This window comes from Sediminispirochaeta bajacaliforniensis DSM 16054, from assembly GCF_000378205.1.
In the GTDB taxonomy this organism is placed as follows: Bacteria; Spirochaetota; Spirochaetia; order DSM-16054; family Sediminispirochaetaceae; genus Sediminispirochaeta; species Sediminispirochaeta bajacaliforniensis.
In genome coordinates this window covers 1-115,343 of the sequence record NZ_KB899422.1, presented here as the reverse complement: position 1 = coordinate 115,343, position 115,343 = coordinate 1, and the positions used below count along the sequence as shown (strand labels likewise).

At 47.4% G+C, this 115,343-nt stretch carries 113 protein-coding genes and 1 pseudogene (1 of these 114 running past the window's edge); 63 read left to right on the top strand and 51 right to left on the bottom strand.

Annotated elements, in window-relative coordinates:
- The 5 genes in view from F459_RS0116265 to F459_RS0116245 are tightly spaced (at most 49 nt apart) and all read right to left on the bottom strand, a layout consistent with a single transcriptional unit that may run on beyond the window.
- Positions 1–661, bottom strand: the 5' portion of a protein-coding gene (locus F459_RS0116265) for a caspase family protein (RefSeq protein WP_154651716.1). It extends 176 nt beyond the left edge of the window; the window shows 661 of its 837 coding nt (coding positions 1–661); the start codon lies at positions 659–661; its stop codon lies off the left edge, out of view.
- A 31-nt stretch (positions 662–692) separates the two neighbouring features.
- Positions 693–2,399: an ABC transporter substrate-binding protein gene (locus F459_RS0116260; protein ID WP_020613775.1), complete on the bottom strand. Its 1,707-nt coding sequence runs from the start codon at positions 2,397–2,399 to the stop codon at positions 693–695.
- A gap of 7 nt (positions 2,400–2,406) precedes the next feature.
- On the bottom strand, positions 2,407–3,213 hold the full coding sequence (locus tag F459_RS22475; protein WP_020613774.1) for a TrkA C-terminal domain-containing protein: 807 nt from the start codon (positions 3,211–3,213) through the stop codon (positions 2,407–2,409).
- On the bottom strand, positions 3,210–3,401 hold the full coding sequence (locus F459_RS0116250) for a hypothetical protein (protein ID WP_020613773.1): 192 nt from the start codon (positions 3,399–3,401) through the stop codon (positions 3,210–3,212). The genes F459_RS22475 and F459_RS0116250 overlap by 4 nt, the downstream gene beginning before the upstream one ends.
- 49 nt (positions 3,402–3,450) lie before the next feature.
- Positions 3,451–4,020: a hypothetical protein gene (locus F459_RS0116245; RefSeq protein ID WP_020613772.1), complete on the bottom strand. Its 570-nt coding sequence runs from the start codon at positions 4,018–4,020 to the stop codon at positions 3,451–3,453.
- Positions 4,021–4,056: 36 nt separating this feature from the next.
- On the opposite strand from F459_RS0116245, the gene F459_RS0116240 reads away from it, so the two are divergent.
- Together F459_RS0116240 and F459_RS0116235 are read left to right on the top strand one after the other, a co-directional pair.
- Entirely contained in the window at positions 4,057–4,452 is a 396-nt protein-coding gene (locus tag F459_RS0116240; RefSeq protein WP_154651715.1) for an SH3 domain-containing protein, read from the top strand.
- Positions 4,453–5,799 carry a DUF445 family protein gene (locus F459_RS0116235; RefSeq protein ID WP_020613770.1) on the top strand — a complete coding sequence of 449 codons (1,347 nt, stop codon included), beginning with the start codon at positions 4,453–4,455 and terminating at the stop codon, positions 5,797–5,799.
- 19 nt (positions 5,800–5,818) lie between these two features.
- On the opposite strand, the gene F459_RS0116230 is transcribed toward F459_RS0116235, so the two are convergent.
- Positions 5,819–6,352: a hypothetical protein gene (locus F459_RS0116230; protein ID WP_154651714.1), complete on the bottom strand. Its 534-nt coding sequence runs from the start codon at positions 6,350–6,352 to the stop codon at positions 5,819–5,821.
- 96 nt (positions 6,353–6,448) lie between these two features.
- On the opposite strand from F459_RS0116230, the gene F459_RS0116225 reads away from it, so the two are divergent.
- On the top strand, positions 6,449–8,176 hold the full coding sequence (locus F459_RS0116225) for an adenylate/guanylate cyclase domain-containing protein (protein WP_020613768.1): 1,728 nt from the start codon (positions 6,449–6,451) through the stop codon (positions 8,174–8,176).
- Positions 8,177–8,193: 17 nt separating this feature from the next.
- On the opposite strand, the gene F459_RS0116220 is transcribed toward F459_RS0116225, so the two are convergent.
- On the bottom strand, positions 8,194–8,901 hold the full coding sequence (locus F459_RS0116220) for an RNA methyltransferase (RefSeq protein ID WP_020613767.1): 708 nt from the start codon (positions 8,899–8,901) through the stop codon (positions 8,194–8,196).
- Between the two features lie 195 nt (positions 8,902–9,096).
- On the opposite strand from F459_RS0116220, the gene F459_RS0116215 reads away from it, so the two are divergent.
- Positions 9,097–9,672 carry a helix-turn-helix domain-containing protein gene (locus F459_RS0116215; RefSeq protein WP_020613766.1) on the top strand — a complete coding sequence of 192 codons (576 nt, stop codon included), beginning with the start codon at positions 9,097–9,099 and terminating at the stop codon, positions 9,670–9,672.
- 23 nt (positions 9,673–9,695) lie between these two features.
- On the opposite strand, the gene fabV is transcribed toward F459_RS0116215, so the two are convergent.
- Genes fabV through F459_RS0116185 form a run of 6 tightly spaced genes read right to left on the bottom strand, consistent with a single transcriptional unit; the run spans position 9,696 to position 15,299 of the window.
- Positions 9,696–10,877, bottom strand: a complete 1,182-nt coding sequence (gene fabV, locus F459_RS0116210; RefSeq protein ID WP_020613765.1) for an enoyl-ACP reductase FabV — start codon at positions 10,875–10,877, stop codon at positions 9,696–9,698.
- A 3-nt stretch (positions 10,878–10,880) separates the two neighbouring features.
- A complete protein-coding gene (gene fabZ / locus F459_RS0116205; protein WP_020613764.1) occupies positions 10,881–11,342 on the bottom strand; it encodes a 3-hydroxyacyl-ACP dehydratase FabZ in 462 nt (153 codons plus the stop codon).
- A complete protein-coding gene (gene fabF, locus F459_RS0116200; RefSeq protein ID WP_020613763.1) occupies positions 11,339–12,592 on the bottom strand; it encodes a beta-ketoacyl-ACP synthase II in 1,254 nt (417 codons plus the stop codon). Before fabF ends, fabZ begins: the two co-directional genes overlap by 4 nt.
- Before the next feature lie 22 nt (positions 12,593–12,614).
- A complete protein-coding gene (gene fabG / locus F459_RS0116195) occupies positions 12,615–13,340 on the bottom strand; it encodes a 3-oxoacyl-[acyl-carrier-protein] reductase (protein WP_020613762.1) in 726 nt (241 codons plus the stop codon).
- Positions 13,341–13,352: 12 nt separating this feature from the next.
- The gene (locus F459_RS0116190) at positions 13,353–14,303 is read right to left on the bottom strand and encodes an ACP S-malonyltransferase (protein WP_020613761.1); all 951 of its coding nucleotides are present in this window, start codon (positions 14,301–14,303) and stop codon (positions 13,353–13,355) included.
- 6 nt (positions 14,304–14,309) lie between these two features.
- On the bottom strand, positions 14,310–15,299 hold the full coding sequence (locus F459_RS0116185) for a beta-ketoacyl-ACP synthase III (RefSeq protein ID WP_020613760.1): 990 nt from the start codon (positions 15,297–15,299) through the stop codon (positions 14,310–14,312).
- Positions 15,300–15,482: 183 nt separating this feature from the next.
- Here F459_RS0116185 and accB point away from each other — a divergent pair, with 183 nt between their 5' ends.
- From accB to F459_RS0116150, 7 genes are all read left to right on the top strand, one after another.
- Entirely contained in the window at positions 15,483–15,920 is a 438-nt protein-coding gene (gene accB / locus F459_RS0116180) for an acetyl-CoA carboxylase biotin carboxyl carrier protein (protein WP_020613759.1), read from the top strand.
- Between the two features lie 17 nt (positions 15,921–15,937).
- Positions 15,938–17,257 (top strand): acetyl-CoA carboxylase biotin carboxylase subunit, encoded by a 1,320-nt coding sequence (locus F459_RS0116175; protein WP_020613758.1) that lies wholly within the window; start codon positions 15,938–15,940, stop codon positions 17,255–17,257.
- Positions 17,257–18,180: an acetyl-CoA carboxylase, carboxyltransferase subunit beta gene (gene accD, locus F459_RS0116170; protein ID WP_020613757.1), complete on the top strand. Its 924-nt coding sequence runs from the start codon at positions 17,257–17,259 to the stop codon at positions 18,178–18,180. Before F459_RS0116175 ends, accD begins: the two co-directional genes overlap by 1 nt.
- Positions 18,181–18,188: 8 nt before the next feature.
- Positions 18,189–19,184 carry an acetyl-CoA carboxylase carboxyltransferase subunit alpha gene (locus F459_RS0116165; protein ID WP_020613756.1) on the top strand — a complete coding sequence of 332 codons (996 nt, stop codon included), beginning with the start codon at positions 18,189–18,191 and terminating at the stop codon, positions 19,182–19,184.
- Positions 19,185–19,271: 87 nt separating this feature from the next.
- Positions 19,272–19,793, top strand: a complete 522-nt coding sequence (locus tag F459_RS0116160) for a chemotaxis protein CheW (RefSeq protein ID WP_020613755.1) — start codon at positions 19,272–19,274, stop codon at positions 19,791–19,793.
- A gap of 35 nt (positions 19,794–19,828) precedes the next feature.
- Positions 19,829–20,920, top strand: coding sequence for an AI-2E family transporter (locus F459_RS0116155; RefSeq protein ID WP_020613754.1), 1,092 nt, complete (start codon positions 19,829–19,831; stop codon positions 20,918–20,920).
- 53 nt (positions 20,921–20,973) lie between these two features.
- Positions 20,974–21,780 (top strand): HhH-GPD family protein, encoded by an 807-nt coding sequence (locus F459_RS0116150; RefSeq protein ID WP_033301922.1) that lies wholly within the window; start codon positions 20,974–20,976, stop codon positions 21,778–21,780.
- On the opposite strand, the gene F459_RS0116145 is transcribed toward F459_RS0116150, so the two are convergent.
- Positions 21,762–23,609 (bottom strand): hypothetical protein, encoded by a 1,848-nt coding sequence (locus F459_RS0116145; protein ID WP_020613752.1) that lies wholly within the window; start codon positions 23,607–23,609, stop codon positions 21,762–21,764. The two genes, F459_RS0116150 and F459_RS0116145, sit on opposite strands and share 19 nt — an antisense overlap.
- Before the next feature lie 106 nt (positions 23,610–23,715).
- On the opposite strand from F459_RS0116145, the gene F459_RS0116140 reads away from it, so the two are divergent.
- From F459_RS0116140 to F459_RS0116125, 4 genes are read left to right on the top strand one after another with little or no spacing between them, the layout of a single operon-like run.
- The gene (locus tag F459_RS0116140; RefSeq protein WP_020613751.1) at positions 23,716–24,591 is read left to right on the top strand and encodes a pyridoxamine kinase; all 876 of its coding nucleotides are present in this window, start codon (positions 23,716–23,718) and stop codon (positions 24,589–24,591) included.
- Positions 24,575–25,420 carry an HAD family hydrolase gene (locus F459_RS0116135; protein ID WP_020613750.1) on the top strand — a complete coding sequence of 282 codons (846 nt, stop codon included), beginning with the start codon at positions 24,575–24,577 and terminating at the stop codon, positions 25,418–25,420. The genes F459_RS0116140 and F459_RS0116135 overlap by 17 nt, the downstream gene beginning before the upstream one ends.
- Positions 25,417–26,133: a 5'-methylthioadenosine/S-adenosylhomocysteine nucleosidase family protein gene (locus tag F459_RS0116130; protein ID WP_020613749.1), complete on the top strand. Its 717-nt coding sequence runs from the start codon at positions 25,417–25,419 to the stop codon at positions 26,131–26,133. Before F459_RS0116135 ends, F459_RS0116130 begins: the two co-directional genes overlap by 4 nt.
- Before the next feature lie 33 nt (positions 26,134–26,166).
- Positions 26,167–26,352 carry a hypothetical protein gene (locus F459_RS0116125; protein WP_020613748.1) on the top strand — a complete coding sequence of 62 codons (186 nt, stop codon included), beginning with the start codon at positions 26,167–26,169 and terminating at the stop codon, positions 26,350–26,352.
- A 106-nt stretch (positions 26,353–26,458) separates the two neighbouring features.
- Here the strand turns inward: F459_RS0116125 and F459_RS0116120 are convergent, their stop codons facing one another.
- Together F459_RS0116120 and F459_RS0116115 are read right to left on the bottom strand one after the other, a co-directional pair.
- Positions 26,459–27,988: a CapA family protein gene (locus F459_RS0116120; protein ID WP_020613747.1), complete on the bottom strand. Its 1,530-nt coding sequence runs from the start codon at positions 27,986–27,988 to the stop codon at positions 26,459–26,461.
- Positions 27,985–29,211 carry a YihY/virulence factor BrkB family protein gene (locus tag F459_RS0116115; protein ID WP_020613746.1) on the bottom strand — a complete coding sequence of 409 codons (1,227 nt, stop codon included), beginning with the start codon at positions 29,209–29,211 and terminating at the stop codon, positions 27,985–27,987. Before F459_RS0116115 ends, F459_RS0116120 begins: the two co-directional genes overlap by 4 nt.
- 252 nt (positions 29,212–29,463) lie before the next feature.
- Between F459_RS0116115 and murC the strand changes: the two genes are divergently transcribed.
- The 6 genes from murC to F459_RS0116085 are packed head-to-tail and all read left to right on the top strand — an operon-like array spanning position 29,464 to position 34,483.
- Positions 29,464–30,909 carry a UDP-N-acetylmuramate--L-alanine ligase gene (gene murC / locus F459_RS0116110; protein WP_020613745.1) on the top strand — a complete coding sequence of 482 codons (1,446 nt, stop codon included), beginning with the start codon at positions 29,464–29,466 and terminating at the stop codon, positions 30,907–30,909.
- Positions 30,906–31,772 carry a YicC/YloC family endoribonuclease gene (locus F459_RS0116105; protein ID WP_020613744.1) on the top strand — a complete coding sequence of 289 codons (867 nt, stop codon included), beginning with the start codon at positions 30,906–30,908 and terminating at the stop codon, positions 31,770–31,772. Before murC ends, F459_RS0116105 begins: the two co-directional genes overlap by 4 nt.
- Positions 31,762–32,322, top strand: a complete 561-nt coding sequence (gene cmk / locus F459_RS0116100; protein WP_020613743.1) for a (d)CMP kinase — start codon at positions 31,762–31,764, stop codon at positions 32,320–32,322. Before F459_RS0116105 ends, cmk begins: the two co-directional genes overlap by 11 nt.
- Before the next feature lie 51 nt (positions 32,323–32,373).
- Entirely contained in the window at positions 32,374–32,565 is a 192-nt protein-coding gene (locus F459_RS0116095; RefSeq protein ID WP_013254857.1) for a DNA-directed RNA polymerase subunit omega, read from the top strand.
- Positions 32,547–33,491 (top strand): tRNA (adenosine(37)-N6)-dimethylallyltransferase MiaA, encoded by a 945-nt coding sequence (miaA, locus tag F459_RS0116090; RefSeq protein WP_322786013.1) that lies wholly within the window; start codon positions 32,547–32,549, stop codon positions 33,489–33,491. Before F459_RS0116095 ends, miaA begins: the two co-directional genes overlap by 19 nt.
- A gap of 5 nt (positions 33,492–33,496) precedes the next feature.
- Entirely contained in the window at positions 33,497–34,483 is a 987-nt protein-coding gene (locus F459_RS0116085; RefSeq protein WP_020613741.1) for a FecR family protein, read from the top strand.
- Here F459_RS0116085 and F459_RS0116080 read toward each other — a convergent pair.
- Genes F459_RS0116080 through hisD form a run of 7 tightly spaced genes read right to left on the bottom strand, consistent with a single transcriptional unit; the run spans position 34,452 to position 42,197 of the window.
- Entirely contained in the window at positions 34,452–35,921 is a 1,470-nt protein-coding gene (locus tag F459_RS0116080; protein ID WP_020613740.1) for a hypothetical protein, read from the bottom strand. The genes F459_RS0116085 and F459_RS0116080 overlap by 32 nt on opposite strands.
- Positions 35,922–35,934: 13 nt before the next feature.
- Positions 35,935–36,471 (bottom strand): AmmeMemoRadiSam system protein A, encoded by a 537-nt coding sequence (amrA, locus tag F459_RS0116075; protein WP_020613739.1) that lies wholly within the window; start codon positions 36,469–36,471, stop codon positions 35,935–35,937.
- Positions 36,468–37,919 carry an NFACT RNA binding domain-containing protein gene (locus F459_RS0116070; protein ID WP_020613738.1) on the bottom strand — a complete coding sequence of 484 codons (1,452 nt, stop codon included), beginning with the start codon at positions 37,917–37,919 and terminating at the stop codon, positions 36,468–36,470. The genes amrA and F459_RS0116070 overlap by 4 nt, the downstream gene beginning before the upstream one ends.
- Complete coding sequence (locus F459_RS0116065) at positions 37,920–38,465, bottom strand: O-acetyl-ADP-ribose deacetylase (RefSeq protein WP_020613737.1); 546 nt, start codon at positions 38,463–38,465, stop codon at positions 37,920–37,922.
- Positions 38,462–39,556 carry a histidinol-phosphate transaminase gene (gene hisC / locus F459_RS0116060; RefSeq protein WP_013254850.1) on the bottom strand — a complete coding sequence of 365 codons (1,095 nt, stop codon included), beginning with the start codon at positions 39,554–39,556 and terminating at the stop codon, positions 38,462–38,464. Before hisC ends, F459_RS0116065 begins: the two co-directional genes overlap by 4 nt.
- 4 nt (positions 39,557–39,560) lie before the next feature.
- Positions 39,561–40,895 (bottom strand): bifunctional folylpolyglutamate synthase/dihydrofolate synthase, encoded by a 1,335-nt coding sequence (locus F459_RS0116055; RefSeq protein ID WP_020613736.1) that lies wholly within the window; start codon positions 40,893–40,895, stop codon positions 39,561–39,563.
- Between the two features lie 3 nt (positions 40,896–40,898).
- Complete coding sequence (hisD, locus tag F459_RS0116050) at positions 40,899–42,197, bottom strand: histidinol dehydrogenase (RefSeq protein ID WP_020613735.1); 1,299 nt, start codon at positions 42,195–42,197, stop codon at positions 40,899–40,901.
- Between the two features lie 99 nt (positions 42,198–42,296).
- Between hisD and F459_RS0116045 the strand changes: the two genes are divergently transcribed.
- Positions 42,297–43,091 (top strand): GNAT family N-acetyltransferase, encoded by a 795-nt coding sequence (locus F459_RS0116045; protein ID WP_245540201.1) that lies wholly within the window; start codon positions 42,297–42,299, stop codon positions 43,089–43,091.
- Here the strand turns inward: F459_RS0116045 and ftsH are convergent.
- Positions 43,051–44,991, bottom strand: coding sequence for an ATP-dependent zinc metalloprotease FtsH (gene ftsH, locus F459_RS0116040; RefSeq protein WP_020613733.1), 1,941 nt, complete (start codon positions 44,989–44,991; stop codon positions 43,051–43,053). The two genes, F459_RS0116045 and ftsH, sit on opposite strands and share 41 nt — an antisense overlap.
- 97 nt (positions 44,992–45,088) lie before the next feature.
- Here ftsH and F459_RS0116035 point away from each other — a divergent pair, with 97 nt between their 5' ends.
- The 4 genes from F459_RS0116035 to F459_RS0116020 are packed head-to-tail and all read left to right on the top strand — an operon-like array spanning position 45,089 to position 49,578.
- Entirely contained in the window at positions 45,089–46,822 is a 1,734-nt protein-coding gene (locus F459_RS0116035; RefSeq protein ID WP_020613732.1) for an AMP-dependent synthetase/ligase, read from the top strand.
- Complete coding sequence (locus F459_RS0116030; RefSeq protein WP_020613731.1) at positions 46,823–47,998, top strand: hypothetical protein; 1,176 nt, start codon at positions 46,823–46,825, stop codon at positions 47,996–47,998.
- Between the two features lie 9 nt (positions 47,999–48,007).
- Positions 48,008–48,316: a ribosome assembly RNA-binding protein YhbY gene (gene yhbY, locus F459_RS0116025; protein WP_020613730.1), complete on the top strand. Its 309-nt coding sequence runs from the start codon at positions 48,008–48,010 to the stop codon at positions 48,314–48,316.
- 2 nt (positions 48,317–48,318) lie between these two features.
- Entirely contained in the window at positions 48,319–49,578 is a 1,260-nt protein-coding gene (locus F459_RS0116020; protein WP_020613729.1) for an iron-containing alcohol dehydrogenase, read from the top strand.
- 31 nt (positions 49,579–49,609) lie between these two features.
- On the opposite strand, the gene F459_RS0116015 is transcribed toward F459_RS0116020, so the two are convergent.
- Complete coding sequence (locus F459_RS0116015; RefSeq protein ID WP_020613728.1) at positions 49,610–51,691, bottom strand: methyl-accepting chemotaxis protein; 2,082 nt, start codon at positions 51,689–51,691, stop codon at positions 49,610–49,612.
- 269 nt (positions 51,692–51,960) lie between these two features.
- Between F459_RS0116015 and F459_RS0116010 the strand changes: the two genes are divergently transcribed.
- From F459_RS0116010 to F459_RS0115985, 6 genes are read left to right on the top strand one after another with little or no spacing between them, the layout of a single operon-like run.
- The gene (locus F459_RS0116010; protein ID WP_033301919.1) at positions 51,961–53,229 is read left to right on the top strand and encodes an ABC transporter substrate-binding protein; all 1,269 of its coding nucleotides are present in this window, start codon (positions 51,961–51,963) and stop codon (positions 53,227–53,229) included.
- Complete coding sequence (locus F459_RS0116005; RefSeq protein ID WP_020613726.1) at positions 53,230–54,108, top strand: carbohydrate ABC transporter permease; 879 nt, start codon at positions 53,230–53,232, stop codon at positions 54,106–54,108.
- Positions 54,109–54,117: 9 nt separating this feature from the next.
- Positions 54,118–54,963, top strand: a complete 846-nt coding sequence (locus tag F459_RS0116000) for a carbohydrate ABC transporter permease (protein WP_020613725.1) — start codon at positions 54,118–54,120, stop codon at positions 54,961–54,963.
- A 2-nt stretch (positions 54,964–54,965) separates the two neighbouring features.
- On the top strand, positions 54,966–55,853 hold the full coding sequence (locus tag F459_RS0115995; protein WP_020613724.1) for an ROK family protein: 888 nt from the start codon (positions 54,966–54,968) through the stop codon (positions 55,851–55,853).
- A gap of 6 nt (positions 55,854–55,859) precedes the next feature.
- A complete protein-coding gene (locus F459_RS0115990) occupies positions 55,860–56,906 on the top strand; it encodes an SIS domain-containing protein (protein ID WP_020613723.1) in 1,047 nt (348 codons plus the stop codon).
- A 23-nt stretch (positions 56,907–56,929) separates the two neighbouring features.
- Positions 56,930–57,745, top strand: a complete 816-nt coding sequence (locus F459_RS0115985; protein WP_245540199.1) for a MurR/RpiR family transcriptional regulator — start codon at positions 56,930–56,932, stop codon at positions 57,743–57,745.
- Between the two features lie 15 nt (positions 57,746–57,760).
- On the opposite strand, the gene F459_RS0115980 is transcribed toward F459_RS0115985, so the two are convergent.
- The 3 genes from F459_RS0115980 to F459_RS0115970 all read right to left on the bottom strand — a co-directional run bounded on the left by F459_RS0115980 (position 57,761) and on the right by F459_RS0115970 (position 63,272).
- Positions 57,761–60,289, bottom strand: a complete 2,529-nt coding sequence (locus F459_RS0115980) for a hypothetical protein (RefSeq protein WP_245540198.1) — start codon at positions 60,287–60,289, stop codon at positions 57,761–57,763.
- A 66-nt stretch (positions 60,290–60,355) separates the two neighbouring features.
- Positions 60,356–62,023 (bottom strand): diphosphate--fructose-6-phosphate 1-phosphotransferase, encoded by a 1,668-nt coding sequence (locus tag F459_RS0115975; RefSeq protein WP_020613720.1) that lies wholly within the window; start codon positions 62,021–62,023, stop codon positions 60,356–60,358.
- 43 nt (positions 62,024–62,066) lie between these two features.
- Positions 62,067–63,272, bottom strand: a complete 1,206-nt coding sequence (locus F459_RS0115970) for a galactokinase (protein WP_020613719.1) — start codon at positions 63,270–63,272, stop codon at positions 62,067–62,069.
- A gap of 115 nt (positions 63,273–63,387) precedes the next feature.
- On the opposite strand from F459_RS0115970, the gene manA reads away from it, so the two are divergent.
- Genes manA through F459_RS0115945 form a run of 5 tightly spaced genes read left to right on the top strand, consistent with a single transcriptional unit; the run spans position 63,388 to position 68,929 of the window.
- A complete protein-coding gene (gene manA / locus F459_RS0115965) occupies positions 63,388–64,614 on the top strand; it encodes a mannose-6-phosphate isomerase, class I (protein ID WP_020613718.1) in 1,227 nt (408 codons plus the stop codon).
- Entirely contained in the window at positions 64,598–65,047 is a 450-nt protein-coding gene (locus F459_RS0115960) for a YaiI/YqxD family protein (RefSeq protein WP_020613717.1), read from the top strand. Before manA ends, F459_RS0115960 begins: the two co-directional genes overlap by 17 nt.
- A 3-nt stretch (positions 65,048–65,050) precedes the next feature.
- Entirely contained in the window at positions 65,051–66,079 is a 1,029-nt protein-coding gene (locus F459_RS0115955) for a TRAP transporter TatT component family protein (protein ID WP_020613716.1), read from the top strand.
- Position 66,080: 1 nt separating this feature from the next.
- On the top strand, positions 66,081–67,076 hold the full coding sequence (locus F459_RS0115950) for a TRAP transporter substrate-binding protein (RefSeq protein WP_020613715.1): 996 nt from the start codon (positions 66,081–66,083) through the stop codon (positions 67,074–67,076).
- Positions 67,073–68,929 (top strand): TRAP transporter large permease, encoded by a 1,857-nt coding sequence (locus F459_RS0115945; RefSeq protein WP_020613714.1) that lies wholly within the window; start codon positions 67,073–67,075, stop codon positions 68,927–68,929. The genes F459_RS0115950 and F459_RS0115945 overlap by 4 nt, the downstream gene beginning before the upstream one ends.
- On the opposite strand, the gene asnS is transcribed toward F459_RS0115945, so the two are convergent.
- Positions 68,926–70,314 carry an asparagine--tRNA ligase gene (gene asnS, locus F459_RS0115940; protein ID WP_026295068.1) on the bottom strand — a complete coding sequence of 463 codons (1,389 nt, stop codon included), beginning with the start codon at positions 70,312–70,314 and terminating at the stop codon, positions 68,926–68,928. The two genes, F459_RS0115945 and asnS, sit on opposite strands and share 4 nt — an antisense overlap.
- Positions 70,315–70,420: 106 nt before the next feature.
- Between asnS and F459_RS0115935 the strand changes: the two genes are divergently transcribed.
- Genes F459_RS0115935 through F459_RS0115915 form a run of 5 tightly spaced genes read left to right on the top strand, consistent with a single transcriptional unit; the run spans position 70,421 to position 74,868 of the window.
- Positions 70,421–70,765, top strand: a complete 345-nt coding sequence (locus tag F459_RS0115935) for an arsenate reductase family protein (protein ID WP_020613712.1) — start codon at positions 70,421–70,423, stop codon at positions 70,763–70,765.
- Between the two features lie 2 nt (positions 70,766–70,767).
- Complete coding sequence (locus tag F459_RS0115930; RefSeq protein ID WP_020613711.1) at positions 70,768–71,553, top strand: MBL fold metallo-hydrolase; 786 nt, start codon at positions 70,768–70,770, stop codon at positions 71,551–71,553.
- Complete coding sequence (locus F459_RS0115925; protein WP_020613710.1) at positions 71,550–73,256, top strand: AMP-binding protein; 1,707 nt, start codon at positions 71,550–71,552, stop codon at positions 73,254–73,256. Before F459_RS0115930 ends, F459_RS0115925 begins: the two co-directional genes overlap by 4 nt.
- Complete coding sequence (locus F459_RS0115920; RefSeq protein WP_020613709.1) at positions 73,253–74,317, top strand: 3-deoxy-7-phosphoheptulonate synthase; 1,065 nt, start codon at positions 73,253–73,255, stop codon at positions 74,315–74,317. Before F459_RS0115925 ends, F459_RS0115920 begins: the two co-directional genes overlap by 4 nt.
- Positions 74,317–74,868, top strand: a complete 552-nt coding sequence (locus tag F459_RS0115915) for a DJ-1 family glyoxalase III (RefSeq protein ID WP_020613708.1) — start codon at positions 74,317–74,319, stop codon at positions 74,866–74,868. Before F459_RS0115920 ends, F459_RS0115915 begins: the two co-directional genes overlap by 1 nt.
- A 33-nt stretch (positions 74,869–74,901) precedes the next feature.
- Here the strand turns inward: F459_RS0115915 and F459_RS0115910 are convergent, their stop codons facing one another.
- Positions 74,902–75,618, bottom strand: a complete 717-nt coding sequence (locus tag F459_RS0115910; RefSeq protein WP_020613707.1) for a zinc ribbon domain-containing protein — start codon at positions 75,616–75,618, stop codon at positions 74,902–74,904.
- A complete protein-coding gene (locus F459_RS0115905) occupies positions 75,590–76,927 on the bottom strand; it encodes a hypothetical protein (protein ID WP_020613706.1) in 1,338 nt (445 codons plus the stop codon). Before F459_RS0115905 ends, F459_RS0115910 begins: the two co-directional genes overlap by 29 nt.
- Before the next feature lie 113 nt (positions 76,928–77,040).
- On the opposite strand from F459_RS0115905, the gene F459_RS0115900 reads away from it, so the two are divergent.
- The 3 genes from F459_RS0115900 to F459_RS0115890 are packed head-to-tail and all read left to right on the top strand — an operon-like array spanning position 77,041 to position 79,024.
- Entirely contained in the window at positions 77,041–77,868 is an 828-nt protein-coding gene (locus F459_RS0115900; RefSeq protein ID WP_020613705.1) for a M23 family metallopeptidase, read from the top strand.
- Positions 77,869–77,897: 29 nt separating this feature from the next.
- A complete protein-coding gene (gene udk / locus F459_RS0115895) occupies positions 77,898–78,527 on the top strand; it encodes a uridine kinase (RefSeq protein WP_020613704.1) in 630 nt (209 codons plus the stop codon).
- On the top strand, positions 78,524–79,024 hold the full coding sequence (locus F459_RS0115890) for a hypothetical protein (protein WP_020613703.1): 501 nt from the start codon (positions 78,524–78,526) through the stop codon (positions 79,022–79,024). The genes udk and F459_RS0115890 overlap by 4 nt, the downstream gene beginning before the upstream one ends.
- Before the next feature lie 14 nt (positions 79,025–79,038).
- Here the strand turns inward: F459_RS0115890 and yidD are convergent, their stop codons facing one another.
- On the bottom strand, positions 79,039–79,332 hold the full coding sequence (yidD, locus tag F459_RS23675; RefSeq protein ID WP_081623750.1) for a membrane protein insertion efficiency factor YidD: 294 nt from the start codon (positions 79,330–79,332) through the stop codon (positions 79,039–79,041).
- A 140-nt stretch (positions 79,333–79,472) separates the two neighbouring features.
- Here yidD and F459_RS24175 point away from each other — a divergent pair, with 140 nt between their 5' ends.
- A complete protein-coding gene (locus F459_RS24175; protein ID WP_013254815.1) occupies positions 79,473–79,643 on the top strand; it encodes a hypothetical protein in 171 nt (56 codons plus the stop codon).
- 84 nt (positions 79,644–79,727) lie between these two features.
- Here the strand turns inward: F459_RS24175 and F459_RS0115875 are convergent, their stop codons facing one another.
- Genes F459_RS0115875 through argC form a run of 4 tightly spaced genes read right to left on the bottom strand, consistent with a single transcriptional unit; the run spans position 79,728 to position 84,064 of the window.
- On the bottom strand, positions 79,728–80,909 hold the full coding sequence (locus tag F459_RS0115875; protein WP_020613701.1) for an aspartate aminotransferase family protein: 1,182 nt from the start codon (positions 80,907–80,909) through the stop codon (positions 79,728–79,730).
- The gene (gene argB, locus F459_RS0115870) at positions 80,903–81,760 is read right to left on the bottom strand and encodes an acetylglutamate kinase (RefSeq protein WP_020613700.1); all 858 of its coding nucleotides are present in this window, start codon (positions 81,758–81,760) and stop codon (positions 80,903–80,905) included. The genes F459_RS0115875 and argB overlap by 7 nt, the downstream gene beginning before the upstream one ends.
- The gene (argJ, locus tag F459_RS0115865) at positions 81,760–83,004 is read right to left on the bottom strand and encodes a bifunctional glutamate N-acetyltransferase/amino-acid acetyltransferase ArgJ (protein WP_020613699.1); all 1,245 of its coding nucleotides are present in this window, start codon (positions 83,002–83,004) and stop codon (positions 81,760–81,762) included. The genes argB and argJ overlap by 1 nt, the downstream gene beginning before the upstream one ends.
- 13 nt (positions 83,005–83,017) lie before the next feature.
- Positions 83,018–84,064 carry an N-acetyl-gamma-glutamyl-phosphate reductase gene (gene argC, locus F459_RS0115860; protein ID WP_020613698.1) on the bottom strand — a complete coding sequence of 349 codons (1,047 nt, stop codon included), beginning with the start codon at positions 84,062–84,064 and terminating at the stop codon, positions 83,018–83,020.
- 147 nt (positions 84,065–84,211) lie between these two features.
- Between argC and F459_RS0115855 the strand changes: the two genes are divergently transcribed.
- Complete coding sequence (locus F459_RS0115855) at positions 84,212–85,201, top strand: LacI family DNA-binding transcriptional regulator (protein ID WP_020613697.1); 990 nt, start codon at positions 84,212–84,214, stop codon at positions 85,199–85,201.
- Here the strand turns inward: F459_RS0115855 and F459_RS0115850 are convergent.
- Genes F459_RS0115850 through F459_RS0115825 form a run of 6 tightly spaced genes read right to left on the bottom strand, consistent with a single transcriptional unit; the run spans position 85,198 to position 92,514 of the window.
- Positions 85,198–87,288: a PAS domain-containing sensor histidine kinase gene (locus tag F459_RS0115850; RefSeq protein ID WP_020613696.1), complete on the bottom strand. Its 2,091-nt coding sequence runs from the start codon at positions 87,286–87,288 to the stop codon at positions 85,198–85,200. The two genes, F459_RS0115855 and F459_RS0115850, sit on opposite strands and share 4 nt — an antisense overlap.
- Position 87,289: 1 nt before the next feature.
- Entirely contained in the window at positions 87,290–88,339 is a 1,050-nt protein-coding gene (locus F459_RS0115845; protein ID WP_020613695.1) for an aldo/keto reductase, read from the bottom strand.
- Entirely contained in the window at positions 88,332–88,682 is a 351-nt protein-coding gene (locus F459_RS0115840) for a TIGR04076 family protein (RefSeq protein ID WP_026295067.1), read from the bottom strand. The genes F459_RS0115845 and F459_RS0115840 overlap by 8 nt, the downstream gene beginning before the upstream one ends.
- A gap of 53 nt (positions 88,683–88,735) precedes the next feature.
- Complete coding sequence (locus F459_RS0115835; RefSeq protein WP_020613693.1) at positions 88,736–89,104, bottom strand: response regulator; 369 nt, start codon at positions 89,102–89,104, stop codon at positions 88,736–88,738.
- Between the two features lie 9 nt (positions 89,105–89,113).
- Positions 89,114–90,994 (bottom strand): ATP-binding response regulator, encoded by a 1,881-nt coding sequence (locus F459_RS0115830; RefSeq protein WP_020613692.1) that lies wholly within the window; start codon positions 90,992–90,994, stop codon positions 89,114–89,116.
- Positions 90,991–92,514, bottom strand: a complete 1,524-nt coding sequence (locus tag F459_RS0115825; RefSeq protein ID WP_020613691.1) for a sensor histidine kinase — start codon at positions 92,512–92,514, stop codon at positions 90,991–90,993. Before F459_RS0115825 ends, F459_RS0115830 begins: the two co-directional genes overlap by 4 nt.
- Before the next feature lie 172 nt (positions 92,515–92,686).
- On the opposite strand from F459_RS0115825, the gene F459_RS0115820 reads away from it, so the two are divergent.
- On the top strand, positions 92,687–93,997 hold the full coding sequence (locus F459_RS0115820; protein ID WP_033301908.1) for a helix-turn-helix transcriptional regulator: 1,311 nt from the start codon (positions 92,687–92,689) through the stop codon (positions 93,995–93,997).
- A 54-nt stretch (positions 93,998–94,051) separates the two neighbouring features.
- Here F459_RS0115820 and F459_RS0115815 read toward each other — a convergent pair whose 3' ends face one another.
- The 3 genes from F459_RS0115815 to F459_RS0115805 form a co-directional block, all read right to left on the bottom strand.
- The gene (locus tag F459_RS0115815) at positions 94,052–94,813 is read right to left on the bottom strand and encodes an SIR2 family NAD-dependent protein deacylase (protein ID WP_020613689.1); all 762 of its coding nucleotides are present in this window, start codon (positions 94,811–94,813) and stop codon (positions 94,052–94,054) included.
- A 151-nt stretch (positions 94,814–94,964) separates the two neighbouring features.
- Positions 94,965–95,972 carry a LacI family DNA-binding transcriptional regulator gene (locus F459_RS0115810; RefSeq protein WP_070415631.1) on the bottom strand — a complete coding sequence of 336 codons (1,008 nt, stop codon included), beginning with the start codon at positions 95,970–95,972 and terminating at the stop codon, positions 94,965–94,967.
- Between the two features lie 47 nt (positions 95,973–96,019).
- Positions 96,020–96,817, bottom strand: coding sequence for an alpha/beta hydrolase (locus F459_RS0115805; protein ID WP_020613687.1), 798 nt, complete (start codon positions 96,815–96,817; stop codon positions 96,020–96,022).
- 475 nt (positions 96,818–97,292) lie between these two features.
- On the opposite strand from F459_RS0115805, the gene F459_RS0115800 reads away from it, so the two are divergent.
- The 15 genes from F459_RS0115800 (at position 97,293) to F459_RS0115725 (ending at position 112,611) form a co-directional block, all read left to right on the top strand.
- Positions 97,293–98,888, top strand: a complete 1,596-nt coding sequence (locus tag F459_RS0115800; protein ID WP_020613686.1) for an ABC transporter substrate-binding protein — start codon at positions 97,293–97,295, stop codon at positions 98,886–98,888.
- 105 nt (positions 98,889–98,993) lie between these two features.
- Positions 98,994–99,926 (top strand): ABC transporter permease, encoded by a 933-nt coding sequence (locus F459_RS0115795; RefSeq protein WP_020613685.1) that lies wholly within the window; start codon positions 98,994–98,996, stop codon positions 99,924–99,926.
- Between the two features lie 17 nt (positions 99,927–99,943).
- Positions 99,944–100,765, top strand: coding sequence for an ABC transporter permease (locus F459_RS0115790; protein WP_020613684.1), 822 nt, complete (start codon positions 99,944–99,946; stop codon positions 100,763–100,765).
- 10 nt (positions 100,766–100,775) lie between these two features.
- Entirely contained in the window at positions 100,776–101,741 is a 966-nt protein-coding gene (locus tag F459_RS0115785) for an ABC transporter ATP-binding protein (protein ID WP_020613683.1), read from the top strand.
- The gene (locus tag F459_RS0115780; RefSeq protein ID WP_020613682.1) at positions 101,734–102,699 is read left to right on the top strand and encodes an ABC transporter ATP-binding protein; all 966 of its coding nucleotides are present in this window, start codon (positions 101,734–101,736) and stop codon (positions 102,697–102,699) included. The genes F459_RS0115785 and F459_RS0115780 overlap by 8 nt, the downstream gene beginning before the upstream one ends.
- A gap of 11 nt (positions 102,700–102,710) precedes the next feature.
- Positions 102,711–104,549: a CocE/NonD family hydrolase gene (locus F459_RS0115775; protein ID WP_020613681.1), complete on the top strand. Its 1,839-nt coding sequence runs from the start codon at positions 102,711–102,713 to the stop codon at positions 104,547–104,549.
- Positions 104,550–104,576: 27 nt separating this feature from the next.
- Positions 104,577–105,608 carry a LacI family DNA-binding transcriptional regulator gene (locus F459_RS0115770; protein ID WP_020613680.1) on the top strand — a complete coding sequence of 344 codons (1,032 nt, stop codon included), beginning with the start codon at positions 104,577–104,579 and terminating at the stop codon, positions 105,606–105,608.
- A 155-nt stretch (positions 105,609–105,763) separates the two neighbouring features.
- Positions 105,764–106,570 (top strand): alpha/beta hydrolase, encoded by an 807-nt coding sequence (locus F459_RS0115765; RefSeq protein ID WP_020613679.1) that lies wholly within the window; start codon positions 105,764–105,766, stop codon positions 106,568–106,570.
- Positions 106,571–106,579: 9 nt separating this feature from the next.
- Entirely contained in the window at positions 106,580–106,870 is a 291-nt protein-coding gene (citD, locus tag F459_RS0115760; protein ID WP_020613678.1) for a citrate lyase acyl carrier protein, read from the top strand.
- Positions 106,871–106,872: 2 nt separating this feature from the next.
- Positions 106,873–107,751, top strand: a complete 879-nt coding sequence (gene citE, locus F459_RS0115755; protein ID WP_026295066.1) for a citrate (pro-3S)-lyase subunit beta — start codon at positions 106,873–106,875, stop codon at positions 107,749–107,751.
- Positions 107,752–107,761: 10 nt separating this feature from the next.
- Positions 107,762–109,318 (top strand): citrate lyase subunit alpha, encoded by a 1,557-nt coding sequence (gene citF, locus F459_RS0115750; RefSeq protein ID WP_020613676.1) that lies wholly within the window; start codon positions 107,762–107,764, stop codon positions 109,316–109,318.
- Entirely contained in the window at positions 109,308–109,904 is a 597-nt protein-coding gene (gene citX / locus F459_RS0115745) for a citrate lyase holo-[acyl-carrier protein] synthase (protein WP_020613675.1), read from the top strand. The genes citF and citX overlap by 11 nt, the downstream gene beginning before the upstream one ends.
- Entirely contained in the window at positions 109,867–110,763 is an 897-nt protein-coding gene (gene citG, locus F459_RS0115740) for a triphosphoribosyl-dephospho-CoA synthase CitG (RefSeq protein ID WP_026295065.1), read from the top strand. The genes citX and citG overlap by 38 nt, the downstream gene beginning before the upstream one ends.
- Before the next feature lie 10 nt (positions 110,764–110,773).
- Positions 110,774–111,832, top strand: coding sequence for a [citrate (pro-3S)-lyase] ligase (gene citC, locus F459_RS0115735; protein ID WP_020613673.1), 1,059 nt, complete (start codon positions 110,774–110,776; stop codon positions 111,830–111,832).
- Between the two features lie 431 nt (positions 111,833–112,263).
- On the top strand, positions 112,264–112,611 hold the full coding sequence (locus tag F459_RS0115725; RefSeq protein WP_020613671.1) for a TIGR04076 family protein: 348 nt from the start codon (positions 112,264–112,266) through the stop codon (positions 112,609–112,611).
- A 126-nt stretch (positions 112,612–112,737) separates the two neighbouring features.
- Here the strand turns inward: F459_RS0115725 and F459_RS0115720 are convergent, their stop codons facing one another.
- The 6 genes and pseudogenes from F459_RS0115720 to F459_RS24285 all read right to left on the bottom strand — a co-directional run.
- Complete coding sequence (locus tag F459_RS0115720) at positions 112,738–113,523, bottom strand: N-formylglutamate amidohydrolase (RefSeq protein WP_020613670.1); 786 nt, start codon at positions 113,521–113,523, stop codon at positions 112,738–112,740.
- Between the two features lie 71 nt (positions 113,524–113,594).
- The gene (locus F459_RS0115715) at positions 113,595–114,029 is read right to left on the bottom strand and encodes a GNAT family N-acetyltransferase (RefSeq protein ID WP_020613669.1); all 435 of its coding nucleotides are present in this window, start codon (positions 114,027–114,029) and stop codon (positions 113,595–113,597) included.
- 60 nt (positions 114,030–114,089) lie between these two features.
- Complete coding sequence (locus F459_RS0115710; protein WP_020613668.1) at positions 114,090–114,344, bottom strand: Txe/YoeB family addiction module toxin; 255 nt, start codon at positions 114,342–114,344, stop codon at positions 114,090–114,092.
- A complete protein-coding gene (locus F459_RS0115705; RefSeq protein WP_026295064.1) occupies positions 114,341–114,595 on the bottom strand; it encodes a type II toxin-antitoxin system Phd/YefM family antitoxin in 255 nt (84 codons plus the stop codon). The genes F459_RS0115710 and F459_RS0115705 overlap by 4 nt, the downstream gene beginning before the upstream one ends.
- Positions 114,596–114,856: 261 nt before the next feature.
- Positions 114,857–115,039 (bottom strand): integrase core domain-containing protein, encoded by a 183-nt coding sequence (locus tag F459_RS24700; RefSeq protein WP_081623748.1) that lies wholly within the window; start codon positions 115,037–115,039, stop codon positions 114,857–114,859.
- A gap of 46 nt (positions 115,040–115,085) precedes the next feature.
- Positions 115,086–115,343 (bottom strand): annotated as a pseudogene (locus F459_RS24285) (hypothetical protein); the annotation flags it as partial.

Here is a 115,343-nt window from a genome sequence, read left to right as displayed (position 1 = left end):
AACCGTGTCCAATGCCCCCTCCTTCAAAGCTTTCTTCATCACTTCCCGCAGCGGCAAGTACGATGGCCTCGTCATAGGAGATTCCGTTCGCCGAGGGAGAGGAGAAGTAGTTTGCTATGGTTTCGCTGAGCGAGAAGGCAAAGCTGCTGCCTCCGTCCCAGTCGTCGGGATACCCGTCTACCGAATAGCCTTCTCCAATGAGGCCCGCCGCATGGCAGGAATCGAGAATCACAACCTTCTTATTGCAGGGAACCTCGGCGAGCCAGGAGCCAAGGGTGGTACCGCTGATAAAAGCTACATCCGATCCTGTATCATCGTAACAGACGATATAGGATTCATCATCATCGGAGGTACCGTGCCCGGAAAAGTAGAAAAGTAAAAGAGCGTTTTTCGGCACATCAAGGCCCTCGATATCCTCCTGAATGGCGGATGCGGTAACTTCACTGTTGGTTTTGCTAATAACGGTGTAGCCCTTCTCTTCAAGCAAATCCCACATACTCTCTGCATCATCGTCGGTATAATTGAGATCTTTATAGCCATCGGGGTAGTCGGCCACTCCGTAGACCAGGGCGTAGCGCTCGGGAAAGTCGATATCCACGCTACAAGAGACGAGGGCGAAACCTACGGAAAGACAAAGAATGCTTATTCGACGCTGATTCATCTCTGCAATGTGCTCCCTTAGCATCGTTGTTTCAAGAACGGATACCGATTGTCTTTTCCTTCTGCTTTCTTAGGGGAAATCGGAGAGTGATCGATGTACCGTTACGGCTGGAAACTTCAAGGCTGCCGCCTATCTGTTTGGTCAATAATTGGATAAGTGGCAGGCCAGTTGTTTTTGTCCGCTTATGATGAAAAAGCTTTTCATCCACACCTGGCCCACTGTCTCCGACCGAAAGCGTGCAAATTTCTTTTTCTTCCTGTTTTAACGTGATCCTGATTTTCCCTTCTTTGGCAGAGGTGTGTTTCAGGGCGTTTGTATGGAGTTCGACGGTAATGAGTCCTATGGGGACAGCCAGTTCGATGGGCACGATAACCGGAAAACGGGGAATGTCAACTATTGTTCTGCTTTCCTCTGCATTGAAATTCCTGTCGGTCAGGCTGACAAGATCATGCAGATAGGAACAGAGATCTATGAGTTCTATATTTTTACGATTTTCATGCCGACTGTTTTTGTGTGTGACTGATTCTGCAGCTGGAATGATATGATCGATAATCTGAAGATTATCGATAACCCGGCGGTGTACTGTCTGCGGCAGTTCTATACTGGTGAGAAAGCCGAACTTGATGAACGTATCAAGTTCGTATTGCCTTCCGACCTTATGTTCCATCTTGCGCCAAAGTGTGCCGGTAAAAAACTTGGACGATACGAAAAACAGGAAAAGAGCAAGAAATGCCGTTAAGAGCAGGAATATTGACGTTCCTTGCTTATGTGAAAGTTTCGGACTTCGTTGAAAAACCATTTCCTTGATATCCACCGCTCGACTAAGCATGTCAAGAGAGTCATAGGTATCGATGATGTGTTGCCATCGTGATGGACTGGAGTGCCCTGGTCGGACAATCCCCTCACCCATGAGGGTGGAAATCATATCCGATTCGTATCTGAGGCGTTCCAGACTATCATGGTAGCCGTATTTTTCAATAATAAGATCCATCATGGCTTCCTTGTTCTTGAGCGCATAATGCCATCCATCCAAGGTTGCAGTGAGAAATCGATTGACGAGGTCGGCATCCTCGGTTGCTAGGGCTTCACTGGTGAAAAGGACATCACCGTAGAAATCTATCCCGTAGTTTTCCGGGCGAAGAATGCGGAAGGGTAGTTTTAACCGGCGAAGGGTGTACACTTCCCCTGTGAGGTATACACTCATTGCATCGACCTTTCCGTTTACCAGGTCCATGATATCCCAGCTGTGAGGTATGATACTGATATCTGTGATTCCTTGAGACCTAAACATCGCCAGGATTGATGCTTCACCGTCTCCCGAAAGCATCAGGCTTTTCCCTTCAAGATCACAGGGGGCATAGATGTCCGATTTTCCGCTGACCGCTACCACCTGCGAACTATGTTGGAATATTGGTGCAAGAATAACGATTGGCTTGCCAAGGGATCTATGGACAATAAGGTCGGTCGTATTGATACCGAAATCTGCTCTCCGGGAGACTACCTCATCGGTTGGACTTATCGCCGGGTTTCCCTCCCTCAGTTCTACTTCCAAACCTCTCTTTGCATAATAGCATTGATCTATTGCCGCATAGAAACCGGCAAACTGAAACTGGTGTGTCCATTTAAGTTGGACCCGCACCTTTCGAAGCTCATCGCCCGAAGCCGTTATTACAAGAAGGAGCAGGCAGCAAAGGAGCAGGAGCTTATTTCTCTTTATGTGTATATTAAGCAGTATCATTATATCACTACTCTCGTTTCCTGAAAAAACCTCGGAACCCCTTTCTCGAGGAGTTAGGAAGGGGCGCCGGTCGCTTCCCTTCAATCCTATTTTGGTCATCTACGGCTTCACGATGTTCCGTATCGCCTTTTTCTCCCGCTTTCCTGTCTGTAAGAGCACGAATCCGTTCGTCTCGACCGTAGAGAATCAATTCGTCTCCATCGTAGATAAAGGTCGAGCCCTTTGGCGAGCCTATGAAATAACCGTCCTGCCGGTATATTCCAAGTACCAGGACCCCTTCATCGCTCAACTGAAGTTCTGCAAGACTTCTTTCCGTACACCAGCTGTTAGGGCCTATAAGAGATTTTATCACCTCATAATCGCCGGAAAGGTTCAACAAACCATCATAATCCGTCGTATGAAGTTTTGTCCAACGCCTGAGTAATCGAGTGATTATCTTACTCAAAAGCGAATCAAGAATTTTGCTTTTGCTTACGAAAAAGAGAAGCAGGAGCCCTCCTATGAGTATAGCCCCTGTGCTTGCCATTTCAAGGGCGGATCGAGCCCTTAAAAAAGTAAAAACAAGAGACGAAATAAAGGTCACAAGTCCGAGATTACCAATGAGCATGAGTCCCATGATGATCCTTCGCCTTACAGGATGGCCAATGATCATTTCCGATTCGCGTGTGGTGAATCCTGTACCGGTAAAGGCGGAACGGGCCTGAAATCGTGCCGCATCTGCAGAAAGACCTGTAAGCTGAAGCATGATTGCTGCAATCCGCACGATCGAAAGCGATAATAAGAGAATAACGAAGAAAGAAAGTAGCGCAATCATGAGCCATCCTTTTCTGCACAATAGCGCTTGTAGGATTTTATATCTTCCTCTCCGATGAAACCGAGTTCGACGGCTATTTCGCCGAAACGTCGATTGGGTTGCTCTTGCTGCACGGCCAGGACTTGCTCCGCCTGCTCGAAAGACAGTAACTCAAGGCGAACAAAGTAATCTCCTATTCGTTCAGTCATCGCTCCTCCGAAGATCTGTTTTTATCTTCCTAACAATAGCCGAAAAAGCTCAAAACAGAAAGAGATTGAGACGAAAAGCAATGCCGGCCGAGAGGTCTACATCCATATCATTGCGTAGGGAAAGCCGAATGGGAAGCCCGATATCCCAAGTGCTTTTCTTCCGGGAAAGAGCGTTGATTTCCCGGAAAAACATGCACTGCAGATCAGGAAAAAAGAAGTAATTTGCCGTGTCTGTGTACTTTGCAATGTTTGTGCCGACGGCGATGTTCATCATAATGGGGATGGGGGGAATGGAAAAATCCAATCCCAACGCAAGGCGCAAGGCGTAAAAGCCCCGGTAGATAACAATATTATCGGTAACGGTCGAACGGCTTGATCCAAAATAGGATAGGGTGAAAGTAGGAGAAAGAGAAAATTCCTCTTTCTTTTCCCGGAAACCGTAGCATGATCCAACAACCCCTCCCAGACGGCCCGCACAAGCCGAACCGAATCTATCGGTATCAAGAAAAGCGACGGAGCCATCTCCACCTGTGGAGAGGATGATTTCTCTGGCTCCAACCGGTAGTGAAACGACTATGACAAAAAGAAAAAAACATGCTATAGTCCCTCTATATTTCATTCCCCAATCGTGCAATGATTTGAGAGTATGATCAATATGCGTAGATATTTTTTGACGCTTTTGTATATATCTGTTTTTGTGTTCGGAATTTTTCTTGGTTCCTGTAGCCGCAGCGAAGAGCCTATGCCGAATCTGAAATTACCGCCGACTCCCATTCTGGAAAGTCGGGCTCGTTATGCGGTAATCATCTCCAGTCATCTTAGACTCCGAAGTGGACCAAGTATCGAAAGCAAGGTAAAAGAGACATTATGGAAGGGCTCTGTGATGGAGGTTGTGGGAAAGGCCTCTTCCCGGGTCGTTGTGGACAATCAGGAAGGGTATTGGTATCAGGTTGCCTACGACGGGCTCCAGGGCTACGTTTTTGGCGGCTATCTTCGTTTTTTCAGTAGCAAGGAAGCTGCCGAGGAAGCTGTCAGAAGTCCGGAGTTTTAAATGGAACGATTCATCCCCTTGCTACTGCCTCCCCTGATCGGTGCTCTTATCGGATATATTACCAATCGTATTGCCATTGGCATGCTTTTTCGCCCCTATCGTGAAAAGCGTCTTTTGGGTTTGCGTATCCCTTTTACACCGGGAATCATTCCAAGGCAGCGTTATAGACTTTCCGGAAGCATCGGGAGAATGGTAAGTACCCACCTTTTTACCGAGGAGGCGGTCCGCAAACAGCTTTCCTCCCTCGATTTTGGAGATCGTTTTGAGAAAAGCGTGAGGGAGGGGATCAATCATTTTCTTGATCATCCCTTTGAACCTTCGCTTCGTGACTCTGCAATGTGGGCTGCGGTTTCCCCTCTTTTGGGAAAAGGAGTGGGCGAGGCTGTACTTGAGTTGTGTTGGGACAAGCCCTTGGATGAGCTTTTGCCGCTTGATTTCGGCAAAGATGATCTCCTTTCCTCCCTCGCGGAAAAGGCTGATCAGAGGCTCTCCTCTGAAAGAGGAACGCTTGGAAGCTTTCTTTCCTACCGATCGATGATCCTTATAAGTGAGCTTTTTGATTCACGCTACGCTGATTTGGTCGGAGCTTTGGATATGTTTCTCCATCGCCCAACGATCCGGCGGCAATTGGAACAGCATGGCCGTGCTTTTCTTGCCGATGTCATCGGCCGGTTAAGCAGCGTTCAGCGACTGATGTTGATGGCAGGACAGTACGACCGGACACTCCATGAGCGTATGCCGGAAATTATTCAGGACGGACTGAAACAGTTGCATCAGGGACTTGAGAGTTCCGATGTCAAAAAGAAAATAGTCCAATGGCTTAGGGTGTCGCTTCTGCGGGCCCGGCAGATTCCGGTATTCCGGCTCTATACTTCGCTGCATGGCACTGGTTCCGCATCGGACGGCTCGCTCGTTATAGTTTTGAACGAGCTTTTTTCCTCGCTGAGAAAACAGTCTCTTGCAGCACTTGCAACATGGATTGGCCTTGACTCTCCCAAAGCCGTGGTGGAATTATTTAGTCGGGGTACTGATAAAGATGAAAGGGGAGTCCTTTCCCGCCTTCTTTCCGAGAATCCCCCGGCCCGTTTTATATCCCTCGACAGTAGCGGTCGGGATAACCTTGCACGGCTCATTACCGGTGAGATTGTTTCGTTCCTCCAAAAGCATGCTGCCGTGTTGCTTGAGCATATAGATGTCAATGCACTGGTGGTGCAGCGTATCGATGAACTTGAGATAGAACAGGTGGAAGACCTGTTGCTGGTGGTGATTGCAACTCACCTTAAGTATATCAATCTATTCGGGGCGCTTTTGGGCGGGATAATCGGCGCACTACAGTTGCTGATGTAGTGCACACCGTAAAGGCTGATCAAGCGAGCTTCTTGATGATCCCGTAGCTTCCGCATGTTATAACCGCTTTTTCGCCTTCCAGAACCATTGTTTCGTTTTCTGAACGTATGCGCCCCTCTACCCAGGCCTCTAATTCCAGATCGATTCCGCTGCAAGTCCATCTACTGCCCCATACTCTGAAATTATGCCCTCCGTAAACGGATTCGACAGGAAGCACGTGCTGCGAGGCATGAAAAAGCATAAAGGCTTCGCGTATATCGCCCCGATCGGAACTGAGCAAGCCGCTTATCACCCGGCCGCCGTTTGAGCTGTGAATTCGAAGATCCTCTTGTGGAACTCGAATGCAGCAGCTTTCGGGATAGCGATCGGCCATGAAGGCTTCTCCATTTGCACTGTTTACATACACGGTAACGGGCTGGTCCGTGGTACTTTGAATCACGATAAAGGTGTCAAGAGTTCCGTGGCTGTGGCTGTGTATTCTACACCATTCATATTTCCCCGGAATATGAGCAAAAGGGGAGTAAAATTCAGTTTGATTTTTTTGTCTATCCATAGAAAGAATGTACCAGCAAGAATCTTTTTTCGGCAAGAGGGGAACAGGAAGATCAGATGCTTTCCAATAGAGGAGGCTTGTGTTACTATTAAGCACATGGAAGGGAATGTCATCGAACAGAGCGGTACCACCTTTTTCGATCTTGACGACTTGCTTGCCCATGCCAGGGATGTTGCAGGCAGACATCAAGCGGCTCCTTCCTATGTGATTTTCTATCTTCGTGAACTATTGAAAAACAACGGGCTTACGGATGCCGACGACCATCGGGTGGAAGAGATACGGCTGCTTATTGCCGAACTGGAGAAGAGTGAACCCTCCCTGGATCGGCAGCTTGAGGCTATTAACAATCTGGTTGCTGCAAGAGATTCCGCTTTTGCTCTGGAAAAAGCAAGTCGGGAAATCAGTTTCCGAAAGGAGATCGAGGAGTTTTATCTCCCCAAACAGCTGATCTCTGCAATAATCGAGAATGGAGAAATCCCCAGTTCAAGTCAGGAACAGGTGATCGGTATTGGTTTTATTGATATTGCCGACTATACCTATCTCAGCAAATTCTTGAGTCCGAAGGAAAATCAGATTGTTCTTAACGGCCTTTATGCGGCGTTCAACTCCGTCTTGAAACGCCACGGAGGTTTTCTCAATAAGATCGAAGGAGATTCGATCATGTTCCATTTCGGCGGCCTGATCGACCCTTCGGTGCGGGAGCTGGATCATGAGCAGACGGAACGTTACATTGCAAAGGAACTTTTTTATACCTGTGTGGAGATGCAACGGGTGGCCTTTCTCTTCAACCAGGCAAACGATCGCTTTCTCTTCGATGCCGACGACGAAACCAGAGAGTCTGTCAAACGGGCTTTTGATATTATTGGTGCCTTGAGGACCAGCCATGATTTGGGGCAGGCCATCAATGCTTTCTTCCAGATTCGAATTCGTATCGGAGCCAATATAGGAGAGGTTACCATTGGCAATTTCGGACCGGATGGGGCGAGACAATGGGATGTCATCGGTGAGCCGGTAATCAAGGCAAAACGAATGGAATCTACGGCACCGATCGGTGGATTCCGGATCAGTGACGACCTCTTTTCTATTCTGGAAAAGACTGGCACCGCCGATGAATATTACCGACGTTTCAAGCGGGAGGCCGAGGCTCTTTTTGGTGCCTTCAGGGATATCACTAAAGAGGAGTTGTTCCAAAAAAGCCTGGTTCGACTTAAGGATAAACGGAATGCCGAATTCAAGACCTATAGTGTCCAGGTAAACCCCGGACTTCCCGAGGCTCTGAAGAACCAGGCAAATCTGCTTTTGGAGAAGGGTGAGGAAGGGGCGGATCGTATCGTGTCGATGCTCCAGTACTACCGTGGTAATCGTTTCGTCATCAACGGCCTCGGCCTCCTCTTTAAAGATAAGGGAATTGATCTGAAAATTGGTGAGATGGTGAGCTATATGCTGCCTCGGCGTTGGGAAGCCCTTCTGGGTAAGTTCGACGGAGACAAGAAGGCTGCAGAACGGGCCATGGGAGACGGCTATTCGCTTTTTTCCATGTTCGAGCTTTTCGGAACGCTTCAGGACCTTATCAAAGAAGATGATTTGCCTACCAAGCCGAAAATCGATTTTGAAAACTATGATTCCTACATGAAAAAGATGCAGGAGTGGATGACGATGGAGAACTCATATCGAGAAAAGAGGACCTATCAAAGAAGCCACTTTTTCAATTACATTTATCCCATGGTTTTTATCAGCATCCGGACAAGTGTTCTTGAATACCAGCATAGAGCTACGATAGAAGATGAGATGACGGAAAACCTTGAGGAGTTGGAAGAGGTCTGACGCTTTGCTCCTTCTTTTTAGCCTTTGTGAAGCTTGATCCCCGCCATTTTTCGAAACATTTTCTCGATTCGCTTTGCTTCCTTTGCACTTAGGGCAGCGCGTGTAAGAATATCATGAAAGAAGATACGGACCTCGTCTTTCTCGTCCTGTTTAAAAAAACCGATAGCATCGAAATTGTCAACGATTGTGGCGGCAACCTTATCGACATCCTTTCGCTTGATTGGCTGAAAGGTAACCGATGACGGAGTCCTGCAGCGAAAGAGCTCGTAGCAGATAATTTGCACGGCGTGGGAAAGATTCAGACTCGGAAAATCCGGACTTGAAGGGATGTGGACCGCCACGGAACAGCGTGCAAGTTCATCGTCCCTAAGTCCATCTGCCTCTCTTCCGAAAACAGCAGCCACCGTTCCGTTTTCTATCGCAGAGACCCGTTTTGCGAGCTCTTCGGGAAGCAAAGAAAAGTATTTACGAAATTTTCCTCTCCGTCGTGTTATTCCTGCGGAAAAAACACAATCCTCGAGGGCCGCGTCGATATCCGGAAACCGTAAGGCATTGTGCCATATATCCCTCGCATGAAGCGCAAGTGTCAGAATCCTGTTTTCATCGTAATTCCGGGCCCCGACAATCGCCAAATCATGGATTCCCATGTTTTTCATTGCACGACAGACCGAACCGATATTCCCCGCGGTCTGGGGTTCGACCAGTACGATTCGCAGATTTCCCAATGCTTCCTCCGTCCGAGTATGATGAAGAGCTTATACTGTAAGCACTTTACATGGCTTGGTAAAGCCTTATTTGATTGACAAGTATGTGCTTTAAGAGTAAGTTAAATTTAATTCATTATAACGAAAAAAAATCAATATATCAATTAGAAATTTGCTATATTGAACTATTCGTCTTGCAATAAGAGGACACAGAGCATGGATCCTGAACAACGACCTCCTCAGGTAGGGAAGAATATACAAAAGGTTAGAAAAGAAAAACGATTAACCTTGGGCCACCTTTCGCAGGTCAGCGGAGTGTCGAAGGCAATGTTGAGTCAGATCGAAACGGAAAAGGTAAACCCCACAATCGCTACGATATGGAAGATAGCGCAGGGTTTGCAGATATCACTAAACACCTTGCTAAAAAGTAACAACGATGAAGGACGACGTTTCCATGTGTCCCGAAGTGAACACATCACTTCATTGGATGCCGAGGAAGAAGGGGTCCATATTAAGGTTCTTTCTCCGTTTTCCATGGTTGAGGATCTTGAAATCTATCTGGTGAGCCTCACCGCAGGGGGAGTCTTGCACTCACAAGCCCATATTCCGAAGACCGAAGAGTTCGTAACAGTTATTTCGGGGTCGGTACGGGTAAACGCTGGAACAAATATGGGAGAACTCCATAAGGGAGACTTTGTCAGCTATCATAGTGATGTGAAGCATAGTATAGAAAATATCGGTTCAGGTGAGGCGGTAGTACACATGGTGGTACGCTTCCATCACCCACGCTGAACCTGTTTAAGAAGGAATTTCCCTTATATGTCCAGAAAATCTACTTCAGCATCATAATCGATGCCCGGTACTGAGAATCCGTGTATCTTCAGAAAATTCTCACGATAGCCAGCGAGATCGGCCAACTCTTCAATATTTTCGTCGTCGACCCTTTCCCAAAGGGAAGAAACCTCTTCCTGAATATCCTCCCGCATCTCCCAGTCATCGATCCGTATGCGGCCCTCTGCATCGACGGAAACGGCCTTGTCGCTATAAAGGCGCTGTGAAAAAAGTCTGACCATCTGTTCTATGCAACCTTCATGTAGCCCCTTCTGCTTCATTACCTTAAAGAGAAGGCTGATATAGAGGGATACCACGGGAATGACGGCACTTGCACGTGTCACCACTGCCTTGTTAACCGACACATAGGCCCCACCGCCTGATGCGGAAAGTTCCTTGTCGAGCCTTTTTGCGGTTTCTTCCAAATCCTTTTTTGCCGATCCGATGGTTCCTTCACGATAGACAGCATGGGTTACCTCGGGCCCGATATATGAGTAGGCTAGGGTTTTTACATCGGGGGCCAAGAGTCCCTGTGCCCCAAGATAATCGATCCACAGCCGCCAGTCTTCGCCGCCCATAACCTTGACCGTGGCACGTCTTTCTTCTTCGGTGGCGGGGGCAATTTCCACTTCGCCGAGGCGACCGTTGATGAAATCCACCGATTTGGCTTTGTACACCTCTCCGAGGGGTTTAAGGACCGATCGATAGAGGGTACCGTCGGCAGGGTCGGTTCTGACTCCCGAGGCAAGGCTGTAGATAACAAGGTCGGCAGGGCCGCCCAGACTTTTGAGGGCGTCCCCGACCTTTGCCCGCATTTCGTTCGAAAAGGCGTCGCCGTTGAAACTTACGGCCGGGATTCCTGCCTTTTTCGCTTCTTCGTCAAAGGCCTTGGTATTATACCACCCCGGGGTAGCTGGCCGTTTCTCGCTTGGTTCTTTTTCAAACGAAACGCCGATGGTCGCGGCGCCATAGCCGAAGGCTGCGGCTATTCTGCTGGCAAGCCCGTATCCCGTTGACGCACCTATGACAAGGACCCTTTTCAGTTTCTTTGATGCCTTATGATGCGAAAAATAGTCTTGTGTCCAGTGTATCTGCCTGCGGGTTTCCTCGGCACACCCTTTTGGGTGTGCATTCATGCAGATTGCTCCTCTGATTTTGGGTTCCATTGTCTATTCTCCTTCGCTCTTCATGATACAGAACCACTCTGCTTCCGCAGCAATCTCGTTGCCGACCAGGGCCTTGCCCTTCTGGCGAATCATCAACTTGCTGATCCGTTTGTTTTCGATCTCGAAACGGACCTTGTCCCCTGGTACCACCTGTCGCCGAAATTTTGCCTTTTCCACGCCGGCAAGGAGGAAGATGGTATTACGAATAAAACCGGCAGCGGCTACACCGGCACCTCCGCACTGGGCCATCGACTCTACGAGTAGGACCCCGGGAACAACAGGGTAGGTGGGAAAGTGGCCGCGAAAAAAGAATTCATCGTCGCCAAAAAGCTTTTCTCCGACTATTGTCTCCTCATTGAAGGCGAGGAGGCTATCGACAAAGAGAAAGGGATCACGATGGGGAAGGAGGGTTTTTACTCCTTCCAGATCGACCGGGGCCGTCATTGGTTCAAAGTTCGGGTTCATTCTTTCCACTCCTTAACAGCTACTACCGCATTGTGGCCGCCGAAACCAAGGCTATTGGAAAGGGTTGCCCTCACTTTCATCTCTTTTCCCTTACCGGGAAGATAATTGAGATCGCATTCCGGGTCCGCCTCCTCAAGGTTGATGGTGCCGGGAACAAAGCCGTCTCGAATGGTAAGGACGGATATAATGGTTTCAAGGCCGCCGGCTGCACCGACGAGGTGTCCTGTCATCGATTTTGTGCTTGTTACCGGTATCTCTCTGGCTCTTTCTCCCAGGGCCTTTTTGATGGCCCTGGTTTCAATTGGGTCGTTTGTCGGCGTACTGGTACCGTGGGCATTCACGTAATCAATATCTTCCGGTCGAAGCTCTCCGTCTTCCATGGCAAGCCTCATGGCCTTTGCCGCGCCCTCTCCGTCCGGCTCGGGCGAAGTTAGATGATAGGCATCACAACTTGCACCATAACCGGCTAACTCGGCAAGAATTTTTGCACCCCGCGCCTTGGCATGTTCGAGTTCTTCAAGCACTATAACACCGGCACCTTCGGCTATGACAAAGCCGTCTCGATCCTTATCGAAGGGACGGCTGGCCCTTGTCGGATCATCGTTATATTTCGTAGAGAGGGTTTGAAGTATGCAAAATCCGCCAATGCCGAGTTCCGTGATACACCCTTCGGTTCCTCCCGTGACTGCAATATCGCTTCTTCCGCTGCGGATGGATGCTACAGCAGCACCTATGGCGTCGCTTCCGCTGGCGCAAGCGGTGGTAATGGTTTGGCAGGGGCCTTTGAGCCCGAAAACCATGGCGACATTAGCAGGCCCTTCGTTACTGATCAACTTGGGGATCGTTAGGGGAGGAATTCTGCTTGGTCCCTTGGAAAAAAGGATACGATAGGCGCCTTCGATGATTTCGAAGCCCCCAATTCCATTTCCTAGGAACACCGATGCGCGATCTGGATCGAAATTTCCACTGCTAAGCGCTGCCTGGTCAAGTGCCTGTCTGGCTGCGGCTACACCGTACTGTGCAAACAGGGCCATCTTCCGTGCATCCTTTTTTTCCATATAGTTGTTTGGCTCAAAATCTCTTACAAGCCCTGCAATCTTCGAGGGAAATTCGGAAATGTCAAAGCGATCATTTCTTACAATACCGCTTTTCCCCGTTTTCAAGGCCTGCCAAGTAGACTCGACATCATTGCCGAGCGGAGTAATCGCCCCCATACCGGTTACGACGACTCGACGTTTCTGGTTCTCCATATTTTTGCTCCCTTTTCTATGTTTACATGGTCATTCCGCCGTCGACGGCAAGAACCTGACCCGTGATATATGAGGAGTGATCCGAGGCAAGGAAGAGTACTGCTTCTGCAACTTCCTCCGGTTTGGCGGTTCGCCCAAGGGGTATTTTACCCGCCAACTCCTCTTTGACCGTATCGGTTAAGGACTCGGTCATAGATGTATCGACAAAGCCCGGGGCAACTACATTCACCCGTACCCCTCGGGAAGCCAATTCTCGTGCAAGGCTTTTGGAAAAACCGATCAGGCCAGCCTTGCTTGCCGCGTAGTTTGTCTGGCCACCGTTGCCGGTAATACCGACCACACTTGATATATTAACTATTGCCCCGGAACGGGCCTTGGCCATGCGCAGGGCGACTCCCTTGGAAATCCTAAAAGCACTGGTAAGGTTGATCCTCAGTACATCTTCCCAATCGCTATCTTTCATCCGGAAAACAAGTCCGTCCCTGGTTATTCCAGCATTGTTGACGAGAAGGTCTGGTGTGCCGACGGCTTCAAAGACCTTCTCCAAACCCTGTTCAATGCTTTCCGCATCCCCTACATCAACTTTGATCCAGTGAAAGTCTCCCTGAAACTCCGCCTTACTGCGACTAAAACCGTAGACAACGGCACCTTCGGCGAGAAAGCGTTCGACGATTGCCGCACCGATTCCCCGACTGGCACCTGTTACAATGGCTGTTTTTCCCTTCAGGATTCCCTGATTCTCGTTCATGCGTTTTTCTCCTTAGCTATTCTCAATAAACGTTCGGGCGGCAAGAGCAGCTTCTCTGTTGTCAACGGAGAGACAAGGCACTGAAGCAGGGCTGCTCTTCCAGAGTCCGGAAAGAACCTTCCCGGGGCCGGATTCAATCGCCAAAGTCGGTTTCATTTCACAAATAGAAGATTCAACAGTCGTCCACCGTACCGGCGAAATGATCTGTCTTGCGCAGAGTGCGCGTATTTTTTCTGAAGAAACCACTACCGTCCCCGTCACGTTGGAGAACAGAGGCTTTACCGGGGAAGAAAATTGATAGTGACCGATAACCTCTGCAAAGCGGGCGCTTGCCCGTTCAAGAAGTGGGGTGTGAAAAGGCCCTGCTACCTTGAGCTGGACAACCCTCCGTGCACCGGCCGCTTTTAGGCGTGTAGCTGCGCTCTCAAGCCCCTTATGGGTGCCGCTTATGACGGTCTGAAGGGGGGCGTTGTAGTTTGCAGGGTAAACGCCCTCTATCCCCTCGATTATTTTGTCAACTGTTTGTGCATCGATACCGATCACTGCGGCCATGGCTCCTTCGGCGCCCTCTTCGATTGCTTCGGCCATGAGACGCCCCCGTTCGACCACAAGCCTGAAAACGGCTTCTTCGGTCAGAACCCCTGCATCGGCAAGGGCAGCATATTCGCCAAGGCTGAAGCCGGCAACGGCAGAAGATTCGATTCCCGATTCGGAGAGAAATTTTCGAACGGCGATATTCGCAAGGGTTATCGCAGCCTGAGTATGTTCCGTCTTCTTTAGCTCCGTCTCATCTGCTTCGAAGAGAAGGGCCTTCATATCGATACCGGTACAATCCGATGCCAGGGTGAAAAGCTCTTTGACACCGCTGCTTGCTTCGAAGATATCCCGTACCATACCGGGGTACTGAGCCCCCTGGCCAGGGTAGAGAAAGATGAGCGTGCCTGTTGTTGTACGCTGTGCCATACTATTTTACCAGCGAAGCAGGTTCGCGCCGTAGGTTAGTCCGGCCCCAAAGCCGACAAAGAGCAGGAGGTCTCCCCGTTTCAGTTTCCCACTTCCGGCAAGCTGATTGAGGGCTATCGGTATGGATGCTGCCGATGTATTTGCATACTCTTCAATATTGATGAAAAACTTCTCCAAACCGATTCCAAGACGACCTGCTGCAGCCTGAATAATCCTGATGTTTGCCTGATGAGGTATCACCCAGTCGACATTTTCAAAGCTAAACTTATTTCGCTCGAGAATCGAAGTTATCAGCTCGGTGTTGACCCTCACCGCAAAATTATAGACTTTTCTGCCATCCATAGCGATGCACAGATCCTTTTTCTCCACCGTTTTAGCGTCGTCGATGGGGTAGCGCGATCCTCCCGCTTTTCTCATCAAATATTCGGCCCCCGACCCGTCGCTTCCGAGAATCGAATCGATGATACCGCTTTTTTCCCCATCGCTTGCCGGCATCAATATGGCAGCACCTGCTCCATCGCCGAAAAGCACGCAGGTATTTCGGTCTTCCCAATTTGTTATCTTGGATAAGGTATCGGCACCGATAACAAGAATAGTTGATGAGCTGCCGGATGCAACCATCGATTTGCCAATTTCAAGGGCATAGACGAAGCCTGTACAGCCCGCAGCAACGTCGAAGGCCCCGCAGGAAGTGATACCAAGTCTTTCCTGAACGATGCAGCTGGTGGAGGGGAAGCCTACAAAATCACCGCTTGCAGATGCAACAATGATGGTCTCTATCTCTTGTTTGTCTATACCGGCAGAGGCGATGGCTTGTTCTGCGGCCTTAACAGCTAGATCTGAGGTCGCCTCATCCTGTGCACAGATGTGCCTGCTCCCTATCCCTGTGTGGGAGCGAATCCATTCATCGGACGTCTCGACGCTTTTCGCAAGTTCTTCGTTGCTTATTCTTTTTTCCGGTACATACGCACCTACCGAAGCTATTTTTACTCGCATGAATCCTCCTTCGAGTAATACTGGATGAAGATTCGAATCTTTATCCCTTTTGTCAATATACAACATCTGAATAAAATCTTATAGTTATACACATCTGGTCAAAAAAGTAAATAGTTGGTAATATCGGTTGACGGCCGAAACAATCTGTGGTAGCGTCCGATCGATTTACGGAGGTAAAGCAAAATGGATATTAAAGAGATTACCATGTTAATAGATCACCTTGAAAAAACCTCACTTGTTGAGTTGGAATTTAAAACAGGCGATACGCAACTGTCGCTTCGTAAAAAAGAGGCTTTTGCCCGACCCATAGATGGGGCTCCTGTTCCTTCCGGTCAGTCGCAGCAAAATTTGGCGGAAGAAAATGAGACTGAAATTCAGGAGGGTGAATATATAGCCTCTCCAATTGTCGGCACTTTTTACCGTTCCCCCAGCCCCGATTCTCCGGCCTACATCGAAGAGGGGAGTACGGTAAGGTCCGGACAAACCATCTGCATCATAGAGGCTATGAAAGCCATGAACGAGCTGGAGGCTGAATACGACTGCAAGATCCTTTCTATTCTTGTGGAAAACGGGCAGATGGTGGAATATGGAACGCCGCTTTTTTCCGTCGAACGAGTCTAAAGGGACGGAGGAAGCCGATGATACATCGTTTACTCGTTGCAAACCGGGGCGAAATAGCCGTTCGGGTTATTCGAAGTTGCAGAGAGCTCGATATTGAGGCCGTTGCCGTCTATTCTGAGGCCGATAAAGATTCTCTTCATGTACGAATGGCGGACAGGGCTGTTTGCATAGGAAAAGCCGATTCTAAGAGTAGTTATCTCAACAAAAGGAACCTGATAGCCGCAGCAGTGGCCAGTGGTTGTGATGCCGTGCATCCCGGTGTCGGATTCCTCAGTGAAAATGCGGATTTTGCGGCCGACGTAGAGAAGGCGGGGCTCATATTTATCGGTCCGCGGCCCGAAACGATTGCCTTTCTCGGTGATAAGGTAGCTGCTAAGCGTACCGCTCAGGAAGCAGGCCTTCCCGTAATTCCCGGCAGCGAAGGTGCCGTTGAGGATGAAGAGGCAGCTCTTTCCTTTGCACGAAAGGTGGGCTTTCCGGTTATCGTGAAGGCTGCCAGCGGAGGGGGCGGAAAGGGAATGCGCATTGTTCGTGATGAATCGCAGCTTGCTTCCGCCATGAAGATTGCCGGACATGAAGCGGAAACAGCCTTTTCCGACGGTACCCTCTATCTTGAGAAATATCTGGAAAATCCTCGTCATGTCGAGGTTCAGCTTCTCGGCGACGGAAAAGGGAACGTCGTTCATCTCGGTGAGCGAGATTGTTCGATGCAGCTCAGGCATCAAAAACTGGTTGAGGAGAGCCCTTCTCCCGGCATATCGCCCGCAATACGAGAAGATATGTGTAGCAACTCGGTTCGTCTCTTTGAAAAGCTCTCCTATAGGGGAGCCGGTACCATTGAATTCCTTTTCGATGGTGAAAACTATTACTTCATGGAGGTAAACGCCAGGGTACAGGTGGAACATCCCGTTAGTGAAATGGTGAGCGGTGTGGATGTCATAAAGGCACAGATCCGTGGTGCTGTGGGGGAAGAGTTGGGTTTCAGCCAAAAGGATATCAATATCAAAGGCTCTTCGATCGAATGCCGAATCAATGCACTGGCTCCGGGAACCGTTTCATATTATCTTCCTCCCGGTGGTGTTTCCGTTCGGGTCGACAGCTTTCTTTATCCCGGCTACAAGGTTCCTCCCTATTATGATGCAATGGTTGCTAAGCTGATTGTCCACGGCTCCACTCGCCGAGAGGCGATCAATCGCATGCTTCGGGCTTTAGACGAGTTTGAAATCGATGGTCTTTCCGTGAACCTTGCAACCCAGAAGCAAATCATATCCAGTCCGATCTTCCAAAGTGGTCGTTTCGGGACTTCTGCCCTTGAGACCATTCTTAAGGAGGTGTGATGAAATTCCTTGACGCATTTAAGGGGCTGTTTTCGCCCGGAGAAGGAAGCGATAAGCGCAAAAACAGGGTCGAGCTAAAGCCCGGCGGAGGCGAAAAAAGCGGTGCCGTTCGAGATGAACGCAGCTTTGTAGAGAATCAACACTCCTGTCCCAGCTGCCATCTGCACATCGAATTAGCGGATTTGAAGAAGAATCTCTTTGTCTGTCCCGGCTGCGGCCACCATTTTGCCGTTACTGCATGGGAGCGAATCGAAATGCTTGCCGATCCCGATTCCTTTACAGAGGCCGATGGTGCTCTCGAAACAGCCGATCCTATTGCCTTTCCGGGATATGCGGAAAAACTAACGGCATCGAGGCAAAAAGCAAAGATGAACGAGGCCATTGTCACCGGTGTTTGTTCCGTCAACTCCAGGGAGCTTGCCCTTGGCGTTATGAGCTTTTCCTTTATGGGGGGAAGTATGGGCGCTGTTGTCGGAGAAAAGATAGTGCGGTTATGTTCTGTTGCGGTTCAGCGGCATATTCCTCTTTTACTTTTTACCGCTTCCGGGGGAGCACGAATGCAAGAGGGAATCATCTCTCTGATGCAAATGGCAAGAACCAGTCACGCTGTTGCCCTTCTTGAAGAAAAGGGGCTTCCTTTCTTCATTGTCTTTACCCATCCGACCACTGGAGGAGTCACGGCCAGCTTTGCAATGTTGGGTAATATCATCCTTGCCGAACCTGGTGCCTTGATCGGCTTTGCGGGGCCGCGGGTGATAGAATCGACTATACGTCAGAAACTTCCGGAGGGGTTTCAGCGTGCTGAATTCCAGGAGCAGAAAGGATTTGTCGATCGAGTTTGTCCCCGTTCAGAGCTACGGAAGACCATAACTCTGTTGATCGATGCTCACCGTCCCTATGATCTTTCCCGTCAGAGCGGATGAGAGGATTCATGAAAAACAAAGCCTTTGAAAAGAAACTAAAGGAACTCAAACGCCTTGCTGCGGAAGAGCATATGGGCGTGTTTGAAGAACTTTCCCGAATCGAAACCAAGTATCTTGGAAACGGCAGGCAGGGAAACGCCTGGGAACGGGTGGAGCTTGCACGAAACTCCTCCCGTCCGACCAGCCTCGACTACATAGAGATGCTCTTCGACGATTTTCTTGAATTAAAGGGAGATCGTTCGTTTGGAGACGATCCGGCTATGATCGGTGGAATTGGCTTTTTCAGCGGGAGGGCCGTTACCGTTGTCGGACACCAGAAAGGGAGAAATCTTAAGGAGAATCTTTACCGTAATTACGGTATGGCTAACCCTGAAGGCTATCGAAAGGCACTTCGTTTGATCAAGGAGGCTGAAAAATTCGGCAGGCCCGTCATCACCTTTATTGATACGCCGGGAGCCTATCCCGGGCTTTCTTCCGAGGAGCGGGGAATAGGGGAGGCCATAGCCCGCAATCTGAAAGAGCTTAGTCGTGTCAGCGTTCCGATCATCTGTATCATCATAGGGGAAGGAGGCAGCGGCGGTGCATTGGGAATCGGAGTAGGAGATGAGGTCTACATGCTGGAAAATGCGGTCTATTCCGTCATTACTCCAGAGGGATGCGCTTCTATTCTTCTTCGGGACGCTTCAAAAGCAAAGCTGGCTGCGGAACTGATGAAAATGACTGCTTCCGATCTTTTGGATCTTGGTGTGATCTCCGGCATTATTTCGGAAGGACCGGGAGGCGCCCACGAAAGCCCCGAGGCAACTGCCGCAAACATTCGTATTGTGCTGGAACGACGAATTGATTACCTAACCCGGCGAAACAGTTCCCGGCTGGTTGCCGATCGTTCGGCCCGGCTCCTTTCCATGGGAAGTATCGCCGAACGGAGTGGCGAGGCTTTTTCGATTCTTCAGAAAGAGAAGGGTGGGATATTGAGCAGATTTTTCGGTCGAAAGAAGCGGTAATTTCCATGGAATATTTTGGAGGCTCTTGCATCTGCGGGGGAATTTACACGATAGTATAAGGTACAGAAAGGAAACGGGGGAACTTATATGCAATTTCTTACCTTTATGCTATCCGAAGAAGTATACGGTGTTGAGGTTTCCAAAGTACGGGAAGTTTTGGAAGTTATCGATATCACCAAGGTTCCCCGAATGCCACCCTTCATGCGGGGGGTTATCAATCTTCGCGGGGGGGTGGTGCCCGTTGTCGATCTCGCCATGAAATTTGGGATGGATGCCATCGTCAATACCGTTAATACCTGTATTATTGTTCTCGAGGTTGAGGTGAACGGTGATCTTGTGGTTGTCGGGGCTCTTGCAGATTCCGTCAGGGAGGTGATTGAGCTCGATCTTTCCCAGATTGAACCGGCTCCCCGTATCGGGACAACCCTCAACACAGAATTTATCGAGGGGATCGGAAAGCGCGACGATGAGTTTATTATCATCCTGACTATAGATCGGATCTTTTCCGTCTCCGAGATTACGGCGGTAAAAACCGGGGTACAGGAAGAAGAGGAAGAAGAAGTTTCAGAGGAAGATGAGAAAATTTCTCAGACCGAGGAAGACGGGTAGGACAAAGTTGGTCTCGGTGCTATAGTTCCTATAGCATGAAAACACAAAATGCTATTGTCGGACTCCTTTTTATCATTGTCGTTGTCATGGTTGGAGCCTTGTTCAAGGCTGCCGGAAATGTTCTCTTGCCCTTGATCATCTCCGTTTTTTTATCGTTTATCATTGCTCCCTTCATCAATTTCCTCAACAGGATACATGTCCCAAGGTTTATTGCAATTTCGATTGTTGTTCTTTTCCTATTCGGGGTGATGTTTCTCATCTTTCTTTTTATTCAGACAAGTGTGAACAGCTTTATTGCTGAATTCCCCAAGTATGCCGAACGTTTTCGTCTCATCACTCGTGAACTGTTCCGTAATGTCGAGAACCGATTCGGCCTTTCCTATGAGGAGCTATTGGGGCAGATCAACTGGAACAGTGCCTTGCGGGGATCTCTGGTAAAGGTTTCTGGCAATTTGATGAATTTCATTAGTACTTTCCTGATCGTCATGATCTTTCTAATTTTTCTTCTTCTCGAGAAGCCCTATTTCAAGAAAAAGTTGAAGATGGCTTTTGAAGAGAAGACAGGAAAAAAGGTAGGAGACATGATTGAGCATATTAATCATCAGGTGGCCCGTTATCTGTCTTTGAAATTCTTTCTTTCTCTGGCAACAGGCATAGCGGTCTGGTTTGCCTTAAAAATTATCGGCCTCGACTTTGCTGTTGTATGGGGAACCTTGGCATTCTTGCTGAACTTTATTCCTTCCATCGGAAGTTCCTTTCATATGATCGTTACGATCCTCATGGGAATCATTCAGTTTTACCCTTCACCCGGTAAGATTTTTGCCGTCGCCCTCTCTATGATTGGTATACAGGCGGTCATCGGCCAGTTTCTGGATCCACGGCTCCAGGGGCATCGACTGAATCTGAGCCCCTTCATTATTCTTGTCAGTTTAGTGCTATGGGGATGGATCTGGGGAATCGTCGGTATGTTTCTTGCGGTTCCCATTACCGTAATCATACAGATCATCTGTCAGAATGTCCCAGGCTTGCGCTTTATTGCTGTTTTCATTAGCAGCGGAAAGGGAGATCCCGAAATTTCCGAAGATCAGCTTTTTGCGCTCTATGACGGCGAGGATATGGGCGAATAGGGGAAATGTCTGTCGGCTTTGCCGAGGCAGCTTTGTTTTGCTATACTTCAGCCATGAAAAAGGATGATTTTCGCCATCTCATCTACGAGTTCTACAAAAAAAACCGGCGCAGCTTTCCCTGGAGGGAAACAAACGATCCCTGGCTGATCCTGCTTTCCGAGATGATGCTTCAGCAGACCCAAACAAGCAGAGTCGCTACAAAATGGGAGAGCCTTGCCGGGCGTTTCCCCAATCCCCGGACCATGGCAGATGTTGAGCTTACAGAGCTTCTTAGCCTTTGGAGCGGGCTTGGTTATAATAGACGTGCCCTCGCTCTCAAAAAGATTGCCGAACGTGCGGTTTCGGCCGGTGGTTCTTTGCCGGATACCTACGACGGGCTCGTTGCACTTCCGATGGTAGGTCCTTACACGGCAAAGGCGGTGCTTGCCTTTGCCTACAACAGGCCGGTAGTTTTTATCGAAACAAATATCCGTAGAATCTTTATTCACCACTTTTTTCCTGACCAGGAGAGGGTAACGGACCGCCAGATTCTTCCCCTTGTAGAGGAAACCCTTGATCGAAAAGATCCTCGTAACTGGTATTATGCCTTAATGGATTATGGTTCGGCCCTCCGTGGCGTTGAGAATCCAAACCGAAGAAGCGCACATTACAGCAGGCAATCGACCTTTGAAGGCTCCGACAGGCAGAAAAGAGGCGCTCTGCTCCGCTTGCTGACGGCCTCTCAAGGCAGAGCCAAGAGCTGCAAAGAACTTTCTACCGATATCGATACCGATCAGGAGAAGACAATGCAACTTCTTTCCGCCCTTGTCAGGGAGGGGTTCGTAGCGGAAAGTGCCGAGGGTTATCGAATACCTTCGTAGGCACGAAGGATCATTGAACGCTGCCACGTTAAAAGATACTCCTCACGCTCCTTATCGTCGCCCTTGCAGTCTGCAAGGATACGAAAAAGTGGCTCAGTCCCCGAACCGCGCATCCAAATGTAGTCACTCACCAATCCGTCCGCCCCGAAAAACACAACCTTCAGGCCACCTGTCATCTTACCGCTTCGGCCCGCTTCACCCCGCGTTTTCCGTTCGCACGTGGCTTCATATTGGCGTTCCTCCCATGCCACGATACCAAAGCGTTCGGCAAGTTCTTGTTTCCTGGTCTCCCATTGGGATACAAACTCTTTTTCCCATGCCTTTTTTAACGCTCCGTGGTCGAAGTTTCCGAGGCGAAGAATGGCCCGTTTTTCATAGGCGCTGGTGGTTGTATAGGTTGGAAGGCTTGCGATGATATCTGAAAGTGTGAAATCTTCTCTATACAGCTCTTGCCTGCCGGAGGCACGGAGCCAGCGTCGAAAAAGTCCGGGTTTCTCATCCATATCACGTATGAGCAAGAGTTTAAGAACCGCGAAAACGGTACAAAGGGGGTCTCTCACCGCCGATGGATGGGTTATATTTCCACCGTTGCTTCCCTCACCGAGGATGGGAATCGTATACCCCTCTTTGCGTTTTTCCCTGGCAAGGTTTACGGCATTGGCCTCCCCAACCTCGGCGCGGAAGGTTTCAGCCCCGAAGGCATCGGCAATAGAATCAATGCGCATGGAGGTTGGGCCGTTTACGACAACGGCAAGCTTTGTTGAAGGCGGCCCGTCCGATGCCTTGGCCTCCAGCCACCTTGTATAGGCCAGCTCCGAGAGAACGGCAAGTGCAAACACCTCCTGTGCCTCGAGGGCCCTGCATTTTCCATCATTTTCAGCAAAAACAAGGTTCCCTCTGTCACCATCGTTGTCCGGAACATAAGCAATCGCAAACTCGGCCCGTTGTGCGTGTAATTTCTGAAGAAGTTTCCGCGCGGGGTCAAGGCTTTCGCCTTCCGGTACGATCCTATGCTCGATGACCCCCACCTTATCCCCGGCAAAAAAGAGAGAAGCACCTGCCTCGGATAGAATTTTTTTGTCGATCGAAAGGGCTCTGGCACTTCCGTTCAGCTCTCCCAGAACGCCGACCGGATAGATGTCGGCCTGGGAAGCGAACAGATTGAATATCTTGTTGGCTTCCTGATCGCCGGAGCTTCCGGTGACAGTTCTGCGTAGAAAACGATGGTAGCAATCAAGGGCTTGTTTCTTAAAAAAGGAGGCCGTGGCAAGTAGCGAGCGCACCCTTTCCTCGTCGCGGCTTTCGCTTCGGACGATTGCCGACAAGGTTTGTTCCCTATCGTCAAGCAGTTGTTTAAAAAAGAGAATGAGCCTTGAGGCCTGTTCTCCGTCGAGGACACCTCCGGTAGCCAGGCCAAATTTTATGCCGTTGTGTCCGATGGGGTTGTGGCTGGCAGAAATATAGACAAAGGCATCTACCTGGGAATCCTCCTTGGCCCAGGCCATCACTTCGGGAGCGGCGGAGATGCCGACGACTGCAACGCTATAGCCTGTGGTGTCGAGGCAGGCAACAACCTGCTCCATGATTGCAGGGCCGGTTGGCCTCGAATCTGAGGCGACCGCTATGGTAGTAGCCGTGGGAGAGAAGCCTTCATCTGCAAGAAATCGGCAGAAAGCAGCGATCATGACGGCAACAAGCGCCTTGTCTTCCGGCAAAAGCCGGGGGGATGAATCCTCTTCCTCGCCTGTTGCAGCGAAAATCTTTCTCCATCCGCTTGCGGAAAGAATAAGAGGCTGTGCCGATATAAGCAGTTGTTCGTAATCAATCATGAAAAAGTTCTACCACGCGAGGCCAATTAGGACAAGAAGTAGGGGATCTGCCCTTTTGCAAAAGAGGTATGGAACATGATACTCTTTCCGAATAGGGAGGCAATACATGAAGAATCCTGTACCGCGGGTGGCTGCCATCCACGATCTCTCGGGTTTCGGACGGTCGAGTCTTACCATCGTCAGCCCAATTCTATCTACCATGGGAGTGCAGGTCTGTCCCCTGCCTACGGCCCTGCTTTCGACCCAGACGGGCGGCTTTGAAAATTACGCGTTCTTTGATTTGACCCATCAGATGGGAGAGATTATTAAGCATTGGAAAAGCCTCGACATCGATTTTCAGGCCATATACTCGGGATTTCTCGGAAGTGAAAAGCAGGTGGAGATTGTGTCGGATTTTATTGTCTCGTTCCGTGGTGAAGATACGATTGTCCTTGTGGATCCGGTCATGGGGGACGACGGTGCAACCTATGCTCCGATAGGCCCCTTCTTGGTGTCTCAAATGAGGCAACTGGTTGGAAAAGCGGATATCATCACCCCAAATTTTACCGAGGCCATGCTTCTTCTGGATGAAACCTACCATGAGAAAACCGACCTGAAAGCGGTCAAGGGCTATCTTCGGCGTCTCTCGGAGATGGGCCCCCGGCAGGTAATCATTACCAGCGTTCGGACCGACGATACCCCGCATATCTCCACCGTCGTTGCCTACGATAGGGATGACGGTCGGTTCTGGAAGGTCGATTGCAGCTATATCCCGGCCTTCTATCCGGGAACCGGGGATATTTTTGCAAGCGTGGTGGTTGGAAGCATCCTGCAGGGAGACAGTCTGCCAATAGCCCTGGATAGGGCCGTGCAGTTTATCTCTGTTGCCATTCGTGCGACCTTTGGATACAAGATTCCGAACAGGGAGGGGGTTTTGCTGGAACGGGTCCTCGGCAACCTTAACATTCCCATAGTGGCGGGCAGCTATGAGCTTATCGAATAGATCGCTTATCGCCCTGGACTTCGATGGGACCATGGCGGTCGGCGGCCATCCCGTTCCCTCGGTGCTCGAAGTTCTCGAACACACATTGCCTCGTAATGTGGTTCGGGTGGTGGCAACGGGGCGAAGTCTTGCAAGCATCCGGGAAAGCTGGCCGGAGCCCTGGCCCCTGGATTATCTCATCTTCTCTTCCGGAGCGGGCCTCTACGATTGTTCAAGCCGAAGGCTTTGCTGGAAGCGCCATCTGAAAAAAAGTGAGACCGAATGGGGCTTACGGCTTCTCGAGACCGAGGCAATCGACTACATGGTCCATTTTCCGATTCCCGACAACCATCGCTTCTTTTACCGGCGTTTTGCAGGTCATCCCGACTTCGAACGAAGGATAGAGCGCTATCGTACCTATGCCGTGGCAGGAGTGGTCCCTATCGAGCTTCCCGGAGAGCTTACCCAGATCATCGCCATAGGTGATGAGGAGCAGATTTCCGACAAACTCCTTCTGTCCCTTTCTTCGCACTATTCGGTCATTCGTTCTACAAGCCCCCTGGATGGAAAATCATTCTGGCTTGAGCTCTTTTCCAAGGGGGTCGACAAGGGGAGCGGTCTGGCCTTGCTCTGTGATCGGCTGAAGATTGATCGGAAAGAGGTCCTCGCGGTGGGGAATGATTTCAACGACTTGCATATGCTGCGCTGGGCCGGAAGCGCTGCGGTGGTCGAAGGTTTTCCCCTATCACACGCATACCAGTTTCACACCTTTCCTCCCGCTTCCGAGGGGGGAGCCGCATCGGCTGTCATGGAATGGCTGAGCTCGAGTAAGAGGCGGAGAGAGCGATGATACTCTTGTTATCGCCCTTGCCGATGGAACTTCATCCTCTGCTACAGCTCTTTCCCTTTCAGGAAACCGGAAATATCCTTTTTGGAAAGGGCTACAGGACGATCAGCAGCGACAATGAAAATCTTGTTATTGAAGCCTGTACCACCGGGATGGGGAAGGTTCACTCGGCCGCCACAACGGTTGCTGTTCTCGAACGGTCGGTCGCCGCGAAGCGAAAAATCGACTGCGCCGTTCTTTTGGGTATCGGTGGTGCAGCTTCCAAGGAGTCGATAGGGGACCTTCTCATTGCCTCCGAGACGATTCAGTGGGATCTGGAACTTCAGCCTGGACGGGGAAGAATTGGTATCTATCCCGACGGGGGAGGCATTGAGTACACCGACGAGAGGCTGAGCGGAGTGATTCATGCGGCTATGGCTCGGGCCGACCTTGCTGCGTTTTCGGGTACCTCATTTACGGGTGACCGTTTTCTGTACAGCGAAAGGCGGGACAGCATAACCTCTCCTGGTGTGGTCGATATGGAGAGTGCCGCTGTCCTTACGGTACTTAATCGCTATGCTGTTCCTTCTGCCGTCCTGAGACTTGTGAGTGATACGCTAGCCCAGGGAAGGCCGAAAAATCTTCGCAATTTTATTGACGATAGGCTTCCCAATATCTGGAGAGCCGTTGTCACCGGTGCCTTGACTTTTTCACAAGGTGACGATATAGTCCCTTAAACCAGGTATATTCAGCCTTCAAGGAGAAACAATATGTCGAAAGCACATCGTGGCAGTGGAATTCGGGAATTGACCAAAAGTGGTCGCGGTACATGTCCTCTCTGCAATCGAACCGGCATCAAACTGCTGTATGAAGTGGAGAAAGAGGGAAAGAAGATCAAGATCTGTAAGGAATGCAACAAGGCTGTTGCTCACGGAAAGGTTTCTCTTTCGGCATAACCTTTTCAATCTTCACAAAATCAAGATACAAGATATGAGTTTCAAACCACCGATTAGCTATTCGGTGGTTTTTTTATCGCTTGATTGCTTTCCAGGCTGGTTTCGCTTACTCGTCCACTCGCAGTTCCAGGAAACGCTGTAAGGCCTTTGCCTCATTCGGATCTTTTTTGACCCCTTTTCCCGATAGAACCGCTGGTATCGGCTCCACGTAGCAGATATTCCCTTCCCGTATACCTACTCGAAGAATCATGGAATCGGTGGCCCACTTCATCTCTTCCATCCCCGGAAAAATAAAATTACCCAGGCTGTAGGCAATGAGAGATCCGTGATAGGCCTCCATCCCCTGAAGCACGTGAGGATGGCTTCCAACAACAAGGTCGGCCCCCAGGTCTACAAAAGAACGATAGAGTTCCCGATAATATGCGTCCGGTTTGCGGTGCCACTCCCACCCCCCGTGCACATAGAGCACATGAAATGCATCATCGTCAAAGGCCTCTTTGATAGCCTCCCTTGCCCCTCTGTCGACAAAAAGGATTCCCGGCTTATCATCCCCTGCAAAGGCAATAGTTTTTCCGTTGAAACCGTTGCGCTCCTGAGGATAGGCGCCGACGGACAGAATGGAAATTTCCTGATGTTCTATCTCTGTTCTCCACGGGACGGCAGCAGCCTTAAAATTGCGTCCTGCACCGCTTGTGGCAAGATGAGAAGATTCGATGGCATTCAGGGTATCCAGAAAGCCTTCCTTACCGAAATCCCAGATATGATTGTTGGTGATGGAAAGATAATCGAAGCCTGCCTTTTCCAGATTTGGAAGAACCTTTGGTGAAAAACGGAAGTTATAGCTTTTGGGTTCAGCTTTTCTATTTGTAGAAGCAAGGGTCCCCTCGAAATTTCCGGCGGTAAGGTGCGCGGATTGAAGGATGGACAGGGTTGCATCAAAAACCTTATGTAGGCCCCCGTTTTGGCTGAGAAGTTGCTCCACACCTCTGCTGAAAATCATATCACCTACAGAATCTATCCAGATCGTTTTTTCCGCAGCAGCGGGTTGGGATGCTGCTATCTTTCCTACCCAAGATTCCACAGCCTTGCGATGAGTGTGTAAGCGCTCATCTCTTTTCCCCTTGGTGATGAAAAATGAAACCTTTTGAAAGAAGCTCTCCGGTTTCGTTTCGGAAAGAGGTTGGACCAAAAGCACTAGATAACGAATAAGGGGATAGTCGGGGTCTCCCAGATAGGTCCCGTCGATGCTGAGGGCCCGACGCGGAAGACGGAGGTTTGACGATTGGATCAGATCATCCGATTTCGATGCCGTTGCCTCTTTTGCCTCCTTTCTGGTAAGAGAAAAGCGGGAATCATGCAGCTCTGCTGTAAAAGCAAGCTCCTCTCTTCGAATAATCAAGGAGTTTTGGGGGAGATCCTCAAAGGGCTCCACATATCGAAAAGAGAGTTTTGTCAGGGGCACATTCTCCGAATCTGAGGCCTTCTTTATGGCAAAGGGGGCGGAAGAGAGGAGCTCGTCAATCCTCTCATCGGTCAAACAAGGCCCTTCCACAACGATCGAAGAAGGGGGAAGAGTACAGGAACTCAGGAATGAAACAAGGATCATGAGGGGGAAAATTCTGTGTTTGTTTTTCACCTGCCAGATTCCCCGTCTCTATGCATATTGAGATAATCGAGAACCGATGTTTCATTGAAGCTGGAACTTCCCGATTGTATGAACTGAGCTACGAGAGGATGTACCTCTCCATCAATCGGCCCCTCTTCGTCGTAGGAAAATAGGGTCGCAATAAGTGACGCCAACGTTACTCCGGAAAGATCTTTTCCCGGAAGGATGAGATGCTGCGACTGTATTTCATAGATGAGGGAGGAACGCGTGAGAGGTTCTATGGCGCGATAGAACGTACTCTGGTCCAAAGAGAATCGAAGAACCAGTTCATCGGTATCTATCGGGCTTTTTCCTTTAAGAAAGGCCTCTGCACAGATAAAATAGATGCGAAGCGAAAGAGATACGGAAATGGCTGGATTATCCATTTTCCCGCCGAGAAAGGAGACCTCGGCGCTGTAGTGCTGATGAACGTAGGAAGCCTCAAGAGAGAAAAAAATAATCATCCATATGAGATAGAGCCAGAATAGAAAGATGGGAATCGTTGCAATGGAACCGTAGATGATTGAGGCCCTGAGTATATAATTGGTACCCCTCACAAATCCGTATTTTGCCACTTCCCAGAGGATCGAACCGATAAAAGCACCAATGAGAGCGCTTTTTTTTCGCACGACGCCGGTGGGAATAACATAGATCATGATAAGAAACAGAAGAAAGGTAAAAAGAGACGGTGCAAAACGAAGGCCGATTTTTAGAAGCCAAAACAGCTCGGGGACTCCCTTCAGAATCTGGGTGGCCGTGGTCGTTAGGGTAAAACTTGCCCCAAGAAAAATAGTTCCGAATACGATGATGGATGTGTAATTGGTAAAAAAAAGAAGAAAACCCCTCTTGATTGGGCTTCCCCAGACCGCATTGAAGTTTACATTAATGCCGTTTAACAGGGAAACCGATGTGACGGCAAAGACCATGAAGCCTACAATGCCGAGGGTATTCGCATTTTCCACGAAAACCTCGATGGCGCTGAGAATTTCCTGTTGGCGTGTTGGAAGTAACTGGTTTATAAGAAAATTCTTAATCTGAGCTTCAGTGGAGGAAAATGCCCCGAAGGCAGTGGAGATGCCGAAGACGGTGGCACTCAGGGGAACAAGGGCCAAAAGGGTGGAAAAGGCGAGTCCCGATGCCCTCAGCGTACAGGAATCTTTCAGAAACTCGCGTATAACCGTACGAATAGTGCGGTAGATTGATTTCCAATTCATGAAAAAACTGTATCAGAAAAAAGCGGCTCCGACCAGAGAAATGGTCGGAGCCAGAAGAGAGGAGGAGTGAAAGAAGCATGCGATCCTGGCCAACGGCCACGGTGCCTGTCGTTGTCGGTTTATCACCGTCATAAGGCGGTTCGTCCTGATAATTCCGACGCCCTTTCTGAAAATAGAAACAACACAGGGGGAGAATAGTTACACGTTTAATAGACGGTTGCACATCTTTTTTTCAAAATGTATGATCCTATCATGCAACGAATATCACTGTGCGGGGATATCTCCGGTCTCAGATTTCATTTGGTCGGCATAAAAGGTACCGGAATGGCCGCTCTCGCCGAATTACTGCTAAGACGGGGCGCCGTTGTTTCCGGTAGCGATAAGGCCGAACACTTTTACACCGATGATGTTCTAAAACGACTTGGAATTCCTTTTTTCGAGGAGTTTCGAAAAGAAAATCTACCCAAAGATGCGGCTGGGCTCATCTACTCCGCGGCCTACGATCCGAAGGAACATCCTGAAATCCTTGCGGCCTGTGAACAAGGCATTCCTGTGCTTTCGTATACTCAAGCGCTCGGCTCAATCAGTGAGACCATACCCTTTGCCGGTATTGCCGGTTCTCACGGAAAAACCACCACATCTGCCCTTGCCGGGGTGATGGCCAGAGCTGCCGCGCTTCCTGCCTTTGTCCTCGCCGGTTCCGCTGTCCCGGCTTTCGGCGGCGGCTCAATTTTTTTTGGTGGTGATTCGTTTTTTATCGCCGAAACCTGTGAATATAGACGTCATTTCCTCAGCTTTTATCCTCAATGGATCGTCCTGACCAGCGTCGAGGCCGATCATCTCGACTATTTCAGGGATATCGATGATATCATGAGCGCTTTTGTTGAATACGCTCTTCGTTTATCGAAGGGTGGCGTACTTATTTATTGTCATGATGACGAAGGGGCCAGTGAGGTTGCCCGAAGGACCGCTGCAATACGGGAGGATGTGCGGTTGGTTCCCTACGGCATATCGGCTCCCGGAGATTACAGGATGACCGGCAGGTCGGTGCGGGGAGAACGAAATCGATTTACCGTCGCCTGTGTCGACGGGGAATTTGCCCTGCGCATTCCCGGAGAACATATAGCCAAAGATGCGCTTGCTGCCTTTGCCTTGATTCGGGAAATGGGTGACAGGGAGGCATTCGATACCTATGGAATGGAATCTGTTCGTCGGGAGCTGGAGGGGTTTTCAGGAAGCAAACGACGCTCGGAAATCCTGGGAGAGGCCGATGGTGTGTTGTTCCTCGATGATTACGGACATCACCCTACGGAGATCAGACGAACACTTGCCGGGTTTCGTGAATTTTATCCGGAGCGGCGTATTGTGATCGATTTTATGAGCCATACCTATTCACGGACCGAGGCCTTACTCGGTCAGTTTGCCGAAGCGTTTACGGATGCCGATGAGGTCATACTTCATGAAATCTACGCATCCGCCCGTGAGGAGAAGGGAAATGTCGACGGAAGGAGCCTCTTCGAACGGGTGAGACAACACTCCTCAGCGGTACGCTACTACGATCATCCTCTCGATGCCCTTGAACCTTTGTCTCAAAGCTTGCGGCCGGGGGATTTATTTGTAACGATGGGAGCCGGAAACAATTGGGAGCTGGGAAAGGCCCTGTATAACCATTTTCTTCAAAGGAGTAATCAGCGATGAAAAGCATGACCGGCTATGGTTTTTCCGAGTTCAGCGACGATGCCTTGCAGCTTAGCGTTGAACTTAAATCCTGGAACAACAGATATCTTGATATTTCCGTCAACCTTCCTCCTTTCCTTTCTCCCCTTGAAAGCGACTTTCGCGATAGGATCAAGGCAAGGGCCGAACGGGGAAAGATTGAATTCTCTGTCCGTCTCAAAGAACTTCAAGAAGAAATCGAGGTCATTCCCGATCTCAAGGTTGCCGAGAGTTACATGGGAGCCTTGCGAACCCTTGCCGATACGCTTGGGGAGTCTTCGTCTTCTTTGTTTCCTCTTTTGCTCAATATGGATGGTGTCCTGAAGTCGGTGAAGAATCGGGATATTGAGCGCTACCGTCGTGTTATTATTCCCCTATTAGATGAGATCCTCGAATCTTTCGAACATTCCAGAGCGAGTGAGGGAACGGCGACAAAGGCCCATATCCTTTCCAATCTTGAGCGGGTGAAAGACGGACTGGCCGTAGTCAGATCCGGTGCAGCGGCGCTTGAAAAAAAGCTCTACGCTGCACTCCTTGAGCGATTCAAACAGCTTACCGACGGTACCTTTGATGAAAACAGAATATTGTCGGAGGTTGCTGTTCTTTTGATGAAATATGGTGTGGCCGAAGAGATCAATAGGCTCGATACGCACATTGCCCATTTTGAAGCCATTGCAGAGCAAGAGAACGCGGTGGGAAAAAAACTCGATTTTCTCTGTCAGGAGATGAACAGAGAGGTGAATACCATCGGCTCAAAGAATACAATAGCGGAAATTGGTCATGCCGTAGTAGAGATGAAAGAGGCTATTGAAAATATCAGGGAGCAGTTACGAAATGTTGAATAGCAGTGATTCCCATCTTTCTTTTCCAAGAGGATCAGGTATTGCCGTCTCGGGAAAAAGTGGATGCGGTAACAGTACCGTCAGTGCCCTTTGTGCGGAGAAATTGGGTCTCCGGTTGGTGAATTTTACCTTTCGGCAGCTTGCCGAGGAGCGGGGCGTGGCCTTTGCCGAGCTTTGCAGACTGGCGGAGACGGATTTTGATATTGATCGGGAACTTGACAGACGTCAGGTTGAGATGGCGAAAGAGAGCCCTTCGGTATTAGGGTCAAGACTTGCCATCTGGATGTTTGATTCCGCGCATTTGAAGGTTTACCTTTATGCTTCCTTGCCGGTTCGGGCCGAAAGAATTCTGCGTCGTGAGGGCGGAAGTCTGGACGAAAAGATGGAAGAGACCTATCAGCGCGATCAACGGGATCATGATCGCTACCTGAAAATTTACGGTATCGACAACGACGATTATACTTTTGCCGATATGGTGATCAATGTTGAAGAACTTCTGCCTGAAGATATAGCCGAGATGATTGTCGGGCGTGCTTTACAGACTCTTGCATGATCGCTATAATAATAAAGCTTACGATAAACGCATTATACTCAGGAGATCTATATGCCATTTCCCCTTGATAAACTTATTAGCCATCAAGGCAATGTATATGAGCTTACGTCCGCAGCTATTAAAAGGGCGCGACAGATTACCATGACCGGTGATGAAAATCTCGAGAGGGAACACGAGAAGGTTGTTACCTACGCCATGGGGCAGATTCTTGAAGAAAAGGTGAAATATCGCCTGGAGGAGTAGTTTCTATCTCGACCGATGCCATTCCTCTGGTTTTCCTTTTCGGGCCTACAGGGGTAGGAAAGACGGATTTGCTTGCCTCTGCCTTTTCCCGCGGTTTTGAAGTAATCAGTGCAGATTCAATGCAGGTGTATCGTCGTTTTTCAATCGGGACGGCGAAACCTGATACGGATCTGCTTGCCAGACTTCCCCATCACTTAATCGATATCATTGATCCCAATCTTCCCTTTAGCGCCGGTGATTTTGTCCGTCTCGCCGATGAGGCCGCTTTAAAGATCCTGAAAAATGGACATATCCCCCTTATGAGCGGGGGAACGGCCTTCTATTTCCGAAGTTTCATGTTCGGTTTGCCCCAGTTACCGCCTGCAGATCCTAAGATTCGCGATGAGCTGGATCAAGAGTGTGCGGAAAAGGGGCATGAGGTGCTCTATTGTGAGCTGAAGCGTGTCGACCCTGAGCGGGCATCTCAGCTTCATCCCCATGATGTTGTCCGTATCCAACGTTCTTTGGAAGTCTTTCGCATTACGGGTAGGCCCCACTCTTCTTTTGCCCCCTCTATGGATCCCAGGAAGGAATATCGCTTCCTTTGCCTCGGATTACGGCGTGATCGGCAGGAACTTTATGCAAGAATCAATCAGCGTGTCGATCTCATGTTTGATGATGGTCTTGAAAACGAGGTTGCACAGCTTATCGCCGCCGGCTTCAATGCCGAGACCCCGGCAATGAAAGGGATCGGATATCGAGAGTTTTTTACCGATCCGGGAAATGAACGGGAGAGTATCAAACGAAACAGCCGAAGATATGCGAAACGGCAGATCACATTTTTCGCTTCCCTTCCTGATGTCCGGTGGTTTCATCCCGATGAACGATCAAGAATTGAAGAGTGTGTAAGAAATTTTCTCTTTGCCGAAAAATTGCCGATAGTATAACTGTTATGAGAAAAGAAGAGCAAAAAAGAAACATCCTGATTCTTGTAATCTGTCTGGCATGGATGATGCCGTGGACGGCATGGGGACAAGAAACGACTGCTGGAAATTCAACAGGAATTTCGGCAAGAGCCGGCTACATCGTTTTCTCCGACGGCGGAGGATTTGAGATCGTTCGAGATGGACAAAAGCGCTATTATGACCCGTTGGTTGATTATGTCGAAGGGACCGAATTGCATTTTGGTGATTATATCAATACCTATGAGCATGCCTTTCTTGAGATTTTACTTGAACCGGGGGATCGTATCATAAAGGTTTCCGAACAGACCAGCTTTTCCATCCCGGAAGGAAGTAGTGCAGAGGATGTCGGTTCTCTTCGGCTTACCTACGGCAGGGTTCGTGCCAGGGTAACCAAGCTTGCGGGGGGGCGAACTTTTGAGGTTCAGGGGCCATCGGCAACGGCTGGAGTCCGCGGAACAGACTTCGGTTTCGATGTCATAGCGGAGAAAACAGGTGATTCGCTCGAAGCGACAGCAAGGGGAGCGGTCTACTGTTTCGAGGGGGCCGTCGATGTTGTCTCGACCGAAAGTCGCGAAGAGCTTGTTCTCGATGCCGGTAGCATGGTACTCCTCAACGAGACAACGGCCGAAAAGGCTTCTCCCGGAGGGGGAACATTTTCTTCCGTACTTCCAATCGATTCATCGAGAATTGATTATTGGCAGAAATATGAGTTTGTAACCGCCCTTGAAACCGAGGATAGGGATGAAACCGATGATTTTCTTGCCCTCAATAAAGGAAAAGCACGGAAGCTTTCCGCCTTCAGCGGAATTACAGGAACACTTTTACTCAGCTCGGCGCTTTTCATTGCTCAGGAAGACAATCTCTTTTCTGGTATGGACGACAGAGAAAAGATTGCAACGGGGCTTGCAGTTACCGGCGGATGGCTTGTCTCTACGGCGATTATCAGTGCTCTCCTTGGCTTTGGTGGCGACTAAGATAGTCGAGGGCTTCCTGCCGTGATATCGGGGAGCTCTCGATAGGAGTTATCTTGTTGATTTCCCATCTGCGGCTTTTCTTTTCGAGAGAGAGTTCTTCGGTTATTTTGCTTATCTCATAGGGTTCAGGAACCACGCCTTGTTCTTCTCCCGAGCTCGGTACCACTTGCAGATAGGAACTTTGAAACTGTGATGTCTCCTCATCACGTGAAATCAGGGTGATAGCTACGGCTGCAACACCGTAGATTATTGCCCCTTCCTTGGGCTCTTTCGCTCCGGTGGAGAGCCACCTTTCAGCAGGTATGAGTACATCGCTGCCTTCATATCCGAGGCGAACCCTTGTAATGACAAACAGCGTCGTTACCTCATCGACAAGATAGGAGCCGGTGGACCCTTCCAGACAGGCATCGAGGGTCTCATGATCAAGGTTGTTCCTTGCCTGATAAAAATATTCTACCACCTGCTCAGGAGGCAATCCGTCGGTAGGTCGGGCGCGAAAAAGAAGATTCCCAATAAACGAAGCAAGGAAAAGAAAAACGACAAGCGCCGATCCGATAATGATTAATTTCTTTTTGTGCCTTCGTAGGTATATCCTTCGCCGCAGAGGGGCGGATCTCTTTTCTTCAATAGCATGGGCTTCCAGCATATTTTCGTTTTTGCGTGCAGCCTCTACCTCTGGGGTCCCGAAATTTGTATCAGCATTCTCAGTGTTCTCAATCGTTGCAAGTCTTGCGGGATATTCCTTGAGGGTCCGGCGAACCTCTTCGAGCTCATAGGACCCGCGTTTCTTCAATGCAGCAGGAAGCGAAAGAGAGACATCCAGCAGACGAGATACTTCCTTTGAGAGTTCGGGCCGAATTGAACCGGGAAAGAGAGGGCCGGAGAGTTCGGCGCGCTCATAGGATGAAGAGAATTCCGTCGACGGAAAGGGATTGACCCCAAGAAGAAAGCGATAAAGGAAACAGGCTGACAAAAAGGCTGCATATTCGTTTTTCCATTCCGTCCGGGAAAGCCGGGAAGGGGGAATCTGGATTACCGGATATAAGGCACCATCCTCGTCGCTGTTTGCCTCGGCCATCTCCCGTAAAAGCTGGGGAAGGACAAGAATCCCGGTAAGTCTGGAAGCTTCATCACGGGTATAAAAAAAACCGTGGCTTGTTTCACTCGAGGCATAGAGAAAGGCATGATACAGAAGGGCTGCCTTCGCATAGACCTCATCCGTATCCAATGCCGTTACGGCCTCGATATCCACCGGATCGCCTTTTATACAGAGCATCCCATCAATTTCGATAAACCCATACCAGTTCCATTGATGTTTTTTCCCGTCCAGGGCGATGATTGTTCCGGAAGATCGTTCTTTTTGTACAATTTGATGGGCAGAAAGTGCTCCCCGTTTTGCAATGGGGATGAGAAGATGCTCAGCCGAGTGGGTGATCATAGATGCTCCTTTTTTAAGAAAACACTTGAGCCTGGAAGGTGAAGAAACGCATTCCTGATTCGGTCCATGCCATGGGCCGTAGTCCTGCTTTCAGGCAAAGGTGCGAAAGGGTTTTGTTGCGGTCCCATCCCTGTTCTTCTGCGACCTGAGGAAGGAACACGGCTGAGGCTTGACCATTATCGATAAGAATCCCGTCGTGCCCCGGATGAAAATCTTCAGGCCCCGCCACTTCCTTTAACGTGGTGAGTACAGATATTTCTATTTCAAGATCTCCGAGTTCGGCAAGAGTAAGGGCCGGAAATCGAGGATCCTCAAAAGCACTGGAACATGCGAGTTCTCTGATCGTTTCTCTCAAGGGAGCGATGGCCCTGATGTGCCCGATGCAGCCACGTAAGGCTCCGTTCCTGCGAAGAGTGACAAAGGCACCCCTCCTTTGGGATAGTTGGGGAGAGTCGACAGGAAGAAACTGCGGTGCCCGATGTTCAAGGACGGCGGAGATCTGTTCTCTGACATCCTTCAGTAAAATATCCTGTTCCTTTTTTTCTATCATGGTTCCTTCTCCTTTCCGAGAAGTCTGTCAAGCCGACCTTGATCAAGTACTACCGAGAGATTTTTCTCTCTGGTAGGAATAACCAGCCCTGTTTTTCCGTGTTTGGCCCTCCGCAGATATTTGACCTGCGTGTAATAAAGCTCTCCCTTTCCCCCGTTTTTTCCCTGAGAGAAGAAAAGTGCGAGATTTCCCGCATCAAGGAGGACATCCAGCGGAATGCTTTTACCAGGCATATTCTTGATGAAAACGTATGCTCCAGGGAAATCCCGTGTATGAAGCCAGTAATCGTTACCCCGAACCGATGTTCGCAGTAATTGATCATTTTCCTTTGCACTTCGTCCGACAAGCAAGGTGAAAATTCCGCTAAAGAACCGAAGCCCCGAACCAGGGGCCTCACGTTCTGCCTCTTTGCCGTTTCTGCTTTTTTCACCCCGAAGAAAGTCGTTCAGAAACTCAATTACCTCTTCATCGGGGAGCTGTAAGGAAAGCTTGCGAGAAAACTCTTCGTAACGAGTCAGTTCTCTGCGGGCCGATGCAAGATCTTGTTCAAGAAAACCTCGTTTCGTTTTTTCCTTCTTATAGCGCTGGTAATAACGTGTTCCGTTTTCCGATGGAGAGCATGTCGGATCAAGGGGAATTTCGATGGTGATGTCAGGATCGGCAAAAGAGGAGCAGACAAATTTCTCCGCACCCTCCTCAATAAGGTGGATATTGGACATGAGCAGGTCACCATACTCCCTGAGTCTCTCACTGGATGCGGATTCCGTCATTTGTTTCTCAAGGCTTCGGACTGCATTGCCGTAATGAATGATTCGTTTATCAAGGATTGCTTTTGCCTTTTTCTGCAGGCGAAGTCTTTGTTCACTAATCTCCTGCTCATGGTAAACGGCTTCAATATAGCGATTGAACGGATAGGGCCCCTCGGTGGCTGGGTAGCTTCGTACCTCAAAACTACGCTCCGATTTTTGGGTACCGGAACGTGCGATGAGATCCTCTGGCCGATAACGTTCTCCCGACATCTCTTTTTTCGCAGGCCGTCGATAAAAGGCGTCAAGAATCACCCCATCTTCGTCGCATGCAATGATGTTACCTGCTCCACCCCATAAACGGACAAAAAGCCGGGTAGTCTCCCCACCTCGAAGAATAGTTATTTCGACAATACGCTCACGACCTATTTGCTTTGCCTCTACGATTTTTCCTCCGTTGATTCGAGAACGAAGGAACTGGGCGAAACGCTGAAGCCCAACCTCTTGCTTCCGCTTTTCGGTAAGAAGATGAAGCCGAGTTCTTCCCTGGGAAAGCGCCACCAAAAGAGCAAATCTATTTCCCGGTGCATAGCACCTAAGAATAAGAGAAGAAAAGTCGGGCTGCTCAATCTTCTGGACATGGCTTCCTGCGAGGGGAAGTTCGCTAAGGATACACGCTATCTCTTTCCAATTGAGCGACATTTAGATCTCCCGCAGAAAGAGCTCTGCATCCTCCCGTCCGAAAAAGAGAAGAAAAACGGTGTGGGGAAGCTGTTCATGGCGAAGAAAGTCCGTTACCGTATCATAGACGATGGAAGCGGCAAGTTTTTTTGGGAAACCATATACTCCAGTGGAAATCGCGGGAAAGGCAACACGTTCCACACCGCTATCGGCGGCAAGGCGAAGAGCGTTGCGATAGGCGTTCGAAAGCGTTTCTTTCTCCCCCTGCTTTCCACCGTGCCAGATTGGCCCGACGGTATGAATAATCTTTTGGGTCGGCAGTTTTCCAGCACCGGTGAGAACGGCCTCACCCGGGGGAAGCCCTCCGGGCAGTCTCTCGGATCTGATTCGTTTACATTCGGCAAGAATTTCAGGCCCACCCGCTCGGTGGATTGCTCCATCAACGCCCCCGCCTCCGAGAAGCGTCGAGTTTGCGGCGTTTACAATTGCATCGCCTTTGAAGGTGGTGATATCCCCGTGGCAGACGATAATCCGACCTTCTGCAAGGCTTTTGATCTCTTCGATCACCTTTTGCTTACTCCTGCGGTACAGGTAAGGTCTTTCATTAAAAGAAGAAGCCGTTCCATTTCACGATCCGTCCCTATGGTGATTCTAAGAAAATCCTCAATCCCCGGATGCCCGAAATGACGGACCAAGACACCCTTGCTTTTTAATTCGTGGTAGACAGCATCCCCGGATGCCCCGGGATATCGTGCAAAGATAAAATTTGCCTGACTGGGAAGCACTTCCCATCCCTCTTTGCGTATGGCCTCGGCAAACCACCTTCGAGTTGCCATAATCATATCACGAATCTTGTCGTAATAGACATCATCTTGGATGGCAATATCCGCTATTTTCTGGCTAAGACGATCCAGAGGGTAGCTGTTGAAGGAATCCTTTACCGCGGTAATTGTTTGTATGACCTCTTTACTTCCTATTGCGTATCCGACCCGGAGGCCTGCGAGGCAACGGCTTTTCGAACAGGTATGAACGACCAGCAGGTTGGGGAAGCGCTCAATCAGCCCGACGCTGGTTTCTGTTCCGAAATCGACATAGGCCTCATCAATGATGACAAGACGTTTACCTTCGGTGGCCTGAAGGAGGGTTTCGATCTCCTGCAGAGAAATAGCGATTCCCGTCGGAGCATTGGGATTGGGGATAACAATTCCGGCATACTCTTCCTTCATGCGCTCCAGGTAAAGCGAGATATCAACCGAAAAATCGGATGCCAGGGGTATTCGTTCATAGGGTTGGCCATAATAATCGCAATAAACGGGATAGAAGCTGTAGGTATGCTCGGGGAAAAGTACCGGACCATTTTCGGGGTCGAAAAAGCCGTACCAGGCAAAGCTCAATACCTCGTCTGAACCGTTGCCGACGAAGATCTGTTCGACCGGAAGTTCAAAACGAGCGGCGATGGTTGTCCGAAGGGCGAGCGAGCAGGGATCAGGATAGAGCCTAAGATCCTCCCATCTGTAGCGGCGAAGGGCATCCTCCACCGCCGGGGATGGAGGATAGGGATTTTCGTTGGTGTTCAGTTTCACATAGAGGCCCTGCTGTCCCGGCTGCTCTCCTGGAACATATGGGGTCAACTCTCGTGCTTTTCGGGATATTATCATGAAACTATCTTAACACGTTTACCTTTTCCTGGGTACTCTTGTGCACCACTCGAGAGCGTATTTCTCCTGCCATATAAAAGGAGCCAAGTACAAGAATCGGCCGTTTGCCGTCGGCAAGCTTTTTTGCCGTCTCCAAGGCCTGTGTGGGATCTTCTTGTAAAATAACATCTTTATTGAAACGCCTAAAAATTTCTAAAAGTGCCTTGGGATCGCTTTTCTTGAAGGTTCCCGGGCGCGAAATGATAATATCATGGAAATTGGGGGCTATAAGAGCGGCCATGGCATCACTGCGTTTTCCACTGATCGATCCAAAGATAATGACCCCGTCATCAAACATATTTCTGAAATTGGCTATGACTCTTCTCACCGAACTTTCCGTATGGGCGGCATCGACAATAATCAGGGGATCGGAGGAGATCGTTTCGATTCGCCCCGGCAGGGTCGCGGAGGCGAATCCGGAGAAGAGCGCCTCGCTGTCTGTTTCTACGGTACGCAAAACCAAATAGGCAAGGGCGGCGTTTTCGGCCTGGAAATCGCCTGTCATGGCTATCGAAAAATGCTTCTTCTCTTCTGCCCCTTCTATTTCCACTTCTGAACCATAGAGGCTGCAGCGGGAGCGAACTACAGGATATATTTCCGGAAGATAGTAAAACCGACTTCCCAGCTCTTTCGCCCGTTTTCGGAGAACTTCCAAAGCGGCATTCTCTTGCCTGCTTGAGAAAACAGGCACACCCGGTTTGATGATCCCTGCCTTTTCGCCGGCGATTTTCTCTATGGTATCACCCAAAACATCGGCGTGTTCCATTTCTATCGGTGTAATGACAGATGCAATCGGGGTAACTACGTTGGTCGCGTCCAGTCGTCCTCCGAGGCCGGTTTCGAGAACGAAACGGTCACAACCTTCTTGCCGAAAAACGAGCAGGGCAAGAAGGGTAAGTAGTTCAAAGGCGGTGGGGCCGAAGGGGGCCTGAAACTCTGGGTCGTCGATTGAATCCAATAGATCCGTGATGGTTTTCCCTGCCCGAAGGTAGCTCTCTTCGGGGAAAAAATTGCCATTGCAGGTTATACGCTCGCGATAGTTGCTGATATGAGGGGAGAGGTAATTCCCCGTTTTATAGCCGAGCGCCGAAAGCCCGGAACCGATAAAGGCCGCCGTCGAGCCCTTTCCCTTGGAGCCTGCAATATGTATGATCTTTTTCCCTTCGTGAGGCATTCCTGCATGGGCGAGCAGCAACCTCATACGATCGAGCCGTTCGTGCCGCAATGCCGAGATCCGATCCTTTTCAAAATTGGTAAAGGTTTCAAGGTACGAGAAAAGTTGATCTACCGTTTGGAACATCTTTTAGCTCCAGCGCCGGTCTACGGCTGCCGCATGGGTGATAAAACCCTCGTAGAGGGCAAGATTACGGGTATCGTCGGCAATGCAATCGTAGCCCTCTCTCGTGGCCCACACCACCGAAGAGTATTTCATAAAATCACGTACCGAGACGGCGGAATATGTTTTGGCCTTACCGCCGGTGGGCAATACGGCGTTTGCTCCCGCCATATAATTTGCGCAGCTGAAGGGGATGTTTCTGCCAAGAAGGATTTCTCCTGCGTTGCGAATTTTGCCCACAAGAGAAAAGGGGTCCGATACCATCAACTCCAGGTGTTCGGGAGCAAATTGATTGGTGATCGAGACTGCCTCATCCATTGTTTCCGTAACGATGATTCCGCCGTAGCCCCCGTCAAGTACGTCGCTGACAAACCCTTTCCTCGGCTCCGGCAGGTCGGCAATACGCTCTTGTATGATTTCTGCAGCCCTTTCGGCAAGCTTGCTGTCCGGGGTAATGAGCAGGGCCGAGGAGTCTGAGCCGTGTTCGGCTTCCACAAGGATATCTTTTGCAGCCAGCTCCGGATCGGCTGTTTCATCCGCTATCAGAATGGATTCCGAGGGACCGGCGGGAAGGCCGACATCTACCGTTCCGTAGAGAAGCCGTTTTGCTGCGGTCACATACATGCTGCCTGGGCCTACGATCTTCTCCACCGGCCGTATAGTTTCCGTTCCGAAGGTGAGGGCGGCTATGGCCTGGGCCCCTCCGACTCGATAGATTTCATCGATGCCAAGAAGCTCGGCGGCGTAGAGGCAGGCAGGATCAACGCTTCCATCTTTTCCCGGTGGAGTGGTGATGACGATTCTCGGTACCTCGGCAATGGCCGCCGGAACGGCAAGCATGTACAGCATGGAGGGAAAGCTCCCGCGTCCGCGGGGAACATAAAGGGCGGCACTCTCTATGGCTGTGGCCCGTTCTCCGACAAACAGCCCCGGTTCGACTTCCACTACCTTCATGGTCTCCGGTTTCTGGGCTTCGTGGAATCTCTTCACATTACGGATTGCATGTTCTATGGCGCCTCTCACCGGCGGCTTGAGCAGCTGCTTTGCTTCCGCTATCTCTTGTTTCGAAACGCGAAGATGCCCGGCAGAGAGTTCCACCTTATCAAACTCTTTGGTCAGGGATAAAACAGCTTCGTCTCCTTCGGCTTTTACACGTTCTATGATTGCGTGTACCGAATTACTTACCGCTTCAATATCGATTTCCGAGCGGCGAAACAGCTTTGCCTGCTCGGCACTATTCAACTCTTTCCAGTAACGAATCATCATGCGCATACTCCTTCAGACCCACAATGTAGCCAACCATAGGCGTTCAGTCAACGACGACACCCCTCGTCGAAAGGCTTTGAAAGCAGTATGATAGCTCTCGTGAATGTTACGCTTATTCCTCTTCCCGAGGTTCAAACCCCTTGCCCCTATCTCCCCGGCATCAGTGCGCAGACAGAGCGGGCTATTGCAGTTGAATTCTCCGAATCGGGAATTAACTATCTTTTAAAGCAGGGCTTTCGCCATTTCGGCCGCTTTCTCTTTAGGCCGCGTTGCCTCTGGTGCGGGAAATGTGTTCCCGTTCGTATCGATGCATCGGCATACTGTTTTTCCCGCTCCGACAGACGGGTTTTGAGAAAAACCGAACGAGCTGGTTTTGAGGTTTCTCTTGAGAGCCACCCACTGCCGGACCCGGCCCTTTTCGAGCTCTACTTGCGGCACAAAAAACGTTTTCCTTTTCCCGCTGAAGACGAGCAGGAGAGTTATGACTCGTTTGTCGACTCCTTTTTCGCTGCGACTCCCGGAGCTGCGCTACTCCGTATTCGCGATAAGGAACGGACCGTTGCCGTGAGTCATATCGATCTTGTCGGAGATACCTGCTCGGCCGTCTACTGTTACTGGGATGAGGATTACGCGGTTTACAGCCCGGGACGCGTAGCAATACTTCACGAAGTACTTCTTGCAAAAAGCAGGGGTATGCGTTACCTCTGCCTTGGCTACCTGATCGAAGAAAATCGATCAATGATCTATAAAAAAGGGTACTCGCCGCTCCAGGTCTCGACAAGACCCGGAGTATGGTTCAACTGGCTCGATACGGAAGGGCATCGTATTGCGGGTGCTCCTGAGCACCCGCTCTTCATTGTTGAAGATTCTTTACGGGAAAGCCTTCTTCTTTAAGTAAGTCGATGAAGATATCCGATTCCATCACCTCGCGTTCCAAGAGTTGGGCGGCACACTTTTCAAGTACGGGCCGCTGCTCTTTAAGAAGTTTGAGAACGGCCTCGTAGCGCTCATCTATGATTCGTGCAATCTCCTCATCCACATACTGCTGGGTCGATTCGGAATACTCCCTGCTCTGATTCGTCTCACCGCCCAGGTAGCTGTGTGCCCGCTTAGTAAGGGCGACATTTTTAAAACGCTCACTCATCCCGTACTCGGTGATCATGTTGCGGGCAAGATCCGTCGCCTTCACCAAATCATTTGATGCGCCGGTTGATATTTCATTAAAGATGATCTGTTCGGCGGCGCGTCCCCCAAGAAGAACATCGATTTTACCGATGAGTTCTCCTTGACTCATGAGATAACGATCTTCGATTGGCATTTGAAGGGTATAGCCTAAGGCCCCAAGGCCCCGGGGTACGATCGATATCTTTTGTACAGGATCGGAGCCCGGGGTTGCGGCGGCAACAAGGGCATGACCCGTTTCATGGTAGGCAACGATCCGACGTTCTTTTGGATTGATCAGACGATTCTTCTTTTGTAACCCCGCCACCGCTTTTTCGATTGCCTCATGAAGATCGGCCATGGTAACAAGATCACGTCCTCCCCGTACCGCAAGTAGGGCCGCCTCGTTGATAACATTTGCAAGATCGGAACCTACAAACCCGGGGGTGGATGCGGCAATCTCCTTCAAATCAACAGATTTGTCGAGTTTAACATCCTTTGCATGGATGTTAAGAATAGCCGCCCGCCCCTCGAGGTCGGGACGGTCAACAAGGACCTGACGATCAAATCGGCCGGGCCTCAGAAGTGCAGGGTCCAAAAGCTCGGGCCTGTTTGTGGCGGCCAAAAGGATGACACCGCTTGTCGCATCAAAGCCGTCCATCTCGACCAATAGCTGATTGAGGGTCTGCTCCCGTTCGTCGTTGCCCCCGATGTTGTTCGCTCTGCTTTTCCCTATGGCATCAAGTTCGTCGACAAAGATGATGCAGGGGGCCTTCTCCCGCGCCTGGCGAAAGAGATCGCGAACCCTTGCAGCACCAACACCTACGAACATCTCGACGAAGTCGGCTCCGCTCATACGAAAGAAGACGACGCCTGCTTCACCGGCCACGGCCCTTGCAAGAAGAGTTTTTCCTGTCCCGGGAGGACCGATCAGAAGAATACCCTTGGGAATCTTGCCACCTATTGCCGTGTATTTTGTGGGATTCTTGAGAAAATCGACGACCTCCACCAACTCATCTTTCGCTTCTTCGACACCGGCGACATCGTTGAAGGTGGTTTTTGTCTCGCTTTCGGCAACAATGCGCGCACGATTTTGGCCGAAGCTCATTACATTGCCACCTACATTCCCCATTTTTTTGAGGACGTAACGCCACAGGACGAAGAGCAGGGCAATGGGGATAATCCAGTTTAAGAGAACCATGATACTTTGACTTCCGCTGTTATCGACAGCAGCGTAGCTCACCCCTTTCTCGTCCATCAGCTTGATGAAGCTGGGATCGTTCACCGGTACCGTTTTATAGGTCTGTCCGCCAGGTTGTCCGACACCTGGGCCATTGGTTCCGCGTGTCTCGGGAAAGCCGAGGTACTCATGCTCACTCATCTGTACCCTGTCGATAGTTCCGTCCTCAATGAGGTTTTTAAATTGACTAAAGGGTACCTGGGTAGCCGGGGTTTTTGCCAGCATCGTATTTATCATTGATAATGCTATGAAAACAATGAGGAAATACCATATGGAAAAGTGAAATTGCCCCTTGGGGAATCGGCCGAAGAGTTTATCATCATCCTTGCAGCTTCCCTGGGGGGTATCTTTATTCCAGCAATTGTTATCTTTCTTTTTTCCTGCCATGATCATAAAATAGCTATGAACGGGATAAATGTAAAGAATGGTTGTTTCAACCGCACAGATAAGCTATAGTTTTCCCTACGGCCGTGGGGCCAAAGGAGTTTTCATGAAGAAGCGAAACAAAGAACCGTGGAAATTTCTCGATACATACAGGGGCACTGTTTTTATGGGCGAATGGCCAACCTTGGTCGAAATGTTCCGTATAACTGCAAGTAGGTACCCTGAACATCGCTGTTTTTCCATTTACGAACCTGATAATATTTTTCTCAATTACAGTGAGGCCCTGGATTTGGTCGAGAGGGTTGGAAACTATCTTGTCAAACTGGGGATAGGTAAGGGCGATAAGGTGGCCGTAACCGGGAAAAATAGTCCGGAGTGGGCCGTCGCCTACCTTGCCGTGCTTTTTGCCGGCGGGATTGTTGTTCCCCTTGATTATCAGTTGCATGTGCCTGAACTTAATGCACTGATGAAATTTGCCGATGTAAAGCTTCTTTTTTCGGATGAAGAAAAATTTGATCAGCTTGACGGGAACGGGATCCTTTCGAAAGAAGATAAGATCAGCCTTTCCCCACGGAAACCGGGGTATGTTTTCGAATGTGTGGAGTCGGAATCTCTTCCGAGAGAGTATCCCGAAGAGGACGATCTCGCCGCCATTCTCTTCACCAGCGGAACAATGGGGGATCCCAAGGGGGTTATGCTGACACATAAAAACCTTGTTTCCGACTGTTACCTGGCCCAGGGCAATATGAATATTTTCGACACCGACGTTTTCTATGCCCTTCTTCCTCTGCACCACAGCTACACCATGCTTGCGGTCTTTATAGAGTCGCTGTCGGTGGGAGCCGAGATTATTTTTGCGAAAAAACTTGCTATCAAACAGATCCTCCATGATTTGAAAGAGGGGAAGGTAACCATGTTTCTTGCCATTCCCATGCTCTTTAACAAGATGCTTAAAGGACTTTTACGGGGAATTCGGGAGAAGGGGGTTCTTGTATACGGAATTATCCGGGGCCTTATGTATCTCAGTGGGCTTATCAAAAAGATTTTTAAGGTAAATCCGGGAAAGGCGATGTTTAAGGGGCTGCTCGCCAAGCTTTCTTTGGATACCAACCGCATCTGTATCTGCGGCGGCGGACCGCTTCCCTCTTCGACTTTTAGCCTTTTCAACCAGCTTGGGATCGATTTCGTCCAGGGCTATGGATTAACCGAGACATCGCCGATCATCAATCTCAACCCTAAAGAGGCCTATAAAGAGAACTCCGTCGGGCAGATCATTCCCCATGTCGAAATGAAAATCCTTAATCCAGACGAAAGCGGCATTGGTGAGATCGTCGTTAAGGGATCGGTAGTCATGCAGGGCTATTACAACAACGAGGCCGCCACCCGTGAGGTTTTTACCGATGACGGATGGTTCTGCACCGGCGATGTCGGCTACCTCGACGATGATAACTACCTTTATCTTACCGGCCGAAAGAAGAATCTCATCGTTACCGAAGGTGGGAAAAATGTCTTTCCCGAAGAGATTGAGGACCGATTCCAGCTTTTCGACGAGATCGAACAGATTCTTGTACGCGGTTTCGTTATCGACAAGAAGATGAAAAGCGAGGGAATCGAGGCTCTTATTTATCCGAGCCCGGATGCCTTCGAAGCTTTGGGCAAAAAACGGGGAAGCGCATATACGCCCGAGGAAATTAAGGCAAGGATCCAAGAGATCGTTGATGAAGTCAACCGCGACCTCCTCTCATATAAAAAGATCGCAAGGGTTATAATAACCGGCGAAGCAATGGAAATGACCACTACCAAAAAGATAAAACGATTTGCGGTGGAAGGAGAAGCGTAGATGAAATCGGGCCGGAGCTTCCTTTTATGGCTTCTGCTCGCTTTTTTCTTTCTTCCTGTGCTCCCCTCCGTTGGCGCAGGGCCGATACATTTGGGAAACAACCTCGGCCTTGATCCTCCGACGGGCTGGGAGTATGTGGGAGGAGACGACCAAAACGTGACCTTTGCACCTTCAGGAGAGGGCGGTTATCTTCGTCTGAAGATCTACGAGGGTGATACCTGGGATGATGCCGATACCATGGTCAAAGATCTGATCGAACTCTTGGCCGCGGATGAGCAACAAACCGACGCCTTCTCCTATCGGGGAAGAAATGCGCGTTTTTCCGATATTCTCATTTTCCCCGGGGATGGTATTGCTTTTCACGGCTACCTGATTGCCATTGAGGGGGCCCACCTCGATATTGTTTTGATGGCCTTAACCGATCCCGATCGTTTTTCGGCGATGTCGACGGTACTTTTATCAGGACTTGATTCTTTTAGTATGAGTGATGATGACAGGCTTCGCCCTGGGCCTGTGACAAGCTATCTTTTCGGCGAAAATGGAGGAGAAAAACGACTAAGTCCTTTTACGTTTGAGGATTCCAACGAGAGCCTTGTCTATGACAGTGTGGATATTGAGGCGGCTGCATGGGTTATTGAGAGGGAGGCGAACCTCCTTGTTACCTATGCCGGTACCCCCCTGGCGGCAGAGGCTTGGCAGCGTTACTATCGGATTATCTACCGGGATTCATATCACAGGCTCGATTCCCTTTATCGGCTTCTCGATAGAGTGATTTCCCGTTCTGATAATGAGGATGGGCTTACCCAAAGGGAAATTGCCGCACGCCTGCTTGGCTGGGTCCAGGGTTTTTCCTATCGCAGAAGCGGGGGGGTGAGTGATCTCGACGGCCCTCTTGCCGTGGCTGTATCAGGAGAAGGGGACTGTGACAGCAGGGGGCTTTTGCTTGCCGCCGTACTCAACCATTTCGGGATCGATTCCGTTCTGATGGTATCTGATGTCTATGGCCATAGCCTTGTCGGTACCGATGTCACAGGAAATGGTGCACGCTTTTCCTTCGACGGGAAGAACTACCTTGTGGCGGAAACAACGGCAAAGGTTGCTATCGGTATGATCGATGCATCGATGGCCGATCCTGCAAAGTGGATAGGGATCGACTTTTTCCGCTATTCGCGCTAATCTTCGAAAATGGAACTTAGTAGTAAACAACGGGCTTATCTGCGCAAGCTGGCCCACGACCTTGATCCCGTAGTGATGGTGGGAAAAGAGGGAATGAATAATAATATTGTTCGTGCGACCGAGCGTGCCCTCGATGAACACGAGCTGCTGAAGCTTCGCTTCGTAGATCACAAGCAGGAAAAGCGGGAGATGAGCCGATATCTTGCCGGTGAATGTTCCGCCGAACTTATCTCCGTCATTGGAAATGTTGCAATATTCTTCAGACAGGCCCGTGATCCTGATCGTCGCCGGATCGAACTTCCTCTTTCTCGGAGCTAATCATGCATGAAGAAGGTGCTGCGCTGGAAGCTGTTCCCCGAACCCTCATGGGTGCCGGTAGTGTGCTCCGACTTGGGAAAGTGATTCGAGAAGGGTGGGGGGATTCTATTTCAACCGTTGCGCTCATAAGCGGCGGTTCCTCTTTCGATCGTAACCCCCTTTCTTCCCGTATCATTGCAGGGCTATACGAAGAACATTTTGGACTTTTACGCTTTCATGTTTCCGGCGAGCCTTCGCCTGCGCTGGTAGATCGGTGTGTCGCCGATATAAAGAAAAAGCGGCAAGAGCGGGGAGCCGAACTTATGGTCGTCGGCATCGGAGGGGGAAGTGTTATCGATACGGCTAAGGCTGCGGCCGCCTGTGCAACGATGGAGGAGCCATCCCTGCGTTATCTTGAAGGGGTCGGGGACCTGCTTCCGGCCGGAACACGCCTTCCTTTGATTGCCATTCCCACCACCAGCGGTACCGGTAGCGAGGCCACGAAAAATAGCGTCCTTTCCTCCGTCGGAACAGCGGGCTTTAAAAAGTCGATGCGCCATCCGGCCCTTATTCCCGATGTGGTAATTTTTGACCCCATGCTCCTTGATGCCGCCCCCTACGGCGTGAGTGCGCCTGCCGGTTGGGATGCAGTTACGCAATTGCTGGAGGCCGCGGTCTCTACAAAAGCCACCATACTCACCGATTTATATAGCTTTACCGGCCTTTCTCTTTCTGCCGAGGCCTTTCCTTCGGTCTGTGAATTCTCAAAAGCGAATGGGGACGGCAGTTCCGAAGCGGAGCGACAGACGCGCTACCGGGTACGTTCTGATATGGCCCTTGCCGCTTTTTACAGCGGTATAGCCCTTGCAAGTGCCGGATTAGGCCTTGTTCATGGTGCTGCCGGAGTGTTGGGGGGAATTCATGCTATTCCGCACGGGGTTGTCTGCGGCCTGTTACTTCCGCCCGTTACCGAGGCTTTAACGATGCATATACTTTCAAATGATGGAAAGATTCGCTATGCTGCCTGCGGTTATTTGCTTTCGGGGCGTATAAAAGGACGGGAAGCGGCGTTCTCTGCGGCACGGGAAGCCGCCGACAGCGGGATTGTACTTCTCAACGAAACGCTTGCTTCGTGGCAACATAGCTACCCTCTGCCCGGATTTTCCGAATACGGTTTCACCGAGGAAGAGCTTACGGCTTTGGCCGCCAAAGCTTCCATGAAAAACAGCCCGGCAAAAATCCCTGTTGAGGAAGTTGCAAAAATCCTTACCGGGCTGTTGTAACTTTTACGCAGCAGCATTCTGTCAGATCCTGTCAGCAGGTCTTAAAGAGCGATACCTTTTCTTCCATTGAGGCGATACCGGTATTACTGGAATGCAACAGGTCGACGGCTTGATGAACAATGATATCCACCTGTTTCGATTTTTCCGCTACGGCCAGAACCGATTCCTTGACGTCGGCGGAAATCTCCACCAGTTTGCTTATTTCCTGAAGAATGGATCTGCTGCCTGTAAGCATCTCGTTTGAACCGGCATGAACCTCTTCCGTAATTTGGCTGATATCCGATAAAGCTTCCAATACCTGAGAACTTCCCCCCGCTTGTTCGTCAAGGGAAGCCTGTATTTCCTTTTCAATCTGTGTCACCTTTCCCACGGACTCGACAATGGCCTCAAAAGAGCTTTGTGCCTCCGTCGATACGGAAACAGAAGAGACAATTGCATTGCGGAAGAGCGTCAGCCCCTCTGATATGACATGGGATTGCTGGTTGGAAACTTCCGCAAGCTTTCTTATTTCATCCGAGACCACTGCAAACCCCTTTCCCGCTTCACCGGCGTGAGCGGCCTCAATGGCTGCATTCATGGCAAGAAGATTTGTCTGTGATGCAATATTGGTGATCGTATCGTTTGCCTCAACAATGCTTTCCGATTGGCTTGAAAGGTTGGTGATAATCTCTTTAAGTGCGTGTACATTGCTTCTCCCCGATGAGACAACCTCGTTCAGCCTCTCAAACTCTTTCGAGGTGGCCGCCAGGCCCTCTGCAATGGTTTGGATATTGACGATCATCTGTTTGATGGCAGCAGAGCTTTCCGTTACATTGGCCGCCTGCGAATTGATCTTTATATCTTGTGCCTCTATGGTCTGGCTGATCTCTTCGATGGTGGATGAAACCTCCTGAACCACCGTTGATTGCTTCATGGTTGCTTGTTTTACCTTCTCGGCAAGAGAAGCAATATCGTCGGAAGAAATTTTGGCCTTATCCATTGCTGAAAGCAGTTCCTGAATCGACCCCTGCGTTTCTTCCACGCTGCCTCGAATGGTAGAGACAATTTCGCTAAGATTATCGATGGTGCTGTTCAAATTGCTGCTCATAAGGCCGATTTCATCCCCGGTGTTTACGGAAACTTTTTGCGTTAGATCGCCTTCGGCTACCGTTTTTAAGGTACGCATCACCTTCTGTATGGGCCTGCTGATTCCCCTTGCAAAGAAGAGAGCCGCCGTTATCCCGACAAGGAGAAAAACGAGAAAGAGAACGATCATTCTCTTGGCCATCACTATTGTCCCCCTCATAACCTCTTTACGTGACGCAACAATGGCTATGGACCAACCGTTTTTACCGATGGGTGCAAAACCGAAGAAACGAACGGCCCCCATAAAGGGATATTCATCAAAGCCCGTTTCTCCTGAAACCATGCGCTCCATCGTTTCAGATAGGCGTTTAAATTCGGGATTGTTCTTTCCCTCTTTCAAAAAGTTCCGTTCCTGAATGACCCAGTCACTATTGGGATGGGCAATAAGTATACCTTGATTATTTATAATGTATGCATATCCATCTTCACCATAACAGACTTTTTCTGCAATGTCGGAAAGAATGGTACCGCTGAGTCTGGCGATCAAAAGCGAAGAGATCGTTCCTTTTACATCTTTGATTGGCGTTGCCAACATGATAACCGGTTGCTTCGTGACTCGGCTGATAATCACATCGGAGATTACGCTTGTTCCGGTAAAGGCCTTCTTGATATATTCACGGTCGCTGAGATCTGCGTTACTGCCGTCGGGGTAGTGTGCTGTGCCATCCGGCCCGACAATTCCCATCCCCAAATACCCGAGTTGAGTTGCTTTGTCCTTAAGAATAGATTTTTGCTCTGTCCAGTTGTTGCTGCGTAGTGCCTCCTGACTTGCGAGAAGTTCGATTTCGAGCAGCTTATTGTCGATTACCGTACGAATGTACCTGGCGGAATCCGTTGCAATCTCCTCAAGAGATTCCGAGACACTTGATTTTATCTCTTTTGCGGCACTGAGATAGGCTACACAGCCCATGCCTCCACAGATTACCAGCAGCAATAATGTAATGACCAGAATGAGCTTGTTTCCAATTGTCGCATGCTTTGAGTACATATCCACACTCCATGAAGTAACTATCCGTAGATCGGCCATCCATATGTTGGAGTGAGACCTTTGCGGAAGTAAAAATAAGTATACAAAAGTATAAGACGTACATGATTGTTTCCGCAAGTTTTTTGGAGATGGTATCGAAAAACCACCATAAAAAATTAATGGATATATTATCCTTTACAATACAATATTGTGGATATAAAATACACTTCGATAAAAGTGTGTTTTTACTTCTTTTGATTGGTGCATCAAAATCCAAAGGAGGAAATTCCATGAAAAAGGGTGGTTTATTTCTGGTCTGCTTGCTTTGCTCGCTTGCTCTCTCTCCTGTTTTCGCGACTGGCTCCAAAGAGTCTCAGGGGCCTGAGCAGATTGAGCTGAGGTTCCTGGGGATGGCCCAGGCCGCCTATTCGGAACAAAACGTAAATGATATGACAGCCGATTTTATGAAGGAACATCCGAATATCAAGGTGTATACAGAGTTTGTGCCGTACGAGGAATTGAGAAATAAAACCCTCCTTGCATATGGGTCGAACAGACCCTACGATGCGGTACTCGTAGATGATATATGGTTCGCCGAATACGTTTCCAAGGGGATGTTACGCGATATAACCGATCAAATACCTACTTCTTATAAAAAGGGGGGTCTGGCTGGCGGCTGGAACTTTACGACAAAGCAAGGAAAAGTGTATGGGGTCCCCTGGTTTCTCGATACCATGTACCTCTACTACAATACGACAATGCTGAAAGCTGCGGGATTTCAGCAAGCGCCTACCAGTATCGAGGACATGGTAGCCATGGGCAAGGCTTTGAAGGAAAAATGGATTGTAGAATACCCCTTCGTTTTTAGTCTTGCCCAGGCAGAGGCCCTCATGTGTGTCTATTCCAATTTTCTGGAAGCCTATGGCGCTTCCTTTCAAGATAAAAACGGGAAATACACTTTAGATACTACAGGAGTCCAAGCCCTGGAATTTCTTCTGCAATTGAAGGAGAACGGATTATTAAATCCTAACTCGCTTGAGTATCTGGAAGAAGATGTACGTCGCGTTTTTTCCAGCGGAGACGCGGCATTTACATTGAACTGGGCGTATATGTTTGCTTTGGCGACCGACCCAAAGGAGAGTAGCCTGAAAAAAGAAGATGTGGGAGTCATGGTTTTACCGGGGGCCTCCGGTATCAAAGAATCTGCTGCGATGAGCGGTTCGATGGGCTTGAGCGTTTTAGCTAAATCGCCTCATCTCGAGGAAGCCTTAGCGTACATTTTGTATCTGTCGAGTAAGGATGTGCAGGATACCTATTCCAATCTTCAGCTCCCCGTCTGGACGGCCTCGTATGATGATCCTAAGCTTCGTGAAGGGAGGGAACTGTTGGTCGAGGCCTCAAAAAAGGCTTTCTCGATTATGAATGTTCGTCCCAGTGAGCCCAATTATCAGGAAGCAAGTGCTATTCTGCAGCAGTATATCCAGTCTGCACTTTATGGTGACATTCCCCCACAAAAGGCCCTGCAGGAGGCAGTGCAGAAAATCTCGGAAATTAAATAAATGAGTATCGCAGAAGCTCGCAAGTGCAATGTACTTATTGTCCCCATGGTTGTAATCATGGGGACAATGATAGGATGGCCTTTGCTGCAAACATTTTTTCTCAGCTTTACGGATACGACGCTCATGGGGCTTGAACCTGCCGGTTTCGTTGGATGGCAAAACTTTGTAGATGCCTTTCACGATGATGGTTTCCTGAGCTCCTTAAAAGTTTCTTTGTTGTTTGCCTTAGTTGTTGTCACATCCGAAATGGTTCTGGGAACATCTGTCGGGTTGTTGGTTCACCAACCGTTTATAGGAAGAAGCCTTGTACGGGCCCTACTCATTTTACCATGGGCCGTTCCTACTGTCGTAAATGCCATCATGTGGAGATTGATCTATAATCCAGAATATGGAGCACTGAATTCCCTACTATTTCAACTTGGCATTATGAAAGAGTACACCAGCTGGCTGAGCAATGCCGATAGGGCTTTACCGTCGATTATGTTTGCCGATGTCTGGAAGAATTTTTCTTTGGTGGCTTTGATCACGCTTTCCGCCTTACAAACATTACCCTTGTCACAAATCGAAGCTGCAAAGATCGACGGGGCAGGGGCCGGCCAGCGTTTCTTTTATATAACACTGCCTCATATCATACCTTCTCTTCAGGTTGCCCTTGTTTTACGCATCATAGAAACCGTCAAGGTATTCGACATCATCTACATTATGACAAAGGGAGGGCCTGCAAATAAGACAAGGTCGGGAAGTATTTTCGTTTATCAGGAGGCTTTCACCAATTCGCGAATGGGATCTGGTTCTGCCTTTGCAATTATTATGGTCGCTCTGATCATGATATTGATATGTATGTACCTTCGTGTACTCACGACAAAACGATCATCATAGGATAGTACCATGCGGACCAATAAACTTTTCATCGTTTTGAAGTATGCTGCCATCATCCTTTTAGTGATGTATATTCTTTTACCTTTTCTCTGGTTGATCATCATGTCGCTGAGTTCATCTGCAGATCTCACCACAAAACCCCTCCACTGGATTCCCGGGAAAATTGATATCACATCATATAAAAGACTATTGCTAGTCGGGCTAAACAGTAGAGGCTCGCTTTTTCTCTACGGCCTTCGAAATAGTCTCAAAACTGCATTAGCGGCGGTCATTATTTCCATATTTGTTACCATTCCCGCTTCCTGGGTATTTTCACGCTATCCGGGAAAGAAAAATATCATTCTCAAGATTGCAATCTTTACCTTTATGTTGCCGCCTATTGCATATGCGCTGCCCTTATACCGCATCCTTTCAAGAATAGGATTGTTGGATAATTCTCTTTCACTTGCTCTTGTGTATTGCACAATCATCCTTCCTTTCTGCGTTTGGCTTATCAAAGAAAATATCGATACCATTCCCTATGACTTAGAGGAGGCCGCCATCATTGACGGGGCAGGTTTTACCAAGCGAATTTCACTTATTGTCTTGCCTCTTTTACTTCCGGCACTCGGTACCGTTGCACTTCTTTCGCTTCTCATGGCATGGGATGAATATTTTTATGCAATGCTTTATACCAACAGTCAAAATGCGATTACCCTACCGGTTGTAATTTCCAATCTTGCTTCTGGTCGACAATCAAATTACAACCTTATCGCCGCAGGGGGCGTTTTGGCGTCGCTTCCTCCGGTCTGCATAGGGTTGCTTCTTCAGCGTTCTCTTGTGAGAGGTTTGATGATGGGAGGCGTAAAGGATTGAACGTGTATGCCGGTTTGGATATAGGCGGAACATCAATGAAATGCATGTTGCTTGATGCCGAAAAACAGCCTGTTGATACTACAAGCTTTCCAACCTGTTCGATAGACGGAATGGAGAGAGCCGTTGATACCATTTCTGAAGAGATAGGTACGATGCTCAAGAACTCCGGAGGCGTGCTTTGTTCGCTTGGTATTGGTTGCTCCGGGCCGCTCAATATCAAGACAGGTGTTATTGAAAATCCCTATACCCTCCCGGGCTTTGAAGGACACAGCCTCACTATGGCTCTTCGGGAACGCCTGCAGGTTCCCGTCCTGCTTGAGAATGATGCGAATACGGCCCATGTGGGAGAAATTGCGAGCATGAATGTCTCACCGGACAACTCTATCATGTTGACTTTCGGAACTGGGGTCGGGTGTTCGATCCGCCTTGATGGAAAAATCTTTCGCCTTCCAGGCGGAGTGCATCCCGAGATCGGCCACATCCCGGTAGGCGTTGATGCCGATATCCCCTGTTACTGCGGAAAAACTGCATGCCTGGAGAATGTCCTGTCGGGAACCGCAATAAATAGGGATGCACAATTGCGCTTTGCGTCATCTCCGGAGGATGTATTACGGACCCAGGGTGCAGATAAAGAAAAAGAGAAATTCCGAAAACGTTTGGTTAAGGCCTTGGCCGATGCCGTGCTGGGGCTTTCGATCATCTTTCATCCCCAAATCATCATCATCGGAGGCGGAATACAGGACTTGCTTGTGGAATATATTATTCCCGACCTTAATTGTCTGCTTGAACGCCTGCTTCAAACATACGGGAAAACGAGATTGATACCGGCACGTAAGGGATCATTGGCAGGATGTTATGGAGCTGCATTAATGGCATACACGGAGGAATGATAAAAAATGAGCGAACTATTGAACAAGTATAAAATGCTCCTTGCCGATACGACAGGAGTCGAATCGCTCTTGGTCGAGATGAATAAGCAGGCGGCGGACGCCGTACAGACCTACAGGCAACAGCATATGCAGATGGCAAAACTTGCGGCAAGAATTCAAGAGCGGAAAAAGGTGCTCCTTTTAGGCATGGGGGCTTCACACTTTGTTAATGAGATATTTTCCTTGCAATTACGAGCCTGCGGCGTTGAAGCCTGGGCAATGACCGCTTCGGAATTCCTTTATAGTCCGGTGGCCATCAATGACCGGCTGGTGATCCTGACATCACAATCAGGAGAATCCATAGAGACTGTTAAATGTATGAATTTACTTTCCGATGGAGAGGTTTACGGCATAACGCTAAGTGAAGAAAGCTCCATTGCAAAAGGGACTAACGTGATAGTGGCATCGGGAGGCGCCGAGCTTGCATATGCCGGCACAAGAAGCGTTACCCTTTCCTTGGCTGTCATGGCATATATTACCCTTGAGCTTGGTGGCGTCAGTAAAGAGGCCGTTATGAATTCTATTGCATTTGCACAATCCGATCTTTCGGCGATGGAACGGGCATTAGGCGTACTATATGCGAAACGACACATTGTTGTTACAGGACGAAGCTTATTCTCCGGACTTGCACATCTTTTTTCTCTTGGCCTGGAAGAGTTGAGTGGCCAGCCTATTGTCTGCAATGAGGCCGGCCAACTGCGACATGGTCCGGTAGAGGTCCTTTCCGAGGATAGTGTTTTGGTTCTGTTTCGTCAAAGCGGAAGGGCAGGGACACTGGCCAAGAGTCTAAGCACAATAGTTGAAAAAAGTTCCTGTGCCTTGATAGTGATAGACTCCTCCGGCATGACTCCTTTAGACCATGCCATCACTATTCACTGTCCTGTTGGAAATGATATTGCGGCAGCACTTGGGGTAATGACGACATTTCAGGAGCTCATGGTTGCCTATGCGTGCAAAAAGAACCCCAAAGCGGGTATTCCCAAATATAGCAGCAAAGTTACAAAGACAGAATAATGGAACTGTGCTATAAAAACGATATGCTTTTATGGGATAAGATTGAGACTCAGTCGAATGTTTTTAGTTCGACTGAGCAGAAATTAATTACCTATATTAAAAGAAATCCGCAGATCATATTTAAAACCATTACGGAAGTTATAGAAGAAAGCGGAGTCGGATATGGAACCATTATTCGTTTTTGTAAGAAAATCGGCTGTTCTGGGTTTCAGGATTTCAAAATTCGTCTTGCAACTGAAAATAATCATGTTGAACAGATAAAAGAAGGCGATAACGGCTCTTTTCTCGAAAGCTATCGGAAAAAAGTAATCAAACAACTGAATATTACCGTTCGGAATACCGATGAGGCGGCTCTGCTCGAGACGGCACAGCATATTAGATCGGCACGAAAGATTATTGTGATCGGTTTCGGCGGATCGTTTCCTATGGCGCAGGACTTTGTGTACAGGTTGTTGCGACTCGGGTTTGGGAACATTTCGCTTGATGCTGATGATCATGTCCAGGCGTACCGGGTTTCTTTATTAAGTCCTGAAGATTTGCTGATTGTATTTTCTTTTTCGGGAGCAACAAAGGGAATTCTGGAGACAGTGAAGCTGGCGAAAAAAGCGAAGGCGAGGATTGTATCGTTTACAAACCATATAAAATCGCCATTAATAGAACTGTCGGATTGCAGTATGATTACGGCGATCAAAATTCCGGCTCTTCAGGCGGAATTAAGTACCCGACTGCCTTTTTATTTTCTTATCGAGGTTTTGACGACTTTACTCTACGAAAACTATCCGGAAGTGCGAAAAGCCCTTGAGCTCACCTATGATGCCGTTGCCGATAAGCAGATATAAGATTGATTTGTGATTTCAGTGCGTAAAGGCGATAAACACCCGTTTCGCCTTTAAAAGAGAAATTCGCTGTACAACGGTAAGGTGACTATCGTCCCATTCAATCCATCCGCTTGCACCTTGCAATGAGGAAAGCGCTGTTTCTGCCCCATCGGAGGCATGCATAAGATAAAAGCGGACCTTCGTTTTGAGGACCTTTTCCCTTTGCTCGTCCTGAAGAAGATGCGAGATTGCCTGTCCCGGTTTTATCAGTTCAACAAGAATAAGGTCCGACGTATCATCGTTAACGATAAGAAATCCCGGAAAAAGAGGCGAGATCGGAAATATCTTGCCTTGTGCCGTTGTACCATCGGAAAGGAAGAGGGAACCTCGTGTTGAAGAAGGAATTCCAAGCTTATGAAAATAACCGATATAGTCCTCTGCATAATGGGGCGAAACAGCTGCCGTATAGTTATTATCGTCGAAATCTTCCAACAGATCTCGATACGCAGCTATGCGCAAATCAAGAAGCTCTATGATATTCCCGTACAGCCAATCCTTATTCTCGGCCATTGCGGTATAGAGATTGTGGTTGTTCTCCATGATCGGTTCACCGAACATGGTCAAGGTCTTAATTTTGGGGAAATCGATATGCTGCATAAAGGTGATGAATGATAGTCCGTCAAAGGCCGAATAGGCCAGGCGTGAGAGATCGGAACTTCTTGCATAGCCGCGAAATAACCGCAGCGCCTTATCAAGGGTTTTCCGATACTCGATATTTTCGGCAAGCTTTTTTTCGACCTCGCTTCTCCGCCGTATGTCCACACGATGAGGATCCTTGAGAACTAGTTCCTCCGACATATAGCGGGAGATTAACGTATCATCTCCTTCGGCTCCCGTTCTTATAATCTCGGGGTTATATGGTTTTTCTTCACCCGATTTTGTCAAAAAAAGATAGGAGTGCTGATTACGACTTGTTTTCGGTTTTATGAGCACATAATCGCTTGTTGCCTCGGCAACATAAGCAAAAAGCTGTAGGCTTTCGGGTGCAATATAGTCCCGTATCATTGCCGAAAATTCCGGAGACAAGGCTTCATAATCTGTGGAGACCTCGGTGGTGATAAAAAAAAGCTTCGCGGTACCGTCTCTGCCAGGATTATATCTCTTGAGATAGGTCCACATCTCTACGGGGTGAAGAACGAGGGTAAAAGACTCTTCTCCCCGTAGGATAATAAGATGACAGGATCCTTCCTGAATCGAAAAATCGGGAATGGAGAAGGTATATTCGCTATCCGGAAGATTGTTCGTCCACAATCTGCCCTCAAAGGCATGCTCCTGCCTAATCCCCCGAGGTGCACTTCCTTTACGAACCAGTTGATCATCAAGAAAATCCTCTTCCGACAAAAAGAGCGGGGCCTTTCGAAAAGACCATGTTTGATCGGTGAGCATCTTATAATAATATCCGTTTTCTCCCGCAGCATTGCTTCCCGCGACACGCAGTTCGCGGGCTTCATTTCCCCTTCCGGTCTGAAGTATCGTAATGCGACGGGATAGACGTGCCCCTTCCGACAGGTTGATGGGCGGCTGCCTTTGCCAAGGCTCAGAGGGCAGGGCCCATGGGGTGAAATTGGAACGGTAATCGGAACCTGCTATACCGAAATCCTGTTTCTCATAGGTATATTTATAGAACATCGGATCACTCCCGATGGTGTCGAAATCCGCCAAACGGGTATACATCTCTCCGGCCGCATTTATAAGGAACATGGTCGATGCACTTGCACTGATTGATTCAGCTATAAAACTTCCCCGTTCCGGGCCAAGAAGATTATGACTGAAATCACTAGGCAATCCTGTATCTGCAAATCGTATTTCTTGACCTTCTTTTCCGAGAACGTAGATGGTGTTGATCCCCATGGTCCCATAGTGATGCTGATTGTGATAGATATCTTCGTACCAAAGGACCTGATCGTTACGGATACCGATGCTCCAAGCGCGGTTTCCCACGACAAGGGGATTTATCTTTAACTGTGATTGGTAGGGCCACCCCTGAACATCATACCATCTTTCTTTCCTCTGCCGGAGGCTGTAGCCAAGTTTGATGCGGTAGAATACTCCTTCATCGGACAAGGCCATGAGTTCATCGGCGTCCGCCGAAATCTCCACAATTCGTGATGCATGATGAAAATTCAGGGAAAAACGTCTGTGTGGCAATCCCGTTTTTGTCAAAAGGGCCCAATTCGTCGGCTTTGTTTCCTCATCTTTCGACTTATAGTAGATGCGGCCGTCGACGAGAATGAAATTGTAATTGGTATTGAAGGTTTGCGTACGGGTCTTTATATAAATAGTTTCAGGCAAGTGTCCGTTTATGTCCTCTTCCAGATACTGTTTTTCCGACAACGGAAACGAAAGCCCTTCCTCTTCTTCGATGCTTTTTCGGTCCTGTTCGATTCTGTACATCGAGGTATCGAGATAGGCATTGGGATACCTTGTTGCACAGGAAAAACAGAGGAGTGAAATGAGAAGTGAAAACATCAAAATGGGGTATGGAAAAAAACGACGTAGTATCACAATAATATTAATTATATATAACACATAAAGGGCGGCGTCAGTTGAAACCGCCCTTTATCATAGGTATCAGATAAGCTCTTTTCCCGCCTCGAGGCTTAGGGAAATAGTAGGCTTATTACACACTTCGTCCGGCCCGTAGTACTGGATTGCGCCGGGGTAGGTAAAGCTGGTTTTAATCGCCCATTCATCTCTGTGTGCGACGAATGTTCGGAAAGGAGCTCCCGATAAATCGACAAGAGCCTTCTTGATAACAGGCTTCATCTCTCCGTGCCGAAGCTCCATGTTCATCATCATGGTAAGAGGAATTCCCCCTGCAACCCATTCGGAGGCTGGCTCTCCGAGGTTTCTGATGGAGGAAATATAGCCGCTTAGGCCCTCCCGGATAAGAATCGCAGCATTGAAACCAAGGGCATAGCAGTAGTTTGCATCAAAATTGGAGGGAAAGGCGCAACGCCCCTCATATCCGAAAAAGTGGTGCTGTGTAGAGAACTTTCCCGCATATTTGCCGTCGTGCTTCATCTCTTCAAGCTTATCCGCAACCATTTCAATAAGCAGCTGCTCGGTTTCTATTCTTGATACCTGTACATTTCCGTGGGGATCTCTGTCCATGAGGAGCTGGCGTTGAATATTGTTCGGCAGGCTGGAGAAGACATAGGAACTGTCTCGTGAAAGGTTCTTATTTACCCATTCGGACTGATCCTCAAAGGTCCTGAGGGTAGAAAAATGTTCCTCGTGGTGAGCCAGCAGATCATTGAGCTCCTCAATAAGGTGTTTCATCTCCGGAACGAATTCAATTAACCCTTCGGGTACAAGGGCAACGCCGAATTCTTCACCCTCTTTGCTCCTTGTCACAACGACATCGACAATCTGGTTGACTATCTCATTGAGCGTCATTCCTTTCTCTTCGACCTCTTCGCTGATAAGAGCGATGCTTGGGTGTGTCTGGAGGGCACACTCGAGGCAGATATGGCTGGCAGATCGCCCCATCAACTTGATAAAATGCCAATACTTCTTGGCAGAGTTTGCATCACGTTCAATATTACCAATCAGTTCGGAGTATGTTTTTGTAGCGGTATCGAAACCAAAACTTACCTCGATCTGCTCATTTTTCAGATCGCCATCGATGGTTTTAGGAACACCAATCACCGAAAGGTCATGTTTCTGCCTTGCAAAGTATTCGGCCAGAACTGCAGCGTTCGTATTGGAATCATCACCTCCAATAATAACGATGGCCTCTATGCCTCTGGCTTTACAAACTTCCGCACAGCGGGCAAATTGCTCTTCGGTTTCCAGTTTTGTTCTGCCGGAACCGATAATGTCGAATCCTCCGGTATTGCGGTACTGGTCGACATACCCGTCGGTAAGTTCAATGGCTTTATCATTCAGAATCCCTGAGGGGCCTCCGAGAAAGCCGAACAACTTCGATTCCGGATTACATCTCTTCAAACCGTCGTAGAGTCCTGCAATGACATTATGTCCGCCTGGGGCCTGTCCTCCGGAAAGAATGACACCCACCTTTAAGGCTCTTGAAGTGACACTGCCCTCGCCGGGTTCAAAGGTAACGATTGGCTTTCCGTAGCCTATGGGAAAGAGTTGTTTCAGTTCATTCTGATTGGCAACCGACTCTGTTGCCTCTCCCTTCACCGTTTTTAACGTGCCCAGATCACCTGAAAGCGCCTTCGGGAGAACAGGCTTATAGCCATATCGGCTTTTCTGTAGTAGTGAAATATTCATCTGGATACTCCTCGGATTGATGTATTACGTACGCGTTTTATTTTTATACGACGGTCGACGGTTGGTGGTCAAGTTTATCGCTCCCCGTTGAGGATATTAAGATGGGAGTGACACTTCCTTTTCCTAGGTAATGCTCCATCCTTTCTCGAAAAAAGGAAAATCGGTCGTTGGGAACATAGACCTGGATGGTTCCGGCAAAGCCTCCTCCATGTACCCGGCAGGCTCCATCATTATCAATCAACTCTTCGGCAAGGGCCAAAGCCATGGAGATATTCTGTTCCTCCGGTTTGGATGGGGAATAGATATTCTGAAGCAGATCCCGGCTACTTTTGGCAGAAGCCCGTATGATCGAAAGATATTCCTGCATGTCTCCTTTTTTTAATGCTTCAGCGGCTTCTGTTACACGCGCATTTTCGTTGAAGAAATGGAGTGCACGCAATACAGCCCTGTCTCCAACCGATTTTCGAAGGGATGGAAGCTCTTCGAAAATCTGATTTCGCGACAACTGGCGACATGCCGTTTTTCCGAAAAAACGGGCGACAGCCTCCATCTCTTGGGGAACCGCCGCATAATCGCCGGTAAGATCGGCATGACTACCCCCCGTATGAATCACGGCGAGGGTGTACCCGTGGTCGTAAAAGCTAAAGTCGACCGATTCGATTATCGGCTTATCCGGATATTCCAGATCAACGGACACAATACCGCCGTAGGAACAGGCAATCTGGTCCATAAGGCCGCAGGGCTTTCCGAAAAAACGATTTTCCGCCTCTTGTCCAGCGAGGGCCATGGTCAAGGGATCGATAGTGTCGTTGTTAAAGAGTCTGGAGATGATTTTTGCAATGAGCACTTCAAAGCTTGCCGAAGAGCTTAAACCGGAACCAAGAGCCACTCTGCTGCGAACGAAGGCAGAAAAACCTTTCGTTTTAAAGCCCTTCCTGTGAAGGGCTGCAATAACCCCCCGTACAAGGGCAGCGGAGCTTCCTTGTTCCTCTTTTCGCGGCTCGTCATTATCGATTATAAGGTCTACCCGTTCGGGTAACCCCTCCGTGATGATCTCAACCCGCATATCGTCCCTCGCCGCAACGGCGGCCGTCTTGGCAAGATCTATTGCCGCAGCAAGGACTTTACCTCGATTATGATCGGTATGATTACCGCAAAGTTCCGTTCTTCCCGGGCTGACGACCAAACAGCTGCTTTCTCGACGGAACTGGTTTGCAAATAATGTATCCAGCTTTCCTTTCGACGTCATCTTTGATTCCTACCTGTTGTTTCGGGTTTTGTTTCTACAGTATGGGGCGATATTACCCTTTCTGGCAAGGGCCCTCCCTTTGACTATCTCTTGAGGACCGGTATACACTAGTTGTATGAAGTGTGATGCGTATTTTCTACAGAATATTGTACAGCATTATCCCTGGGGGGAAGAGACGGCTATCCCCGAGCTTTTGGGGATCAAAGCCGATGGCCGCCCCTTTGCCGAGCTCTGGATGGGGGACCATCCCCGCGGTCCGAGTAAGGTATTGTCTAATGAGGGGAAGTTCGAGGAATTGGGAGATCTTTTGAGTACCAATCCCGAGGCTTTTCTCGGCTCCGGGATTAATGGGAAATATGGTGGGCGTTTGCCCTTTCTTTTTAAGGTTCTTGCGGCAAAGACGCCTCTTTCGATTCAGGCCCATCCTAATAAAGCACAGGCGGAGGCGGGATTTGCCAGAGAGGAAGCTGCCGGAATTCCCATTGACGCCCCTCACCGCAACTATCGCGATAGAAATCACAAACCGGAAATCATAGCGGCCCTCACTCCTTTTACCGCCATGTGCGGCTTTCGTGATCGAAGCGAAATTATCGACGGTTTTTCACGTTTAAAAAGCCGTACGGCGGAAGAAAAACTCCTCCCTTTACTTAAGGGAAAAGAACATGCTCTTTCCTCCTTTTTTACGGCCCTTCTTAATCTTGAGAAAGAGGATAGCAAAGAACTTACCGATGCTCTCGCTTCTTGGGCGAGGGAAGAAAGAGGGCCTCTTGACGGAAAGCAAAAAGAAGCTGCTCTTGTTCGTAGATTTATCGACTATTATCCCGATGATCCTGCCGTATCGGCACCGCTTTATCTTAATGTAATCCGCTTGGCTCCCGGTCAGGCCCTTTATCAACCGGCAGGCCTGCTTCACGCCTATGTGGAAGGGGTAGGCGTCGAGCTTATGGCAAACTCCGATAATGTCCTTCGGGGAGGGCTTACACACAAACATATCGATATGAATGAACTTGAATCGGTGCTCATCTTTTCTTCTGCCACCCCTGCAATACTTACGCCGGTCAAGTCGAATACAGGGCTATTCCGCTACCAAACGCCGGCACAAGAGTTTGAATTGCAGCGGTTCGACGGCGGCGAAGCAACCATTGAAGGCCGTTTCCCTGCGGTCGTTTTGGTGACAAAGGGGCATCTTCTGTTTCGAGTATCGGGGCAAGCGGATTCAGTGGAGGCAAAACGCGGACAGAGTCTCTTCCTTCCTGCATCTTGCGGCTTGCAGATAAAAGGAGAGGGGCAAGCCTATATAGCCACCCTGCCTGGAGATCTTTTGGGTGAAATTATTAGTTGACGCTGACGGTTGTCCGAGAAATGTTCGTGCCATTGTGATTCGGGCGGCCGAGCGCTTGGGGATTCCCGCTCTTTTTTTTGCCGACCGCCTTTTGCCTGATGTAGAATCTTCCAATCAGGAGATGGTACTTGTAGGAAAGGGGGACGATTCGGCGGATGATGCCCTTGTACAGCAATGTGAAGCCGGGGATATTTGTATCAGCCGTGACATTCTCCTTGCATCGAGGGTGGTTGAACGGGGGGGCGTAGCCATTGATACCGATGGATCGGTCTATACTAAAGAGAATATCGCCGAACGGGTAAGCATGAGAAATATCATGACCGAATTGCGATTTTCTGGTATCATGCCCACACAAAAAAAGGGTGGAGAACAACATTACACTCCATTTGCAAATGCCTTTGATACCCTATTGGCAAAACATAACAAGGGGTAAATCATGAAAAAAACCTTTGATCTTGTTTTTTTAGTAGTTCTGCTTCTTGCCCTGGTGACGGCTTGCTCCCCTTCGAAATTTGCTACGGAAATGGCAATAGACGCCTTAACCGGAGCAGGAAGTTCGACGGTTTTTAGCGGCGAAAGCGATCCTGAATTGGCAGCACAATCGCTGCCCTTTGCCTTGAAAATGTACGAGGCCCTATTAGTCGATCATCCGGACCATCCGGCCCTTCTTTCTGCCGCTGGTGAGGGGTTTGTCTCTTATGCCAATGCCTTTTGTCAGCTTCCTGCCAGTATGGAATCCTCGTGGGAAAAGCAGCGCCATATGCTACAGCGTGCCGCCTCTCTCTATCTTAGGGGACGCGATTATGCATTAAGAGCCCTTGAAACGCGGCACGACGGATGCATTCGTCTGTTGGATGAAAAACGATACGACGAGGCACTGGGGAACTGTTCGAAGGAAGATGTTTCGGATCTCTACTGGGCTGCCGCCGGATGGTTTGGGGCAATTTCGGCCGAAGGCTTCAATATGAGGCGAATGGCGGAGGCCCCCACCGCATATGCCCTTCTTGTGCGGGCACTCTGTCTTGACGAAGGCTTTAATTACGGAGCCCTTCATGAGCTTGCCATTGCTGTGCTTCCCGCTCTGCCCGAAGCGATGCGTTATCGGCCGAATGTGGCTCCCTCCGACGACCCCGTTCGGACATGGGAGGCCGATTATTACCACGGCCTCGGGATTGATCCAATCAGCGATCCCTACCGAGCCGCATATCATCATTTTGAACGATCGCTTAAGCTGGGTGAAGAGGGACTTGTGAGCCCTTTTGTCGCCTATGCCGAGGGTGTCTGTGTTCCACAGCAGGATTACGAGGGGTTTCGGGCTATGCTTGAAAAGGGGCTCGCCGTCGATATGGAAAAGTGGCCTGATTCCCGGCTGGTAAATACCCTTCAAGAGGAGAAGGCTCGGTGGCTTCTTGCTCATGCCGAGGATTTTTTTGTCGTTATTCCCGATGAACAATCGGAGGAGTAAAATGAAAAGAAAAACCATGTTTGGTGTTGCCGTTCTGTATTGTCTGTTTGCCGTGATGAGTCTACCCGCTCTGACCTTAAAAATCGGAAGTATAGCACCAGCCGGAAGTCCATGGGACCAGACCCTGAAAGAGATCGCTGAAGACTGGGAAGAAATTTCCGATGGCCGCCTCAGTATAAAAATCTATGCCGGAGGAATTGCGGGCGACGAAGAGGCCATGATCAGAAAGATGAGGGTAGGGCAGCTCGACGGTGTGGTTCTCACCTCCATCGGACTTGATATCATCAGCCCCGATCTTTTCATTATGAGCCTTCCCCGTATTATCCGCAGTGCCGATGAGTATGATTATCTTGTCCCCAGGATGGAACCGACCTTCGACAAGATCGTCAGCGAGAAGGGGTACAAACTGGTTACCTGGACCATGGCCGGTTGGATAAAATTTTTCTCCACAAAACCTGTCATTACCCCAGATGATCTAAAGCGTTTGCGTCTGGGGATCATTCCGGGACAAGAGGGAATGGAACGGATATGGAAAAATATGGGATACAGGGTTCTGCCCGTCGACACGATAGACTGGCTCAGCTCTTTTCAGGGGGGAATGATTGAGGCAACCTTCACAAGCCCCCTTGCGGCAGCGGCCTACCAGGTCTTCGGCGTTGCAAACCATATGCTTGAATATCCGATTTCTCCGCTGCTCGGTGCTCTCGTATTCAGTGACCGCAGCTGGAAGCGGATACCGGAATCGCTTAGAATACGGCTCCTTGAATCGGCCCAGGAGCATATCAAGCCCCTGTACGAGCGCTCTACCCAGCTTGAGGAGGAGGCAATGTCGATCATGAAGGAAAACGGTCTGGTGGTCCATACCTTAAGCGATCAGCAATGGGAGCTGTGGGAAGAGGAAATCGCCCATGCCTATTCCTCAGGACTGGATAAGGATTACTCAGGAGATGTCCTGCAGGAGATTCAGGCGTATCTTGAAGAGTACAGGAAAAAATGAGACGAATAGAACGCGTCGTTTCCTATATCTCCGGTCTGTCGATCCTCCTGCTCGTCGCCCTTCCTGTTTCTGAAATCCTCCTGCGTCTGTTTTTCAGCAGGGGGATTACCGCTTCATCCGACTATATTACCCACCTTGTGCTCATTCTTACCTTTCTCGGAGGGATCGCTGGTGCGATCAATGGCGATCATCTAAGCATTTCTGCCGTTGCCCATATTCTTAAAGGTAGAAAGGCCTTTGCTATTTCTCTTGCGGGGACCTTCATTTCCGTCGCCGTTTCCATTGCATTTGCCTGGACTAGTCTCTCGATGTTACTTATAGCCTTCGGTCCCGATGCTATGGTGGGGGTTATTCCAACACGACTGATCATCCTCATCATGCCGCTGGGCTATCTTTTCATGGCCTTCGGCTTTATCTCCCGTCTCATTGGGGATGACCGCTGCCCCCGCCCTGTGTTTTTTTGCAGCGTGACAGCAATCGTCTGCGGGACGCTTCTCGCCCTGCCTGCGGTGGCAAACCTGCTTGCCTTTTTCCCTGTTCCCTTGGATTTTATCGATACTGCTGTCCAGGTTTACTACAATGCGGCGGAAAACGTGGTACCGTTGCTGCTGATACTTTTTATCTTCGCTGCTTTTCTGGGCGTGCCGCTTTTTGTCGTACTCGGCGGTGGGGCCCTGCTTCTTTTTGCCCAATCCTTCGGCAGTCTTGAGGTTGTACCGATCGAATCCTATTCGATGTTGACCGCCCAGACCATTGCGGCAATTCCCTTATTTACCGTGGCCGGTTTTGTCCTTTCCGAAAGTGGGGCGGGTGAACGCCTCATTGCCCTTTTTCATCTCCTGTTTCGGGGACTTCCCGGCGGTATGGCCGCGGTGGCTGTTATTGTCTGTGCCTTTTTTACGACCTTTACCGGCGCTTCCGGGGTGACCATTTTGGCCCTCGGTGGTCTTTTGTCGGTTATTCTTAGAAAAAACGGCTTTGATGAACGCTTTGTCGACGGTTTACTCACCGGCAGCGGAAGTATCGGTCTCCTTTTTCCTCCCAGCCTGCCCATCATCCTCTATGGAGTCGTCGCCCAAATCAGTATTCGTGATATGTTTTTGGCAGGCATTATTCCCGGCGTGATCATGGTAGTCATGGTCTCGTTCATGGGCTTCCGGGCATCATCCAAAGGGGTAATGGTAAAGGAGTCCGACCATGGACCTGTCCTGCGTGTCATAGGTAATGCGCTTTGGGAAGGGCTCTTACCGCTTGTCGTGCTTGTTCCCTATTTGACGGGAATAGCCACCATAGTGGAAACCGGGGCTGTCACCTTACTCTATGCGCTCATCGTTGAGATGTGCATCCATCGAGATATTTCGCTTCGCAGATTACCATCGGTCCTAGTAAAAAGTGTCCCTATTATCGGAGGGGTGCTGATTATTCTTGCATCAAGTCGGGGCCTTGCTTATTACATTGTCGATGCGGAAATTCCCATGAAGCTCGCCGCCTGGATGGAAGCCCATATTTCCTCCCGGCTGCTTTTTTTACTTTTACTTAATATCGGCCTTTTGATAACCGGCTGTCTCATGGATATCTTTTCGGCGATCATGGTGGTTGTCCCCCTCATCCTCCCTTTGGGAGAGCTGTTCGGAGTACATCCTGTACATCTTGGAATCATTTTCCTTGCAAATCTGGAACTCGGTTATCTCACGCCGCCTGTCGGTTTGAATCTTTTTCTTGCCAGCTATCGATTCGGGAAGCCCCTCCCGACTATATACCGGTCGGTGCTTCCCTTTTTCCTTGTGATGCTGGTTGCTGTTTTACTGATAACCTATATACCGGCACTCAGCCTTATCTTTGTCGGCAGCTAAAAGGCGGCGTTGCCGACCGTTCTGGGAAACGGAATAACATCTCTGATGTTTTGCATTCCCGTGACATACTGAATAAGCCGCTCAAAACCAAGTCCAAAACCGGAGTGGGGAACCGTACCGAAACGACGAAGATCAAGATACCACCAGTACTCTTCAGGATTCAACCCCGTGTCGTGAATACGCTGCTCAAGTACCGAGAGCCGGCTCTCCCTCTCGCTGCCTCCTATGATCTCCCCAAGTCTGGGAACAAGCACATCCATGGCCGCGACGCTCTTTCCGTCATCGTTAAGCTTCATGTAAAAGGCCTTTATTTCTTTGGGATAGTCGGTTACTATCACCGGCCCCTTACAGACCGTTTCGGTCAAAAAGCGTTCATGCTCCGACTGCAGGTCGGATCCCCATTCAACGGGAAATTCGAAGTTCGTTTTGCCTGTTTTGAGGGCCTGAACAGCCTCGGTATAGCTCATATGGGTAAAGGGCGTATCAATGACCTTTTCAAGGCTGTCAATAATACCCTTTTCGACCCATTGATTAAAGAATTTCATGTCCTCGCTGCAATGTTCAAGGACCGATGATAGAATATTTTTCAGAAAGGCCTCGGCAAGCTCCATATTACCCACAAGATCGCAGAAAGCCATTTCAGGTTCGATCATCCAAAATTCCGCAAGATGACGAGTCGTATTGGAGTTTTCCGCACGGAAAGTGGGGCCGAAGGTGTAGACGTCCGAAAAGGCGGAGGCATAGATTTCGGCCTCAAGCTGTCCGCTTACCGTAAGGCTGGCTCTCTTGCCGAAAAAATCCTGAGAATAATCGATCTGGCCTTCCTTCAGCGGAACATTCTCCAAGGGAAGGGTTGTAACCTGAAACATCTCACCCGCGCCTTCGCAGTCGCTGGTGGAAATAAGCGGGGTGTGAACATAGATAAAACCCCGCTCCTGAAAAAAACGATGAACGGCCCAGGATAACTGGTTTCTCACCCGTGTGACGGCCCCAAAGGTGTTCGTTCGCGGTCTGAGGTGGGCGATCTCCCGCAGAAATTCAAATGAATGACGTTTTTTCTGAAGCGGATAAGTGTCAACAGGGGCTTCTCCGATGAGCTTCAGCGTGTCGGCCTGAAGCTCGATACTCTGATTCTTCCCCGGGGAGGCTGCGAGGGTACCGGTAACTTCCACACTTGCACCTGTCGTGATGCTATCGATGACCGAACTTTTACCTTCCTCTGCCTTATCGATGATAACCTGAAGATTTCGAAAGGAGGAACCGTCGGACAGCTCGAGAAAACAGACATTTTTCGAGTCCCTTTTGGTTCTGACCCATCCATATACCGTTAAACGCTCTCCAGGTGACATAGAAAGAATGGTGGTGATTCGATGTGTTCTTTTCATATGAATATTGTGTACCACGTTCCCGGCTATTGGTCAAATGTTCGCTATCGCCTTTTTGCACTCTTCCCTTGCAAATTCTTCTTTCGAAGTATAAAGTTTAGCGATCATGATTCAGATAATCGGCAGTAAGAAATGTCGTGCCACAAAAAAGGCTAAACGTTTTTTTAGTGAGCGTGGTATCGGCTTCCAGGATTTTGATCTGAAAACGCACAGGCTTTCTCCCGGAGAACTCTCGAATATAGCTAAATCGGTTCCTCCCGAGGAACTTATCGATAGTGACGGTGATTTTTACCGCAAGGCGGGGTATCAGTGGAGGGAGTATGATCCCCTTGAAGAGATCCTTGAGCATCCCGAGCTTTTAAAGACGCCGGTAGTGCGTGCCGCCGGTAGTGCTGTCTGCGGGGATGCTCCCAATGTATGGAGTGAGTTTGTCCGTCGGGAAAAGGGGTAGCGATGCGTTATTCGATTCTCGGGAGCGGATCGAATGCGAACGCCTATCTGTTCGAGCATGATGGAGAAGCTTTTCTGTTCGATAACGGTTTTTCTCTTAAGGAGTTGACCAGGCGTGCGGAATCTTCGGGGTTCGATCTATCGCAATTAAAATTTATATTTCTTACCCATATTCATGATGACCATCTTAGGGGAGTAGCACCACTGTCCCGTCGTTATCATCTGCCGGTGGTAGCTCATGGTGAACTTGATCTCGGCCGCTATATTAAGGGGGATATTGAACAGAAGCTCGATATCAGGACCGGTCGGGAATATAAAACCGGAGCCTTACGCTTCGAAGCCTTTCCAACCAGTCACGATGCCCCGCATTCGATGGGCTACCATTTTACCCTTGCCGGAACAACGTTTACGATTCTGACCGATACGGGGCTTACCTCGGAAGTCATGACAAGATATGCAGAATCTTCGGATGTGTTGTTTCTTGAAGCAAACTACGATGAGACATTGCTTGAAAGTTGTTCTTATCCACGGTTCCTTAAAAAACGTATTGCATCAGATAAAGGACATTTATCGAATAGTGCTGCCGTTCAGTTTCTGAATAACCTTTCTCCCGAGTCTATGCTTTCATCGGTCTATTTCTGCCATCTTTCCGGGAACAGCAATAATCCGGAACTCCTTGCGCATCATGTGAAAGAGAGTCTCGAGTGGAAGGGGCGTTACCGAATTCTAAAAAAAGGTGAACGTTTTGTGCCCGCCGCCGCGGAGAATTGGGAGGAACGAAACCTATGACATTCGATACACTCACGCTTCGGGAATTCATTAAACAATCTGCACGACGATACGATACACGTCCGGCCCTTTCCTTTATCAAGGGGGGGACGATTACCTACCGTGAACTTGACGAAAAAAGTTTGCAATTGGCGGCGGCACTGAGAGAGCTTGGCATTAGGCCCGGTGATCGAGTCGCCATCGTTTCGGCAAATATGCCGAATTGGGGGCTCGCTTATTTTGCAGTCTCCAGAATGAAGGCTGTTACCGTTCCGATCCTTCCGGATTTTCCTCCTTCCGACATGGTCAATATTCTCATCCATGCCGGAGTCTCTGCCGTTTTTGTTTCCCGAAAGCTCTATCCGAAACTGAAACGTGTATCAGAAAAGGGAATTGTGATTATCTTTATCGAAGATTTTTCTCTTCTGAAAGAGGACGAGACGTCCGTTCCCTTCGACTTGAAGCCATTTGAGGAAAAAAGTGAGAAAGATCTGGGGATAGATATTCCAAAAGAAGATGATGTGGCGTCGATCATCTACACATCAGGTACGACGGGCCAGTCGAAGGGCGTGATGCTTAGCCATAGGAACCTTGTTTTTGATGCCCTTGCGACCAGCCCCATTCCGGGTATCAAGCCCGGAGATACCCTCATCTCCATTCTTCCCTTAAGTCATACCTATGAATGTACCATTGGAATGATTATTCCTTTGATGTTGGGTGCCCATGTCCACTATCTCGATAGACCGCCTGCTCCGAGTGTTCTGCTACCGGCACTGAAAGAGATTAGGCCCTCTCTGATGCTTTCGGTACCTCTTTTGATCGAAAAGATATATCGTCAAAGCATTCTGCCTCTTTTGAATAAAAAGGCGGCCGTAAAATTTCTCTATCGAATTCCTCCCTTTCGAAAAATGCTCAACCGTATTGCCGGAAAAAAGCTTATGAAAATTTTCGGCGGGCGGCTCTATTTTTTCGGTATTGGTGGTGCGGCCCTTGCTCCCGATGTTGAAAAATTTCTTCGGGAAGCACAGTTCCCCTATGCGATCGGTTACGGTCTCACCGAAACGAGTCCCCTTATAGCCGGTTGTTCCCCCTCACAAACGAGATATACCTCGACCGGGACAATCATTCCCGGGGTTGTCGTCAAACTTGGAGATCTGGATCCTGTGACAGGGGAGGGAGAGATTCTTGTAAAAGGGCCGAATGTCATGATTGGCTACTATCGTGACGAGAAAAAGAGTGCTGAAGCCTTTACCGAAGATGGATGGTTCCGTACCGGGGATCTCGGAGTCTTTGACAAAGACGGCTTTCTCTACATCAAGGGCAGAAGCAAGAACATGATTCTTGGTCCAAGCGGTGAAAATATTTATCCGGAATCGATTGAGGCGGTTATCAACCAATTCGATTTTGTGACGGATTCACTGGTTTTTGAAGAAGAAGGGAAGATCTTCGCACGAGTCCACGTCGATTATGATCAAATCAAGGAAGCATTCAGCCATCTTGCAGACTCTGCCGGAGACATTTCCCATCACGTCGGTGAATACCTTAACGAGTTGAAGATTATGGCGAATAAGCGCCTGAGTTCCTTTTCCAAGTTACATGATCTGCTGGAACAACATGAGCCCTTTGAAAAAACTCCGACCCAAAAGATCAAGCGCTATCTTTACAGTGGTAAGACAAAGCGGCACAATAAAGGCAACGAAAAGGAAGACGGAGAAAAGCATTGAACGAGAACGATCAGAGAATCAATGACCTTCACATTCGCTCTACGGTTCCTCTCATAAGTCCAAAAGAACTGAAGTGGGAGTACCCCTTAACCCCTGCGATTGCGAATACGGTCATTGAAAGCCGGCGAATCATTAAAAATATCATAACCGGGAAGGATAAACGGCTTTTAGCAGTCGTCGGCCCCTGCTCCATACACGACCGCAATGTCGCCATCGATTATGCAAAACGGCTTAAAGAGTTGGCCGATGAGGTTTCCGACGCTATCTATGTAGTGATGCGTGTCTATTTTGAAAAACCACGAACCACAATAGGATGGCGGGGCTTGATTGTTGATCCCTATCTCGACGGAAGCTATGACATTGCCTACGGTTTGAATCTTGCACGGCAGATTCTGCTTGATATTGTCTCGATGGGGCTGCCGACAGGAAGTGAAATGCTCGATCCTATTGTTCCCCAATACATTGATGATCTGGTCAGCTGGGCGGCCATCGGTGCACGGACCACCGAGAGCCAGACACACAGGAATCTTGCAAGCGGGCTATCGATGCCTGTGGGCTTTAAAAATGGTACCAGCGGCAGTCTCGAGCTTGCGGTCAATGCCATGCAATCGGCAGAACAGCCTGCAAGCTTCATCGGAATTGATCAGGATGGTAATACCTGTATTCTCCATACGACGGGGCATGACGTCTGCCATCTCATTCTGCGGGGCGGCAGGAGCGGCCCTAACTACCATGAAGAGGATGTCGAACATGCCCAGCGTCTTTTAGAGGAGGCGGGACTCCTTCAAGCGGTTTTTGTCGATTGCAGTCACGCAAATTCCGGCAAACGACAGGTACGGCAGCGCCGGGTACTCCGTTCTGTTATCGATCAGATTGTCAGAGGGCAGGATGTTATCCGCGGAGTGATGATCGAAAGCAATATCGAAGAGGGCTGCCAGGATATTTCCGACTCCCCCGATGAACTGAAATATGGAATTTCCATCACCGATGAATGTGTCGGCTGGGAAGAGACCGAAGATATGCTAAGAACGGCCAGAAAGAGGCTGAAGGAGGCACATTGATGAACAAGAAGGCGGTAATACTACTTGCCGACGGATTTGAAGAGGTTGAAGCGACTACTCCTATCGATTTTCTTCGCCGGGCAGGACTTGATGTCTGTGTTGCTGGCGTAGCAGGAGAGCAGGTAACCAGCTCCCACGGCCTTACTGTGGGATGCGATTGTTTGCTGAGCGAGGTGAAGAGTTCCGATTATGATGCCGTCATTATTCCTGGAGGTATGCCCGGAGCCGCGAATGTTGCCGAAAGCGGTGAAGCCCGTCGACTTGTGACCGATCTTATGGAAGCGGGCAAACTTGTTTCGGCTATTTGTGCGGCACCTGCAGTGGCTCTTGAAGCTTTTGGAGTCTTGAAAGGCAAAAAAGCCACCTGTTATCCCGGATTTGAAAAGCATTTTTCCGATGTAAGGTTTTGTGCCGATCGGGTGGTGGTCGATGACAACCTCATAACCAGTCGGGGGCCTGGTACTGCCGCGGAATTTGCTTTGGCCTTAATCTCCTACCTTGCAGGAAGCACGGTGGCAACTCAGATTGCTAAAGATACCTTACAAAAATAGTTGTATGTTTTCTCCTTCAAACGCCGTTAGGCATTAGACATTGAAAAAGCGTTTGAAGGAGATTCTGCCTCCAAAGCGATAATGAACATAGAAAAAGAGAGCCCCGAGAGGAAAGAGGGCGGAACCGGTTATCACTGACCAGCCGTGGATCTTTTGGGACGTTCCCCTATTGATTGCAATAATTGCGTCTAAGATAAGACAAAAGAGGGCTACCGCCCATAACGATACCCCGGCTATATTGAATCCTCTTGATTTTGCCTTTGCACCGTAAATAATGGCCGCTACCGTTATTGCTGTGGCAACCAGGGTGATCGGCAGGGACCACCGAAGAAAACTTCCGAGGGTTCCCGTTATCATATGAAAGAGAAGTGCGATAACAAGGGCAATAAGCAGATACGAACTAAGCAGTTTCCAGACATTTCTGACAAATAGCGAACAGGCACATATCGCAAAGGCTCCCAGAAGAGAGACAATTGGAAAAATCGACCAGGTTATTTCTCCATGTAACAAAAGGTCGGTGGAAAGTGTTACGGTAAAGGGAATAAGCAATATGAACAGGATAAAGTGTAAGGCTGAGAATCGTTCCCTGTTTGTAAATCTTCTCCGTTGATAATGCAGCTTATGTTCCCTATCAGGATATTCGCCGAAACCGATGGGCTTGGTATCGATGGAAGGTAACGGGGTTTTGCAAAGCGGGCAGGTTTGGGTATCGGGATCGACCTCAACTCCGCAGTGGGGACAATAAGGCATTCGTTTCTCCTTTCCAGTTACCTCTAAGGTATGGTCGTATCCCAGCTTTTCTGAGAAAGCTGAGAAAATGATATTCCAAGAGCCGTTCTTCCACAAGTGATCCAAAGGTTATCGAGAGGGTGTCCCCGTAACTGATGACCCCACACTTGATGCCAAGTACGGGGCTTGGCGGTGGAACAAAGCTAACGCTTTTGACAAGATTGTTTAGTGGTTTAGGAAGGGAAAAAACCCCTAAATTCGAAAGATTTCCGGAAAAGGCCTTTTCTCCCTGATCTCTGTAGACCATCCGAATAACACTGTTTTTTACAAAAAGCGGTGCAATACGAAGCAGGGGATGCACAACCCCCCGCATGTTCTTTCTAATATCCTGCTTCACATTACGGTAGTCGAGTTGGCTTCTGAGAAAATGGTGCACCTTCGGGCAAATTTCATCAAAGTGATAATAGCCGAGACGAGTATCCAAATGGGGAGAGAGGGCGAGAAAAAAGTTGCGCATGGTTCGGCTAGGAAGCATAGGACGAAGATTAATGGGAACCATAATGGAAAGGGGAGACCAGCGTTTTCTCGGTCGTCTCTTCATACAGCGTATCTGAATCTCCTGGAGGGCAAAAAAGTAGACCGATACAAGATATTCCGTCAGGCTGAGTCCTCTCATCTTTGCCTGGTTAAGAAGCTGAGCAACAGGCATATCGGCCGTGAGAACACCGTACTGGTCGGTACTTTTCCGCTTTCCCGGAAGACGAAAGGCTTTGAGGTAGCCTTCCGAGTCCGGAATATCGGAATCAAAGTAGCGCCTGAAGGCATCTTCGGCCTCTTCCTCAACATATGGAGAGGTGCCAAGACGTATCTGTTCATCGGCCTCAAACAAGCGTCGATCCGCCTCAGACAAAGCTCCCTTACGTTCCTTGTAATAGTCTGCAAGAAGGGTCTTCAGAAATATCATTGCTCCGGTCCCGTCGGTGAGAGCATGGCTGAATTCAACTGCGATAGTATTCCCCCATGCACGTACGCGAAAGGGAAAGACTCCTCGTTGTTTGAACGGCATAAAGGTACAAGGATATTTACTGTCGATAACAATGTGGGGAGTTCTTTGGTTCTTGACGAAGGTATACCAGAAAGCCCCGGGACGCAAATGGACCTTGTAGTACGGGAATTTATCTATAGTCACGGCAAGGGCCTTGTTGAGGATATCGACCTGAACGGCCTCGAAAAGGCTTACTGAAAGACGAAATATGGTGGTATACGATTTAGAGAGTACTGCCGGGTAGAGATTTCCGTTGTTATCCAGCCTTGCCCAGTTACTTTGCATGCGCATATTCTATATCAGAGTCGGGCTCGTTGACAGTAGCATGTAGCATCGATATCCTTTTTTCTGGATTACTCAAGAGTGGTATCATCAATGCCGATAAGATAGATGGAGCTATGAAACACATTAGACTGTTTTTTTTAACAATTGTCATCTTTGCTTTCCCGTTTTGGGCTCAGACCCAAAACCAGAGCTATACGGTGAAACCCGGGGATACGCTTTACAGCATTGCCCGTAGTTTTTCTCTATCCCCCGATGCCTTAATGACGGAAAACGGCATTAAAGACCCTACCACTCTTCAAATTGGTCAGAAGCTTATGCTTCCTCAGGTAGAAAAAGAGTATACGATCCATGAAGTGGCACGGGGGGATACGCTCTACGGAATCGCACGAGAGTATGAGATTGATATTGATCGTCTTTGTTTAATAAACGACATCTCAAAGGATTCGCTCCTCAAGATCGGAATGGAACTCAAAGTACCGATTATCTCCAAGCTTCCGGTCCTCGAAGCGGGAAAAGAGGATGATACTAAGCACAACGATTCCGTTCCCCCTTCTTCAGGAGGTGTTCCCCCTCTATCTGTCTATACAGGAGTTCCTCTCTGGCCCCATGCAGGAAGCCGACGGGACCTTTCGGGAAAGTTGAAGGGGATTGAAATTCAGGGTAATGCGGGAGACGACGTTGTGGCGGTTAATAGCGGCAATGTGGTCTGGGTTGCTCCCTACAGAGGCTACGGTCGTCTTGTCATGGTCGAAGGGGCGGACGATACCATTTACGCCTATGGCGGCAACGGGGAGACCTTCGTGCATGTCGGAGACAGGGTCACACCAGGAACCGTTCTTGGAAAATTGGGAACTCACCTCATAGAAAAAGATGCAAAAGTCTTCTTTTTTGTCTATAAAGACGGAAAACCGCTTGATCCGGCAAAGGCTCCCCGTGGATAATGGGCTACCATTAATAAACGGGAGTGGATGTGGAAGATATACGAGTCATTGCAATCGGGGGCGGTTCTGGTTCCGGTAAAACAACCATTGTCCGAAAGATATCGGAAATCGTTCCGGACTTTAACTTCATCCCGCAGGACAACTACTATAAGTCTGCAGAGTATATCAACAACAGTAATATTACGGCTTTTAACTTTGATCATCCCGAGGCCTTTGATAACGATCTCTTATACGAGCACTTGCTTGCCCTCAAATCGGGAAAGCGTATTCAAATGCCTCAGTATGATTTCGTCCATCATCGAAGGAAGGAAGAAACGGTCCCGCTCGAACCCAAGCATTTGATTATTTTCGAGGGGATTATGGTTTTTTCCGATGCAAAAATTCGTTCGCTTTTTGATCTGAAGCTTTTTGTCGATACTCCCGACGACATCAGATTTATCCGCAGATTGGAGCGGGATGTGAAGGAGCGAGGGAGGACTGTCGACTCTGTTATCAATCAATATCTTGAAGTAGTAAGGCCTGGACACTATGAGTTTATTGAACCGACGAAATTGTATGCAGATTTGATTATTCCCGAAGGGGGCTTTAACGATAACGCCCTGAGGGTATTGATTCCGTTTATGAAAGAGATTAGTCGAACTGAGGAGGAGAAGAGATGAAACGACTGACTATCGGTGGAATGCTTTTTTTTGTCACGGCGATCCTGTTTGCTCAGGAAAGCTTTACCGTTACCTTTAGTAACCAAACGGGCTACGACATCAATGAGCTTTATATTTCACCCTCGAGTTCTGATGATTGGCAGGACGATCTGCTTAATGGCAACAGTGTTCGCGATGGCGAATCAAGTGATGTGCAGGTACCGTTGTCCGATCCCGATGCGGCCGTCTACGATGTCCTTGCCGTAGATATCGACGGCGACCGATACACCCGTTACGAGGTTGATCTTTCCGATGCAGCCGATCGTACCATAACCTTTACCTTTGACGATTACTCGGAAGGAAGTGACGGTGGTGGATCGGATAGTAGTGACAGTTACAATCAGGGATACCTTGACGGTTATCGGGAGGCTTGGAGAGAGGCCTATAAAGAGGCCTACAGCGAGGGCTATCGAAGCGGTCTTGAGGATGCCGGTGCCCTGTCCGAGCATAACAGATAGGGGATCTACCCTGTTTAGGATTTTTTCCTGCGATGGAAGCGGCGATATCCCTCCCCGATCTCTTTGAACGAGAAGTGGTCGGGGACAGGGTCGTCACCACCGGTAAAGAAGGCTCCTGTACAGCGTCCTATACGAGAAACGGCCAGAAGTGTACCTTTCAGGATCCCATGTTTAAGTATGGCTTTTTTGCCATACGATGAGCAGCTTGGGGTATAAATGCAGGTGTCGGGTAGGGCCGGAGAGATAACAATTCTGTAGAACTCTATGGGAAGAATCCATATTCTTCGGACAATTTTCGCAAGATTCATTAAAGGAAAATATACGATTTTCTGTATGTTATGACAAGGTAAAGGATTAAGAGGCTGTGGTGGGTTTGACGAAACTTTGCTTTTATTGTATAGTTTATATGAATACAGGGTCTTATTAGACCCTATGAAGGGAGATTGTTATGGCAGGTAGCGTATCAAAGAACGCTCGTCGTGGCGGAGCGCAGCAGCTCGTCAGTCGCTGGGGCGGAAATATTAAGATGAAATCTGTCTTTAAGAATGGCAAACTGAAGCATATGGCCGTGTGTGAAGCAAGCGGCAACACCGCACGTAAGCCAAAGGATTTGATGTAGAAGAGGTTTTCTTCTATAAAAAAGGGACTGTCGTTTGAAGCGATCAGTCCCTTTTTTTGTATCAGCTGAAAAAAGTCTTATGCCTTATAGGCCCAGGACTCCATCCAGAATTGAGATAGCCTTGTCGATCTCCTCCTTTGTGACAATCAGGGGAGGAACAAAACGAATGACCTCGCTCCCTGCTCTCACAAGCAGCAATCCCTTGTCCATGCAGGCCGATATGACGTCTGCCGATCCCGATGAAAGTTCTATTCCCCGCATCAAACCCAGTCCCCGTGCATCTACTATATGTGGGTGTTTTTCTTTCAGCTCTCCGAGCTTTTGCCCCAGATATGCTCCAACCTCTTCCGCATGGGCGAGGAGTCCCCTGTTTGTCAGCTCATCGAGTACGACCGAGGCTGCCGCACAAGCTAGTGGGTTACCTCCGAAGGTAGCGGCATGATCTCCTGGCTTAAAGGCCGCTGCCCTTTCGGTGACAAGGATACCCCCCATTGGAAAGCCTCCGGCGATCGCCTTTGCCATGCAAAGGATGTCCGGCCTGATACCGAAATGCTCCCAGGCGAAGAGCTTTCCCGATCGACCAAAACCACACTGCACCTCATCGAAAATCAGGAGGAGATCATACTTTTCCCGTAGTTCATCGGCCTTTTCAACAAAGGCCGATGAAAGAGGCTTAACGCCGCCCTCACCCTGAATCGGCTCCATGATGATTGCACAAACAGAGTCATCGACAGCCTCTTCCAACGCCTTCGGATTATTGGATTCGGTGAATCTGACTCCCGGTAAAAGAGGGGTGAAAGGGGCCTGATATTTCTTTTGTCCGGTAACGGAAAGCGCCCCGAAGGTTCTTCCGTGGAAGCTTCCGCTCAGCGCTACGATATCACGTCCTGCTTTTCCCGTTAACCCGGCACGCTTTCTGGCAAGCTTGAGGGCCGCTTCAATCGATTCGGTTCCGCTGTTGCAGAAAAAGGCCTTGTCAAAGCCACTACACGCAAGAAGTGCATCCATATAATCGACGGTTACGGGATTAAGATAGAGATTTGAACAGTGCATCAGCCGTTCTGCCTGCTGTCCAATGGCCTTTGCCAGGCGGGTGTTGCCGTGTCCCAGTATGTTGACTGCAATCCCTGCAACAAAATCAAGATATTCCTTGCCGTCGACATCGGTAACAGTACATTCTTTTCCATGATCGAGAACGATGGGAAAAGGTGCATAGGTTTCAAGCGCGTTTTCGCTGTTTTTTTGAAGATATGTTTTACTTACCATAAGACGGTTCCTACTCCTTTGTCCGTAAAAATTTCAAGAAGCAACGCATGTTTGCTTTTTCCGTCGAGGATGTGGACGGATTCCACTCCCTTCTGTACCGCTTCGGCCGCACAGGTGATTTTGGGAATCATTCCCCCGGTAATAACCGAATCGGCGACCAGCTCGGGGACCTCATCGATCTTTATGGTGGAGATAAGTGAGGTGGGATTGCCTATCTCACGCAGCACACCGGGCACATCCGAAAGGAAAATAAGCTTTGTTGCGTGTAGGGCCGCTGCAATCTTTACCGCAGCAATATCGGCATTAATATTAAGGCTATCGCCTTCGTTTCCGGCACTAACCGGGCTTATGACGGGAAGAAAGCCATTTTGCATGAGTGCTGTTACAACCTCGGTGTTACAGGCCACGATCTCTCCCACCGAGCCGATATCCTTACCGTCGGGACGATGGAGTTTTGCCTCAAAGAGGCCCCCGTCTTTGCCTGAAAGGCCGACGGAACGGATCGAACGGTCAGAGAGCATCTGCACGATTTTCTTATTAACGCTCCCGGAAAGTACCATCTCCGTGATTTCCATGGTTTGCGGATCGGTGATCCTGAGGCCGTTTTCAAAGGAGGGCTCGATGGATAAGCGTTTCAGCATTGCATTAATTGCGGGCCCTCCGCCGTGAACGATGACCGGTTTCACCCCTAAAACCGAAAGAAGGGCGATATCGTCCATCACCATCTGCTCGAGAAGCGGGTCTGTCATTGCCGCTCCCCCGTATTTAATTACCACGGTTTTTCCTGAAAATTTCCTGATATAGGGAGCCGCTTCGATAAGCGTTTCGGCTTTGTTGATGTAGGCTTGCATTAGGTTCTATAATCTCCGTTGATTTTCACATAGTCGTAGGTAAGATCGCATCCCCAGGCGGTGGCAGAAGCGCTTCCCTCTTCCAGTCCGATGAATATTTCGATCTCCTGCTGACTAAGAATTTTTTTTGCCTCTTCTTCGCTGAAAACGACCGGGGTTCCACGTTTCATAAGGGTAATTGCTCGTGTTCCATCAAAATTCCGAAAGCTGATACTTACCGCTTTCTGGTTGAAATCGGCACCGCTGTAGCCCATGGCCGCAATGATTCTTCCCCAGTTTGCATCTTCACCGAAAAAGGCACACTTTACGAGACTGCTTCCGATGACTCCCTTTGCAAGGGTCCTCGCATTCTGAAGAGAGGAGGCTCCTTCCACACGGCAGCGCAAAAGTTTCGTTGCGCCCTCTCCGTCCCGTGCAATTTCTACGGCAAGATAGCGACAGATATCGTAAAGCGCCGAGTGAAAACTGGAGAGAAAATCCATCCGTTCCTGTTCACAGGTAAAACGACCCCTGTCCCCCGGAGGGCAGAGGAGTAAAACCATATCGTTGGTACTGGTATCTCCATCGACCGAAATCATATTGAAGGTTTCATCCACAACCAATTTGAGCGAACTCTGGAGAGAAGGGGCGGAGATAGGAGCATCGGTCACGATAAAACCGAGCATCGTGCCCATGTTTGGATGAATCATTCCCGATCCCTTTGCCATTCCGGTAATGGTGAAAGAAGAGCCTCCGGCAATAAAACGGCAGCTTACACATTTGCGTCTGGTATCGGTCGTCATGATGGCATCTACTGCGGCCAGAAAATGTTCGCCGGAACTTCCGGTTTCGATGCTGCCGGCAGCATGTTCCATCTCCGCTATGGGAAGCTGAACGCCTATAACGCCGGTGGAAGCGGTAAGTATCTGTTCGCTTTTGCAACCGATATGCTGTGCAGCGGCGGCGGCAAAGCGTTCGTTATTGCCCTCTCCCTCTTCCCCCGTACAGGCGTTGGCATTTCCGCTGTTTACGATGATTCCTTTTACGGTCTCTCCACGATCAACGAGTTTTTCGTTTCGAACAACACAGTGTGCTCTCACCTTGTTACGAGTAAAAACCGCCGCACAATTGCTTGGCTCCTGTGAAACAATCACAGCGGTATCTAATTTGTCCTTTTTTATTCCTCCCCGGTATCCGGCAAAGGAAAAACCTGACGGAAGCTGGATATCTGCTCCCGTCCTCAATTCGTTATGAAATTCCTGCATAACATAAGACTCCTCAGGGAAACATGGCGTAGTTTGTCAGTCCCATCGTTTCGGGAAGGGAACTGATGATATTCATATTTTGGATAGCCTGACCTGCGGCTCCCTTTACAAGATTATCGATGACTCCGATGACCATCAGCAAACCAGTTCTTTCGTCATAATGAAAACCGATGTCACAACGATTACTCCCTCTGACCCATCGGGTTTCCGGTAAACCTTCGGCCTTACCGAGGATTTTGACAAATGGCTCATCGGCATAAAAGGTCCGGTACAACTCCTCTATGCGAAGCGCCTCGGCCTTGCCGTTCGGCCTGCAATAGGCTGTGACCAGAATCCCCCGATTCATCGGGACAAGGTGCGGGGTGAATTGTACGGTCACCTGTGTGCCGGCAAGTAGAGAAAGTTCCTGTTCGATCTCCGGGGTATGGCGATGCGTTCCCACTTTGTATGCTTTCAGGCTCTCGTTACATTCTGGAAAGTGAAAGGCCTCTCCCGGACTTCTTCCCGCCCCTGAGACCCCCGATTTTGCATCGACAACAATGGGCATGCTGAGATCTATTTCCCCTTCGGCAAGGAGGGGAGCCAATGAAAGTATCGAACAGGTTGTGTAACAACCGGGATTTGCTACCAAACGGGCAGGGGCAATGGCCTTCCGATGCAATTCACACAGTCCGTAAACGGCACTGTCGAATACCGGTCCTCCCGGATGGTCGAGATGATACCATAAACGATATGCATCCAGAGATCGAAGTCTGAAGTCGGCACCGAGATCAATGACTTTTGATTTCTGCAGAATTTCGTTATCAACGGCGCCTGCTGCAATACCGTGAGGAAGGGCAAGGAAAATGATGTCGGCTTCCTCGGCAGCATCACGAAGATTACTTGCACGAAATCGATAACGATCGGAATCGGCCATGGAGCGGAAAGAATCCGAAAGGGATTTTCCTTCCAGAGAACGGGAACCAAGATAAACAATTTCCGCTTCCGGATGGTGGTAGAGGAGCCTTACCAGTTCCTGACCGGCATACCCGGAAGCTCCAATTACTGCGGCTTTTACCATTGGATGTGCTCCTTAGATGCGAAATGATGAATAAAGATACAGTAATTTCGCATATTATTGCAATACCATAGGTAAAAAGCATCGTTGACATCGTTTAACAAAGCATTATACACTATCATATAATCGAAAAAGCGAAAAGGAAACGTGGTGTCAACCCTTAAAGATATTGCGAAAAACGCCGGGGTCAGCGTCTGCACCGTCTCACGTTATATAAATCGGAAGATTAAGGTAAAGGCCGATACGGCGAAAAAGATCGACCACGCCATTGAGCATTTGCATTATATTCCAAACAACGCTGCAAAGACTCTGAAAACAAATTTCTCTTCCAATGTTGCACTCTTGATTCCCACCCTTGCAAACCTGCTCTTTGCGGAAAGTGCTCACGAAATCGAAACGGTCTTTCGTCAGAACGGTTTTTCGGTTTTTATTTATGGCTTTGAAAACGACATCAGGCGTGAAAAGGCGGTCATACCCCGCCTGATCGAAAATCGTGTTGCAGGAGTACTCTTTAATACCCTTCCTTCAAACTACGAGGATTTTCTCCATCTTCGGTCTTTGGACAGAAACGGTATCCCGTATGTTTTCCTCAATCGAATGTTTTCTCCCATACCGATTCCTTCGGTCTATGTCGATTATTACAAAGCCGCTTACGATGCAACCGGCTACCTTATCGAAAGCGGTAGGAAACAGGTTGCCATTATGCTCGGCCGTTTGCGGCAGCCTCAATCCCATATCAACTACCTGGGCTACACATCGGCATTGCGTGAAAGAGGGCGTGATTTCTCTTCCCATACCATTTTCGAGTGTGATTACGATTCCAATCAGATCCCCGCTCTTGTGGAAAGGGCCCTTGCCGAAAAGATCGACGCATTTTATTGTCTTACGGATTTGATAGCTATCCATGTCATACATGCCCTGCGCGCCTTAGGGCGAAGAGTTCCGGATGACGTTGCGGTTATCGGGGCGGGAAATACCGCATTTGCAACATTGATGGATCCGCAACTGACCACTGTTGATCTAAAGAACCGCTTATTGGGACGTTCCGGTGCCCAGCTGCTTCTTGACATCATAAAAAAGTGCGACCATCAACAAACGCTTATTCTTGAACCCAATCTTATTTTTCGGGGCACTGCCTAAGCGATTTCCCTCGGCAAGGTCACAATAAACTTTGCCCCCCTTGTATACCTCGTATCGAGATGTATCGTTCCTTTATGGCGCTCCACAATACTTCTGACAATCGATAGGCCAAGCCCCGTTCCCTCCTCACGGGTGGAAAAGGCGTTATCGAAAATTTGATCAGCATAGCGCTTAGGAACCCCGGGGCCGTCATCGCAGACACCTATCGTTATGGTGTCATCATCCCCGGATAACTCGATGAGGAGCTCACCCATGTTATTCATTGCCTGTCGTGCATTTACAAAGAGATTCATGAAAAGCTGAAAGAGGAGATCGGGATAGCCGGCAAGAAATGGATCAAATCCGGAGGGAGACTTTGTTGTCCGTTTGACCGTTGATGCACGGAAAGCCAGTTGATCGGCGGCCTCCAGTACATCACGGATGTTGATCTTAGTCTGCATGTCTTCTTTTACTCTTGTATGCTGCAGAACTGTTCGAACAAGCCGTTTCCCCTTTTCGTATGCATATAATGCGGCATCCAAGGCTTCTTTTACTTCCGCTTCATCATTGGGGAGCGTATGGCGGGCAATATCCAAATTCCCTTCTATTGCCGTGAAGATGTTGTTTAGATCATGAGCAACGGTTCCTGCAAGAAAGCCCAGCGATTCCATGCGCTGCATCTTCATTACCTGCCGCTCTAAGTTGATCCTTGAGGATATATCATCAACACAGAACAGAATAAGCTCCCTATCTCCAATGGACAGTTTCTCCGCGGAAAATTTAGTCTCTATGGGAAAGGCATCGTGATGGAGCAGGGCGACCATCATGTTTCGAACGGTTTTGCCTTGATTTAGAATTTTGAAAACAGCCCGGCGATCACTATCGTGGACCCATATGGGGAAGTCGGTAATCTTCCTTGCTTCCGAAACGCTCCGGTCATAGCCGAAAATAGCCAAAAGGGCGTCGTTGACCTCGATGATGCGATAATCTTCGCTATCGACAATAATCATTCCGATAGGGCTTAGGTAGAAGGCCTTGGTAAATAGAATCTCCGAATAATGAAGCTGCTCGGCCGTCTCCTTTCTCAGTTTGATTTCCTGCAAAAGCCGTTCGTCTATCTGCTTATCCTTAAAGACGACGATTCGTCCAATCTCGTCTTTCCTTTCCGTATAGACAATCGTACTGGTTGCCTCAACGGGAACGGCATTTCCCTCTTTTCGAAACAACAGAAGGGGAGTAGTACCACTGCAAATCGGCTCAGATAAAAATGTATCGATCGAGACATCCGAAAGTTGCGACGGGGAATATCCGGTAAGTTTTGAGAAGGCGGGATTTGAGAAAACAATATGCAAGTTTTTGTCCAAGAGGAGGACACTTTCATGAATGGTTTCGATGAGGCTGGCAGCGCTGTTTTGCGGAGTGGGAATCATCATATTAAACTTTGTGACGCCTATCGCTATACCGATAACCCAAATGGTCATAAAAATAGGGACAAGGGGGGGGAGCCTAAAGATACCCAATATGGGAAGAATCGTTCCCGTAGCCGTTGAAAGAAGAACCGCCGGCAGAAAGGTAAAGAGTGTGATACCGGCCTGTTGACACTTTTCCGTACTTTTGCAGCTTTTAAACCATCTCAATAGAATAATGAGAGATATAAGTATGGCCAAAGAGTAATGGATGATGTTGCAGATATACCAGAAGGAGGTGCGATCATAGATGATGGTCCATCCCCAGGGACCTCTTACAAAATTCTTGATAATTAACTTTGTGTGCTGCGTGGCAAAAAGAAGAATGAACCCCGGCAGGTAGAGAAGTATATGTCGAAAACGGAGAGAGAAGTTTTTCCTGGTCAGGGAGAGGAAAAAATGCACCAAGACCGGAGGAAACAAAAACCAGGCAAATGAAAAACTGTTGTACCAGAAAAAAACTTTGGCCTCAGAAGGGGCCGCAATGGCAAAAGATGCGGCGAAGGCCCACATCGAAAGGAAAAGAGACAACAATAAAAAATGTTGAGTTACTCCTCCTTCCTTGTTCTTTGCAAAGGTATACACACCCGCTCCGAGATAGATTAAAGCAGAAACAAAGGTAAGAACGGGTATACACTCCATGCTACTCTTTGTTCAGTTCCATCTTCATGATCTTTTGATGAATACCTCCCGGAATGCGTTCAAGAGCAAAGGGTTCTCCGCCCGGTCCAGGATGGTCTGCAATAAAGCGGTTTATCTTCTGCAGATCATCAGAGGTCAGTCGGAGTTCCGCACTCTTCCGATTGGAGGCAACATGGGTGTCGTTTCGTGTTCCGACAATTGCGGCCTTCACTCCTTTTCGACTAAGAACCCATGAGGTGGCAATATTAGCAATAGAAACCTGCTCGGCATCGGCTATCGCATGCATAAGGGAGAGCAGTTCCTGAAAAGCATCCCATCCTCCGAATTCATCAATAATAAGGCGGTATTTTATAAGAGATCTATTCTCGAGGTTTTCCCCATAACCGGGATCCCGCTTTCCAAGCCACTTGTCGGTGAGAAACCCTCCTGCCAGGGTTCCATAGCAGAGCAGTGCGATATTCTGTTCAAGACAGTAAGATATCATGCCGTGTTCCGGCCGTCTGTCGAGAAGTGAATACTGTGTCTGGTTGCTGACGATGGATATTCCGTTGTCACACAAGTCACGAAGATGTTCCGTGTCGAAATTGGTGGTACCAAGCTGTCTGATCTTCCCTTCCTTCGCAAGGTTCATAAGATAGCGGGCAGCCTCGACATAGCCAGGAACTTCCCAATCCCACCAGTGAAATTGTACAAGATCAAGGTAGTCGGTTCCTATTCGTGAAAGGCTTCGTTCAACAATTGAACGGATATAGCTCTCATCCACCTGGGGAAGTATTGACTTGTCGGGAACAAACTTGGTGTGAAAACGCAAATCCTCCCTTCGGTGCTGGGGCGAGGCAGATAGATACATGGAAAGGAGCTTTCCGAAGAGTTCCTCGACACCTGTATAAATATCGGCGCCGTCAAAGCTTGTAAACCCGGCATCAATGAGCTTGAGAAAGGCCTCAATCGCCTGGTTATTCTTTTCCGCATAATCGGGACTGTGGCCGGCAGAAAGCTGCCAGGCACCGTTTATCAGGACAGGAAGTTTCCCCAGAGAATGCTTATTCATGTTTGTCCTCCATCGGTACAACGGTACATTGATTGTGGGTAAAGGTCCGTTTTCCCGTGCGTACGATACGAAAGCGCGCTCCGCAATTCGGGTCGGGGCAGGCAATTTCGTCATCTGTCGTCATCCAGTCTGCGGCGTGGGTATAACGCTGTTTTGCCGGCAACAAGGGTAAGAGCGCAGCCAAAGCGTAAAGGCTGAAACGGCTTCCCCCGGGAAAGACAAGATCCTCACCTTCGACAAAAAATGCCGTGCCGAGTCGATGGTTACAAACCATTGGTTGGTTTCCCTCTACCACGTCGATACGAAGGTCATATAAAGTAAATTGATCAGAATTGTCTTTCATGAAGATGAGAGTACGCTGGAGAAATATGGTTGTCAAGATCATGGTACCATATGCTACGGTTCCAGTAGTGTTCGAATTGCCGAAAGAAGAACGGTATTACTCACCGGCTTTTCAAATGTCTCATCGGCACCGAAGGCCTTTGCCAGCTTTAAATAGTTATCGGGACCGATCTTTCCCCCGCCGGAGATCGCAATAACAGGAAGATGGGGATACACTTTGCGTAACTGTATGAGCGTCTCAATGCCCTCCTGATCAGGCATGACGATGTCAAGGATGACAAGGTTGGGCTTCTGGCTGTGTAATAGCTTCCATCCGCTTTTTCCGTTATCGGCCTGAATAACCATAAACTCTTTTTCTGTCAGAAACATGGTGAGCATTGCACGATATGAGTCGTTGTCGTCAATAACTAAGATAGTGCTCATCTTTTCCTCCTATGACATAAATCCTCTCAGGGTCTGCAGAAGATCTCCCGAAGAGACGGGTTTAGATAAAATAATACCTTGCCCAAGATCACGGATAACCGACTCAGGAATGCTTTCTTCGTTTCCGGTGATAAAGATAAATGATATGGCGGGATCGTATTTACGTAAGCGATAGGCGAGTTCTGTCCCCGTCATTGTCGGCATCGACTGGTCGGTAATGACTGTTGCATAGGTTTGCGGCGGTACAGATAAGAATCGCTTTAGGGCCTCGGTAGATTTTGTTTCTGAATCGACAGAGATTCCCGAACTTGAAAGTAATTCCTGCAGATAATTGACGATGGAGGGTTCATCATCAATTATCAAAATTTTCTGATCCGTTCGGATATTACTTAAGGTGTTATTAGGCTCCTCATCGGTGATATTGTTCTCATCATCGCCGTGCGATAGGGGAAGAAGAATAGTGAAACATGTCCCCTCACCGGGTTTACTGGCGACATCGATACTCCCCTTATACTTTTCTACGATACCGTGAACGACCGATAGGCCCAAGCCTGTTCCCTCGTTTACATCTTTTGTCGTAAAGTAGGGCAGAAAGATCCTTTTCATCGTTTCTGGAGTGATACCGACCCCCGTATCTTGCACCTGCAACCTACAGAAACTCTCTATGCTGTCGAGACTGACCCGAAGGGTGCCAGGTTTCTTTTTCATTGCATATGACGCATTGGTACAAAGATTGAGAATGATCTGGTGAATATGAGATATGTTGGCAAAAATATGATGTCCGGACTCGATGTGAGCCTTCAGTTCGACGGTCGACGGTATGGTCGCTCTGATCATCTTTAATGCTTCTTTAACGATCGGGGCCGGATCAATTATATCTCTCTTACCTTCTTCCATGCGGCTAAAGGTAAGAATCTGCTTAATCAGCTCCTTTGCACGGTCGGAGGAACGGATAATTTCAGAAAAATAGCGATGGAAACGGGGTTTGCCCTCACTATTGCTCAGTCCCATTTCGGCATAGCCATAGATTACCGCAAGGATATTGTTAAAATCATGCGCTATACCTCCGGCAAGGGTACCGATGGCATGAATCCGTTCGGTTTGCTGTAGCTTCCCCTCAAGTTGCTTCAATTCGGTAAGATCTCGGCCATTCCAGAGAAGCAACTCTTCATCATTTACTTGTATGGATTTCAGGCTCCAATGGATGGTACGCTCTTTCCCTTCGGCATCTGTCATGCTGCATTCCGTAGAAGGGCTATGCGCTCCCAAACGCATCTTCAGCAAATATTGAATAAAATTCTCATGTTTCTCCCACATCGCCAGTGTATCGATTTTCTGTCCTACCGCTTCATCAATCATCAGGCCGAACATAGCCAGATATGAGTAGTTTATTTCGCGGATAATAAGTTTGTCGTCGGTAATCACCACGGGGTCGGGACTAAAGCGGAAAACCTGACTGAATTTTGCCTCACTCTCCTGTAATTTTCGTTCGAAATACTCGTTTTCCCGCCTGGCCCTGTATTCTTCCAGTTCCCTCCGTATAACGGGAGCCAGACGGGAAAGCTGATCCTTCATGACGTAATCCCTGGCTCCTTTTCTCATCAACCGTACGGCATTTTCTTCTCCTACTCTTCCAGAGACCGTGATAAAAGGGATATCGAGGTGTCGTGTGTTGAAAATTTCAAGAATTTCAAATCCGTTGGTATCGATCAGCTGAAAATCACTGACAACAATGTCATATTTTTTTTGATCGATGAAAGCTGAAAACTCTTTTGCACTCACGGCTCGAGTAATTTCCAGCTCAAATTCTTCCCGCTGTAAGACCCTCTGAAAAAGTTCTGCGTCTTCATCGGAATCTTCTACCAGCAACACACGAAGCAATTCGTTCATACCATATCCCTTTCATTTTTTTGGAGAGGAATGGAAAGAAAGAAGGTACTGCCTTCACCGGGATGTGAATTGGCCCAGATAATGCCATTGTGTCGTAATAGTATCCTTCGTACGGTGGCAAGCCCAATACCCGTGCCGGGATAATCGCTATCGTTATGTAAACGAGTGAATGGTTGAAAAAGGCGATCGCTTTTATCCATATCAAAACCGATACCATTATCCGTAATCTTTAAAAGGTAGGAGTTTTCGTTTTGCTGTCCCGTTATCATGATTTTCGGATTTTGTGTTTTACTTGTATATTTGATGGCGTTGGAGATCAGATTTTTAAGCGCAATTCTGAACATCTCTTCATCAAGCCGTAGCGTATTGCTCTCTTCGACATCTATATTTATTTCCACTTCGGCATGTGCCATCTCTTGTTCCTCTGCAGCGACCGATCGGATAAGTGTATTCATCGAAACAGAGGCGATCCTAAGATTTTGGTCGGAAATACGAGATAGAACACTCAACTCGTCAATAATAGTCTGCATTCTGGCCACACTTGCCTTTATTTTGTTGAGGTACTGCTTCCCCTTTGGAGGAAGGTAATCTCCATAATCCTCTTCAAGCGCATTGGAAAAACCTGCAATATGGCGAAGAGGCGCTTTCAAATCGTGCGAAACCGTATAACCGAAAGCACGCAGTTCCCTATTTGCTTCATCCAGGAGCCTGGTCCTTTCCGTTACCGCTCTCTCCAACTCCAGCTCAAAATTTTTTCTGATGGTCTCTAACTGCTTTTCCTTTGTGACATCTTTTATATGTTCAACAATATATTGGACATTATTGTGATCATCAAAAACAGGAAAAGCAGTTATCTCTTCTATTTTCCCTTGATCGGTATTGTTTCGTATTTTACGAAGCTCCTTTCCATCCTTGAAAATTTCATGGATATCACAATCCGCACACGCCGTCTCATTGCCAAAGAGAGCCGCATGGCAGGTCGACTCGATTCCATTTGGCAAATGGTCGAGTGCCAAGTTTGAAAAGATAATTTGATGATCCTTGTCCATTACCAACATGATATCGTTGATTGTATTATACGAAGATTCAAGAAGCTTTCTCAAAGAAAGCAGGGCCTTCTCTTTCTTTTCAAGTTCGGCTTCCCTTTCTGTGATATCTTGAAAGAGCACGATCCCAAACGGTATGGTTTCATCAATCTTTATCGGTTCAATGCGGATTTCGTAGGTATGTTCTTGGTGGCTGACTTGTAGACGCGAAGGCTGATCATCGAAAACGGCCTTGAATGGCGGTTCTATTTTTCTCATCAGGTCGATATCGAAAATTTCGCTTACCGTTTTTCCTATGAAATCCTCAATCGAATTCACATTCGTGGCAACAGGCGATCCGCCGGCAATGCAGTATCGTAAGGAGCTATCGAACAAACCCATACTACCGTTCGGATAATGCGACAATAGAAGCTCAAGCAATAAGGCCTTGTCGTCCGATTGAGAAAAAGAATTGCACTTTCTCAATCTATGCATTAATATCTCCAAATAAAACAATTTCTTTATTTAACTCTAAATAATAATGACGTATAATGAAAGATACAGGGGTATAAAAATGAGAGTAAAGCATCAACTTTTGAGAAGAAATCTTGAAAATGTATACTATTGTATAGTTACTTTTTGTTGAAAAAAATATGAGAATTTAACTATGTCAATTAATCGAATGTACACGGCTCATAGTATAGATGGCCAGCAAGATCTTTTTATTTACAGAAATCAACAGGAATATCTTCGATTTCTGGAGCAGCTCTTTTACGAGGCCATTTTCCAAAAAGATGCGAAAATTATCTACTACGGTCCAGAGAAGGCCTGTAATGTTATGCAGAGCATTCTTTCATTTTGGAATTTTCATGAAAAGAAACAACATATAGTAGCTAGAATGGTGCCCCAGGAAGAGTTTCTCGATGAAAATTATCTCTTCGATAGAGAATCCTTCCTATCGTCCTTAAGCGAGAGCCTGCAAAATCATCCATCGCAGATGATGTATAGCTGTATCGATTTGAATTTCCCCATCCTGACACTTGGGAGTGAAACCGAGATAGAGGATTTTATCCTTACCCTTGATGCACAATCCGAAGAGCTTGCGACCGTTGCCTTTCGAACCATCTTCTTTGAATTCTGTGGTAACGAGATAAAACGGAAACGGCTCATACAACATCATCGGAGGGTCTTCTTCTCCAATGAAACCGATCCCTTTATTGCTATTTGCAAGAAATGGAACGAAGAAATTGAAAAGGCCAAAAGCGGTATGATCGAATTGTTGGCTTCGGAACAGTTCTATGCAGAGACATATCTCATAGACCTCTTGGAGCATTCTGAGAAAACACTTGCCGAAAAAGAGCATATCGATAATGTTGCCACGCCTTCACTTTTTCAGGAATGTGCATGGATCATTGATGAAGCGGGAATTATACGCTTCTTGTCGGCGAGTATCGAAGATATTACCGGTAGAAAAGCCTCTTGTTATGTTGGAAAAAACATTCTTCATGTGACCCTGGAGATAAACAAAAAGCCCATGGAAGAACTCTTTCGGCATATACAAGCGAAGTTTAAGCAGACTAATGCCGAATTTGTTCAAGCGAGCGGCCGATTTTTCGTAAAGGGGGGAGAGCGTCGCCTCCTGGATTTCGCCGTTGTTCCGATCAGATTGGCGACAAGAAACCTCGGTTATCTCGGTGTCGTTCGTGTGGACAATGATGCGAATTTCGACGAGCAGAGCACCTTTGAGGAAATGGCAAAACTAAACGATAGGCAAAAAGAAATCCTTGATTACCTTGTCGAGGGGTTTCCAACCCGGGCAATCAGTTCCAAATTGAATTTGGCAGAAATTACGATAAAAAAACACCTCAGCGGAATTTATAAGAAATTCGGTGTCAGCAACAGAAACGAGCTTATGGCCGAATTGCTGACACGTACAAAGGGATACGATCCCGAACATGAGAGGAGGGCCGAACTGTAGTCGTCTCCCTTCAAAGGTTTGCCCCAGCTTGTTTTGCGGCTGGGGTCTGTACCGTTACCTTAGCACATTGTCCCATGCCTGCTGCGCGAAGTCGTCCAGCTCGCCATGATGAACGTAGCTGAATCGGCCGTCGTAGGGGGTGGGGTCACGATTTACCAAAATAGAAGGAATTCGCGGCGCATAATCCAGGGCAAAACTTGAAACGGGTTGTACCGTAAGTGATGTGCCCAAAACCAGTAAAAGATCCACTTTGGGGCGACGATAAAAGAGGCTCATAAAGGATTCAGGCAGACTTTCTCCGAAAAACACCACATCGGGTTTGATAATCCCTCCGCACTGACAATGTGGGATTTTACCTTTCAGAAGCGGACCTGAGAAATCTTTATATTCAAATCGCTTTCCGCAGGAAAGACAACGCCCTGTGCGATACGATCCATGGCATTCAATGACATGCTTTGAACCAGCCTTTTCATGGAGCATATCAATATTCTGCGTTACCAATATGCCAATCTTACCCTTCGCCTCCAATTCCACCAGAAAATGATGGCACGGGGTCGGTTCAATATCTGCAAGTAAAAGCTCGGCGGAAAGCCGAAAAAAGGGGGCAGGATTCTTATGGAAATATGCTATATCGAATATAGCCTCGGGATAAGGAAGGTTATATCTTTCTACTGCAACAGAATAGAGCCCTCCGGGACTTCGGAAGTCAATAATACCGGCGCTTGTACTGATACCTGCTCCGGTGACCACCAGAATATTTCCCGACTCTTTTAATAGTTTTATAAGGTCGGGATTAAGCGTCTTGTTTTGTGACATCTATACGACCTTTTTAAAAAGATACAATTATTATATTCCAGGGGCATAAGGTGCACAATAGGTGTAATATAGAAGTCGTATCGGATTTATTGGAGTGCATGAATACTGCAACCAAAAGCATGATGAAATCTTTACTATGGAAATTCAAGTGCTATGCATCAGGGAAACCATGTGTAGGTGATATAAACTCAGGAACTAAGGCCTTCTCCTTTTTATCTTTTTCGTCTATGCGGTTTGTAGCTTTTCTGAGCACCCTCTCCATGTTTAGATACACGGGGAATCCCGGTAAACTGTTTTGCTCATAGTTAAGAGGTCTGAAATTAGCTATATACACGATGTTCTCAGAAATTTTTTGATTCGCCTTGTTCGCATAAAAAGAAAGTTCTTTCAAAAGCCATTCAGAGGAAATAATGAAAGCCGGAAGAGATGATATTGATTCAAAAAATTCCGGTGAAATAACATTGTTAATAGGTGAGAATTGAATAATGTTAATGGAATTTGTCATTTTTGCTTTTTCAAGCGCGTCGATATATCCTGCCGAAAATAAAGTGTTGTTTTCGGTATCCTTGGTTGGCCCAACAATACATGAGATGTTAGTAAATCCCTTGCTGATTAAATAGTCCGTTGCCATATAGCCGGCCTTTCTCAGATCAGGTTGAATGGAATTAGGCAGGAACGAATCATTGACGAGTCCAAGAGGAACCACAGGTATCTTCACATCAGCTACAAGTTGTATGAAACGTTTAGATGTATCCTTGGAAAGTAGTGAAGGATCAAACACAATGCCGTCTATGTGATATTTGGTAAAACGTTTTATATATTCAGCTTCGTTTTCTAAACAAGTATAAATTGAGGCAAAGAGAGAAAAATAACCAATTTTCCTGCAGCAGGTTTCGATCCTGGGATATATCCCTGGTGTATAAAGAGAAGTATATGAAGAAACTACAAAACCAATCGTATAATATTTTGTAGGTTTTTCTAAATAAGTTGCCTTCCTTGAGTTTGAACCAGAATAATTCAGTTCTGCAGCCACGTCTGTAATCAAGCGAGTTGTTTTTTCCGAAATACGATTCTCCTTAGCTTTATTGTTTAGAACTAGAGACACTGTAGTAATTGACAATCCGCTTCTTTTCGCTACGTCTTTTATCGTTACGCCCATTTTTGGTGTTTATCTCCAATATTTATGCATTTTTTGAAACATTATCATTAATTACAATCCTGAAATATCCATCTCAAGGCATCGGGAAATCTTCTCCCAAAGTAATAGTTAGTGTGCTTGTCTTCGGGGAAAACATGATAGGCAATCTGACTATCAGTATACCCGAGTTTTGAAAGTTCTTGAGTTATCATAGTATTTCCTTCCACAAATTCTTTTGGTTTAGTGATACGTCCCTGATCTTTTGTCCCAACATCCAGATAAATATACTCAATCTCGGACACGACAGTTTCAAAGCAAGGCTTTAGAAGATCATACCAATAGTAAAAAGCCCCACTTATTGAAATCATTCGACTAAAAACAAATGGATATTTTAATAAAGCGTAGAGACTTATGACTGAACCAGTGCTGTTGCCACAAATACCTGTATATTTAGCTTCAGGGATGGTCCGATAGCGATTATCGATCCAGGGCTTCAAATCATTTACAATCCAATCAAGATATTCCTTTCCTCTTCCGTGAACATCAGAAGGAAAGGTGCTGCCTTTTTTTACCTCGAAATGTTTAGAGAATGGCGTATATAAAGTCGTTCGTTTGTTATTAGTTTGGGGAGAATCAATAGCAACAATAATCACCTTCGGAAGAAACTTCTCATTTGTTTTGCAATATTCCTCGAATTTCCAGCTATAACCATCTACGGAGGTTTCATCCTGGAAAATATTCTGGCCATCATGGGCATAAAGCACTGGATATTGATTATTACAAGTTTCATAATTTTTCGGAGTCATCACACGAAAGGTCATTACATTGTTAAGAGAAACAGCCTGTGTATTATAGACTTCCAGCATTACTAACCCGGCCTCCTCATAATTGCTTAAAGGATTTCCTGTACGCCTGGTAAAATGTCTGACAGGATGGATGGCAACATTATGATGTTATGCATCTAACAAGAAAGGAACGGTATATTCTGTATTCTGCTAAATGAAAATACGACTAACCATACCAATCTCTTCAATATATATGATAGATCTGTTTTTTTAGCTGTCAAGTTTTTACTAAAATACTTTTAGCACGATAAAAAGTGTTATGCCAATAAGGCTGTTACAATGGTATATAGGCGTAAAAATACACATTTCAACATTTATATTTGGTAATATTTTATAAAAATTGTCTTTATATGCTATAGTGTTCTTATTTTATATCATTATAATATAAGCATTTATAATAATATTTTCATTATAAAAAGAAAATTTTCATGAAAAAACTTGACTACATGAAAAAGTGACCATAGAATGATTCAATATTTCACAAGGAGAAGTGCGTATGAAGAAAGCTCTTTTAGTTTTGCTCATGGTAATTGGCATATTTGGGGTAAGTATCAGTTCTTTATTTGCAAATGGACAAAATGAAAGTCCCTCTGCCGACAATGATGTCACTGTTGAAACTTCTGTGCCGATGGCAGGAGGAAGTCTAAGGCTCGTATGGCAGCCGATGAATACTCTTGATGTGCATTGGACTGGCTCAGATCCTGTCTGGCAGCTTGGTTATCATATTTTTGAGACCGTTCTTGCTTTAGACGAAAAAAGCCAACCAATTCCGAACCTCTGCTCCTGGGAATACCAGGATGGACAGACGACTTTGATTCTCCACGTACGCCAAGGTGTCCTTTTCCAGGACGGCACGGAGATGAAAGCTGAAGATGTGAATGCATCCTTAAAACGTTGGTTAAGTAAATCGTCGTTTGCAAAGCTGGCTTTCCAAAATTTGAAAGGTCTTGAGGTGGTAGACGAATATACTATCAAAATGACCTTATCTCAGCCCTCTCCTACGGCCCTGACTGCATTGGCTTTTCAAGATCAAGGACCGTATGTGATGCCGAAGTATATTTTGGACGAAGCGGGTAATTCCTCGGTCAAGAAATATATTGGGACAGGTCCTTATAAGCTGGCAGAATGGAGTCCGGATAGGTATATCAAACTTGAAAGATTCGAAGATTACTGTGGTCTTGATGGAGAGCCGAAAGGCTATGGCGGTGCCAAGAAACAGTATCTTGATTCCATGTACTGGGTAGTCGTAAAGGATGCGATGACCCAGATCCAGGCATTAACTAGTGGCGATTGTGAAGTCGGCGTCTACAGTGCTACACAGTTGGATCAGTTCAAGGGATACGATAATCTCGTAATTGAGCCTACTGGCGAGAGGGCCAGTATGTCTATTACATTTAACCTCAAGCAGGGAATCATGGCCAACATCAATATGAGAAGGGCTGTGTTATCGGCTTTAGACATGAATCAGGTCATGTATGCCGCTTGCGGTGGCAAGGAAGAATTTTATGATTGTAATCCTGGTTGGGGTCCTGAGGGCACCATATGGGAAAACAATATAGGATCCGATGTGTACAATAAGCAGGATTTGCAGAAGGTTGAGCAATATCTTAATGCGGCAGGATATAAAGGCGAACCAATCGTATTCTATGGAAATAATTCTACCGATTCCGACAAGAATGCAGCAATGGTTGTCGCCGAACAGCTGAAGCATGCCGGTATGAATATTGATCTTAGAATTGTCGACTGGGCGACCTTGACACAAGTTAGAACGGACCCTACCGCATACAACATGTGGTGCAACGGCTATACAATAAAGCCCGATCCTGCCCTTATAGCATTTGTAGGAAATAGCTGGCCAGGTTGGTGGAATACCGATACCAAGAATTCCCTACTAAAAAATCTGATGACAGAGGCAAATCAGGAGAAAAGGGTCGAGGCATGGCATGCATTCTGTAACCTTATTTGGGAGGAACTTCCAGTTGTAAAAATTGGTGATTTCAATACTGCCATTGTTTACGACAAGCATGTTAAGGGAATTCCTGTTTCTGCTCCATGGAGACGATTTTACTGGAATGCGTGGTTGACTAAATAACTTTCAAGAATACATACCGGTTTGGATATGTTCTCGACCGGTACGTATTCTTAAAATAAGGGAGTCTATATTGATTATATATATCGCGAGAAGGACGAAGATATCATGAGAAGAATAATAGGTCTTCTCATGGTGCTACTAATCGTAGGGGCACTTGTATTTACAATTGTCAGATTGATTCCCGGGGACCCTGCAAGTGTTATGCTGGGACCTGAAGCCACTCCTGAAAGCATAGATGAATTGCGAACAACAATGGGGTTGGATAAACCATTTCTAATGCAGATGCTCAATTGGTTCGCAAAGGCTATACATGGAGATTTTGGCAATTCCTATTTCTATGATATGTCGGTGACCAAGCTTATCATCAGCAGAATGGAGCCGACTTTATTACTAATGTCCATGGGGTTGCTTGTTTCCATTCTTTTGGGAATCCCAATGGGAATACTCTCAGCTATCAATCACAATACTTTTTTAGATAGACTTTTTATTTTATTGGCAATGGTCGGTATTTCTGTCCCAAATTTTTGGTTAGGCCTGATGCTTATTTTGGTTTTTGCACAGAACCTACATATTTTCCCAGTGTTAGGTTATAAGCTGATTAGCGAATCCGGGTTCTGGACCTCTATATATTATTTGATACTTCCGGCTTTTGCACTTGGATTGCAATTAGCTTCCGAAACCGCAAGATTGACAAGATCAAGCATGCTGGAGGTCCTGAGATCTGACTATATCAGGACAGCCAAGTCCAAGGGTGTTAGCAAGTTTTTGTTGGTTATGAAGCATGCCTTCAAGAATGCCATGATTCCAACAGTGACAGGTATAGGTCTGAATGTAGCGAGGCTGGCAGGCGGTGCGGTCGTTACCGAGGCTGTTTTTAACATTCCAGGAGCTGGGAATCTTATTGTCACAGCCATCTCCCGAAGGGATTACAGTCTAATACAAGGCCATATCATGTATGTAGCATTAATGTTCGTTCTTGTGAATTTGATCATAGATATTCTATATAAATTGTTGGATCCACGAGTTACTTATTCTTAAATCGAAAGGGCAGCATGATGAGAAAAATCAAAAAGCGATATTATCAGATAATCATAGGCAGTGTAATATCTGCGCTTATTTTAGTGATAGCTGTTTTCGGTCCCGTTTTTGTCAAAACTGACCCCTTGAAAATGGATGTGATGAATAGGTTGGCCAAGCCCTGTGCGATCCATTGGTTTGGTACCGACTCTTTCGGAAGAGATTTATTTTCCAGGATAGTTTTTGGTGCAAGAATCTCCTTGGAAATAGGAATAACGACCATGGGTGTCAGTTGTCTTCTTGGAGTTGGTCTTGGTCTACTGGCCGGATACTATAAACGGTTGGATTCGATTCTAATGAGAATCATGGATGCTACGCTAGCTTTCCCTTCAATTCTTCTTGCAATGGTCCTAGTTGCAACATTGGGTTCTGGCATCCCCAATATTATTGCCGCATTGGCAATTACAAATATTCCGAAGGTGGCACGAATGACTCGTGGTGTTACGTTAAGTGTGAAAGAGATGGATCACGTTGAGGCAGCCTATGCGATTGGGGTCGGTGATTTACGAATCATGGTTCGACACATTTTACCATTGTGTCTTTCCTCAATTATTGTTGTATTGACTTCGATTTTAGCTAGTACGGTTCTTGCAGAAGCTAGCTTAACCTTCCTTGGTGTCGGTTTGCAGCCAGATATTCCCAGCTGGGGGAATATTATTAATGAAGGTCGAATGTTTCTTTCACAGGCTCCTTGGCTAACCATAATTCCCGGCTTATGTATCATGATTACGGTCTTGTCATTCAATATGGTGGGCGATGCGCTCAGGGATTTGCTTGATCCTCGATTAAGAGAAAATTAAGGAATTTGGAATGGATAAGGTTCTAGAAATACAAGACTTGCAAGTTGATTTTGTTTCCGAAACCCGACGTCTTCATGCCTTGCGGGGGATAACTTTTCATATTGAGAAAGGAGAAACGCTTGGGCTAGTAGGGGAGTCTGGTTGTGGAAAAAGTCTTACGGCTCTCAGTGTTATGCAGCTCATTCCAACGCCACCGGGAGAAATTTGTGGCGGTAGTATTATGTTTCGAGGTAGAAATTTACTGGAATTTTCGGAAAAAGAAATGCGTGCTGTCCGAGGCAATAAAATCTCAATGATTTTCCAGGAACCCATGACCAGTTTGAATCCCGTATTTACCGTCGGGAACCAGTTGATTGAAGTAATACATCTTCATATGAACAAAACACGATCGGAAGCTGAAGAGCTTGCTGCCGACATGCTTGCTACAGTCGGTATGTCCGATGTACGGAAGCGCTTGAAAGAATATCCACATGAACTTTCTGGGGGATTGAGACAACGAGTTATGATAGCCATGGCCCTTTTATGTCAGCCAGAAATCCTTATTGCTGATGAACCTACAACGGCTCTTGATGTCACTATACAGGCCCAGATCATAGACCTTATGGAAAATCTCAAAATGCAGTTTGGTACTTCCGTCTTAATGATTACTCACGATCTTGGTGTCATTGCGGAAAGTTGCTCACGAGTAGCCGTTATGTATGCCGGAGTTATTATCGAGATGGCCAATGTAAATGAGTTATTTAAAAATCCGTTGCATCCCTACACAAGGGGACTCTTAAGCTCCATCCCTTCACTAGGAAAGAGAGCCAGACTTACTACCATCAAAGGGATGGTTCCTGATTTATCGGATATGCCTAAGGGGTGTGCTTTTTTCCCTCGATGTGAATACGGATGTGATAAATGTCTTGAGGAAAGACCCTATTTGAAGAAATCAAACAATCACTATGTAGCCTGTTGGAGGCCTATGGATGAATGATACCATTTTGGAACTTAAGGACATTTCCAAATTTTTTGCCATAAAAGGAGGACTTTTCAAATGTTCGTCCGAATACCTCAAGGCTGTTAATAGAGTGAATTTAAGCATTCGACGCGGTGAATCCCTTGGTCTTGTGGGAGAATCTGGTTGTGGAAAGACTACTTTAGCAAAAATTATTCTGAATCTCTATAAGCCTACATCAGGAAAAATCTTTTATGACGGAGAGGATATCACAGATCTTTCCAAGAAAGAGCAGATGCACCTTAGAACTAAGATCCAAATAGTTTTTCAGGACCCGTTCTCTTCTCTCAATCCAAGAATGAATATCGGGGATATCATAGGAGAACCCCTGCTTATTCATTCCCACATGGATAGAAAAGAACGGATGTGTGCAGTTCATGAAGTAATGGACAGAGTCGGACTGAATACGAAACACTGCAAGCGATATCCTCATGAGTTTTCAGGAGGACAACGACAGCGCATAATGATTGCTAAGGCTTTGATTTTGAAACCAGAAATTCTGGTCTGTGATGAAGCCGTTTCCGCTTTAGATGTTTCGATTCAATCACAAATTCTTAATTTGCTTATAGATCTAAAAAAGGAATTAAATTTAACACTGGTGTTCATTTCTCATAATCTGACGGTTGTCGATTATATTTGTGATCGAATAGTTGTCATGTATCTGGGGAAAATTGTCGAGATAGCCATACGTGATGAATTGTATGCCAATCCGATGCATCCTTATGTGACAGCTTTGCTTTCTGCTATTCCCATTGCAGACCCTACACATACAAGTAAGCGAATTATTCTTCAGGGAGAAGTGCCTAGTCCTGTAAATCCTCCTCGTGGTTGTGCCTTCAGAAATCGTTGCTGGAATGGAGATGAATCATGTCTGGAAATGCCTGAATTAATTGAAGTGAGACCAGACCATTTTGTTGCATGCAGAAAAATTAGGTAGAGGGAATCTATATGAAAGAATATAAGGTGATGAACAATATCATGATTCCGATGAAGGATGATGTCAAATTAGCGATGGATATCTATTTCCCAGAGGGAGATTCTGAATCCTATCCGGTTATTCTCGAGCGAACTCCATATGGAAAAAGGGAAGCAAACGACTATGATATAGATGACCCAAATGGGCAAGCATCTTCTCGGCAAAAGATAGCTTCATTCTATAATAAGCATGGATATGTAGTAATCTTTCAGGACTGCAGAGGCAGATACGATTCTGAAGGTGTATTTATCAAATACTTTAATGAAGCTTCTGATGGCCAATATACTATTCAGTGGATCAGAAAACAGCCTTGGTGTAACGGAAAGGTTGGTGTTATGGGATTTTCTTACACTTCCCATGCTGCAATGGCTCTCGGGTGCTTGCTTTCCGAGGGAATAGATTGCATGTTTATCGATTCTGGAGGCTTCTCTAATGCTTATTTTAGCGGGATCCGTCAAGGTGGGGCATTTGAACTGAAGCAGTTGATCTGGGCTTTTCTTCAGGCCCAGGTTAGTCCTGCTGCGATACAGGATCCTATAATTACAGAATCGTTGAAAAGCGAAGATATCTTTGCCTGGATGGATAGAATGCCTCTTAAACGGGGGCATTCCTTGCTTCGAAATTTTCCAGAATATGAGGATATTGCTTTTTCCTTCTGGGAAAAAGGAACGTATGGAGCGTATTGGAAACAATTAGGAATTAATACCAGTGAATACTATGATCGATTTATTGATACGCCCATCTTTCTGATTAGCGGTTGGTATGACCCTTACGTTAAGACCATCCTTGAAAACTATGAGGCTTTTAGTAAAAGGCACCAAAATCCCGTTTATCTTATGATGGGCCCTTGGACTCATAATAATAGGGCCATGACTATAGCAGGCGAAGTTGATTTTTCTGCAGAAGCACTAATACATACCGGTTATGCCAATTCTTATCAGGAACTCAAGTTGGCCTGGTTTGACAAATTTCTAAAAGGCAAGGATGTTCTCCCAGAAGATGGGAAAAAAGTAAAGATTTTTATTATGGGAGGTGGTTCAGGCAAAAAGAATGACAACGGCACAATTAGCCATGGAGGACATTGGTTTTCTGCCGACAGCTGGCCCTTGCCAAATACTATCTTTGTTCCGTACTATTTCCATGCAAATGGATCTTTGTCGGATAAAAAGAGCACTCTTTCTGAATCATTTATTGAATATATTTTTGATCCCAGAAATCCGGTACCGTCTGTTGGAGGGACTATTACTTCTGGTGAGCCTATCATGCGCGGTGGCGCCTATGACCAAAAGGAAGGTGATCGTTTTTTTGGTTCTAAAAAACCCTATTTACCGCTTGAGGCTAGGGATGACATCGTGGTATTTCAAACATCGATTCTTGATGAGGATAAAGTTATCGCAGGACCAATCAAGGCAAGGTTATGGATTTCGTCGGACTGTAAGGATACCGATTTCACTATTAAACTCATAGATGTCTATCCCATAAGTGAAAGCTATCCGCAAGGATTTGCCATGAATATCACCGACGGTATCATGAGAGTGCGATATCGGAATTCTTTTGAGAACCCCGAACTTATGGTTCCTGGAGAAATTTATGAGGTTTTCGTAGAAGCTTTTTCGACCGCAAATCTGTTTAAAAAAGGACATCGGATTCGAATTGATGTATCAAGTAGTAATTATCCTCATTTTGATGTGAATCATAATACTGGAGATCCCGAAGGAAAAGGGCAGGTTATGTTAAAAGCTAAGAATAGGCTTTATCTTGATAAAGAGCATGCTTCCTATGTAGATTTGCCAATTGTGAACAGTTTATAATTGGTTGTTACAGAAAATGGGGTAAGGATGGATAGGAAAAAAAGGCTTGCAGATGTTGCTCGGATGGTCGGATGCTCAATTACGACGGTTTCAAGAGTTATCAATAATAATTCCAGTGTGAATGATAGAACCAGACAAGCAGTTGAGAAGGCTTTACAAGAAATTGGTTACTTCGAGAACAAAAAAATGCCAGAACGGGAAGGCAAGAAACAGCTGATTGGCTTGATTATTCCTAATATGCTTGCAATAGGTATCTACCCATTTGTGAAGGGGGTTATGGAGGTTGCCGATTTGCATAATTTCAATGTGATTACCAGTGAATCAAACCATTCTGTTGTCAATGAGACGAAATTATGCAAAAGCATGATCGAATGCGGCGCACAAGGGATTGTTTTTTTCCCTTGTGCGCCGCATTCCGGCGAGTGTTTATTACAAATTCCCAAGTCCTATCCTATTGTCGTCTTAGATAGATCGACAAAGAATATTCCTGAAAACACTGTGAGTGTATTGGTTGACCATAAATACAATGGTTATCTTGGAACCAAGTATCTATTGAACCTTGGACATAAAAATATCGCTGTGTTGATGGGCACGTATAACGGAGAAAGGAGCCCATCACAACTTGAAATGTTGAAAGGATATAGAAAAGCAATTGAAGAGGCCGGACTCCAATTCCGAGAAGAACTGACTATTTATGGGACTACCAATATTGATGTCACAACAAGGGCCATAGATGAATTCCTTTCGCGGAAGATTCCTTTTTCCGCAATCTTCGGGTTCAATGATTTGCTTGCGTTTGGTGCCTATAATGCTTTAACGAAGAGAGATATAAAAATACCTGAGGATGTTTCAGTATTGGGACATGATTCGACTATTTTTTCTGAAGTTTTGGGTATGACGACTATTGATAATCGGGGTATTGAAATTGCCAGATTTGCCGCGGAGGCATTATTCTCTCTGATCGATAAAAAAAAATTGCTTGAGATTACTACTGTCAGCAAGTCAAGTTTAATGATCCGTAATAGTTGCGGCAGATTTCATGGTGATAAAGTCTATTAACAATGATTTTCCTTTCCCTATAGATCGTTTCTAAGAGCGATTCTATCAGAAATTATCGAAAAAAGGAGCGAAACATCGGATAAGAATACACGATTTATTTTTGTATTTCATGACCTACATATCAATGAAATTATAAAATACGGAGGAAGATTTCTGTGAAGATAGTTGAAAAGAAATATCCTGAGGGCTTGGTGGATGATCAGCGTATGGTTCGGGTTTTTTTGCCTGATGGATATACTGATAATAATGAGAGATATCCCGTGGTCTATATGAACGATGGACAGGACGTTTTTTATGACTCTCATACATTTGGAGCTGTGGAAAGCCTTCGATTTGTCCAATACTACCAAGATTATGGAAAATTCCTACCACAGATAATCATCGTTGCTATTGAAGCTCCCTCTGTGGCAAGTGAACGAACAGCTTTATATTCCCCTTATACAAAAAGTTTTGTTGTACCAAAGGAAAAAAAATTTGAATCCTATATCAAAGGTAGTGGGAAAGAGTATTTACAGTGGATAATTGAAATACTTAAACCTGATATTGACAGAACCTATCGGACATATCCCGATCCGGATTTCACTGCACTATGCGGTTACAGCACAGGCGGTTTGAATAGTGTGTATGCTTCGATAGCTTTTCAGGAATATTTTCATAGGATCATCGCTATTAGTCCGGCAATAGCAATTTGGTTGGATAAGTTACAGGAAACAATGAATCACTGTTCTGGCTGCGACAGTCTCAAATATGTATACCTTGATGTCGGGACAAATGAAAATGGAAGGATGACAACGGCTTCAGAATTTCTTGAGGGAAGCAGTACCATCGTGCGTTTTTATGAAGCTCAAGGGCTTAATCAAGATAATTTGAAATACAATGTTTATCAGAATGCTGTCCATAGCCAATCCGAATGGAGAAAACGGTTTCCTGATGCACTTAGGTGGATTTTTCAAGATATATAGGAGCGTCATATGACTATTGTAAAAAAAGCTGTTGCTGGCACCATGGAATCGAGTGATATTATGATTGTGGTGGATAAACCCGAAGGGGAAGGAATTCATATCACCCTTGAAAGCCCTGTCAAGAAACAATTTGGCGATCGAATCAAAGAGGTTATCCTCGATAGTGCTAGAAAAGTTGGGGTCAAAGATGCAGACATCAAGGCAATCGATAAGGGGGCACTGGATTGTGTCATCATGGCGAGAGCAACAACGGCCCTCTATCGTGCCTGTGAATCAATAGATTATCAATGGGAGAAGTAGATATGGCCGATAGATTGAGAAGAACCATGATGTTCGTCCCGGGAAATAATCCAGGAATGGTAAAAGATGCATATATCTATAAATGTGATAGCATCATGTTCGACCTTGAGGATTCGGTTTCTCTCGCCGAAAAAGATGCTGCGCGGGCTTTGCTCTTCTATGCATTGACTTCTGTGGATTATGGTAATAAGGAACTTGTTGTACGAATCAATGATCCGAGAACATCTATGGGTGTCACGGACCTGGAAGCAATGGTTCGTGCCGGTATCGATGTTATTCGTCTGCCAAAGACGGAAACAGCGGATGATATCCGATTCTGTGAAAAAGAGATTTCCCGAATAGAAAAGGAATGTGGCCGTAGTAAAAGTACCCGAATGATGGCCGCAATAGAAAGTGCCGTAGGAGTACTTAATGCAAGAGAAATTGCCCTTTCCAGTAAACGATTAATAGGAATAGCATTGGGGGCGGAGGATTATGTTACCGATATGAGGACGAGTAGAAGCCCCGACGGTAGTGAACTTTTTTTTGCTCGAAGTATGATCTTACATGCCGCCCGAGCCGCCGGCATTGCTGCACTGGATACCGTTTATTCCGATGTCAATAATGAAGAAGGACTTATCAAGGAGACCATGTTGATCAAGCAGCTTGGTTTCGATGGAAAGTCGGTAATCAATCCTCGCCAGATAGAGCCTATCATCAAGGTTTTTACACCGACACAAGAGGAAATTCGTAAAGCGCAGGATATTATGGAAGCAATACGGCTGGCCAACGAGAAAGGATCGGGAGTTATTGCCCTTAATGGGAAAATGGTCGACAAACCTGTTGTTCTGCGCGCCGAGCGTGTTTTAGCGCTTGCAAGGGCTGCCAAGGTTTTATTATAGGAGAAACATCATGGATACGAATATCAGGCTGGAAGCCATTCCCAATATCGAAAAGCTGAAAGGAATCAACGGCATATACACCGATGATCATGCTCACAAGGATGTATTGTCCTTCCTGGAAAAGGAGCAATTTGAGAGTAAGATCCTGAGGAGCCTTGAAGAGGCAATTGAAAAAAGTGGTCTTCAAAACGGCATGACTATTTCTTTTCATCATCATTTTCGGGATGGGGATTACGTGTTGAACAAAGTAATGGATGTCATAGCCGGTATGGGATTTAAAGACCTGACACTTGCCGCAAGCTCCTTGATGAATGTCCATGAACAATTGATAAAACATATCAAAAGCGGAGTAATCAAGCGCATCGAAACCAGTGGAATGCGTGGAAAATTGGCGGAAGCCGTTTCCAACGGCCTGATGGATATCCCCGTCGTTTTTCGTTCCCACGGCGGGCGTGCCTATGCCATCGAAACCGGTGCCTTAAAAATCGACATTGCCTTCATAGGCGCCCCCTCCTGCGATCCTTTCGGCAATGCCAATGGATATTCCCGTGACAATGATACCGGGATCGTCTGCGGCTCTTTGGGCTATGCAAAGACTGATGCCCAATATGCTGATAAAGTAGTGGTTATTACCGACAATATTGTTCCCTTTCCCAACGTTCCCTCGGGTATTCCACAGTCCGATGTGGATTACGTTGTCAAGATCGACGCCATAGGAGATCCAGCAGGCATCATGAGCGGGGCAACCCGGTATACAAAAGATCCGAAGGAACTGATGATTGCCGAAACCGCTGCCAGTGTCATTACCGGCAGCGGCCGTCTGAGGGAAAGCTTTTCCATCCAGATGGGATCGGGAGGAGCCTCCCTTGCAACGGTCAGATTTCTGCGGGAAGAAATGGTAAAAAGGGATATTCATGCCAGTTTTGCACTTGGCGGCATCACTGGTCAGATTGTCAAACTCCATGAAGAGGGGCTCATAAAAAAGATTCTTGATGTCCAGTCCTTTGATTTGGACGCCGCACGATCTTTAAAGAATAATCGCTTTCACCAACAAATATCCGCATCATATTATGCAAGCCCGGGTAATGTAGGCTCTGCAGTCAATCAACTCGATGTGGTTATTCTATCCGCCCTGGAAGTAGATGTTGACTTCAATGTAAATGTTCTCACAGGTTCCGACGGCGTCATCAGAGGAGCAATCGGCGGACATAGTGACACCGCTGCCGGAGCCGCTTTGTCGATTATTGTCTGCCCCCTTACACGGGGAAGAATCGCAACCATCGTCGATCATGTAAACACAATTGTAACGCCGGGTAAAACCATCGATGTCGTTGTTACCGATCAGGGAGTGGCGGTAAATCCCCGCAGGAACGATTTGATCGAAGCATTAACAAAGGCCAATATGGAACTGACCACAATCGAGAATCTCCGACGTAAGGCCATACAATTGATAGGTAAATCGAAGCCAATCGAATATACCGACAAGATTGTAGGGGTCGTTACCTATCGTGACGGCTCGGTAATTGACTTGATTCACCAGGTCAAGGATTCGATTGATGTCTCATGAGAAGGCTTGTGATAATTGGGACGTCCCCTCCTTGGAGGCGGTTCTTGAGGCCCGGGAGAGACGGGTTGCCAGGAAACAAAGGTTGGTAGAAACATACAACGCAAACGTAATTGCATTTACGATGAATATTCCGGGGCCGGTAAAAAATACACCATGTATCAGCGCTTGTTTTTTTTCCGGGATAGAAGCCTTGCTGATCTATATGAAGGAGCATGATCTTACGGAAGTCGAGGAGTATCTGCTTTCCACCGGCCCTGAGGGCTATTTCATCTTTCCCGTAGCCGCTTCTCAATGGGCGGTAAAAAGGAAGCTGATGACCTTTGAAGAAGATCATCCAATAGGCAGATGGTTCGACTTTGACGTAATGGATAGTTCCCTGCGTGCCATCACTCGTGAAGAGATAGGCGCAAAGCCTCGGCGTTGCTTTCTTTGTCATGAGCCGGCAAAGAATTGCGGAAGAAATCGAACCCACAGTGTCGAAGAGCTGGTCGCTTATACAAAGGAAACATTGAATAACTATCTACAGATGGAGGGGAAGGGAGTCTTCAATGAGACAAGCAGGGACTTTAACGCCGGTAGCAAGTAAGTCGCACATCATTTCATATATTGGGTATAGCGCGCATGCAGCGCTTATAGAAGAAGTATCGGCAACCCCTAAACCGGGATTGGTTGACCAACACAATTCCGGCTCGCATTCCGACATGGACTATGCGTGCTTTGTTCGCAGTGCAAATGCCCTTAGTCCCTATTTCACGGAAATGGTAAGCATCGGGTATCATTGGCGCCGGAACCTGGAAGATTTGTTTCTGGCGATTCGTCCTATCGGCATTGAGGCAGAAAAGGCCATGTTATCGGTCACAAATTCGGTCAATACACATCGGGGAGCAATCTTTTCTTTAGGCATCATGTCTGCGGCCTCTGCATATGTCCATGCACAATGGAGACACTTCGATATCGCACACATCTTTTCAACATGCATCGATATGACGCAACATATACTTCAATCGGAATTACTAGAACTTAAAACGCTATGTCCCCGAACCCATGGTGAAAATGTATATATGAAGGACGGCTCGAAAGGTGTTCGGGGAGAAGCAATGACAGGTTTTCCCTCGGTAAGGAAGGTTGCTCTTCCTCTTATGGTATCCTACATGGCACGGGGGTATCAGCAAAATCTCTGTAATGTCCAAGTGCTTTTACATCTTATGGCAGTGGTAGACGATTCCAATGTTCTTGCGAGACAGGATCGAAATACCTTGGAATTGATACATGCAATGGCGAAGGATATTCTTGCAATAGGAGGCTGTTTTACTCAGGAGGGCATGAAATCGGTGCAAAGCCTTGACGCATATTGCATTGCTCGACACATCAGCTGTGGTGGGTGTGCCGATCTGCTGGCCCTGACGATTTTCCTGGCAAAACTGCTTCTTTACGATAGACCATGATGGGGTTTCTATGGATACGAATGATATAGCCGACATGACGGAATTCTCCGGCTACCTTGCTTCTCCTCATTGGGAAAGCAGAGTGTCGGATTTCCTAAATAAAAACGGCCTTCATTATGAGGGGCCAGCGGAATTCATGATCTGCCTGTTGTCGCACAGTCTGATTATCGGGACAGGAGCTGTGGATGGGAATGTCATTAAGTATCTTGCAGTACATCCTTCGTATCGACAGTACGGTATTGCATCGCATATCGTTAGTAAACTGGTCACATATGCATATACCAATGGGCAAGAACATCTATTTTTATTTACAAACCCGAAGAATATGGCTGTATTTGCCGATATCGGATTTTATCCCATACTTCAGACGGATGATGTTCTGTTTATGGAAAACAGAAAGCAGGGATTACAAGACTATGTTGACTTTCTACGAAGTGCGACCGAACGGTTTATAAAAGAACGCGCAATATGTGAGGGTGCCGTTGGTTCAATAGTGGTGAATTGCAATCCCTTTACCAATGGGCATCGATACCTCATCGAACGCGCAAGTAAGGAGTGCTCGTTGGTACATCTCTTTGTTGTATCCAGTGAGAAGTCTTTATTCAGTGCTAAAGACCGATATGAAATGGTGAAAGAAGGTGTTTCTTCTTTACGCAATGTCATGGTTCATAAGACGGAAGACTACTTGGTTTCTCCTGCAACCTTCCCCAGCTATTTTCTCGACGACATAGACAAAGCCGAACAGATTAATTGCAAACTTGACATTGCACTCTTTATGCGTTTTTTTGTACCGGCACTCGGGATTTCGAAAAGATACCTCGGAACAGAACCTTACTCGCATGTAACAAACGCCTATAATGCAGCATTACAACGAACTTTGAAAAAGGCCGGAGTCGAAGTAATAGAAATCGAACGGAAGCATTGTAACGGAAAACCTATAAGTGCCTCATTAGTCAGGAAATACATACATGCCGGAAACATTCAGGCCATTCTTCCTTTGGTTCCTGCAAGTACCTACGAATTTATTGTAAAACATCAATTAGCGAGAAATGACAAAAAAAGATTGTGACCTGAGCCTTATACGAGTAAAATCTCATTGGAATATGTACATCAAAGCTTGAGTGGATTTTATTCAACGTGTCGATATTTAACCACATTAGAAAGGAGTAAGTTATGTCAAAGTATTATGTAAATGACAATGCTCAACCCACAGGCGAACATGAAGTTCATACACAAAACTGTATGCATCTACCGGAAAATCGGACGTATATTGGAGAATACTCGAGCTGCCATGATGCGCTAAAAAAGGCAAGGACTATATATACCAACGTTGATGGTTGCTCCTACTGTTGTCCGTCCTGCCATACCAGATAAAATAGCGTTACGCCTATATGAATGCCTCGATTAATCTGAATGTGAGGACATGAAGGAAGAAGCAGAATAATACGCTGCTTGAGGTTCTTTCTCAAAGTACATAAAATGGTATTTCGGAGGCTGATCATGAAAAAATGGTATGATGAGGAGTATGAATGGGAGATCAAGGTAACAGGCTTTCTTCGAAGTGAGCACACAGAAAGGTATTGCCGAAACGGTGAGGAAATCGGAGATACGTATACGTGTACGTATGGCTGTCCTGTAAATCAGGATGGGCAGGGTATTTGCTCCAAAGTAATGATGATGATGTTTCCAATCATGGAGGCGGTTAGAAGTGGTGGAGATTTAGAGAACATCGGTGGAAATAGTAAATATAGCAAGGAAATTGTATGCCCGGACGGTTGCGTTATGTTTAGGATGAGTGCAAAGAAACTCGGAAATGAGAATTTTTATAAAGGAAAATTTTTTGAGTAAATTTGATTTTATGGTCAGTGGATCATAAAATCCAGCAAGAAACTTGAGACGCCCATTTGGAAAAGCGATAGCATATGAGAAAGGCCAGTGGACATACATTGTCAAAAAATCTTTGCTATTTCGTATTTATCCCTGAAAATAGGGTAATCGTATAAACGCTTCCTTGAGTTTCTGCTTTGCCGACTGGAAAAGTATTTCGTTTTTATCTGTTAATTCTTCTTCTCCAAAATAGCGGTCTGCAATATATTTTGTATAGCGCAGCTCCATCATCACGCTCTCGATCCGCTCACCAAAAAGCTCACGGTAGTGGTTAATAATATATCCTCCCAAGTTTGCATTATCTATCACACTGTAGCCTTGTGCTGAAAGGCTTTCATGCAGTCCATGCAATGTCTGTTTAGAGGACGTAAAGCCACGTCGGTTGGATAGATAAACATCCTGGCTGCCGCCATCAGCAAAATTAAGGAAGAAGCTGTGCAGGTCCAAAAGGAGAACCGTCGGATACACCTTTAATTTTTTGCATAGCAGCTTTTCAAGCGCCTGATGGTAAGGATCATAAAATTGGCTTACCCGGCGGCTAATTTCATTTTCATCCAGCGGCGAAGGGTATAAGGGACTGCCTTGGGTATTTTCCTGATAGACCACGGTTTTACGGTAATCACCCGTTTTTGCACTCGAGGCCGGCCGATTCATGTCCACCACATAACGGCTCAGCTGGTTGATGATAGCCGTGCAGCCCATTGCGGGAAGAAAGTCGTACAGCTCGGGTAAAAACCAATCTGTATTTGAGAGACATGCATTATCAAGAAAACTGTTACGAATGTCTTCGGGGACAAAGGTGCCGCTGTGGGGTATCTCAATCACCACCGGAAACAGATGTGTATTTTCGTTTACTATAGTATAGTGTTCCATTTTTATTCACCCCAATCTTACGAGTCAATTAGCTCCTGGATAAGATTCTATGTTTTCGTATTCATCTTCCGTTATAACTTATATGTAAACTTATAATGAGATTTCACCATTCCTTCTTTTTCATAGAATGAGTGTGTTTTCTTCCTTTTGACATTGCATGACACTTCAAGTAATATGCAACCCTTTTCATGTGCAATTCCTTTCAAAGTATCAAGAATTAATCCGCCGTAGCCTTTACCGCGTTTATTGTTGTTAATATACAATTCCTGAATCTCACCAACTTTTCCATTGTGATGAAGTAGCTGCTGTATATGCAAACTTGCAAAACCAATGACAACATTTTCATCTTCAGCAACTAAATAAAATACATTAGAATTTTCAATATTGCTGGAGAATAACTTAGAAAAAGTTGATCTATTCAATTCATAGTTCTCTAACTCACAGATCATCCGCCATATATTGTCGAGGTCATCATGTCTTGCTTCTCTGAAAAGTATTTTACTCATTTCATGCCTTTCTTTTGTTATTTATTTCACATAGCTTCTGCTGTTATGACTTAACCTCTTCTAATAGTGAAAACGACAAGCAATTATCTTTATCAATTCGTTTTCCATTTCGTAAATTAATCTATGCGCTTGATCTATTCTCCGGGACCAACAACCCTGAAGCTGATATTTCAAAGGCTCGGTTTTACCCATCCCTTCAAAAGGATTTCTTTGGATATCCTTTATTAATTCATTTATTCGACGTAACAACTTTTTATCATTTTTTTGCCAATAAAGATAATCTTCCCATGATTCGGGTGTGAATAGCCAATTCATTCTTCAATCAGCTCTTTCGAAAAGCTTTTTCCTTCGCGGGCTGAGTGTAATGATTTCGCCAAATGTTCAGCATTATTTTTTGAAGAAAGCAAGTACTGTGTTTCTGTTAAACTATTATAATCCTCTAAAGAAATCAGTACTACATTTTCATTATCTTTACGGGTAACTATTAGGGGCGCGTGATCATGATAAACTTTATCCATCCGAGCCTTCAAATTCCTTCGTAAATCTGTATAATTAATCACATCCATAAGTACAATATATTGTGCAATTTAACGTACGTCGAGTCAAACGTACCCATTAAGAGCTTGCCATCAAATGTAGCTTGTGCTGCTCCAATGGCAGACTTTAGTCTATCTATATCTCTGACCCCAGAAACACAAACAGCTGCTGCAATCTCACTTCTATGAATCTCTTGCACTTCCTCGAGTGTCAGAAAGCGAAAATTCATATTACTTGGCGAGCTTGTTTAGTGACTTTCGGTGCTTCTTGGCAAGCTGTTCATAATCTCTTCAAGACCTATATCCTTGTTTGTATTCTCTCATAAACTCATTCATCTTCCTTTGTTGTGCCTGCAGGTTCTTTCCTGCCCGATTACAGGCCGCTGCTTTCAATTCTCGATGTATCCGTTCATGACGACCATTCTGTTGCGGTGGTGCTGGATCACGATACACTGGCTGGATCCCTAACTCCATCAGCCACACAGCAAACTTAGTTATTCGCGCTTTATGTCAACATAGATTACGCGCTCTTTGAAATATTTTGTGAAGATTTTTTACCTTCGGTAGAGGATTGTCCTTCATAGTTTTTACCAGGATTCAGAACCACCACATTAGATGGCGTCCACTTCCTGACGGATCGCTTTCCCCATCGTTCAGCATGAGAGTTTCGAGCAGCTTCCATCGTGGCGTTTCTCCGCTTGAACAGCTCGGAATCCTTGCCGGTTCTTTTCTCATTGGGGGTGATGTATCCGAGCGCTGAATGCAGATGGTGATAATT

Excerpts from the sequence above, each read along its gene's own strand:
- F459_RS0115935 (WP_020613712.1), top strand. The coding sequence starts at position 70,421 with ATGATTCAGATAATCGGCAGTAAGAAATGTCGTGCCACAAAAAAGGCT.
- amrA (WP_020613739.1), bottom strand. The coding sequence starts at position 36,471 with ATGATAGAAAAAAAGGAACAGGATATTTTACTGAAGGATGTCAGAGAA.
- argJ (WP_020613699.1), bottom strand. The coding sequence starts at position 83,004 with ATGCAGGAATTTCATAACGAATTGAGGACGGGAGCAGATATCCAGCTT.
- F459_RS0115720 (WP_020613670.1), bottom strand. The coding sequence starts at position 113,523 with ATGGAACACTATACTATAGTAAACGAAAATACACATCTGTTTCCGGTG.
- argB (WP_020613700.1), bottom strand. The coding sequence starts at position 81,760 with ATGCAAGCCTACATCAACAAAGCCGAAACGCTTATCGAAGCGGCTCCC.
- F459_RS0116105 (WP_020613744.1), top strand. The coding sequence starts at position 30,906 with ATGAAAAGCATGACCGGCTATGGTTTTTCCGAGTTCAGCGACGATGCC.
- F459_RS0116095 (WP_013254857.1), top strand. The coding sequence starts at position 32,374 with ATGCCATTTCCCCTTGATAAACTTATTAGCCATCAAGGCAATGTATAT.
- F459_RS0115810 (WP_070415631.1), bottom strand. The coding sequence starts at position 95,972 with ATGGGCGTAACGATAAAAGACGTAGCGAAAAGAAGCGGATTGTCAATT.
- F459_RS0116250 (WP_020613773.1), bottom strand. The coding sequence starts at position 3,401 with ATGACTGAACGAATAGGAGATTACTTTGTTCGCCTTGAGTTACTGTCT.
- citE (WP_026295066.1), top strand. The coding sequence starts at position 106,873 with ATGGCCGATAGATTGAGAAGAACCATGATGTTCGTCCCGGGAAATAAT.
- F459_RS0115955 (WP_020613716.1), top strand. The coding sequence starts at position 65,051 with ATGAAAAAAACCTTTGATCTTGTTTTTTTAGTAGTTCTGCTTCTTGCC.
- F459_RS0115795 (WP_020613685.1), top strand. The coding sequence starts at position 98,994 with ATGAGAAGAATAATAGGTCTTCTCATGGTGCTACTAATCGTAGGGGCA.
- F459_RS0115990 (WP_020613723.1), top strand. The coding sequence starts at position 55,860 with ATGAGCGAACTATTGAACAAGTATAAAATGCTCCTTGCCGATACGACA.
- F459_RS0116260 (WP_020613775.1), bottom strand. The coding sequence starts at position 2,399 with ATGATACTGCTTAATATACACATAAAGAGAAATAAGCTCCTGCTCCTT.
- F459_RS0116225 (WP_020613768.1), top strand. The coding sequence starts at position 6,449 with ATGGAAGGGAATGTCATCGAACAGAGCGGTACCACCTTTTTCGATCTT.
- F459_RS0115930 (WP_020613711.1), top strand. The coding sequence starts at position 70,768 with ATGCGTTATTCGATTCTCGGGAGCGGATCGAATGCGAACGCCTATCTG.
- F459_RS0116115 (WP_020613746.1), bottom strand. The coding sequence starts at position 29,211 with ATGAATTGGAAATCAATCTACCGCACTATTCGTACGGTTATACGCGAG.
- F459_RS0116230 (WP_154651714.1), bottom strand. The coding sequence starts at position 6,352 with ATGGATAGACAAAAAAATCAAACTGAATTTTACTCCCCTTTTGCTCAT.
- F459_RS0115875 (WP_020613701.1), bottom strand. The coding sequence starts at position 80,909 with ATGGTAAGTAAAACATATCTTCAAAAAAACAGCGAAAACGCGCTTGAA.
- F459_RS0115820 (WP_033301908.1), top strand. The coding sequence starts at position 92,687 with ATGTCAATTAATCGAATGTACACGGCTCATAGTATAGATGGCCAGCAA.
- F459_RS0115705 (WP_026295064.1), bottom strand. The coding sequence starts at position 114,595 with ATGGATGTGATTAATTATACAGATTTACGAAGGAATTTGAAGGCTCGG.
- hisC (WP_013254850.1), bottom strand. The coding sequence starts at position 39,556 with ATGATAATATCCCGAAAAGCACGAGAGTTGACCCCATATGTTCCAGGA.
- F459_RS0115945 (WP_020613714.1), top strand. The coding sequence starts at position 67,073 with ATGAGACGAATAGAACGCGTCGTTTCCTATATCTCCGGTCTGTCGATC.
- F459_RS0116150 (WP_033301922.1), top strand. The coding sequence starts at position 20,974 with ATGAAAAAGGATGATTTTCGCCATCTCATCTACGAGTTCTACAAAAAA.
- F459_RS0115715 (WP_020613669.1), bottom strand. The coding sequence starts at position 114,029 with ATGAGTAAAATACTTTTCAGAGAAGCAAGACATGATGACCTCGACAAT.
- F459_RS0115915 (WP_020613708.1), top strand. The coding sequence starts at position 74,317 with ATGAACAAGAAGGCGGTAATACTACTTGCCGACGGATTTGAAGAGGTT.
- F459_RS0116010 (WP_033301919.1), top strand. The coding sequence starts at position 51,961 with ATGAAAAAGGGTGGTTTATTTCTGGTCTGCTTGCTTTGCTCGCTTGCT.
- murC (WP_020613745.1), top strand. The coding sequence starts at position 29,464 with ATGCAACGAATATCACTGTGCGGGGATATCTCCGGTCTCAGATTTCAT.
- F459_RS0116215 (WP_020613766.1), top strand. The coding sequence starts at position 9,097 with ATGGATCCTGAACAACGACCTCCTCAGGTAGGGAAGAATATACAAAAG.
- hisD (WP_020613735.1), bottom strand. The coding sequence starts at position 42,197 with ATGATGATTCGTTACTGGAAAGAGTTGAATAGTGCCGAGCAGGCAAAG.
- F459_RS0115900 (WP_020613705.1), top strand. The coding sequence starts at position 77,041 with ATGAAACACATTAGACTGTTTTTTTTAACAATTGTCATCTTTGCTTTC.
- F459_RS0115850 (WP_020613696.1), bottom strand. The coding sequence starts at position 87,288 with ATGGAGTGTATACCCGTTCTTACCTTTGTTTCTGCTTTAATCTATCTC.
- F459_RS0115825 (WP_020613691.1), bottom strand. The coding sequence starts at position 92,514 with ATGCATAGATTGAGAAAGTGCAATTCTTTTTCTCAATCGGACGACAAG.
- F459_RS0116135 (WP_020613750.1), top strand. The coding sequence starts at position 24,575 with ATGAGCTTATCGAATAGATCGCTTATCGCCCTGGACTTCGATGGGACC.
- accB (WP_020613759.1), top strand. The coding sequence starts at position 15,483 with ATGGATATTAAAGAGATTACCATGTTAATAGATCACCTTGAAAAAACC.
- F459_RS0115780 (WP_020613682.1), top strand. The coding sequence starts at position 101,734 with ATGAATGATACCATTTTGGAACTTAAGGACATTTCCAAATTTTTTGCC.
- F459_RS0115805 (WP_020613687.1), bottom strand. The coding sequence starts at position 96,817 with ATGCTGGAAGTCTATAATACACAGGCTGTTTCTCTTAACAATGTAATG.
- F459_RS0116020 (WP_020613729.1), top strand. The coding sequence starts at position 48,319 with ATGCATGAAGAAGGTGCTGCGCTGGAAGCTGTTCCCCGAACCCTCATG.
- F459_RS0116005 (WP_020613726.1), top strand. The coding sequence starts at position 53,230 with ATGAGTATCGCAGAAGCTCGCAAGTGCAATGTACTTATTGTCCCCATG.
- F459_RS0115890 (WP_020613703.1), top strand. The coding sequence starts at position 78,524 with ATGAAACGACTGACTATCGGTGGAATGCTTTTTTTTGTCACGGCGATC.
- F459_RS0115840 (WP_026295067.1), bottom strand. The coding sequence starts at position 88,682 with ATGAAAGACAATTCTGATCAATTTACTTTATATGACCTTCGTATCGAC.
- F459_RS0115910 (WP_020613707.1), bottom strand. The coding sequence starts at position 75,618 with ATGCCTTATTGTCCCCACTGCGGAGTTGAGGTCGATCCCGATACCCAA.
- argC (WP_020613698.1), bottom strand. The coding sequence starts at position 84,064 with ATGGTAAAAGCCGCAGTAATTGGAGCTTCCGGGTATGCCGGTCAGGAA.
- manA (WP_020613718.1), top strand. The coding sequence starts at position 63,388 with ATGAAGTGTGATGCGTATTTTCTACAGAATATTGTACAGCATTATCCC.
- F459_RS0116240 (WP_154651715.1), top strand. The coding sequence starts at position 4,057 with ATGCGTAGATATTTTTTGACGCTTTTGTATATATCTGTTTTTGTGTTC.
- F459_RS0116080 (WP_020613740.1), bottom strand. The coding sequence starts at position 35,921 with ATGATCACCCACTCGGCTGAGCATCTTCTCATCCCCATTGCAAAACGG.
- F459_RS24700 (WP_081623748.1), bottom strand. The coding sequence starts at position 115,039 with ATGGAGTTAGGGATCCAGCCAGTGTATCGTGATCCAGCACCACCGCAA.
- F459_RS0116190 (WP_020613761.1), bottom strand. The coding sequence starts at position 14,303 with ATGGCACAGCGTACAACAACAGGCACGCTCATCTTTCTCTACCCTGGC.
- F459_RS0115725 (WP_020613671.1), top strand. The coding sequence starts at position 112,264 with ATGAAAAAATGGTATGATGAGGAGTATGAATGGGAGATCAAGGTAACA.
- yhbY (WP_020613730.1), top strand. The coding sequence starts at position 48,008 with ATGGAACTTAGTAGTAAACAACGGGCTTATCTGCGCAAGCTGGCCCAC.
- fabG (WP_020613762.1), bottom strand. The coding sequence starts at position 13,340 with ATGAACGAGAATCAGGGAATCCTGAAGGGAAAAACAGCCATTGTAACA.
- F459_RS0116015 (WP_020613728.1), bottom strand. The coding sequence starts at position 51,691 with ATGTACTCAAAGCATGCGACAATTGGAAACAAGCTCATTCTGGTCATT.
- F459_RS0115905 (WP_020613706.1), bottom strand. The coding sequence starts at position 76,927 with ATGCAAAGTAACTGGGCAAGGCTGGATAACAACGGAAATCTCTACCCG.
- F459_RS0115770 (WP_020613680.1), top strand. The coding sequence starts at position 104,577 with ATGGATAGGAAAAAAAGGCTTGCAGATGTTGCTCGGATGGTCGGATGC.
- F459_RS0115970 (WP_020613719.1), bottom strand. The coding sequence starts at position 63,272 with ATGACGTCGAAAGGAAAGCTGGATACATTATTTGCAAACCAGTTCCGT.
- yidD (WP_081623750.1), bottom strand. The coding sequence starts at position 79,332 with ATGAATCTTGCGAAAATTGTCCGAAGAATATGGATTCTTCCCATAGAG.
- F459_RS0116130 (WP_020613749.1), top strand. The coding sequence starts at position 25,417 with ATGATACTCTTGTTATCGCCCTTGCCGATGGAACTTCATCCTCTGCTA.
- F459_RS0116070 (WP_020613738.1), bottom strand. The coding sequence starts at position 37,919 with ATGTCGCTCAATTGGAAAGAGATAGCGTGTATCCTTAGCGAACTTCCC.
- F459_RS0115925 (WP_020613710.1), top strand. The coding sequence starts at position 71,550 with ATGACATTCGATACACTCACGCTTCGGGAATTCATTAAACAATCTGCA.
- F459_RS0116030 (WP_020613731.1), top strand. The coding sequence starts at position 46,823 with ATGAAATCGGGCCGGAGCTTCCTTTTATGGCTTCTGCTCGCTTTTTTC.
- citD (WP_020613678.1), top strand. The coding sequence starts at position 106,580 with ATGACTATTGTAAAAAAAGCTGTTGCTGGCACCATGGAATCGAGTGAT.
- citC (WP_020613673.1), top strand. The coding sequence starts at position 110,774 with ATGGATACGAATGATATAGCCGACATGACGGAATTCTCCGGCTACCTT.
- F459_RS0115785 (WP_020613683.1), top strand. The coding sequence starts at position 100,776 with ATGGATAAGGTTCTAGAAATACAAGACTTGCAAGTTGATTTTGTTTCC.
- F459_RS0116000 (WP_020613725.1), top strand. The coding sequence starts at position 54,118 with ATGCGGACCAATAAACTTTTCATCGTTTTGAAGTATGCTGCCATCATC.
- F459_RS0116245 (WP_020613772.1), bottom strand. The coding sequence starts at position 4,020 with ATGAAATATAGAGGGACTATAGCATGTTTTTTTCTTTTTGTCATAGTC.
- F459_RS0116185 (WP_020613760.1), bottom strand. The coding sequence starts at position 15,299 with ATGCGAGTAAAAATAGCTTCGGTAGGTGCGTATGTACCGGAAAAAAGA.
- fabF (WP_020613763.1), bottom strand. The coding sequence starts at position 12,592 with ATGGAGAACCAGAAACGTCGAGTCGTCGTAACCGGTATGGGGGCGATT.
- F459_RS0116085 (WP_020613741.1), top strand. The coding sequence starts at position 33,497 with ATGAGAAAAGAAGAGCAAAAAAGAAACATCCTGATTCTTGTAATCTGT.
- F459_RS22475 (WP_020613774.1), bottom strand. The coding sequence starts at position 3,213 with ATGATTGCGCTACTTTCTTTCTTCGTTATTCTCTTATTATCGCTTTCG.
- F459_RS0116145 (WP_020613752.1), bottom strand. The coding sequence starts at position 23,609 with ATGATTGATTACGAACAACTGCTTATATCGGCACAGCCTCTTATTCTT.
- F459_RS0115830 (WP_020613692.1), bottom strand. The coding sequence starts at position 90,994 with ATGAACGAATTGCTTCGTGTGTTGCTGGTAGAAGATTCCGATGAAGAC.
- F459_RS0115775 (WP_020613681.1), top strand. The coding sequence starts at position 102,711 with ATGAAAGAATATAAGGTGATGAACAATATCATGATTCCGATGAAGGAT.
- F459_RS0116035 (WP_020613732.1), top strand. The coding sequence starts at position 45,089 with ATGAAGAAGCGAAACAAAGAACCGTGGAAATTTCTCGATACATACAGG.
- asnS (WP_026295068.1), bottom strand. The coding sequence starts at position 70,314 with ATGAAAAGAACACATCGAATCACCACCATTCTTTCTATGTCACCTGGA.
- F459_RS0116165 (WP_020613756.1), top strand. The coding sequence starts at position 18,189 with ATGAAAAACAAAGCCTTTGAAAAGAAACTAAAGGAACTCAAACGCCTT.
- F459_RS0116160 (WP_020613755.1), top strand. The coding sequence starts at position 19,272 with ATGCAATTTCTTACCTTTATGCTATCCGAAGAAGTATACGGTGTTGAG.
- F459_RS0116175 (WP_020613758.1), top strand. The coding sequence starts at position 15,938 with ATGATACATCGTTTACTCGTTGCAAACCGGGGCGAAATAGCCGTTCGG.
- ftsH (WP_020613733.1), bottom strand. The coding sequence starts at position 44,991 with ATGATCATGGCAGGAAAAAAGAAAGATAACAATTGCTGGAATAAAGAT.
- F459_RS24175 (WP_013254815.1), top strand. The coding sequence starts at position 79,473 with ATGGCAGGTAGCGTATCAAAGAACGCTCGTCGTGGCGGAGCGCAGCAG.
- F459_RS0115800 (WP_020613686.1), top strand. The coding sequence starts at position 97,293 with ATGAAGAAAGCTCTTTTAGTTTTGCTCATGGTAATTGGCATATTTGGG.
- F459_RS0116055 (WP_020613736.1), bottom strand. The coding sequence starts at position 40,895 with ATGTTCCAAACGGTAGATCAACTTTTCTCGTACCTTGAAACCTTTACC.
- F459_RS0115845 (WP_020613695.1), bottom strand. The coding sequence starts at position 88,339 with ATGAATAAGCATTCTCTGGGGAAACTTCCTGTCCTGATAAACGGTGCC.
- F459_RS0115950 (WP_020613715.1), top strand. The coding sequence starts at position 66,081 with ATGAAAAGAAAAACCATGTTTGGTGTTGCCGTTCTGTATTGTCTGTTT.
- F459_RS0115835 (WP_020613693.1), bottom strand. The coding sequence starts at position 89,104 with ATGAGCACTATCTTAGTTATTGACGACAACGACTCATATCGTGCAATG.
- F459_RS0116155 (WP_020613754.1), top strand. The coding sequence starts at position 19,829 with ATGAAAACACAAAATGCTATTGTCGGACTCCTTTTTATCATTGTCGTT.
- F459_RS0116235 (WP_020613770.1), top strand. The coding sequence starts at position 4,453 with ATGGAACGATTCATCCCCTTGCTACTGCCTCCCCTGATCGGTGCTCTT.
- accD (WP_020613757.1), top strand. The coding sequence starts at position 17,257 with ATGAAATTCCTTGACGCATTTAAGGGGCTGTTTTCGCCCGGAGAAGGA.
- F459_RS0115815 (WP_020613689.1), bottom strand. The coding sequence starts at position 94,813 with ATGTCACAAAACAAGACGCTTAATCCCGACCTTATAAAACTATTAAAA.
- fabZ (WP_020613764.1), bottom strand. The coding sequence starts at position 11,342 with ATGAACCCGAACTTTGAACCAATGACGGCCCCGGTCGATCTGGAAGGA.
- F459_RS0116125 (WP_020613748.1), top strand. The coding sequence starts at position 26,167 with ATGTCGAAAGCACATCGTGGCAGTGGAATTCGGGAATTGACCAAAAGT.
- citF (WP_020613676.1), top strand. The coding sequence starts at position 107,762 with ATGGATACGAATATCAGGCTGGAAGCCATTCCCAATATCGAAAAGCTG.
- citX (WP_020613675.1), top strand. The coding sequence starts at position 109,308 with ATGTCTCATGAGAAGGCTTGTGATAATTGGGACGTCCCCTCCTTGGAG.
- F459_RS0116140 (WP_020613751.1), top strand. The coding sequence starts at position 23,716 with ATGAAGAATCCTGTACCGCGGGTGGCTGCCATCCACGATCTCTCGGGT.
- cmk (WP_020613743.1), top strand. The coding sequence starts at position 31,762 with ATGTTGAATAGCAGTGATTCCCATCTTTCTTTTCCAAGAGGATCAGGT.
- fabV (WP_020613765.1), bottom strand. The coding sequence starts at position 10,877 with ATGGAACCCAAAATCAGAGGAGCAATCTGCATGAATGCACACCCAAAA.
- F459_RS0115710 (WP_020613668.1), bottom strand. The coding sequence starts at position 114,344 with ATGAATTGGCTATTCACACCCGAATCATGGGAAGATTATCTTTATTGG.
- citG (WP_026295065.1), top strand. The coding sequence starts at position 109,867 with ATGAGACAAGCAGGGACTTTAACGCCGGTAGCAAGTAAGTCGCACATC.
- F459_RS0115985 (WP_245540199.1), top strand. The coding sequence starts at position 56,930 with ATGCTTTTATGGGATAAGATTGAGACTCAGTCGAATGTTTTTAGTTCG.
- F459_RS0115975 (WP_020613720.1), bottom strand. The coding sequence starts at position 62,023 with ATGAATATTTCACTACTACAGAAAAGCCGATATGGCTATAAGCCTGTT.
- F459_RS0115790 (WP_020613684.1), top strand. The coding sequence starts at position 99,944 with ATGAGAAAAATCAAAAAGCGATATTATCAGATAATCATAGGCAGTGTA.